Source organism: uncultured Bacteroides sp. (assembly GCF_902472605.1).
GTDB lineage: Bacteria > Bacteroidota > Bacteroidia > Bacteroidales > Bacteroidaceae > Phocaeicola.
The window spans coordinates 1-107,309 of sequence record NZ_CABROP010000003.1 but is presented as its reverse complement, the minus strand read 5'-3'; the positions used below and the strand labels follow the sequence as shown (position 1 = coordinate 107,309).

The window sequence follows — 107,309 nt, the reverse complement described above, 5'->3', positions numbered from 1 at the left end:
TTTGCGGGGGAATACCTAAAGATACAAAAAAGCCAGCTAATTCGCAACACTTTGTGTATGAATTAGTTGGCTAATTTTATACTATTTACTGAATGTCCCTTCTTCGGACACAAAAAAAGGTGCCGCTTCGGGCACCTTTTCTGATATTCTTCTTTTTTCTTAAAACGGCAGGTCGTCTTTCTCATCTGTGGCTGAGAAATCAGCCGGAGCCGCATTTACCGGAGGGAAAGGAGCTTCCGTAGGAGGTACCTGAGGAGCTGCCCCTACCCGCTCTACTTTCCAGGCACGAATACTGTTGAACCAGCGTCCCTGCCATTCGCGGGCGTCAATGTCGAAAGACACATTCAGTTCCTCTCCGATCTGAATATTAAACTGTTTGATTTTATCATCACCGAATACATCAAAGCACATACGACGCGGATACTGGTCGTGTGTTTCAATCACATATTCTTGAACTTTCCATTCATTTCCATTACGTGAAGTACCGCCTTTCGGCTCCAAAACTGCAATCACTCTTCCTGCTAATTCCATAAATATTGTTTTTAAATTCGGTGACGAAATTACGATTTTCCACAGAAGAAAACTAATTTTTAGGACCTTTTTTTATGGGCTGTATGCAATCTTTTCGTAACTTTGGCAATTGGTTTAAAGCATCCCAAGATGCTTTCTAAGAACAAAAACAAAACAAAAATAAATATAAAACAACTATGAAGTTTATCGTTTCAAGTACTGCTTTATTCAGCCATTTGCAGGCTATCAGCCGAGTCATCAACTCCAGAAATTCATTACCTATTTTAGACTGTTTTCTTTTCGAACTGAGAGACGGTACACTCTTTATGACTGCTTCGGACAACGATACAACCCTGTCTACTTCTATCGAAGTGAACGAATCCGACAGCGACGGCCGCTTTGCCGTTTCTTCCAAGACTTTGCTGGAAGCATTGAAGGAAATTCCTGAACAACCATTGAGTTTCCACATTGAAACCAGCAACATGGAAATCACCGTACAGTACCAAAACGGTAAATACAGCCTGATGGGACAGAATGCCGACGAATATCCGCAGGCACAGGAATTGGGCAGCAACGCTGTACAAGTAACCATAGGAGCAGACATTTTAATGAACGGAGTAAACCGCAGCTTATTTGCCACGGCCGACGATGAACTTCGTCCGGTAATGAACGGTATTTATTTCGATATAAGCACAGAAGACATCACCTTGGTTGCCAGCGACGGACACAAACTGGTACGTTGCAAGACTTATGCGGCACACGGAGCTGAAAAAGCAGCCTTCATCCTCCCGAAAAAGCCGGCCAACCTACTGAAAGGCTTGCTACCGAAGGAACAGGGCGACGTACAAATCGGTTTTGACGACCGCAACGCCATGTTTACCTTGGAAAACTACCAGATGATCTGCCGCCTGATTGAAGGACGTTATCCAAACTACAACTCGGTGATTCCGCAAAACAACCCGCACCGCGCCATCATCGACCGCGCATTGTTCATCAGTGCCCTGCGTCGTGTGTCAGTGTTCTCTTCTCAGTCAAGCAGTTTGATTAAACTAAGCTTGTCAGAAAACCAGATGAAGATTTCCGCACAGGATATTGATTTTTCTACATCTGCCGAAGAAACCATCGTTTGCCAGTATGACGGAAATCCGATGAGCATCGGCTTCAAGTCATCGTTCCTGATTGACATTCTGAACAATATCTCTGCACAAAATATCATTATCGAACTGGCTGACCCGTCACGTGCAGGAGTCATCGTTCCGGAAGAACAGGAAGAGAATGAAGACCTGCTGATGCTGTTGATGCCGATGATGTTAAATGACTAATCACTCATTTGTATACCTAACTTATGAAACTGAATCTGAAAAATCCGCTCGTGTTCTTCGACCTAGAGACCACGGGCACCAATATCAATACAGACCGTATCGTTGAAATCTGTTACTTGAAAGTATATCCCAACGGAAACGAGGAAGCCAAAACACTCCGCATCAACCCGGAAATGCACATTCCAGAAGCATCTACAGCCATCCATGGTATTCACGATGAAGATGTGGCCGACTGCCCGACCTTCAAGGAAGTGGCTAAGGATATTGCCAAAGACATTGAAGGGGCTGACATTGCCGGATTCAATTCCAACCGTTTCGATGTGCCCGTATTGGTAGAAGAATTTCTGCGGGCAGGCATCGACATCGACCTGACCAAACGGAAATTCATCGACGTGCAGGTGATTTACCACAAGCTGGAACAGCGCACGCTTTCGGCTGCCTATAAGTTCTATTGCGGCAAGAATCTGGAAGATGCGCATACAGCCGAAGCTGATACACGGGCTACATATGAAGTACTGAAAGCACAGCTTGACCATTACCCGGATGTATTGCAGAACGACATCAATTTTCTGTCGGATTATTCCAGCTACAGCAAAAATGTAGACTTTGCCGGAAGAATCATTTATGACGACAAGGGAGTGGAAGTTTTCAACTTCGGAAAATATAAAGGAATTCCTGTAGCCGAAGTGCTCAAGAAAGACATGGGATACTATGGCTGGATTATGAACGGAGACTTTACCTTGAACACCAAAAATGTGCTGACCAAAATCCGTCTGCGCGAAACAGGTTTGGTGAAGTAAAACGGACGGTACATGAGCACACTAAAAGGAAAGAAAATCGTACTGGGCATCACGGGTAGTATTGCTGCCTATAAGGCCGCAGTGTTAACTCGCGGACTCATCAAAAAAGGAGCAGAGGTGCAGATTGTCATCACTCCGGCAGGAAAAGAGTTTATCACTCCTATCACGCTGTCAGCACTGACCAGCAAACCGGTCATCAGTGAATTCTTCTCACAGCGCGACGGTACGTGGCACAGTCACGTGGACTTGGGATTGTGGGCCGACGCGATGGTCATCGCTCCGGCTACAGCTTCCACCATCGGAAAGATGGCACACGGAATCGCCGACAACATGCTGGTCACGACTTACTTATCGATGAAGGCTCCAGTTTTCGTGGCTCCAGCCATGGACTTGGACATGTTTGCCCACCCTTCTACCCAACATAATCTGGATATTCTGCGCAGCTACGGCAACCACATCATCGAACCGGCGTCTGGCGAACTGGCCAGTCATCTGGTAGGTAAAGGACGCATGGAGGAACCGGAGAAGATTGTGGAAGTATTGGAAGAATTCTTCACCCGCCAACAGGACTTGGCCGGACGAAAGATTGTCATCACAGCAGGCCCGACATATGAAAAAATTGATCCGGTACGCTTTATCGGCAACTATTCTTCCGGAAAGATGGGATATGCCCTCGCCGAAGCTTGTGCCTCACGAGGAGCAGAAGTGACTTTGGTTAGTGGCCCTGTCACCTTGTATACTGTTCATCCGCACATTCACCGCATTGACGTGGAAAGTGCAGCGGAAATGCATCAGGCTGCTGCAAAAGCCTTTAAGGAGGCCGATGCCGGAATCCTTTGTGCGGCCGTAGCCGACTTCACACCAGAGCAGGTAGCCGGACAGAAAATCAAACGGGAGAAGGATGACCTCGTACTGCGGTTGAAGCCGACTTGTGACATCGCCGCTTCGCTCGGAAAAGAGAAACGGCCAGGACAAGTACTGGTGGGATTTGCTTTGGAAACCTGCGACGAAGTAAGTCACGCCCAAGACAAACTGACAAGGAAAAACTTCGATTTCATCGTGCTCAACTCGCTGAACGACAAAGGAGCCGGCTTTCGTTGTGATACCAATAAAATTACGATTATCGACCGTTCAGAAGCCATTTCTTATCCACTGAAGAGTAAGAAAGAAGTGGCCGAGGACATTGTAGACAAACTTTCGAGTCTGTTTCATTCTTAAATGCCATGCTACAGTCTATTTTCATACAAAACTATGCTTTGATTGACAAGCTGGACATCAGCTTCACTTCCGGTTTTTCGGTCATTACCGGTGAAACCGGAGCGGGAAAGTCCATCATCTTGGGGGCTATCGGACTTCTGTTAGGACAGCGGGCCGATGTGAAAGCCATTAAGAAGGGGGCTTCGAAATGCATCGTGGAAGCGACCTTCCGGATTGCCAACTATGGCATGGAACCGTTCTTCCAGGAAAACGACATTGAATACGAACCGGATGAATGTATTCTACGCCGTGAAGTATCGGCCAACGGGAAAAGCCGGGCGTTCATCAACGATACCCCAGCTTCACTTGCACAAATGAAAGTGCTGGGCGAAAAACTAATCGATGTGCATAGCCAGCATCAGAATCTGCTGCTGAATAAAGAGGGATTCCAATTGAATATCCTCGATATTTTGGCGCAAGACGAAGCACAGCTCTCTGCCTATCAGGCAATCTATCAGGCGTATAAAAAGGTAACGAAAGAACTGGAAGATTTCATTGCGCAGGCTGAAAAGAGCCGACAGGACGAAGACTATATCCGTTTCCAACTGGAGCAACTGGAGGAAGCCGGATTGAAAGAAAACGAACAGACAGACTTGGAACAGGAAGCAGAAACCCTGAGCCATGCAGAAGACATCAAGGCCGGACTCTACAAGGCCAGCCAACTGATTAACGGTGAAGAAGGTGGTACGGTATCACTCACCAAGGAATGTATGCAAACACTCCAAGGGCTTACACAGGTCTATGCTCCCGCACGGGAATGGATGGAAAGACTGAACAGCTGCTACATCGAGCTGAAGGATCTCGCCCGCGAAATTGGCAATGCGGAAGAAGAAGTAGAATTCAATCCCTCTCGTCTCGATTTCGTAAACGAACGGCTGAACCTGATTTACTCTTTGCAACAGAAACATCACGTACAAACGGTAGAGGAATTGCTGGAACTGACGGAAAACTACCGCAACCAATTGAATGCCATTACTTCTTTCGATGACCGGATTGCAAAACTGGAAGAAGAAAAGAAAGGACTTTACACTGAAGTACTGAAACAGGCTAAGGTGCTGACCCAACTCCGTACCCAGTCGGCCCGTCACATCGAATCGCAGATGGAATCTCTACTCATTCCATTAGGAATGCCCAACGTACGATTTGCCGTGGAACTGACAGCCCGCAAAGATCCGGACAGCAAAGGAATGGACAGTGTGAATTTCCTCTTCTCAGCCAACAAAAACGGTACGCTACAGAATGTAGCTTCCATTGCTTCGGGAGGTGAAATTGCCCGCGTGATGCTCTCGCTCAAGGCCATGATTGCAGGAGCTGTAAAACTCCCTACCATCATCTTCGATGAGATTGACACAGGGGTTTCAGGTTCCATTGCAGAAAAGATGGCCCTCATTATGCAGGACATGGGAAGACAGAACCGACAAGTCATCAGCATCACCCACCTGCCACAGATTGCCGCCCGCGGCATCGCGCACTACAAGGTGTACAAGGAAGACACCGAAACCGGAACCAACAGCCACATCCGACGGTTGTCAGATGAGGAACGAGTACAGGAAATCGCCCACATGCTCAGCGGCAGCACGCTCACAGATGCCGCCGTACAGAATGCACGTGCCCTGTTAGGCTTTAACTCATAACAAGAAACTACAAGACCATGATAGAAAAGAACGAAATGATTTTCGGCGTACGCGCCGTCATCGAGGCTATCCAGGCCGGAAAAGAAATTGACAAGGTATTAATCAAGAAAGACATCCAGAGTGATTTGTCAAAGGAACTTTTTGCAGTACTGAAAGATACCTTTATCCCGGTACAACGGGTGCCGGTAGAACGCATCAATCGCATCACCAAGAAGAACCATCAAGGCGTAGTGGCTTTTATCTCGCCTATCACTTACCAACGTACGGAAGACATCGTACCTTTCCTGTTTGAACAGGGAAAGAATCCGCTGCTCATCCTGCTGGACGGGCTGACCGACGTACGCAACTTCGGAGCCATTGCCCGTACGTGTGAATGCGCCGGAGTGGATGCCATCATCATCCCCTCCAAAAACAGTGTCAGTGTGAACGCAGATGCTATCAAAACTTCTGCAGGGGCTCTGCACACAATCCCTGTCTGTCGGGAAAGCAACATTACAAATACCATCAAATTTCTGAAAGACAGCGGATTCAAAATTGTGGCCGCCACAGAGAAAGGTGATTACGATTATACCAAGGCCGACTACAAGAGTCCCACGTGCATCATCATGGGAGCAGAAGATACGGGTGTGCCTTACGACCACCTGGCTCTTTGCGACGAATGGATTAAGATTCCTTTGTTTGGAAACATTGAATCACTGAACGTATCTGTTGCAGCAGGTATATTGATTTATGAAGCCGTAAAACAAAGAGGTTTCGGAGAAGAATAAAAACAATAAAACATACAACTACCATGAACATAAGAAAATTTACCCTTATCCTGACGTGCTGCGGAACGGCTTTCCAGATGGGGTTTGCCCAGGAACTTCCCAAATGGGCCAATAAAGCCCGGAAAGCAGTATTTTCCGTTGTCACGTATGACAAAGACAACCAAATTCTTAACACCGGCAATGGATTCTACATTGATGAGAACGGTACGGGTGTTTCGGATTATACCTTATTTAAAGGGGCTGAACGCGCCGTCGTAGTCACTGCCGAAGGAAAAGAACTTCCAGTAGAATACATTTTAGGAGCCAATGACATGTACGACGTTGTGAAGTTCAAAACGGCTTCCGATAAAAAGATTGAAGCCTTGCAGCCCACCTCCCGTCCGGGAACGGTGAACGAAACCGTATACGTACTTCCTTACTCTACACAAAAAGCAACGACAGGTACGCACGGCACCATTGCCAAGATTGACACCATCAGCCACAATTCTTTTTACTATACTCTGAACATGAAGACAGGTGACAAAACCGTCAGCTGCCCCGTAATGAACGCAGAAGGAGAAGTGATAGGATTGGTACAGAAAAATGGCGACAAGGAAAATACTTCGAGCTATGCCATCGGCATCGGATATGCCAAGAGCCTTTCCATCAGCGCTTTGTCGGCCAATGACTTTGCACTGAATACCATCGGCATCCGTAAAGGATTGCCAGAGGATGAATCACAGGCTTTGGTGTATGTATACATGGCTTCGTCTAACCTGACCCAGGATGAATACCTGAACCTGTTGAATGAATTCATCCAAAAGTTTCCCAAAAACAGCGAAGGTTACTCCCGCCGGGCCACCTGCTACATTGGATATGGTGACGATACTCACTACGCATTGGCTGAAAAAGACTTGGAGGCCATGATAGAAGTTTCTGACAACAAAGGTGATGCTTACTATAATCGCTCCAAGCTGCTGTATAACTATGTCCTGGGACTGCAAGGTGCCAAACCTTATGGCGACTGGACACTGGAACGAGCCCTGAAGGAAATCAATACAGCCCTTGAGAGCGACAAACAAGGATTGTATTACCAGCTGCAAGGCGACATTTACTTCGCCATGCAGAAATACCCAGAAGCCTTCGCCAGCTATGAAGAAGTAAATCGCTCCCCATTGGCTTCTGCTGCCACTTATTATGCAGCTGCCAAAACGAAAGAACTGATTGAAGGTGCCTCCAAGAAAGAAGCAATTGCATTGATGGACAGCGCTGTAGCTAAATATAATCCTCCCTACGGAAAAGATGCGGCTCCTTATCTCTTCGAACGGGCTCGCATGAAAGCGGAAGACAACCAGTTCCGGGAAGCCGTAGCAGATTACAACCTATTCTACGATGCCATGATGGGACAAGTTTCCGCTGAATTCTACTCTATCCGCGAACAAGCGGAAATGCAATGCCGCATGTACCAGCAGGCCATCAACGACATCAACCAAGCTATCGAAATGGAGCCTAAAAATGCGAACTACTGGGCAGAGAAAGGAGGTGTACACCTCCGTGTCAACCAGCTGACTGAAGCCATCGAGGCCCTGAACAAAGCCATTGAACTGGATGCACAGAATTCAGCCGCTTACCGTATGCTCGGCTACTGCCAGTTACAGCAAAACAAGAAAAAAGAAGGGCTGGCCAACTTGGAGAAGGCCGTCAAATTGGGCGATACCGTAGCCAAGAGCCTACTGGAGAAATACAATAAATAATAGCCTATGAACAATAGAATCTGTCATCTTTTCGGCATACGCTATCCCATTATTCAAGGAGGAATGGTGTGGTGCAGCGGCTGGCGACTGGCCTCAGCCGTCAGCAACGCTGGTGGACTGGGATTGTTAGGAGCCGGCTCCATGCATCCGGAAACCTTGCGCGAACACATCCGCAAGTGCAAAGCAGCTACCGACAAGCCCTTCGGTGTCAATGTGCCACTAATGTATCCTGAAATTGAAACGCTGATGGACATCATCCAGGAGGAGGAAGTGAAAATCGTGTTTACTTCTGCCGGCAATCCCAAGACATGGACTTCCAAACTCCAACAGGCAGGCATTAAGGTTGCCCATGTGGTGTCTTCCAGCCGTTTTGCCATGAAATGTGAGGAAGCTGGCGTAGATGCCATTGTAGCCGAAGGCTTTGAGGCCGGAGGACACAACGGACGGGAAGAGACAACCACTTTCTGCCTGATTCCAGCAGTGAAAAAGGTATGCACTGTACCCCTTATTGCTGCAGGAGGCATCGTGTCGGGAGAAGGTATCCTGGCAGCAGAAGTGTTAGGAGCCGAAGGCGTACAAATGGGTACCCGCTTTGCTTTGACAGAAGAAAGTTCAGCCCACTTCACCTTCAAGGACCGGTGCCTGCGACTGAACGAAGGAGATACCCAGCTGACACTCAAGCAACTTTCTCCTACCCGTCTGGTCAAGAATGACTTCTACAAACAAATAGAAGAGGCGGAACAGAAAGGAGCCACCGTCGATGAAATGAGACTGCTGTTAGGAAAGGGCCGAGCCAAGAAAGGTATTTTTGAAGGTGATATTTATGAAGGAGAACTTGAAATCGGACAAGCTGCCTCTCAGATTCACAAGTTACAAACCGTGGATGAGGTAATGACAGAGCTGGTGGAGGATTATCGCAAGGCACTCCGCCAGCTGCAAGACAAACAAGGCTGGTAAGAGATCTTAAGGGCCTCTGAATTCGAGGATATTTGCAAAAAAATCCCCTTATTTTTCACCTTTCATTTAGTAGGAAAGAGAAAAATAAGGGGATTCTTATATCAAAAAAACCTTGTTGGAGAATATTCAAAAAGAATTCAATTCGCTTATTTGTTCCGCTTCAAGAACAACGAGTTGGTAATGGTAGACGGAAGTTCCTCCTGATAGTGCGTCACCATAATCAGAGTCTTGTCCTTCCGGCCACAGAAAGCCTCGATGACATCCTTCACCAACCGACGGTTACGCATATCCAAACCGTGCAAGGGCTCGTCCAAAATCAGCAGTTCAGGGTCTTTGACAAACGCACGGGCCAACAACACCATACGCTGTTCTCCACTGGAAAGCTGAAGGAAACTGCGGTCTTTCAGGTCGGCTATGCCAAAGATATCCATCCACCACACGCACGTGTCCACATCCTTTGCCTGTGTTTTGCGATACAAGCCGATGGAATCGTGCAGACCGCTGGCCACAATATCAATGGCCGGCAGATTCTTCAAATAGGCACGGTGCATTTCCGGACTTACATAACCGATGTGCTTCTTGATTTCCCAAATACTCTCACCACTGCCCCGTTTACGTCCAAACAACGTAATGTCGCAGGCATAACTCTGCGGATTATCGGCACAAATCAAGCTCAGCAACGTAGACTTTCCAGCTCCGTTCTCTCCGCTAAGCGCCCATTTCTCTCCGCACTTCACCGTCCAGTCGAGGTCTTTCAGAATGACCCGTTCCCCATAACGAATGCTCACCTTGTTCAAGTCCACAATGTGTTCCGTGTGATACAGGTTGTCCGCATACGGCAGATCCAATATCCGCTGCCGCTTTTCATCAGACAATATATGTGCCGGAGCCGGTTCCCGGTGAGCCAAGTATTCCTTCAACGTGATTTTCGGTCCACAATGACGGTCTTCCACCGGTATCACGTGCGTAATGAACGTCGGAATATCGTCTGTCTTCGACAGGACCAGAATCACCTGCAAGTCCGTCATCTCCGTCAGCTTGCCCAGCAACGTATGCAACAAGCCACGCGTCCGTGCATCCAGACCGATGAAAGGATTGTCCATAATCAACACCCGCGGACCGCTCAGCAATGTCTTAGTCAACTGGAACTTGCGGAGTTCTCCACTGGAGAGCAAAATGATATGCTTACCCAACATTTCTTCGATACCAAACAAATCATAAAGTGTTTTCCGGAGCTGCTCGTCCTTGCACTCCGGCAACAAATCGGCCACAATAGGCGTATCGTCCAAATCATGCGAGTTCCATCGCTGCTGGTAATAATAATTCCCGTCGGCATCTCCATACGAGTCGCGGAAAGTGATGTATTTGATGTTGTCACAAGCCATTTTTGATTTTGAGGGAGAAAAATCATACTTCACCTCATTCATCAGCAACGGATAGCGGCCGGTAATTGTGTCGACCAGCAAACTCTTTCCAGCTCCATTCGGTCCCACAATGGCCACATGCTCTCCCGCAGCAATCTGCAGGTTAATGGGCTCCTTCATCCGGTAAAGCGGATGGCGAGTCACCCCGTTCTCAATAGTAATTACATTCTGCATTGTCTTTTGGTTTTATAATTGTCTTTTCTGTCGTTGTTTCTTACTGATGCACAATCATGGCCGTGCGGGGAGCTACCGTGAGCACATTGCCTGTCAGCGTACCCAGTCCCAACACATTGTCCACACGCCCGTCGCGGCAAGCTATCCAGTAGCGTCCTTCAGGTACATTAATCTGCACCGGTTCCGTACGTGCGTTGAGCACCACCACCGTATTCAGCCACGAATCGCCTGCCGGACTGCCCTTGATGCGGAAAGCCACCACATTGCTGGCAATTGTCGGTAAGAACTCCAAGTGCTTGGCTATCAGCGAGGCATCCCCCATACGGAACGAAGGATGCGCCTTGCGCATGGCAATCAGTCCGCGCACGTACTCAAAAAAATCCCTATGAGAAGTCTTTCTCCGCCAGTCGATGGCATTGATTGCATCCGGACTCTTATAAGAATTGGCCACGCCTTGCTTATCCCGCAAAATCTCGTCGCCCGCATACCAGAACGGAATGCCTTGCGAAGTAAACACCGCCGTAGCTGCCAGCTTGGCCAATGCATTCATCTCCTGTTCCGAAAGTCCCGGCAAAGTCGTTTTCAACCGGTCGGCCAGACAAAGATCATCGTGACAGCTCACGTAACTGATGAGCTGGTCGGGCTGCGTAGCCCAGAAATGAAGTTCCTTTTCCGCTTTTATCGTAGTCAGCGAATCTTCCATCAGACTGTCCGTCGGAACTGAACTCTGCACAGATGCAATCGCATGCTTTTCCTGCAATTGCGGATGGGCAAAGCCTCCCACCAGTCCGAATTTCACCCCTGCCGCATGCCCCATGCGTCCGATAACAAACGCTCCTTTAGCATCATCATTCCAAGGACCACGCAACGCATCGCGCATCTCGTCACAGAACATGCCGATGTGCGGAAGTCGCGGCGCATTCTTCTTCATGGCCAGCAGACTGTCTGGCAACTGCGGACGACCGGCCGCCCAGCCTTCTCCATAAATATAAATGGTAGGATCAATCTTATCAAGTGCCCGACGAATTTCATTCATAGTCTCGATGTCATGGATACCCATCAGATCGAAACGAAAACCGTCGATATGGTATTCCCGGGCCCAGTAGCACACCGACTCAATCATAAAACGCCTCATCATGGGACGTTCGCTGGCCGTCTCACTGCCACAGCCCGAGGCATTGGCCCATTTCCCATTGGCATCCGTCCGGTAAAAATATCCGGGCACCGTACGCTCAAAGTTACTTCCTTTCGTAATCGCGGTATGGTTGTATACCACATCCATCACCACCCGGATACCTGCCCGATGAAGGGCCATCACCATCTGCTTGAATTCCCGGATACGCACGTCCGGTTTATAAGGGTCGGTGGCATACGAACCTTCCGGCACGTTATAGTTTTTCGGGTCATAACCCCAGTTGTACTGCGGCTTGTCGAGCTTCGTCTCGTCCACCGACGAGAAATCGAACGACGGCAACAGCTGTACATGGGTCACCCCTAATTCCTTCAAATGATCGAGTCCCGTTTTCTCCCCTAAATAAGTCTTTGTACCCTCTTCCGTGAGTGCCAGAAACTTACCTCGGTTACGAATGCCTGCCACCGTATCGATAGAGAAATCCCGATGGTGCAATTCATAAATGATGATATCCGAAAAACGCTTCAACGGCGGACGCTTGTCTTCGCTCCAACCTTTCGGATTTGTCGAAGCCCAATCGATGATAGCCGCCCGGTCACCGTTCACTCCTACCGCCTTGGCCAGCAGTCCGGGAGTATCTCCCTGCCATACGTCGTCAATCTTCACGTTGAACGTATAGAACTTCCCTTTCAGGTCTTCGTCCACCCGGGCCTGCCACATCCCGTCGGATGCCGGCTCCATCTTCACCATCCGGTAGGCCGAGCCTCCCTGCCCTTTCTCATAAAGCAACACCCGCACCTCTTGTGCCGTAGGGGCCCAAAGCGAGAACTTGGTCACCGAAGGAGAATACACCATCTCCTCCCAGTCACCGTTATATACCGGATATTTGTCAAACGTCGTCTGTGCATCCTGGTGTGAGGACGTACATCCTGCTACCACTGTCATCATTGACATTACGACAAGATGCTTCAGTTTCATACTTCTTTTCTCCTATTTTTTAATGCGTTCCGGATTCTTGGCAATAAAATCCTTCCAACTGGAATACGCTTTCGGCATTTCCGGACGCCCCATCTGCAAATAATGACAATAGGCCGCTCCCAAGGCATCGGTGGCATCCATGAAAGGTCCCATCTCCGAATCGGGAATGTGCAGCATCCGTTTCAGCATGTCGGCCACCTGCTCCTTGCTGGCCTGCCCATTGCCGGTAATGGCCATCTTGATTTTCAGCGGCGCATACTCCGTCACCGGAATGTCGCGCATCAGGGCTGCCACGATGGCCACCCCTTGTGCCCGTCCCAGTTTCAGCATGGATTGTACGTTCTTTCCGAAAAACGGTGCCTCGATGGCCAGTTCATCAGGCAGGTACGAGGAAATGATGCCCTGCACCCGCTCATAGATGTGCTTCAGTTTCAGGTAAGGATCGCCGCATTTGCGCAAGTCAATTACCCCCAGGGTCATCACCTGCGGTTTCACCCCCGTCACCTTCAGCACCCCGTAACCCATGATATTCGTACCCGGGTCGATGCCGAGAATAATCTTTTCCTTAACCGGCTGAATCACTTTATCACCTCCATCAATGTAGGAAATCCTATCACCTTATCCTTGAACACCTTCATCATCTCGGCGTTCAATGCCGCCCCCTGCTTCACATGCCAGTGATGCAACGTAGCACTGTCTTCCACTTCCCATTGAAGCGAGAAACATTCGCTGTCCTGTTCCTTATGGCTCAGGATGCGCAAGATACGAGGATTTTTCAGTTCGCCCAACTTCTCTACCTCCGGAATATAGCATTCATTCAACCAGATGATAAAATTGCGGGCATCGCCCATTTCTACATGAAATGTTGTATTGTAAATCAGCATATTGTTATGTATTTAAATTCGTTTATTCTAAATCTTTTCCAAATTCCTCTCTGGCCCTTTCTCCTGTTCAGGAATATCTGCGCGGATAACGGAACAGAATGCTCAGCAAAGCCACTACCCCCAACGCCATCGGATAATAAAGGTAACCGATAATATTGATGGGTGACAAACCGGAAAGTTCTGCGGCAATCAGCAACTGCGCTCCGTAAGGAAGAAGGCCCTGCACCACACACGAAAACGTATCCAGGATACTGGCACTTTTCCGTTTGTCGACCCGGAACTGCTCGGCAATGTCACTGGCCAGCGGACCTACGGTAATAATGGCAATCGTATTGTTGGCTGTACAGACATTGGCCAGACTCACCAAAGCCGCAATGCTCAGTTCCGCCCCCCGCTTGCCCTTCACATGCTCCGTCAGACGATGCAGCACATAATCCACTCCCCCATTGAAGCGAATCAGTTCCAGCATACCACCCGCCATCAAGGTCACGATAATCAGTTCGCCCATGCCTGTCATCCCTTTTCCCATGGCACCGAACCAGTCAAACACATCGAACGTACCATAAGCCATGCCCACAATGCCTGTAGACACCAGCCCTAACAGCAACACCAGTAAGACATTTACTCCCGCCACTGCCGTACCGAGCACAATCAGGTAAGGAATCACCTTCACCCATTCCACGTGAGGGATATCCTGCACCACCTCGATGTGGCTGCCATAGATTATATAGTAGATAAACACGAGCAAAGCAGCCGGGAAAGCAATCAGCGAGTTCACCCGAAACTTGTCACACATCACGCAACCTTGGGTACGGGTCGCCGCAATCGTGGTATCGGAAATAAAAGAAAGGTTGTCACCAAAAAAGGCACCGCCTACCACCACGGCCGTCATGAATACCACACTGACATCTGTCTTGGCCGCAATACCTGCCGCCACCGGCACCAATGCCACAATGGTTCCTACCGATGTACCGATAGAAAGAGAGATAAAGCACGAAGCTAAGAAAATTCCCGCCAGCAATAAGTTTCCCGGAAGCAATCGCAAAGTCAGGTTCACCGTGGCATCAATCGCTCCCATAGCCTGGGCCGACTGGGCAAAAGCTCCCGCCAGAATGAAAATCCAGATCATCAGCATGATGTTCTTGTTGGCTGCCCCAGAAGAATACTGAAGCAACCGGTCGTTCAGGCTCAGTCCTTTGGTGGTAGCCACGGCATAAATGGACGCCACCATAAAAGCAACGGTAATCGGAACTTTATAAAAATCATTGATGAGCAGGGAAGTCACCAGATACAGGCATAAAAATACCACCAGCGGACTCAGGGCCCACGCATTGGGTTTGTTCACAATGGGAGTCAGTTTCTGAAAATTCATTCTTTCTTTCGCTATATTAATAATCCATAGGAGACGGCATCCAGTCTCATAAACCAATCTTTCTGCACTCTCCTTCTGCTACTTTTGAGATTCAATCGGCAAAGATAAGAATAAAATCAGATACTAAACCATTCAAGGGGAAGAACCATACCTATACACCTGAAATTATTGTAAGACAATGTATAATTTTTCTGTCCAAAACAGAAGAAATCCTATCCCAATGCTCCATTCCTTTAAAAAAATGCCGGAGAATGAAAGGAAATCAGACAACTTTTATTACTTTTGCGCACATTGTGTCAAACATTGTGCAATTTGAAATGGAAATACAAGACAGTTTCATACAGCTTGTGGAAGAGAGCATCCGCGCCAACTGGGACCGTGATGCACTGACAGACTACAAAGGAGCTACACTACAATACAAGGACGTAGCCAGAAAGATAGAGAAAATGCATATCCTGCTCGAACGGGCAGGCATTCAGAAAGGGGATAAAATCGCGCTGTGCGGGCGCAACAGTGCCAACTGGACAGCCACATTCTTGGGAATCGTCACCTACGGGGCGGTGGCCGTACCTATTCTCCATGAATTCAAGGCCGACAACGTGCACCACATCGTCAACCATTCAGAAGCCCGTATGCTCTTTGTGGGCGACCAGGTGTGGGAGGAATTCAATGAAGCGGCCATGCCGAACCTGGAGGGAATCATCGAACTGAAGAATTTTGACCTAGTAGTGTCACGTTCGGAACAACTCACGTATGCCCGCGAGCATCTGAACGAGGAATTCGGAAAGAAATATCCCTGCCGCTTCCGCGCTGAACAGGTATCTTACCGTCGGGAACAACCGGAAGAACTGGCTGTCATCAATTATACGTCTGGCACCACAGGCTATTCCAAAGGAGTAATGCTGCCCTACCGGAGCATCCTTTCCAATATTGTACATATCCATCACAAGGTGGGACTGAAAGCAGGCGACAGCATCGTATCCATGCTTCCGTTGGGACACATCTTCGGACTGGTGTTCGATTTTCTTTACGGCATCACCGTGGGCGCACACTTATGGTTTCTTACCCGTATGCCGAGCCCGAAAATCATCGCCGAATCGTTTGCCGTCATCCGTCCGCGGGTCATTGCCTGCGTACCGCTCATCGTGGAGAAGATTTTCAAGAAAAATATTCTGCCGAAAGTGGACAACCGACTGGGCAAGCTCTTGCTGAACCTGCCTATCATCAGTGATAAAATCAAGGAACAAATCCGTCAGGAGGCCATGGAGGTGTTCGGCGGAAATTTCATCGAAATCGTCATCGGAGGGGCTCCGTTCAACGCCGAAGTGGAAGCTTTCCTGCGGAAAATCAATTTCCCCTACACCATTGCTTATGGCATGACGGAATGTGCTCCGCTCATTTGCCACAGCCGCTGGGATGAGATTCTGTACACCTCGTGTGGCAAGACAGTTTCTTTCATGGAGACGAAAGTACTCTCCGACGATCCGGAACGTGTGCCCGGGGAACTGGTGTGCCGCGGCATGAACGTGATGCTGGGCTACTACAAAAATGAAGCGGCCACCGCACAAACCATCGACAAGGACGGCTGGCTGCACACGGGCGATATGGCTATCAAGGATGCCAAGGGAAACATCTTCATCAAGGGACGCTGCAAGAACATGCTGCTCACGGCTTCGGGACAGAACATCTATCCGGAGGAAATCGAAGCACGCCTCAACAACATGCCGTATGTGAACGAGTCTTTGGTCATCCTGAAAGAAAACAAGCTGGTGGCCCTGATTTATCCGGACATGGACGAGGCACTTTCTCAAGGAATGAGCAAAAAGCAACTGGAAGAAGCCCTTGACCAGAATCGGAATGAACTGAACAAGATGCTGCCAGCCTACGCACAGATTACGCATGTGAAACTATATCCGGAAGAATTCGAAAAGACGGCCAAGAAGAGTATCAAACGCTTCCTCTACCAGTAAAAACATCCTGAAAAAGAGGTCCTTGCGAATGGTCCAAGAACGCAAGGACGTTTCAGATAAAACGCAAGTGCGTTTCAAGTAAAATGCACTTGTGTTTTGAGTAAAACGTAAAGGCGTTTTGTTCCAAACGCACTTGCGTTTTTTTTAGGCCTTTTTTACGCTTTGAAAAACTTTCAGAAGACAGTGGAAATCACGGTTTTCAGTGAGAAATAGTATATCCCGATTGCCTACCTTTGCTTTATAAATCTTAAAAACTTCTCTCTTATGAAAACTTGGATTCCCCTTATGTTATCTGCCGCATTATTGTGCGGAGCATGCAGCAGTGAAAACGAAGACAACGGAAAGACCATCCAACTGGCAGAAGGTACTTCCCCCACCTTGGTACTCGACTCAAAGACATCGACCGACACGCAGGAGCAAATCAAATTTACCGCCACTTCGGCCTGGACGGCATGGATTAAGGCAGCTACTGACCAACGGAGCGGTGGCAGTGAGGTGGACTGGCTTACGCTCAGTGCGTACAGCGGTCCTGCCGGAGAACAGAGCCTCACGCTGACCATCTCTCCCAACACAAGCAGCACAAGCCGGAAAGCTGTGATTACCATTGAATGTGGAGGACAGTCGCTCACCATTACCGTGGAACAAGCCGGAAGCGACAGCTCCGAAGGGGTAACAACCACCAAGTTGGTAAAGGAAATACGTTGTACCGAAGACTGGCAGCGATATACACAGTTAGGAATCACAGCCACCCCGGAAGTGACGACCTGGCAATTCAGCTACGATGACCAGAACCGGATGATAGGTACTTCCATACAAAAGGAAGGCCAACAAGTAAACCGGACCTTTACCTACACGTCCGAAAATGAAATCACGCTGGACGAAAAAGAAACCTACAGTTCATATTCGTATGAAACCCATTACATTATCCAACTGAATGAGGCCGGCAATGCCAAAAGTGTACTTCATGATGAGAAAGAAACAGGGAACTATACTCCTTATATCAATTTCACATATACTGACGACGGACGCCTGGCCCAGATGAAGGATGCCGACGCCGGAGAGGAAGGCTCGGAATACACGTTCACGTATGCAGACGGTAAACTGGCTTCTTTCGAATATTACAACGGAAAATATACGGAAGATAATTATTCTTACACCTTTGATGCCACTACTGATTTTGTCCATCAGTATCCCAACCGCGGTCCCATCGACATCATGGGCTATCTGCTGACGGACGACGATTTTGATTTCTTGTTCCACCTCGGACGCATGGGCAAAACAGGAGACTACTTGCCTGAACATTTCTCGGGTCAAGCCATGAATCAGGCGAGCAGCACACAAAAAGCCTATCTGACTCCGGGGGTCACGGAACATGAATCATCCAAATATATACGGGAAAATCATAAACCCTACGACCTAAATTATACGTTCGACAACGAGCAGAACCTGCAGTCGATTCTTATCAAACAATATTTCGAAGTCGTGACACGGGAATATGATGTGGTGGTTGGTACGGAACTGATTAACCCCAAAGATCCGGACAGGGGGTATCAATACGAAGAAAAGAATGTGAAGGAAACCGCTAAGGAGGCCTACGACACGATTACTTTCGAGATTACTTACAACTGATGTCCGCCGGTTTCGGATGTATGTGCTTTCCGGTAGTCCATGGGAGTCATCCCGTGGTGCTGCCGGAAAAGCTTGTTTAAATAGCAGGAGTCAATGTATCCCATCCGGCTGGCTATCTCCTTCACGCTCATGCGGGTCCCTGTGAGCAACTCCTCCACCCGCTTCAGACGGTTTTTGGAGACATAAAGCCGGAAATCCTCACCGAAATTCCGCTTGAAGAAACGCCCGATATAGGTGGGCGACAACTGAAACCGGGCGGCTAGCGCTTCTAACCGAAGTTCATCGGGTTGGTCGATGTGCTGCTCGATGTAAAGCAGCAAGTTCCGGGCCTTGTCACCTTCCGGGCCCACTCCCGTTTCCGTAGCATCCAGTCCCCTGGCAGTCAGCAGGATGAGGCTGTTCACATAGTTCGACAACAACATTTCGGACAAGGCGCGCTTGCCGGAAACTTCTTCCACCAACAACTCCATGAGCCGACGAATGGCTTCACGGTCAGTCACAGCCGGCTGCATCCGGAATCCCGACTGCACCTCGAGTGCGCGCCCTATATAGTGTCCGATACTATCAAACACATAATTCTCCGTAAAACGGATAAACACGTAACGGCTGTGTGTGCGAATGGTGTACACGTGTATCCGACTGGGCGGAATCAGGAAGAGATCGCCCGCCTCGTAGGTATGGCATTCCCGCTCGCTGCCCACTGTATAGGCATAGAAAGTGCCGCTTCCCTCCAATATATAGGCCATCTCAAAAAACGAATGCTGGTGTTCCCCGATTGGAAACTCATCGTGCTCTTTCAATAAAATCTCCACCTGTTGATATAGATTTTCCTTCCACATAGTCGTATTCTTCATGATTATAGCACAAAAATACAATATTAATCCCTCACTCCTTCCTAACTTTGCAACGTTTTCTGAAAATAAATCATACACTGACTATATGGAAAAATTTAGCTGGAAAGGACATGCTTCCATGCTGGGAGCCAACACAATGTGGGGACTGATGTCGCCTATGTCCAAACTGCTGATGGCCGGAGGAGCCGTCACACCGCTGGTCGTTACGGACTTGCGTATCGGGGGAGCCATGGTATTGTTCTGGATTGCCTCCTTGTTTCAAAAACCGGAACACGTCAACCACAAGGACTTGATTACGCTGTTTTTCGCCTCCCTGTTTGCCATTGTGTTCAATCAGGGTTCGTTTATCTTCGGTGTGAGCCTGAGTTCGCCGGGCGATGCGTCCATCATTACTACAAGTATGCCGCTTTGGGCCATGGTGCTGGCCGCCTTCATCCTGAAAGAACCGATTACCGGAAAGAAGGTGCTGGGTATTGCCTGCGGTGCGGGAGGTGCCTTGCTGCTTATCTTAGGAAGCAGTCAGAACCAGCCGGCCGCTTCTTCTGCCAGCCATACGGCCATTTGGGGAGATTTGCTGGTACTGTTCGCCCAGTTCTGCTATGCCTTCTACATCGTGCGCTTCAAGGACTTCGTGAACAAGTATTCGCTTATCACCATCATGAAATGGATGTTCACCTATTCCTTCATCTGCACACTCCCCTTCTCAGCCCGCGATTTGATGAATGCCGACTGGGCCGGACTGCAGGCCACTGAAATCGGCAGCCTTATCTTCATCGTGGTAGGGGCTACCTTCATCAGTTACATGCTGATTGTGGTGGGACAAAAGAACCTCCGCCCAACGGTAGCCGGTATGTACAACTACATCCAGCCGCTGGTAGCTTGCATCGTGGCCGTATGCTGGGGCATGGATTCCTTCAACCTGACGAAAATCATCGCCGTAATACTCATTTTCGGTGGAGTCTATCTGGTTACTTCCAGCCGCAGCCGGAAAGAAATGGAAGCCTACCAGCAAGTGCAATCTGTAGAAGAAAATTCGTAAACGTCTTTTTCATTCGCATATTCCCTCATTTTTCCTTACCTTTGCTCCGATTCAAAAAAAGGAAAGATGAGGGAATTACTTTATATACACTGGAACCCGGACCCGGCCTTGTTTCACCTTGGAGGATTTACGCTCCGATGGTACAGCGTGTGCTGGGTTATCGCCATCCTGAGCGGCACGCAAGTGGTCTACCATTTGTACAAACAGAAAGGGCTTCCACTGGATACGTTTCAAACCCTGTTCACTTACAGTTTCATCGGAATCTTTGCCGGAGCACGACTGGGGCACTGTCTCTTTTATGACCCGCAATATTTCCTGAGCCATCCGCTGGAAATCATTCTTCCGGTTCACTTCCTGCCGCAAGGAGGATGGGTGTTCACCGGATATGCCGGACTGGCCAGCCACGGTGGTACGCTGGGCCTGATTTTAGCTTTGGTCCTTTTCTGCCGGAAAACGAAAATTCATTTCCTTGATATTCTCGACATGATGGGCATCGCGGCTCCTTTGGGGGCCGGATTCATCCGTTTGGCCAATCTGATGAACTCTGAAATCATCGGCATGCCCACGAATGTGCCTTGGGCCTTCGTCTTCGAACGGGTGGACATGCAGCCCCGCCATCCGGCCCAGCTCTACGAGGCACTGGCGTATTTCGTCTTCTTCCTGATTATGCTGGCCGTCTACCGGACACAGAAAGACCGTGTGCAGAAAGGATTTTATTTCGGTCTATGCATCACCCTGATTTTTACCTTCCGTTTCTTCGTGGAATTCCTGAAGGAAAGACAAGTAGACTTTGAAAATCCTCTTCCGATAGACATGGGACAGATTCTGAGCCTCCCCTTCATTGCCGTAGGATTGTATTTTGTATTCCGTAAAACACCTACCCGTCATGCCCGAAACTGATGTATCTCATACCTGCCTGCTCTGCATGGGCTCCAACCTGGACGCCCGGCTTCACCTGAAGAATGCGGAAGAGTCGCTGCAACGGCTTTTCCCGGGAATCGAATGGGGAGAAATCGTGGAAACACAGCCGGAAAGGATGAGCAACCCGCAACCGTTTTTGAACCGGGCGGCCCGTATCCACACCTCACTGGCTATGACGGAAGTGCGGAGCTTACTGAAAAAAATCGAACAGACCAACGGCCGGACGCCCCAAAGCAAGGAGGAAGGACGCATCCCCCTCGACATTGATTTGCTGACCTACGACCAGCAGGTGCTCAAACCCTTGGATTTGAAAAAAGAATATGTACGCCGGGCTTTCCTTCACGCCAGTTTCACATACCCCAGCCGGGTATAGCGTACCCCGTGTGATTCATAGTGCGACATCACCTTGGCCGACAACAGATGCAAGAACTGTTGAGGCTCAATCGCCCGGCTGCGGCAACTCAGCACATTGGGGCTCAGGCTACGGGCACGGGCCTTGACAAGAAACGTAAAGCGATTGCCGTCGCGGTCAGCCGCCAGCACGTTTTGGTCGACAAAAAAATCAGGTTTGTAGGTATCAACCTGCAACCGTACGTGGAGCACCGTCACCTGCAAATCTTTCAACGTATCGCCCACCTCCCGCACAAACTGGCTGACGGAAGCAATGCGCGGCTTGCGCACGGTCAGTTCAAAGTGTACCATGGCAAAACGTTTGGCCAACTCCACCGTACGTTCATACCGTGGATTATGCGGCTCAAACTTGTTGGCCAGCCAAAGTATATACGAAGGATCAATATAATAAATTTCTGCCAGATGTTTTCCTTTGTACTTGCCAAAAGGCATCAGATCATCCAGAAGACCGTAATACGGTTCGAACCGTCCATTGTCAGCCGTTTCCAGCTTCACATTACAGTTCTGCAACATCGAGAATGCACGGGCCGAAGCCACATCCAGCGTTGCCCCCAGCGTACGGACAAAGAGATACGAATGAGGAGAAAGAAATTCGCGCCACAGCGCATAATACGGGCGATACTCAGTCGCCATACTGATAAGATAGGCTCCATTGTCACGCGTGCGTCCACGGTTAAAAAGCTCCAGTTCCTTTTGTATTTGTGCGGTGATCTCCATACCTGCCTCCTTCTTTGAAAGGCAAGATATAAAAAAAGAATCAAAAATGCAAGTTTATACAAACAAAACGGGAGGAAACGGCCCCTTGTCAGCCTTTCCTCCCGTCAAGATACTATGGAATTCTAACAATTAATCATCAAAGAATGGTCTTTACGGTTTCCAGCATGCCTTTTTCCTGAATGCTGTCCAAATCTTTCTTCACAGCATCCTTCAGTCCCGGAATCTGATTCAGGTCTTCGCCCCAAATAGAGGTTGCTCCCAGCACGCCTTCCGCAATCTTGGCTGTGTCACCTGTAGCCCACAGCTGCTTCAGCAAATCCATGATTTCCGGTGCGTCGTTAGGCACGATTTCAGCTCCATCAGCACGTACCCCCCCTTTATAGTAAGTAATGATGGCAGCAAGTCCCAAAACTAATCCTTCAGGTAGTTTTCCCTTGCGCTGCAGATAGGTCTTCAAGCCAGGCAGGTCGCGGGTCTGGTATTTCGGGAAGGAATTCAGCATGATGGAAGTCACCTGATGGTCTACAAATGGGTTGTTGAAGCGTTCCAGCACGTCATATGCAAATTTCTCAAGTTCCTCTTTCGACAGGTTCAAGGTTTCCATCAGTTCGTCAAACATCACCTTATGGATGAATTTGCCGACCACCGGATGCTGGCAGGCATCGCGCACGATGTTGATGCCGGAAAGGTATGCCACCGGAGAAAGTACGGTATGCGGACCGTTCAACAAGGTCACCTTCCGTTCGTGATACGGGGCTTCCGACGGCACAAACAGCACATTCAGTCCGGCCTTGTCGGCAGGGAATTCGGCAGCGACTTCCTTCGGCGCCTCGATGACCCACAAGTGGAAGATTTCGGCCTGTACCACCATGTTATCGTCATACTGCAACTTTTCCTTAATGGCATCGATGTCCTTGCGTGGAAATCCCGGTACGATACGATCGACCAAGGTAGCATATACGCCGCAAGCTTTTTCAAACCAGTTTTTGAAGCCGTCTCCCAGGTTCCAGAGTTCGATGTACTGGTAGATGGTTTCCTTCAGCTTGTGCCCGTTCAAGAAAATCAATTCACACGGGAAAATAATCAGCCCTTTCGACATATCGCCTTGGAAAGTCTGATAGCGATGATACAAAAGCTGTGTCAGCTTTCCGGGATAAGAAGAGGCCGGCGCATCGTCCAGCTTGCAGGAAGGGTCGAAAGCAATGCCCGCTTCCGTTGTATTGGAAATCACGAAACGCATCTCGGGTTGTTCTGCCAGTTTCAGAAAATCCTGGAACTGGTGATAAGGATTCAGGGCACGGCTGATGACGTCAATCATCGTCAGGCTGTTCACAGCCTCCCCTTTTTCCAGTCCTTGCAGATTGACATGATACAGGCAATCCTGGGAATTCAGCTTGTCAATCATTCCCTTTTCAATAGGCTGTACCACCACCACGCTACTGTTGAAGTCGGCTTTTTCGTTCATGTTGTAAATAATCCAGTCCACGAATGCACGGAGGAAGTTTCCCTCTCCAAACTGGATAATTCTTTCCGGACGGACCGCCTTATGGGCAGTCTCTTTGTTCAATGCTTTCATACTATATCTTTAATTCACAAAATTGTTTCTTTTGAGCTCATCCATGAAAGAAACTGATATACAGATCACAAGAGAGAATCCATAAATATCTATTTTTCAACTGATTAAAAAATCTTCCACCACATTAATTTTCATAAATGAGTGTTGCAAAGGTAATAAATATTTTGTTATTCCAAAGAAAATTTCTACTTTCGTGTTCGATAACGGAAAGACAATCGATATTTTATGTTGCCCAACATAAATAAATCGTAACCTGCCGTTTAAAGACAACCCAACAAACATTAAAAACACATTCGTCATGAAGAAATTTATGGATGAAAACTTCCTGCTGCAAACTGAAACCGCACAGGAACTATATCACAACCATGCGGCCAAAATGCCGATTATCGACTACCACTGCCACCTGAGTCCGAAAATGGTGGCCGACGACTACCAATTCAAATCTATCACCGAAATCTGGCTGGGAGGTGACCACTATAAATGGCGTGCCATGCGAAGCAATGGAGTAGCTGAACGTTATTGTACCGGTGATGCATCCGACTGGGAAAAATTTGAGAAATGGGCCGAGACCGTTCCCTACACGCTCCGCAACCCATTGTACCACTGGACACACTTGGAATTGAAGACTGCTTTCGGCATCGAAAAGATTCTGAATCCGTCTACCGCCCGCGAAATCTTTGACGAATGCAATGCCAAACTGGCTACCCCGGAATACTCCGCCCGCAACCTGATGCGCCGTTACCACGTAGAAACGGTTTGCACGACCGATGACCCAGTTGATTCACTGGAATACCATATTGCTACCCGTGAAAGCGGTTTTGAAATCAAGATGCTGCCGACATGGCGTCCGGACAAAGCCATGGCCGTGGAAGTACCAGCTGACTTCCGTGCTTATGTAGAAAAACTGAGTGAAGTAAGCGGTGTCAGCATCTCCAGTTTCGACGACATGATAGAGGCCCTGCGCAAACGTCATGAATTCTTTGCGGCACAAGGTTGCAAGCTGTCCGACCACGGATTGGAAGAGTTCTATGCAGAAGACTATACCGATGCGGAAATCCGTGCCATCTTTAACAAAGTATATGGTGGAACCCCGTTGACCCACGAAGAAATTCTGAAATACAAATCAGCCATGCTGGTCGTATTTGGCGAAATGGATTATGAAACCGGCTGGACACAACAATACCACTACGGAGCCATCCGCAACAACAACACGAAGATGTTCAAACTGATTGGACCGGATACTGGCTTTGATTCTATCGGTGAATTCAATACCGCCAAATCCATGTCGAAATTCCTTGACCGCCTGAATACGGAAGGCAAGCTTACCAAGACCATCCTCTACAACCTGAATCCTTGTGCCAACGAGGTGATTGCCACCATGCTGGGTAACTTCCAGGACGGTACCATCCCAGGCAAAATCCAGTTCGGTTCAGGCTGGTGGTTCCTCGACCAGAAAGACGGCATGGAGAAACAGATGAACGCACTCTCCCTGTTAGGTCTGTTGAGCCGCTTTGTAGGTATGCTCACCGACTCCCGTTCATTCCTCTCCTATCCGCGTCATGAATATTTCCGCCGTACGCTCTGCAACCTGCTGGGCAAAGACGTAGAGAACGGAGAAATCCCTGTCAGTGAAATGCCACGCGTACAGCAGATGGTGGAAGACATCAGCTACTACAACGCCAAGAACTTCTTCCTGTTCTGACCAATCGCAAGCTAAAAAACATATTATAATCCATTTCAGGGCCGTTCCTTTCAGAACGGCCCTGTTTGATTTCTACCGTTTTTTTCGTAACTTTGCGTTCCTTTAGCAAAAAAGAAAAGAAGATGAAAGTAAGATTCATGAGTCTGGCCAGCGGAAGCAGCGGCAACTGCTACTACCTGGCTACCGACCACACCGCTATATTGATTGATGCCGGCATCGGTATCCGTACCATCAAGAAAGTGTTCAAAGACCGTATGCTCAACCTGGAAGGCATACAAGGCGTACTCGTCACCCACGACCATGCCGACCACATTAAGGCAGTCGGTCATCTGGGCGAACGGCACGGCCTTTCCATCTATACCACTCACGAGATACATGAAGGCATGCGTCATAGCTATTGCATGACCGAACGCCTGAGCCCGGAACATACGCATTTCATCCAGAAAGAGGAAACCTTCACCTTAGGCGACTTTCAGATTACCTGCTTTGAGGTACCGCACGACGGCACCGACAACGTAGGCTATTGCATCACGGCAGGCGACAAGACCTTCTCTTTCCTGACGGATATCGGACACATCACCCCGACGGCGGCCCGTTATATCCAGCAGAGTAATTACCTGATTATGGAAGCCAACTACGATGACACCATGCTGAAAATGGGACCTTATCCACAGCACCTGAAGGAACGCATCGCCGGCCCCAACGGACACATGAGCAACCATGAAATGGCTGATTACCTGAGCAAGAATTTTCCTAAAGGCCTGAAATACCTGTGGCTCTGCCACTTGAGCAAAGACAACAACCATCCGGAGCTGGCCTTCAAGACCGTGGAACTGGCTTTGCGCCAAGAAAACATCCTTGTCGGCAAGGATGTGGAGGTCATCCCATTAAGACGCACCAGTCCTTCCGAAATGTATGTCTTTGAATAATGGCCTCAAAGAAAACAAAAAAAACGAGATGCGCCCTTTTTCCCGAAGCAGGAAGAAGGGCGCATCTCGTTTTAAATATATTGCAACGCCTGTATCAGCGCAATCTTTCGTAAGCCTTTACCAGCATTTCGTCCTTACCAATGGCGCGGATGGCCAGCCAGTTCAAAATGATGCTCACCAACGGAAGACAGACAGACCAAGAAGGCATAAAGCTATAGTCATCGAAAGCCTTTTCCGGATTCACCACAAAATAAGTCAGTACCAGATAATAACCAATCAATACAATCGTATTGAAAATCGTAAGACGAATCTGCAGCATCCGTTTCCGATAGAGAAAGATAGTACCCAATGCCACTACAGCCACTACCACCAACACCGCAAACAAAGCCCACGGCGTATAGTTCACATTCCCATCTGGAAGCATATAGTAAAGATTGGTCATCTCACAAATACTCTTGTCTGTATAAAAACTTCCTACAGAGGCAGACATCATCACCACCATCAGGATGGCCACCACCAGCAAATAAACAGTTTGTATTCTCTGTATCATAATTTAATTGTCCAAAAAAAGGTTTCAAAAATAAATGTCATTCTGAGGGCGACGGTTTCTGCCGGATGCACTCAGAATGACAAGCCCAAATGCGCTTATACGCATTCATTCAATTCTTTCCGATAAGGATTACTGCAATTTTTCTTTTTCCTTTGCAGGGTTACGATAGTAAACTTTTCCTTCGATGTACTCCTGAGTGGCAATCAATGTCGGTTTCGGGAGTTTTTCGTAATAGCGAGAGATTTCAATCTGCTCTCTGTTTTCAAACACCTCTTCCAGATTATCGTTATAAGAAGCAAACTCCTGTAATTTCTTGGAGAGGTCATTCTTCATCTCTGCAGCAATTTGGTTGGCACGTTTGCCGATGATAGCTACTGTTTCATAGATATTGCCTGTGTCCTCACAGAGTTCCATCAAATTACGAGTAACGGTAGTTGTAGGAGCGTTTGTCTTTTTGTAATCCATAATTCCTTATTTATAATTATAAACGTTTATTATTCCTCTTCATCCGTAGAGACATACTTGCTGACATCGGCAAAAATGCCTTCCACTTCCTTCATATACTTGCTTTCCGGAAACTCATTCTTGAACGCATAGTATTCGTCCACGGTCTCACGCATACGGTCGTCCCGTTTTTCAAGCACACTTTCCTTGGCCATATGATACTTTGCACGAAGAATCAGAATGGAAAGGTCTTCCCGCATTTTTGTATAAGGATATTCCTTCAGTACGTTCTGTGCCGTCACGATGGCAGCCAGATAATTGTTACCCGTACTGCTGTACACCGCATTTCCGGAATAGGAGCCCAAGTCGTAATACAACTTTGCAGAAAGATATTCCTTTTCTACCAGCTTATCCTGCAACTCGAAAATCATGTTCTGAGCCAGTTCCTTCCGGTCGCTTGTCGGGAAATACTCCATGAACATCTGCAGTTCCTGAATGGCCTTATAGGTACTACTCTGGTCCAGACGAGGTTCCGGAGTATCAAGATAGAGTGCCTTTCCACTGTAGAAACGCGCCAGTTCCGTATAAGTACCTCGTGGATAAGTCGTGTAGTAAGTATTAAAATAATGTGAAGCCGTTACATAGTCACCCTGATTATAATAGGTCATACCTAGCATATACAAAGACTCTTCTCCGTTAGTCGTACCTTTCAGGATAGGAATCAGTTCCTCGAGAATGGTAGCCGCACGTGAACTCTGTCCTTTGGCAAAATAAGCTTTTGCCGCCTCGTATTTGTATTCGTAATCTGTGCTTTTCAGCACCTTATTATACTCTCCGCAGGACGACAAAAATCCCGCAGAAAGGAGGGCCATTACTATGTATTTCTTCATATTTATCAAGATAGTTGCGCAAAATTACTCTTTTCCAGCGAATAATGCAACTATAGGGCATATTTTAATGTAATTTTTCAAGACGGGCAAAGTGTTGTGTAAAATAATATGTAATTTTACATCCGTTTTCAATTAACAATTTCCTGATTTCATGAATTTCGAACTGATATCCGACTACCAGCCCACCGGCGACCAGCCGGAAGCCATCGCCCAGCTGACCGAAGGTGTCAAGCAACACGTACCTGCACAGACGTTGCTGGGAGTCACCGGGTCTGGAAAGACCTTTACCATTGCCAATGTCATCAAGAATGTCAACAAGCCGACCTTGATTCTGAGTCACAACAAGACGTTGGCCGCACAGCTCTACGGGGAGTTCAAGAATTTCTTCCCACACAACGCCGTAGAATACTACGTGTCTTACTACGATTATTACCAGCCGGAGGCATACATCCCTTCGACCGACACTTATATAGAAAAGGACCTGGCCATCAACGAGGAAATTGACAAACTGCGACTGGCGGCCACTTCTGCCCTGCTCTCCGGCCGGAAAGACGTCATCGTCGTATCGTCCGTGTCGTGCATCTACGGTATGGGAAACCCGGCGGATTTCTACAACAACGTGATTGAAATCAAGAAAGGGAAACTGCTGGACCGCAACGTGTTCCTTCGTCGACTGGTGGACAGCTTGTACGTGCGCAACGACATCGAACTGAACCGTGGCAACTTCCGGGTAAAAGGGGATACGGTGGACATCTCCCTGGCCTATACCGACAGTGTGCTCCGGGTAATGTTCTGGGATGATGAAATAGACGGAATCGAAGAAGTAGACCCGATTTCGGGACACCGACTCGGCACATTCGACGAATATAAGATTTATCCGGCCAACCTCTTCATGACAACCAAGGAGAGTACGCTCCGGGCCATCCATCAGATTGAGGACGACCTGACCAAACAGGTGGCCTATTTTGAGGAAATCGGGAAGCCCTATGAAGCCAAACGCTTGTACGAGCGTGTGACATACGACATGGAGATGCTGCGCGAACTGGGACATTGCTCGGGCATTGAGAACTACTCTCGCTATTTCGACGGACGTGCCCCGGGTACCCGTCCCTACTGCCTGCTCGACTTCTTCCCAGAGGATTTTCTGATTGTCATCGACGAAAGTCACGTCAGCGTGCCGCAAATCCGAGCCATGTATGGCGGCGACCGAGCCCGCAAGACCAACCTGGTGGAATATGGCTTCCGTCTGCCGGCGTCCATGGACAACCGCCCGCTTACATTCGAGGAGTTCCAGCAAATGGCCAAGCAGGTGATTTATGTGAGTGCCACTCCAGCCGAATATGAACTGCAACAGAGCGAGGGTATCGTGGTGGAACAGGTGATCCGCCCCACAGGCCTGTTGGATCCGGTAATTGAAGTACGTCCCAGTCTGAACCAGATAGACGACCTGATGGAAGAAATACAGCAGCGTATCGAAAGCAAAGAACGTGTGCTGGTCACCACCCTGACCAAGCGCATGGCAGAAGAACTGACGGAATACCTGCTCAACAACGGCATCCAATGCGCCTATATCCACAGCGACGTGGATACACTGGAACGTATCAAAATCATGGACGACCTGCGACAGGGCATCTATGACGTACTGGTCGGTGTGAACCTGCTGCGTGAAGGACTGGACTTGCCGGAAGTTTCCCTGGTGGCCATTCTGGATGCCGACAAGGAAGGTTTCCTCCGTTCGCATCGTTCGCTTACCCAGACAGCCGGACGTGCGGCCCGAAACGTCAATGGAAAAGTCATCATGTATGCCGACCGTATTACGGACAGCATGCGGCAGACCATTGACGAGACCAACCGCCGACGAGAAAAACAGCTGGCCTACAACGAGGCACACGGCATCACACCGAAACAGATTACCCGCTCGCGCAACAACGCCCTGCTCGACATCGAGAAACAATCGTCGGCAGACAGCAACAAGCCGAAAGAACCCAAGGCCTACACCGAAACAGAAGCTCAATTGCATGCCGCCGCCGACCCCGTGGTACAATATATGACGAAAGACCAGTTACAGAAGAGTATCGACCGGACCCGCAAGCTCATGCAGGAAGCAGCCAAGAAGCTGGACTTCATCGAAGCGGCACAATATCGCGACGAGCTGCTGAAGATGGAGGACTTATTGAAAGAAAAATCCTGACATCCCATTCATTTCTGTCACATTTTTGTTTGTTTTAATTTATTATTCATACTTTTGCAATTAAAATCAAGACAAACAGAAAATGGAACAGATTACAAAGATTGTACAGGAAATTAGTTCGTTCATGTGGGGATGGCCTATGATTATCCTCCTTTTAGGTACTCATCTTTACCTGACCGTCCGGTTACGTTTCCCGCAGTTACACATTCTCAAGGCCTTACGGCTCTCCGTCAGCAAAGACCGGGATGCCGGCGGGGATGTCAGCCAGTTCGGCGCACTGGCCACTTCCCTGGCAGCCACCATTGGTACAGGTAACATTATCGGAGTAGCTACGGCCGTAGCGATGGGCGGACCGGGTGCCGTGTTCTGGTGCTGGCTTACAGGTGTCCTTGGCATGTCGACAAAATATGCAGAAGGATTGCTCGCTGTGAAATTCCGCGTAAAGAACAAATCAGGCGAAATGATTGGCGGACCCATGTACGCTCTGGAACGCGGACTGGGCATGAAATGGCTGGGCATCCTGTTCTGTATCTTCACCGCATTGGCGGCTTTCGGCATCGGCAACACAGTGCAGGCCAATTCAATTTCCTTGCTGTTAAACGAATCCTATGGAGTATCTCCCCACCTGACGGGAATACTGATGAGCATCCTGACTGCCCTCGTGGTGATCGGCGGTGTCAAAAGCATCGCCAAAGTATGTATGGGACTAGTCCCGCTCATGGCGTTCCTCTATGTGGCAGGTTGCCTTTACATCCTGATGGTGAATCATGCCTACCTGGGCGCTTCCATCCGCCTTATCCTGGAATCGGCTTTTTCGGCCCGCGCGGCAGGAAGCGGTTTTGTGGGTACCACGGTGATGATGGCAGCCCGTTACGGCATTGCCCGGGGACTTTTCTCTAACGAATCGGGACTGGGATCGGCGCCTATCGTGGCTGCAGCCGCCCAGACGCGCAACCCGGTACGTCAGGCACTGGTTTCTTCCACGGGTACCTTTTGGGATACAGTGGTCATCTGCGCCTTGACCGGACTGGTACTGGTGAGCAGCATCCTGGCCTATCCGGATATCGATTACACAAGCGATGCAGCTCTTACCAAGATGGCCTTTGCCAAAATTCCATATATCGGTACACCTATCCTTTCATTCGGCATCATCACCTTTGCCTTCAGTACCATTTTGGGCTGGACTTATTATTCACAGAAAGCCGTAGAATACTTAGGAGGAAGAAAAATCATGCGGACCTATCGGGTGATATGGATTGTGATGGTATATGTCGGTTCCGTAGTGAACCTGTCCCTCGTATGGAACTGTGCCGATGTACTTAATGCGCTCATGGCCATTCCGAACCTTATCTCCCTACTGTTGCTTTCGGGAGTCATTGTCAGCGAAACCCGAAAATATCTCTGGAACGACCGGTTGGATGACTATCATAACGAATGAAAATCCACTCTTCCAAAACGCCTTTGCGTTTGATTTAAAACGTAAGTGCGTTTTGTCTGAAACGCAAGTGCGTTTGAAGTAAAACGTAAAGGCGTTTTATTCCAAACGCACTTACGTTTTTTCAGGCCCCTCTCCGAGACTCTGACTACATCCTATAATATATTGGTAATCGGCTATTTATGTGTTTCTCTATCAAAAGGGCCTCAGGTTCTCAGATTCTGAACAACCACAAATCTGCATACAAAAAAAGTCCCGCAAACTTTTGCAAGTTCCGGGACTTCAGATTAGTTCAAAATATCTTCTTATTATTTTGCTTCGTTCAAGTCGATGCCTTTATTGCGCAGTGTCATGGCCATCAGACGTACGTAATTTGAATACTGCTTGTCGTCAAGCGTCTGTTTCATCAGCTTCAAGTTTCCATAGACTGCCTTACGAACTTTTTCTTTGTTGTCAGTCTTTGAAGCATTGGCACGAGTCATTTCCTGTTCAAAGTAGTCGCAGATATCAGCCACTTTTTCGTGCTGAGTAGATGAAAGATTCAAATACTGAGTCAGTTTAGACTTGTTGATTGAACCATTCCACTTCTGTGCATTATTATTTTCGTTTACACCTTCTGCAAACATAGAAACTGAGAATGCCAATGCGGCTACTAATGTTAATCCTAATCTTTTCATACCTTTAAATCTTTTACCTAAAAAACTTTGTTACCTTAATAATCCAGTTTAGCTCGAGCTTTCTTTTTTTACCGATGCAAAGATAAGAACATGCTGAACAACATAAAAACAAACTAAAGAAAAAATCACTCAACCCCTATCATTTATTGACGTACATCAAGAAAGCAGTATCAAAATGAACAAATTCTTCACTCTTTTGTAATATAAAGCCTCATTTCTACTCAGATTTATTACTACTTGCATCTCATTTGACAAGTTATATTCCCTTTGTAAAGTATTAACCGGGAACTCCCTTCCATACGGCACCTACTGCCCAACCTTTTGCTACATTCTATACCAGGCACCGACGGATTACCCGTAAAACCGTACAGCAAGCCGAAATGAAAGGAAACAAAAGTAAAATATCACAACAATGACTTATATAAACTCGTTTTAGAGCCTCGCAAAATGACCACCTCATGAAGAAGAAAAAAGACACAAATAAAAAAAGCCCCTGCACAATGCAGAGGCTTTTCACTTATCTCAGACTTATAATGTCTTTCGCGATTATCCACCGAAGTTATCGTACATGATAGAAGACGGATCAACGCCCAAGCTATCCAACATTGCGACAACTGATTTTGACATCGGACCAGGACCACACATGTAGTATTCGATGTCTTCAGGTGCTTCATGATTCTTCAAGTAAGTTTCGTACATTACTTTATGCACAAATCCCGGAGTATACTTCACGCCCGCTGCATCGGCTGCCGGATCCGGACGGTCGAGTGCCAAGTGGAAGTGGAAGTTGGAGAAGTCTTTTTCCAACTGCAGGAAGTCTTGCAGATAGAATACTTCGTTCAACGCACGAGCACCGTAGAAGTAGTGCAGTTCGCGGTCTCTTGTATTCAAGGTACGAGTCATGTGCATAATCTGTGCACGCAGCGGAGCCATACCGGCACCACCACCGACCCAAATCATTTCCTTCTTTGAGTTGAAAATCGGATGGAAATCTCCGTAAGGACCACTCATCAACACCTTGTCACCCGGTTTCAGGGTAAAGATATATGAAGAAGCGATACCTGGCATTACATCCATGAAACCGCTGCGATCGGGTTTGAACGGCGGAGTAGCGATACGTACTGTCAGCATGAATACATCACCTTCAGCCGGATAGTTGGCCATAGAGTATGCACGGATAGTTTCCTCTTCATTTTTACACTTCAGATTAAACAAACCGAACTTTTCCCATGCAGGCAAGTATTCCTTACCGATAAGATCTTTATCGATATCCTTGTTGTAGTCCATTTCATATTTAGGAATCTTAATCTGTGCGTATGAACCCGGGATGAAGTCCATGTGGGCACCCTTAGGCAGCTGCACCTTGAATTCCTTGATGAAAGTAGCCACGTTCTTGTTGGAGATAACGGTACATTCGTATTCCTTTACACCCATTACAGATTCAGGTACCTTGATAGACAGGTCACCTTTCACTTTCACCTGGCAGCCCAGACGCCAATGGTCTTTCTGCTGCTTGCGGCTGAAGTGGCTCACTTCAGAAGGCAGGATTTCACCACCTCCTTCAATTACCTGACACTTGCACTGTCCGCAAGAACCCTTACCACCACAAGCTGAAGGCAAGAACACACCGTTTACAGCCAATGTATTCAGCAACGTAGAGCCGGATTCTACTTCCATTTCCTTGTCGCCGTTGATAGTCAATTTCACATTACCGGAAGCTACAAGGAAATTCTTCGCTACCAGCAGGATGACTACCAGCACCAGAATAGTCACCAGGAATACTCCAATGCTCGCTAAAATAAAATTCATATCCATTGTCTTATTCCTTTCCTATTAGATGTTCAAACCAGAGAAACACATAAATGCCATTGCCATCAGACCTACAGTGATGAATGTGATACCCAGACCTTTCAACGGAGCAGGTACGTCAGAGTAAGCCATTTTTTCACGGATAGCAGCCAGACCTACGATAGCCAGCAACCAGCCCAGACCTGAACCCAATGCATAAGAGATTGAATCCCATACATCGCCGATGAACTTAGAGTCTGACGGAGTCAGGTTAATACGCTGCTGCATGAACAATGAAGCACCCATGATAGCACAGTTTACAGCGATCAACGGCAAGAAAATACCCAGTGAAGCATACAGTGAAGGGCTGAAACGTTCTACGATCATTTCAACCAGCTGTACGATAGCGGCAATTACGGCAATAAAGAGGATAAAGCTCAAGAAGCTCAAATCGATACCCAGAATACCGTCGGCAGCCAGCACCTTAGTCTGGAGCAAGTAGTTTACCGGCAGTGTAACCACCAGCACGAAGGTAACGGCAATACCCAGTCCCAGTGCGGTCTTCACATTCTTCGAAACAGCCAGATATGAACACATACCCAGGAAGAATGCGAAAATCATATTGTCCACAAAGATAGAGCGGACTAATAAACTTATAAAATGTTCCATAATCTTGTTTTAATTGAGAACCTTCACGAAACGAAAAGTATCTTTTCGACGGGAAAAGTTCTGCATTGAATAACTATTATTCTTTATCTTGCAATTCTTTGTGTTTAGCACGCTGATACCAAATAATACATGCTACGATGATCAATGCCATAGGAGGCATCAGCATCAAACCGTTGTTCACATAGCCAGCGCTCTTTATTGCATCATAGTTCAGGATGTTGAAACCAAGCAATGTACCAGAACCCAGCAACTCACGGATAAATGCAACCATTACCAGAATCTTTGCATATCCCAGACCGTTTCCAATACCATCCAAACAAGATTCCCACGGACCATTAGCCATAGCAAATGCTTCCAGACGTCCCATCAGGATACAGTTGGTAATGATCAAACCAACGTATACAGACAACTGTACACTTACATCGTAAGCAAAAGCTTTCAACAATTCACTTACGATAGTTACCAGAGCAGCAACTACAACCAGCTGTACGATAATACGGATACGGTTAGGAATTGTCTTACGGATCAACGAAATCACAACATTGGAGAAAGCAGTAATAATGGTAACAGAAAGTCCCATTACGATAGCAGGCTCCAACTTAGAAGTAACTGCCAGTGCAGAACAGATACCCAATACCTGTACGGTCACCGGGTTATTCAAACCCAACGGAGTAGAAAATACTTCTCTATTTTTAGCTGAAAATAAACTTCCCATATTATTATCTCCTCCTCATTATTCGTTAGTAGTTAAAAACTTGGTGTATTGTCCCATACAGTCTTTCAGCATCTTGTCTACAGCAAGAGAAGTAATAGTACCACCTGAAATACCATCTACCTGATATTCCGGTTTTTCAACCTTACCATTCTTTACAACACCCAGACCGATGGCGCCATTCTCCAACACATTCTTATCTTTAAATTCGTTCTGGAAGTGTTCTGTAGCGATTTCAGCTCCCAGACCCGGAGTTTCAGATGCATGAGAGAAATAAGTTCCATAAACGGTATTCTTATCTTCATTCAGTGCAACATATCCCCAGATAGCTCCCCAAAGTCCGGCTCCATAAACAGGTATGACATATTTAGTCTGACCGTCTATTTCGCAAACGAACAGGTGAGCACGACCGTTTTCCTTATATTCTTTTTCGTATGCAGTAACAAAAGCACCTTCATACGGAGTAAGTGTTCCGTCTTCGGCAACAACCATATCAGACTTCACAACTTTGGCAAATTCAGCTTCCGCATCCTGTACATCTTTGATGCCCAGTGAAGAAAGAATCTGCTTCTTTGTATCAAGCTCTACATTCTTTCCCTGAATATCGCGCAGAGAAGAATTGACGAAAGCCAGCAAGAATGCTACGATAACAACCATTACCGAAGCATAAATGATAGTATAAGAGTTACTATTAGTATTCATTGTATATTCGGTTTTTATTTGTTAGACATAGCACGTTTCGCACGACGAGAAATATTGTTCTGAACTACAACGTAGTCAATCAGCGGTGCAAAGATATTCATCAGCAGGATAGCCAGCATCATACCTTCAGGATAACCCGGATTCAATACACGGATAATGATTGCCATGGCACCAATCAGGAAGCCATATACAAACTTACCGTTTTCTGTACGTGAAGAAGTAACCGGGTCGGTTGCCATAAACACAGCACCAAAGCAGAAGCCACCCAAGCACAAGTGTTCGTACCACGGCATGTGAGCCACGCCGGTATCAGGACCGATTGTATTGAAGATCAATCCCATTACAGCTCCACCAACAAATACAGACAACATTGTCTTCCAGCTTGCTACGCCACTCCACAACAAGATAACGGCACCGATTGCGATAGCGATTACACTGGTTTCACCGATAGAACCCGGAATCAGACCAGTAACCATGTCCCATGAGAAAGCAGGACATTCAGCAACCTTGGCAACACCCAGCGGAGTTGCAGCAGTCAGACCATCTACAGTCTTGCCCAAACCGAAGATACTGTCACCTGATACCCATACAGCATCACCTGACATTTTGGTAGGATAAGCGAAGAACAAGAATGCACGAGTAATCAAGGCAGGGTTAAAGATATTCATACCTGTACCACCGAATACTTCCTTAGCGAAGATTACAGAGAATGCTGTTGCAACAGCAAGCATCCACAACGGACAGTCTACAGGCACAATCATCGGAATCAACATACCAGAAACCAGGAAACCTTCCTGAATTTCTTCCTTCTTCCACTGTGCTACAACGAATTCAATTCCCAGACCTACTACATAAGAAACAATGATTTTCGGCAGAACAGCCAGGAAACCGTAAGCAAACATTTCGATAAAGCTACCGCTGATGCCTGCATGAACATAATGCTGATAACCGACGTTGTACATACCGAACAACAGTGCCGGTATCAATGCGATAACCACGAGTGACATGATACGTTTGCTATCAATCGCATCGTGGATGTGCGTACCTGTCTTCGAAGTTGTGTTCGGAACAAACAGGAATGTTTCAAATCCGTCGAACACAGAACGAAAAGCATGAAATTTGCCTCCCTCTTCAAAGTTAGGCTTTATCTTATCGAGATAATTTCTTAACGCGTTCATTTATTAATAATAGTTTTAGTTAGCATTAACACATTTCACGGCGGAGCATATCGAGTCCGTCACGTACGATACGCTGCAATTCCATTTTTGAAGAGCAGACAAATTCACACAAGGCAAAATCTTCCGGAGCCACCTCATAAATACCCAGCGCTTCCATACGGTCGATATCGCCTGCAATGATAGCCTTAATCAGGTATTCCGGCAAGATGTCCATTGGAAGTACATGGTCGTATTCGTTTGACATGATCATGTGACGTTCACCACCCTTCACACGGGCATCCAATACATATTCTTTCTTCTTGCCCATCATCCAGCTGAAATAAGAATGACTGGTACTGAAGTCGTTCAGACGCGGCATAATCCAACCCAGCATTTCGTGTACGTCGCTTCCTTCCGGAATCACTGTCACTTGGCTGTGGAAAGCTCCTAAATAACCGTTGGCCGTAATCTGCTTTCCAGTCAGTACATTACCGCTGATATAGCGCAAAGCCTTGTCTTTTGTTACATTGTTTTCAAAGACTCCTGTCAGCAGGGCACCTACTTTCAGTTTTACATAAGCCGGTTTCAAAACTTCAGAACCGGTTACAGCTACTGTACGAGTAAGATCTACCCGACCCGTATTGAACAGACGGCCAATGAAAATCACAGCTTGCGGATCGATAGTCCAAACCGTTTCACCCTTGTTTACTGGAGCGATGTGATTAATCTGCACACCTACATTACCAGCAGGATGAGGTCCGTCGAACACATTGATTTCTACGTTTTTCGCCTGCGTCAAAGCCGGTGATTTCTGTTTTACACTGATGCCCAAGTAAGTCTTGGCAATCTTAGCCAAGGCATCCAATCCTGTCTGGAAGTTTGCCTCTTCCCCTGCGAGAACGAATTCAAAATCAGGAGCCAGCGGATTTGTATCGAAAGCAGATACGAAAATGGCACGAGGTGCGACAGTCGGATCAGCCACTACATCGTACGGACGCTGACGGATAAACGCAAACAAACCAGCAGTCTGCAGCAATTCCTTTACAGCAGCTCCATCGAGCGCAGCTACGCTCTTCTTGCCGAATTCTTCGAAATCCTGTTCCGTAGCAGCCTGTACGGTAATGCTCATCACCTTACGTCTTGCCCCACGTTCCACGCTTGTTACTACGCCACTTACCGGCGAAACAAATTTCACTTCAGGATGATTCTTGTCAACAAACAAGGGTCCTCCGGCCATCACATATTCCTGTTCCTTCACGACCACCTTCGGAGTCACGCCTGTAAAATCATCGGGACACAATGCATAGAATCCCGGCTCTTTTACAGCCACTACTTCTGTAGCAGCCTTGCCTTTCAGGTTTATGTCTAAGCCTTTACGCAATTTAATTAAATTTGCCATGTTAGGTTATAAAAAATGGTTTTCTATTTTGCGTGCAAAAATAAATAAAAAAGAAAGGAAAAAAGAATATTTGCCCCTCGAATTGAAGAAATATTTCCTTATATCGAAGAACAGGCACAAAATAAGTGTGATTAAAACGCTATTCTGTCACATGGAGAAAGCAAAATTTCCTTAATAACCCTTGTGCTGACGCAGCTGAGGGTTCATATCTACCACTTTTTCGGGAATAGGAAACACTGTGGTATACCCGTTTTCCTCGCCAGCAAGCGGAGTACGGCAGCTGTACGCCCGCGTAAAAACGCCGAAACGAATCATATCCTGACGCCTCCATCCTTCCCAGGCTAGTTCCATCATACGTTCTTTCAACAAGTTGTCGAGGGTAGCGGTTCTCTCTTCCATTCCGACCCTCCGACGCACCTGATTCAGTTCCGCATCTCCGTTTTCTCCGTTGCGTACTTTAGCCTCACTTTGCATCAGCAACACGTCTGCATAACGAAAAAGTACGATGTCGTTATCCAGCAATTTTCCATCTTTAAGAGCCGTCGGGTCCACCTCATATTTCTTCATCCGTGCCCCAGCAGTTTTTTCCCAAGGCTGGCCTGATACATCAAGTGCTACTTTCCAAGGTTCATAAACCAGTGGAGTCACCTCATCGTCCAGCATAATTTGATGCCCTTCCAGGTCTTTCACTGGTCCGGCAAAATAACAAGCATCAAACCGGGCATCAACCTGTGGCGTACCGTAGCCGAAGGTTTCCAACACTTCCTGCGTAGCTGATGCCCCGTTTTCACCTCCCAAACCATACGCCTTGGCATGGTTATAATGCCGTGAACGGAACAGATAGATAAACTGGTTGGTGTATAACGTCTTGCTCATAGGAATTACAAAAATATTCTCTTTCGAAGATTCATTGAACACCGCAAAGTTGGCTGTATAATCTTCTTCCAGTTTATAACCGGCCGCTGTAATTTTATCGCAATAATGGCATACAGTCTGCCAAGCATTCAACGAACGACCGTCCACTTCGAAGACAAGTGATTTTCCGTCCGGCCGTATTCCGTCCGTCCAATCATCATCGGCATATACCTCTGCATTCAAAGCCAGTTTGGCCAACAGAAACCATACGACCGAACGCGTCATCCGTCCGTAGTACAAACCCGGCTGATTACTCCGTTCCTCACTCAAAAAAGGAGCAGACTCCATCAATTCTTTCACAATGAAAGAGAATACCTTAGAACGCTTTTCCTGAACAATTTCTTCAGGTTTAGGATTACTGCTTTCAATAAGAGGAACTTCGCCGAAAAGATCCATGATATAATAATAAAACATAGCCCTCAAAGCCCTCACCTCAGCCTGTAAAGGAGCCACCTCTTCTGTGGGATGTGCCACCGAAAAAGCCTGTATCCGTTCCAACGAACTGTTGCATAAAATCACCGTCCGATAAAGATACTCCCAGGTAGCATAGATTGCCTCATTGTTCACTCCCCAGCGATGCAAATAGAGCCCTTGCCAGAAACCTCCGTCATACCAGTCACCTCCGCGAGTAGGCATCATGGCTTCATCCGTGGTAAACGTATTCAGATCGTACACTCCACGACCGGTTCCTTGCAACCCTTGACTGTCGGCATAACCACCCACGTAATTATACAGAGAAAGTACCCCGTTCCGCTGCAAATCCGACAAGGTAGCATATGCTGTTCCTTCATCCATCCGGTCCTTTGGTTCCTCCTCCAGATAGGCGCTGCAAGAAGCCCCGAAAACGAGGCAGGAAGCCATAAAAACAATTCCATATATTCTTTTCATAATGAACAGATTAAAAATTAAGACTTAAACTAACGATATAGGTTCTTGAAAGCGGATAGGTTCGCTTGTCATCCACCCCAAAAGTACCGTCTACCAACGTAGAATTGATGAGTGGAGTCAGCCCCGAATAACCAGAAATCGTACCCAGGTTATTGACGGTTAGCGCCAGTCGTGCTCCATGCAGGAAACGCTGTTTACGGAGCGGAATGTTCCATCCCACGGTCAGATAATCAAAGTTCACATAATCACCATTCTCCAGCCAATAATCCGTTGCCGTCAGGTCACGGATGTTCCGTGCCGGAGCCTCCGCCAAGACATTGTAGTCCGGCAGACTGTTCATGTTCATATACGTCAGGGATGTTCCGTTGTAGATTTTGTGCCCGAATGCCCCATTTATCTGTAATGACACATCAAAACGCTTGTAACGGAAACTGATGTTCGACCCCAACAAGGTCTTCGGCGTAGCCTGTCCCGCCACATACCGGTCTTCTCCATCTTCCAGGTTCACTCCGCCCCCGTTCAAGTCGGCTATCTGGTAAGTATATCCTCCATTTCCATCCGATACGAGTCCTTCACAATGTGGCAGATAGAATACGCCCAACGGCTGTCCCACAATCTGATAGACAATATTGTTATACCCCCCGTGCAATCCCGCTCCATTCAAGCCAGCCAATGCCGTATATTGTGCCGCACTGATATGTTCTCCTTCATACATTCCGCTCAGCGACAACAGCTTGTTTCGTTGGAAGGTCACATTCGCATTGATATTCAATTCCATATCCTTCGTCCGCAAAGGAGTGAGTCCGATGGAAAGTTCCGTACCACTGTTCCGCATGGAACCCAAGTTGGCTAACAGTTTGTTATAGGCAAACGGCGGCACACTCACGTCGTACTGATAGAGCATATCCCTTGTGTTAGAGCGATAATAGTTCACCGACAGCAAAATACGGTTACCATAAAAAGCCATATCCACCCCTGCATTGAAAGTAGATTTCACCTCCCATTTCAGGTTGGGATTGAGGTTTTTCAGGCTTTCATAGGTCACCACAGGAGAATTGCCCACCGGAGCCACTCCGTTCGGCCGTACCAGCGCCATGGTGGTATATGAATCAATTCCTCCCTGATTACCTGCTAATCCGTAGCCGGCCCTTAGTTTCAGGTTATCAATCCACCGAAAACGCCTCATAAACCTTTCCTGTGTCACATTCCAGGCCGCAGAAACTGAAGGGAATACACCCCATTTATGCTTCCGTCCAAACTTGGAAGAAGCATCCGTACGTAAATTCGCCGTCAACACATAACGGTCGTTGTACGTATAGTTCACACGCCCCAAGAAAGATACCAGATGCGGCTCTTCGTAATACGATCCTGTCCCCTCCCAAGGCCGGAGTGCTCCAGCCTGCAGACTGTGGTACCCTAATTCATTTGATGAGAAACCGGTCGTTGTAGTATAGAACCCTTGAAAACGGTCTTTTTCCACTTCTCCCAGTGCCAACACATCCAGGAAATGGGCTCCCAGCCGCTTCTGATAAGCCAGCATTGCATTGCCCAACATAGCCTCTCCCTTTCGGCTTCCCCGGTAAGCTTGCCCGTTACCCCATACTGTGGTGGGAAGAAACTGCGCATTCTCCGTCGTACTGTATGTGTACGAACCGAAGAGCACCAGCTTCAAGTCTTTCAGCAGATGAAATGTCAGGCGGGCATGGGCACTGAAATAAGAAGTCTCCTCCCGGTTGTCCACATCCATCCATGCCAGCGGATTCGTTATCTGACTGGCAGTAGTAATCTGATCCCATCCCCCCGTAACCGGATCCGAAAAGTCCGGGAACGTCGGATTAAATGCCGCCGCCGAATAGAATGTTTTCTGCAAGTCGAACAGCGTGCGGTCACGTTTCATGGAGCCAAACAGTCCTAATTCACAGTCAATCAGCCCATCAAGCATCTTCTGCGACATATTCATGTTGGCAGTAAACAGTTTCATTCCCTCATGCTGAATCACCCCCTCGCGGTTCTGAAAACCCAGTGACACACGGTAATTAGAAGCATCCCCGCCCCCGTAAAACGCAATATTATGATTCTGCTGCAAGCCCGTCTGCTCAATGGCTTTCTGGAAATCCGTATCATATCCCTTATCGAGAATGCTCCAGCCGCGCTCCGCAGCCAGACGACGATATTCCGCTCCCGACAGCATGTCTAATCTACGATAGGCATGCGACACACCGAAACTGCCGTTGTAATTGACTCGTGTCTTACCAGCCCGTCCTTTTTTGGTGACAATATTGATAACGCCAGATGCCCCACGCGAACCGTACTGGGCCGTTTCAGATGCATCCTTCAATATAGTAAAAGATTCAATGTCGGTAGGATACACCGAAGCCAGCATGGTCAAGTCGCCCAATACCCCATCCACAATAATCAGCGGATCATTCCCACTGGTCAATGAAGTAGTTCCCCGCAACCGCACAGACTCCAGCGCCGCCATCCCATTGTTACTCTTCAAGATGGTAAGTCCCGACACACGGCCCTGAATTGCCTCCAGCGGATTGGTAATGAGTTCCCGATTCATCTGTTTTTCTGTAATCTGCTCCACTGAACCCGAAATATTCTTCAAATTTCCACGGGCATAACCGATGGTATAAATGGAATCAGGGGGCAACTCACTTTCATTCTGTGCCTGAACCTGAAGAGAGACTCCCCCCAGACATCCCCAAAACAACATGCGACAAAAAGCACGGAAAACCGGCTGCATCTCATTCATAGAAAATTCATTTAAGGTTAAAAGGTCAAAAAAGGGCGTGAAGATGCTAAGCATCTCCCGCCCTCTCTATCTTATCTTTTACAAAGAAAAGAAATTTTCGATGATAAAACAAATCTGCGACTGATTATTCCCCGCCCGCTGATTATTTTTCTTCTGCAAACATCGGATCCCATGCCGGAAGCTGTATCGGCTTCTGCTTGAAAATGTCGAGCACCTTCTTCGGCACGTACTTCGTTTCCAACACCAGACGGAACATATACTCGTTAAACCATTCGTCAGTCATAATCAGATGGCCCTGATAGCCGGCAGAAGGTCCCCAGCTGTTTTCCACCATCCATTTCTTCGGCTTTCCATTTTCGTCCAAATCCACGGCCATCAGTGTCATGGCATGAGCCGACATACTTGAGAAAGTCTGGATACGCTGTTTTTTATCCATGCCGAAAGTAGTTCCCAGCAAAGAACCAAAATCATAATTGTGTACGTCCAACAATCCGCGTTTACTGTCCATCTGGGTCACATCGCTGGAGAAGTACATCCGGGTGCTGTCCTTCAGCGAAGCAATCGCCATCTCCTTGATATCCTCCACCGGCAGGTTGACGTATGTCCAGTTCTTTCCGTCGTAGCAGTGACGGTCGTAAGCAATCTCATAACATTTATAATATTCACGTGAAGGATCGTTCATCACCATCACATAGTTGGTCAGCAGGTTCTTGTCTCCATATTTCTCCATGAACGACATCGGTGTATGATGCTCTGTCTCCACCACGTTTCCTTTGCTGTCCTTACGCACATAATCGAATGAAGTAGGCGGTACCCCAAGAGTCAGCACCAGCATCCGATACACCGTACCCAGCATCTCTTCCTTCCGCTTTTCAATAGTAGCCATCTTTTCACCCTTCGCTGACATATCTCTCAACTCCAGTCCGAACTCCTTCAATTTCAGCCCGATCAAAGACGACATAGATGAAGTATGGTCACTGCTGAAAGTCTCCGGCATGGCCTCCTTGGGGACTAGTCCGTATTTCGTAACGATATCGGCTACCCCTGTAAAGGTACCTCCGTCGCTCAGCGGATGCTTGAACAACCACTCTACCGTCTGGTCACTCATCGGCTTTCCAGCCGTTTCAATCACTCCCTGCAGGAACAGGTTAGATTTTTCCAACTGGTCCCAGAAAAAACAATATACTTGTGAAAATTCCAATCCCGGCAAATCATATTTAGCAATAGCTTTGGCGCGCATCACGTTCAATCCGGTAAACAGCCAGCAACGTCCCGAAGACTGTTGGTCTGTAATTCCTTTTGATTCCACCTTGATGGAAAAATCTGTATTCACTGCCTGCTGGTTCTCTTGGTTCAGTGCCAGCTGCTTGATACTGGTACCGCCCATGGCATTACGCAAAGCCTTGTCGGCAGCCGTGTTTTGATAACTGCGCTGAATATTTTTCAGCATTTCCGGAGAGATTCCTCCGTTCTGTGCCTGCATCGTCAGCCCGAAAGCCAGCAGGCAAGCAGCCAATGTAATGTGTTTCTGTTTCATGTTTTTATGGTTTTAATGAAAATTACTCCTTATTCTTATTTAATGGACGTACAATCTTATAGCCAATGCAGGCCACGATAATACTCATCAGCGGACTCACGTAGTTGAAGAAACAATATGGCAGGTACACCAAAGTCGGCACACTCAATATCGTGGCCTGCGTCATGCCGCAGGTGTTCCACGGTATCAGCGGACTGGTCACCGTTACGGCGTCTTCCGTAGTACGGCTCAACAGCCTTGACTCATATCCATTCTTCTTGTAAATATCCTTGAACATATTTCCAGTGAGAATAATCGAAATATACTGGTCGGCTGTAGCCAGATTTAAAAACAGACCAGATGCCACAGTAGCCGTCACTGTCCCTGCCAACTTATGAGTCAGGTGTACAAACATACGCGTAATACTGCCCAGCATACCGCAAGCTGTCATCGCACCGCCCAGACACATGGCACAGAGAATCAGCCACACCGTATCCATCATACCTCCCATTCCCCGGGTGGCAATCAGTTCCGTCAGTTCCGGACTGGAAGCAGGTACGGAAGTACTGCTCGACAAAGTAATCAATACACCTTTATACAATGCTTCAGCATTACTCATTCCTTCACCGGCCACTTCCCGCAAAATATCTGCCTGAAACAACAGCATACACACCACTGCCAAGGCCGTCGACACGAACAGCGTGATGATGGACGAAACTTTCCGGGCAATCAGGATTCCCGTCACCACCGGAACCAGCAACACCCAAAGCGTAATATGAAAGCGTTCAGCCAAACCATGAGTGAACATGGCCATCTGCGAACTGTCCGTTACTTCATGCGAAAATCCAGCCACGGTAAAGATGACCAGTGCAATCAAGATGGACGGCACCGTAGTATACATCATATAACGGATATGAGTAAACAACGGTGTGTCCGTGACGGAAGAGGCTAAAATGGTCGTATCCGACAGCGGAGACACCTTATCACCGAAATAGGCTCCCGACACAATGGCTCCGGCAATCCAACCTTCGTCAAACCCCTGTGCCTTCCCGATACCCATCAAGGCAATGCCGATAGTGGCAATGGTCGTCCACGAACTACCCGTCATGACCGATACCACCGCACAAATCGCACAGCAAGATACTAGGAAGAACTTCGGATGAATAATCTGTACCCCATAGTATATCAGTGTGGGCACCACACCTCCCAACATCCAGGCAGCTGAAAGCGCACCGATAATCAGCAAGATAATCAATGCCGTACTGACTCCTGTAATGTTGTTCACGATAGCATGTTCAATGTCTTTCCAGCTCACTCCATACCAACCCATCCCGATGACCGCACACAAGGCCGTAGTCAGCAACAAACAAACCTGGCTGCCTCCGCCCAATGCATCAGCTCCCAGCAGGCGAATCGTAAAGAAAAGTAGCACTACCAGGACCAGCACCGGCAACAACGAGACCAGTGGAGAAGGAATTTTCAGTTTCTGTGTCATTTCTGTCAATCTTAGTCAAAATCTATTCTTATCTTCTAAAAACGGCACAAATTTCCGAATATTTTTTCAAATATCCGCATAAATTCTACTTTTATTTGCATCTAACGAAAATAAAATGCATAAAAATAGAAAACCATATTAAAAAGCCCCATCGCAATGATTCTCTTCCAAACCTTAAAAACTGCTAATCCCCTTGCAGCAGCGTCTTTTCTTCGTCAGTTATTTGTACTTTTGTCTATTCATTGCATTAATTAAGAATGAGCAAAGCCACGCGCATAAAACAAATCATACGTATCACGGTCATTTCCGTACTGACACTCTATTTCGGCCTGATTGCCCTGATCAGCCTCCCGGCCGTACAGCACCGCATCAGTACGTATGCTGCCCGTGAACTCTCCCGGCTCACCCAGTCGGAAGTCCGTATCGGTAATGTAGATTTAGGCTTGCTCAACCGTGTGGTTATCCAAAACGTACAGATAAAAGACCGGCAAGGAAAAGACATGTTAGGCATTTCCCGCTTCTCTGTCAAACTGGATATTCCGGCCCTCTTTCAAAAGAAGATACGCATCCATAGTATACAACTTTTCGGTTTGGATGCCCGCCTGCGCCGGACCACTCCCGACGCTCCGCTCAACTGCCAGTTCCTGATTGACACGTTTGCCTCAAAAGATACGACAAAGAAAGAAAACAACCTCGACCTGCGCATCAACTCCATACTGATACGCCAAGGCCAAGTGCACTACGATGTATTGTCGGAACCTGTTACTCCCCGGAAATTCAATTTCCATCACATAGGTATCCGCGAATTGTCAGCCACTATTTCTCTCAAGACCTTCCAGAAAGATTCGCTCAACGCGCAGATTCGCCGTATGAGCTTCAACGAGCAGAGTGGATTCCGACTGAAAAGATTCATGCTGAAGGCTACCGCCAATCCGAAAGGCATTTACCTGCATGAGCTCACCTTGAACTTGCCTTCCACCAGCCTTTGCATCGACACCCTTTCAGCCAGCGGTGACGTGACCTCTCCCCATTTCCTTTCCGAGGAAGAAACCACCTACCTGGGACGCTTGCACGCATCCGTCACTCCCGCTGACCTCTCCGCATTCGTCCCTGCCTTGGAACATTTTCAAGACTCTCTCCACATGGACCTGGATTTTCATGGAAGAGGACAGCAGCTCCGGTGTACCCGATTCTACCTGAGCAGCCCACAGAAAGAGTTGGAACTGCATGCCGAAGGAATGATTGACCACAGCTCTCCTTCTATGCCCCCTTATTTCTTTGGCAAAATCACCCAGGCCGATATCAGTGAAAAAGCATTTTCCTGGTTGTTCCATAACCTGAAAGGCAACTCCATAGCGGTTCCCGACCTCATCCAACGGCTGGGCTTCCTCAACTTTCAGGGAGATGTATCGGGCTATCCATCTCAGATAACCGCACATGGCACCCTTCAAAGCCGACCGGGATTGCTCAATGCCAACATGACCATGCACACGGACACACTGACCCAACAGAGAACTTACTCCGGGAAGGTGTCTTCCACCGATTTCGAACTGGGAAAACTGCTGGCCAAAGATGAAATCGGAAAAACATCGTTCGACCTCGAGCTCAACGGCCTGCAATACCGCAATCACCAGCCGGAATCACATGTCAAGGGAGTCATCTCTTCACTGGTATACAATCATTATGAATACCAGCACATCACCCTAAACGGTGATTATAAACCGGGAGGCTTCAACGGACACTTGGGTCTCGACGACGAGAACGGACAAATCACCATCGACGGAAGTTTCGTCACCCATCAGGCAGTACCCGACTTCAACCTGCGGATGAAAGTGCGCAATTTCCGCCCCCACAAACTGCATCTCACAAAGGAATATAAAGATACGGATGTGGCACTGAACCTGACTGCCGACTTTTCCGGACATTCCATCGACGATATCCAGGGAAAAATCAACCTCGACAGTCTCTCCGTTCGCTCAGCCGATCCGTCACAAGACTATTTTCTCCCCCGTTTCCAGATTCATGCCACTCAGCTGGCCTCGAATAGTGGAGGGAAAGAAATACGCATCGACTCTCCCTTCCTCACGGGAGTCGTACAAGGAGAATATGCCTATCATACTTTATTAAAAAGTATCGAAAGAGTTATCCAAAAGCATATCCCCTCTCTTTTCCCTGACGAAAAGAAAACCCAGAAGAAGAAAACTCAGGAGCTGAATAACCGTTTCCGCTTCCAGTTCCGCATGGAGAATAGCGAATTCCTGGCCAAAGTGATGCACATTCCTTTCGAACTGCAGATGCCAGCCACCTTGTCCGGCTATCTCAATGACAGCCTCTCACAGATGCGAATCAACGGATCCTTGCCTCAGTTCACTTACAATGGGAAATACTACGAATCGGGTACCCTCCTCTGCGAAACTCATGCCGACGAGCTCCAATGCCAGCTCCGTGCCGGCACCCTGATGAAAAAAGGAGCCATGTTCAACTTGTCCTTCCTCACACGAGCCAAAAATGACAAGTTGCATACCACCCTCTACTGGGGCAACAACACCTCACAGACTTACAGTGGAAAAATCGACGCTATCGCCTCTTTCAGTCAGGACAACCTTCGCAAGGCACTGCACACCCATGTGGATATCCAGCCCAGCCAGGTTATCCTGAACGATACGACCTGGCACATCCATCCTGCCATTGTAGATATTGCCAAAGACAGTATCGAGATACACAATTTCCTCTTTGAACACCGCGACCAGTACCTGAAAATCAACGGACGACTGGGAAAAACGGAAGCCGACTCCTGCCTGGTGGACTTGAAAAACATCAACCTGCTCTACATCATGGACATGATTCAATTCCATGCCGTACGTTTCGATGGAGGTATCACCGGAAAAGCCCGCCTGCTCCATGTACTCAAAGAGCCGGTGATGGAAGCCCGTCTCGATGTAAAAGACTTTTCTCTGAACCAAGCCCTGTTGGGGCGTGCTGACATTCTTGCCTCATGGGACCAGGAGTTGGGCGGCGTGCGTCTGAATGCCGACATCCGTCGTGACAGTACCTGTACGACCGGAGTGACAGGCTATGTGTCACCCAAACTGAAAGGACTTGACCTCCACATTCAGGCAGGAGGAACACCACTGGCCTTCCTGCAGCCGTTTGTGGAAAATATCTTCACCAATGTCCAAGGAGAAGCTTACGGCGACGTTCACCTGTTCGGACCTTTCGCGGAACTTGACCTGGAAGGAAACGTCAGGGCACGGATGAAGACCAAAATCAATATTCTGAACACCTCTTTCATCGCTTCGGCCGACTCCGTTCAGATTTCTTCCGGACTGTTCCGTTTCCAGGATGTCCGCCTGCAAGACTTAGAAGGCCATACCGGTGTGGTCAACGGCGAGCTACGGCACACCAAGTTGAAAAACCTCAGCTACAATTTCCGCTTCCAGACCGACCGGATGCGGGTGTACGACACCGACCGGGCCACTCCCGACTTTCCCTTCTACGGGCACATCTATGCCACTGGCGATGTCCGCTTGCAGGGAGGCGACGGACAGTTGAACGTAGACGGACAGGTTCGTGCCGACAACCAGACCGAATTTGTCTATGTGCTGGGTACAGCAGCCGAAGCTACCAATTCCGGCTTTGTCACCTTTGTAGACCGGACTCCCCGCCGCCAGCAAGCTGCCGTGAAAGCCGAAGTCTACCATCCGCTGAACAAACCTGACCAGAAAGACGAAGAGGATACCCCGACAGCCATCCATCTCAACCTGCAGATTGAGCCTGCCGAACGGGCCAACATGAAAATCATCATGGACCCGGTGGCCGGCGACTATATATCGGCTTACGGAACCGGCAACCTGCGTATCAATTTCTTCAACCAGGGCAATTTCCAAATATTCGGGAACTACAACATCACTGAAGGAATCTACAAGATGAGCATGCAGAATGTCATCCGTAAGGACTTTACCCTGCAACCCGGAGGCATTGTCTCCTTCAATGGTGACCCAAGAGCTGCCAACCTGAATGTACAGGCTGTCTATACCGTCAATTCCGCTTCGCTCAACGACCTGATAGCCGACGCTTCTTCTTCACGGGGAAATGTAAAAGTGAACTGTCTGCTGAATCTGACCGGCAACCTGACCTCTCCGAACCTCAGCTTTGGACTTGAACTACCTACCGTAAGCGAAGAAGACCGTGAACTGGTACGCAGTCTCACCAGTACCGAAGAACAGATGAACACGCAGATCATCTATCTGCTGGGTGTAGGCAAATTCTACACCTACGACTATGCCAATAATACCGGCCAGACCGATGCCACCAGTTCGCTGGCTTTCAGCACCTTGTCCGGACAGCTGAACAACATGCTCTCACAGGTCATCAACAACCAGAACTGGAACGTGGGCACGAACCTCACCACCGGCGAAAAAGGTTGGAGCGACGTGGAAGCCGAAGCCATCCTGTCCGGCCGTCTGCTGAACAACCGGCTCATCATCAACGGAAACTTCGGTTATCGCGAAAACACGTTGCGCAACACCAACTTTGTGGGCGACTTCGAAGCCATTTGGCTGCTCACCAAGAACGGCGAGTTCCGTCTGCGTGGCTATAACGAAACCAACGACCGCTATTTCACCAAGTCTACCCTAACTACCCAAGGCATCGGTATCATGTACAAGAAAGACTTCGTGAACTGGAAAGAACTGGTCGACTGGTTCTTGCGTCGCCGAAAATCGCGCAGCAGCAAGCAGAAAAAGGAAGACGACGAAAAATATATCCAGAAAGACGCCGATCTCCCAGCCGCTCAAAAGAAAAGAACATCCAACGATAAACAATAAACACCCAAATATGGAAAAGACGTATTATCTCCCTGCCGAATGGCACCCGCAGAGCTACATACAGCTCACCTGGCCCCATGCCGATACCGACTGGGCCTACATGCTCGATGAAGTGGAAGCCTGCTTCGTCCGCCTGGCTACCGAAATAGCCAAGCGTCAACCCCTGCTGCTTGTGGCACCGGAGTTTCCGGCAGCCCTGGCCGATTTTCCCTACCGCGACCGGATTACCTTCGTGAAATGTCCCACCAACGACACCTGGGCCCGCGACCACGGATTCATCACCCTATTGGAACGACACACCGACCCATTGCTGCTCGATTTCTGCTTCAACGGCTGGGGCATGAAGTTTGCCGCCTGCAAGGACAACCTCATCAATAGCCACCTGTTCAAGACCGGCGTGCTTAACGGCGACTACATCAACTGCCGCAATTTCGTGCTGGAAGGCGGTTCCATCGAAAGTGACGGTGAAGGTACTCTGCTTACCACCTCTCCCTGCCTGCTGGCTCCTAACCGCAACGATACGCTTTCACGAAAAGACATTGAAGTTTACCTGATGGAACGCTTCAACCTGCGGCAGGTGCTCTGGCTGGACTATGGCTATCTGGCTGGTGACGACACCGACAGCCACGTGGATACGTTGGCCCGTCTCTGCTCCGACCATACCATCACCTACGTGCAGTGCCTGGACAAGAACGACGAGCACTACGGCGCCCTCCGCTCCATGGAAGACCAGCTCAAGACCTTCCGGACCCTCAACGGAGACCCCTACCGCCTGCTCCCGCTACCGATGCCCGATGCCATTTATGACGAAGACGGGCAGCGCCTTCCGGCTACCTACGCCAACTTCCTTATTATGAACGAGGCGGTACTTTACCCCACTTACGCTCAACCGGCACACGATGCCCGTGCTGCCCAAGTGTTGGCCGAGGCTTTCCCTAGCCGTGAAATTGTAGGCGTGGATTGTCGTGCCCTCATCCAGCAGCACGGTTCCCTTCATTGTGTAACCATGCAATATCCTGAATCTGTAAAAAACAACATAGAATCATGAAAAGAACCATCCGTGTCGGCCTCGTGCAGCAGTCCTGCACTCCCGACCTCAAACTGAATCTCGAGAAACTGCACCGCAACATTGCTTCTGTGGCACAGGCCGGTGCCCAACTGGTCGTACTCCAGGAACTTCACAATACTCCTTACTTCTGTCAGACAGAAGACACCAGCCTGTTCGATTTGGCAGAGCCCATACCAGGCCCTTCCACCGGCTTCTACAGTGAAATAGCTGCGGCCTACCACATCGTGCTGGTTACTTCCCTGTTCGAACGCCGTGCCGCCGGACTGTATCACAACACCGCCGTAGTGTTTGATGCAGACGGAAGCATTGCCGGCAAATACCGCAAGATGCACATTCCCGATGATCCCGCCTATTACGAAAAATTCTACTTCACCCCTGGCGACTTGGGCTTTGAACCCATCGAAACTTCCATCGGCAAATTGGGCGTACAAGTATGCTGGGACCAGTGGTACCCCGAAGGTGCCCGTATCATGGCCCTGAAAGGGGCCGAACTGCTGATTTACCCCACCGCCATCGGCTGGGAAAGCAGTGACACCCAAGAAGAAAAGATGCGTCAGCTCGGTGCATGGGTCACCGTACAGCGAGGCCATGCCGTAGCCAACGGCCTGCCCGTCATCGCCGTGAACCGTGTAGGCCTGGAGCCCGACCCTTCCGGACAGACCAACGGCATCCAGTTCTGGGGCAACAGTTTCGTAGCCGGTCCGCAAGGCGAAATCATTGCCCAGGCCAGCAACCTGAAAGAAGAAAACATGGTAGTGGAAATTGATATGGACCGCAGCGAGAACGTACGCCGCTGGTGGCCCTTCCTGCGCGACCGCCGCATCGATGAATTCGAGCAACTCACCCGCCGCTTCATCGATTAAGTTCCGTCTATACCTTATTATATATAACGCACAAGCGCCACGGCCTTTCAGCCATGGCGCTTGTCTTTTTTATCGTCTGTCCCAGAAGCTCGGGGTCAGCAGCAGCAATACCCCGAACAATTCCAGTCGCCCTATCAGCATCATAAACGACAACAACCACTTTGCCAGGTCCGGCAACGCACTCCAAGAAAAGGCAGGTCCGAAAGCTCCCAGTCCCGGTCCCACGTTACCAATACTGGACACCGAAAGGCCGAACGCTTCCTCCAGTCCGATGCCCATGCACATCAGCAACAGCCAACACACAAAAATACAGATAAAATAAAACAACACGAAGGTCATCACCGTGGCAATGGTCCGTTGCGAAGCCGCCATCCGGTTCAACTTCACCGGCAATACCGCACGCGGATGTGTCAGTCGGTGAAACTCGTTTTTCACGTTCCGCAACACCACTAACAAGCGCACAATCTTGATACCTCCGGCCGTTGACCCAGCACATCCACCGGCTACCATGGCGTAAATCAGCAACATCCATGTGAAAGGCGCCCACATATTATAATCATCTGTAGCAAATCCACACGAGGTATGAACGGAAGCCACCTGAAACAACGACTTTCGGAAAGCCTCTTCCAGTCCGTAATGGTTATGCCAGTAAAGTGCCCCCGTAATCAGTAACGTCACTGCCCCGATGGAGATGAGATACAGGCGAAACTCTTCGTCCTTGAACAGATGTTTGACACGCCCCGTCATGCACATGAAATACAGTGAGAAGTTCACGCCCGAAAGTACCATGAAAATGGCTATTACATATTCTATAAAAGGAGAGTTCCAATATGCCACACTGTCCTGTTTGGTAGAATACCCTCCCGTCGCCGTGGTAGAAAACGCATGGCATACCGCATCAAACAAGTCCATACCCCCCAGCAGCAGCAACACCGTTTCCACTACCGTCAGAATAAGATACACCGTCCACAGCCATTTGGCCATGATACTGATTTTCGGATGAATCTTGTCGTGCGTCACCCCTGTGGCCTCTGCTGAAAAAAGTACTTGGTTTCCCACCCCGAAGATAGGCAGCACCGCAATCGTGAAGAACACGATACCCAGTCCCCCAATCCACTGCGAGAAACTCCGCCAAAACAACATACCGTGTGAAAGCGACTCGATGTCGTCCAGAATCGTCGCTCCTGTGGTGGTAAAACCCGACATCGTTTCAAAAAAAGCGTCTGCCACCGAAGGAATACTCCCGCTGATATAGAAAGGCAACATACCGAATCCCGTGAAAAGCAGCCACGTGAACGCCACGATGCAATACCCGTCGCGCCGGGTTACCCGGTTTTCCGCTCCTTTTCCAAGCAGCAGCAGAATACTTCCTACAGCCACATTGATGAGTGTCGTATAAATAAAATAAAGGTAGTCTGCCTCTCCATAGCACAGAGACACCCCTGCACAGACCAGAAACATGATGGCCTCCATAAAAAGCAGAACTCCCAGGATGCGGAAAATCATTTTCCTGTTTATCAGGCTGTTCCCTCTGTTGGCCGTCACATTGACCGCCGTCGATATAAAATCTTCCATGTATTCTATGTGTTTACCCTGCAAACTTACACAAAATTCTGTGTTTTTCCCCTTCCCTCCTCAGGAAAAGTATACCGTTCTCTTTCCCAATATTTCCTCATAAGATTTCTTTCAGAAAGGTACTACTTCTTTTCCATCTGAAAATCAGGCCTTTTCAGATGCTCCAAAAACGCAAGTGCGTTTCAACTCAAACGCAAGTACGTTTCACCTTAAACACAAGTGCGTTTTACTTCAAACGCAAAGGCGTTTTAGTCCAAACGCAAGTACGTTTTTTCACCCACAGAAAAAACTTATCACACATGGAAGATAGAGGCTTTTTCCGTATCTTTGTACTTAAATATGCGCTGAAACCGGGCCTTAGAAAGAAATGAATGAAATTCGAATGAAGGTCCTTAAAGACTGAAATGAGTGCTTATTAAGCTTTAAACAACAAAATGGAAACCAAAAAAGAACAGCATTGGTACGCATTTTACGTAAGAATGCATCACGAGAAAAAGACGGCCGAGAAACTTGAAATGCTCGGAGTAACTCATTTCCTTCCCATACAGGAAGTTATACGGCAATGGAGCGATCGGAAAAAGAAAATCAAGCAAGTAGTGATTCCAATGCTGATTTTCATCTGTACGGACGAAAAAAGTCGTATCGGGTTACTGCAAAATTTCCCGTCACTGACAGGCTGTCTGATAGACCCGGCCACCAAACGACCAGCCATTATCCCGGATGAAGAGATGGAACAGTTCAAGTTCATGTTGGATTATTCAGAAGAGGCTGTACGGTTCCAAAACGAACCGCTGTCCCCAGGAGAAGAAGTAGAAGTCTTCAAAGGGCCGCTGAAAGGCTTGCAGGGAGAGTTGGTAGAGTTGGCCGGACATTCACAAGTCATGATTCGCATCGAACATTTGGGATATGCCATCGTAGAGATTCCTGTGGGATATATCAAAAAGCTGTAACCATTCCCCTACTAAAAAAGAAATGCGGAAGCCCCGTCAAGTAAGATGAGGTTTCCGCATTTCTTTTTTAAGCTGTTTTTACCCTTTACTGAAAGAACACATCGTCCAGACGGGTGTTGTTTTCTTCCTCTATTTCGGTCAGACGATCCTTGCAGGGGTCGAAATCGCCCGGTATATCAAACGTCTCGTCGGGAGAATAGCCCAATGACTTGTCAGCATAGACTTTCTGCATATAGATTCCCCAGATAGGCAGCGCCATAGAAGCTCCTTGTCCGTCGCGCATCGTATCGAAATGGATGTCGCGTTCTTCACCACCTACCCAGCAACCTGACACCAGCGACGGGGTAAAGCCCATGAACCATCCGTCGGAGTTGCGGTTGGTGGTTCCGGTCTTACCGCCCATATCAGCTTTGATACCGTACAGACGGCGTACACGTCCACCTGTTCCTTCGTTGATCACAGCCCGTAACATGACAAGCATCTTATAGGAAGTGGATTCGCTGATGACTTCGTTGACCTGTGGCGTGAAGGTGGCTACTACGTTACCGTCATTGTCTTCAATGCGGGTGACAAACAGCGGAGCGGTACGGATGCCTTTATTGACAAAGGCGGTGTAGGCACTCACCATCTCTCCTACCGAGATTTCGCACGGACCCAGACAGAGAGATACGGTAGGCTGAATGTCTTTGTTCAGCACACCGAAAGAGTGTATCAGGCGAACCAAGTCATACGGGCTCAACTTACTCATCAGATAAGCCGAAATCCAGTTATTGGAGTTGGCCAGACCCCACTTCAGGGTCACCATTTCCCCATAATGCGATTTGGAGCTGTTTCGGGGCGACCAGGCTTTTCCATTCTCGTCGAAGAGGGTCTGCTCTACATTACGGACTTCATCACAGGGGGAGAATCCATTTTCCATGGCCAGCGCATACAAGTAAGGTTTGATGGTAGAACCTACCTGACGACGACCCACCATGGCCATATCGTACTGGAAGTAATTGTAGTTCGGTCCACCCACATAAGCCTTCACATAACCTGTAATGGGATCCATCGACATGAAACCGGCCCGCAGGAAATGCTTGTAGTAGCGGATAGAGTCGAGCGGCGTCATGATGGTATCTTTCTCGCCTTCCCAGGAGAAGACTGACATCTCATACTTGGTGTTGAAGGCTTTCATGATTTCGGCTTCTGAACAGCCATCGGCCTTCATGGTGCGGTAACGGTCGCTCTGATGGACGGAGCGGTTCAGAATCTGCTGTACTTCTTCCGGAGTAAGCTGGTTGGTATAAGGAGCGGTCTTACGTCCTCTTTTTTCCTTGAAGAAACGAGGCTGCAAATATTTAGCCAGATGCTCGTAAACGGCTTCTTCAGCATACTGCTGCATATGGGAATTAATCGTGGTATAGATTTTCAACCCGTCGACATACAGATTATAATTGGTTCCATCCTTCTTCTTGTTCTTGGCGCACCAGCCGTAAAGCGGATTGGTTTCCCAGGCAAGAGAATCCTCATAATATTTCTGCATCTGCCAGCCGCGATAGTCGCTCCGGTCCGGCTTGCGAGCAGTCATAATGCCACGCAGGTATTCACGGAAATAAGTAGCCAGACCATCTTTATGGTCTACGGGCTGGAATTTCAAGACCAGAGGCAATGCCTGAAGCGAATCACATTCCTCACGCGTAATATAACCGGCCTTACGCATCTGGTCGAGTACCGTATTGCGGCGACCGCGCGAACGTTCGTTGAAACGGCGAGGATTATAAAGGGAAGGATTCTTGCACATACCAATCAAGGTGGCAGCTTCTTCTATCTTCAAATTCTTGGGGTCTTTTCCGAAATAAGTCTTGGCAGCCGTCTTGATACCCACCGCATTGTTCAAGAAATCGAACTTATTGAGGTACATGGTCAGAATTTCTTCTTTCGTGTAATAGCGTTCCAGCTTGACGGCGATGACCCACTCAATGGGCTTCTGCAACAAACGCTCCATCACGTTGTCGGCCGTAGGAGAATAGAACTGCTTGGCCAGCTGTTGGGTGATGGTACTACCTCCCCCCGCATGCTTCTGCATGAAAATACCACGCTTGATGACCGCACGCATGAAAGCACGGGCATCAATACCGGAATGGTCCTCAAAGCGGACGTCTTCAGTGGCTACCAAGGCATGCACCAAATGGGGAGAGAGGTCTTCATAGCCTACATACACACGGTTTTCCTTACTGAGCGACCAGGTACCCAAGAGTTTCCCATCTTCGGAAATAATCTGGGTGGCAAATTTCAGGTTCGGATTTTCCAGTTCTTCCACCGGAGGCACATAACCTATTTTGCCTTTTGCAATAGCTGTAAAGATGACCGCTACCACGAGCATGCAGAGAACCACAAAGCCCCACAATACATATATAAATATCTTTCTCATACGTTTTTTCTATTCGTTTGTATTCTATGAAGCCGCAAATTTACAGAAAATCTTTGTAACTACGGCTTATTTTCCGCAATATCCTCTCAAAAGCGAAAAGGTTGTCCGAAATCTCCCCAAAACGGTGGATTTTCTATTTTTTTTGCCTACCTTTGAACTCCGGTATTATAAAAGTAATCAAAAACAGCTAACATGGAAAATAGAAGTTTAGTTACTATCGCCGAACATTCCAAAGAAAGAATTCTGTATCTTTTGGAAATGGCAAAAGAATTCGAGAAGAAACCTAACCGCCGCCTGCTGGCCGAGAAAGTAGTCGCCACCTTGTTCTTTGAACCATCTACTCGCACCCGTCTGAGTTTCGAAACTGCAGCCAACCGTCTGGGAGCAAGAGTCATTGGATTCACAGACCCGAAAGTGACCAGTTCCTCAAAAGGTGAAACGCTGAAAGATACGATTATGATGGTGAGCAACTACGCCGACATCATCGTAATGCGACACTATCTGGAAGGAGCAGCACGCTACGCCAGTGAAGTGGCTCCGGTGCCTATTGTCAATGCAGGAGACGGCGCCAACCAGCATCCGTCACAGACCATGCTCGACCTATATTCTATCTATAAGACACAGGGCACACTGGAAAACCTGAACATCTACCTGGTAGGTGACTTGAAATACGGTAGAACCGTACATTCACTGCTTATGGCGATGCGTCACTTCAATCCTACTTTCCATTTCATTGCTCCGGACGAACTGAAAATGCCGGACGAATACAAGCTGTATTGCAAGGAACATCATATCAAATACGTAGAACATACTGACTTCACGGAAGAAACCATCGCCGATGCGGACATCTTGTACATGACCCGTGTGCAGCGCGAACGTTTCACCGACTTGATGGAATATGAAAGAGTGAAAGACGTGTACATCCTGAACAACAAGATGCTGGAACATACACGTCCGAATCTGCGAATCCTCCACCCGCTGCCTCGTGTGAACGAAATCGCTTACGACGTGGACGACAATCCGAAAGCTTATTATTTCCAACAAGCCAAGAACGGCCTTTATGCCCGTCAGGCCATCCTTTGTGACGTGCTGGGAATCACACTCGACGAGGTGAAAGCTGATACTGAAAAATAATCCGGAAACCTATTCAATTTCAAGTAACTATGAGCGATAAGAAAGAATTACAGGTAGCCGCACTCAAGAACGGAACGGTTATCGACCATATACCATCTGACAAGCTGTTTACAGTAGTATCTCTGCTCGGACTGCAGAATGAGGATGCCAACATTACAATTGGCAACAATTTTGAAAGTAAGAAACTGGGCAAAAAAGGAATCATCAAGATTGCCGACCGCTTCTTCACCGAAGAAGAAATCAGCCGGTTGTCTGTAGTGGCTTCCAAAATCAAGCTGAACCTCATCCGCGACTATGAGGTGGTAGAAAAGAAGGAAGTGGAAATGCCCGACGAACTGAAAGGTATCGTAAAATGCAACAACCCGAAATGCATCACCAACAACGAACCGATGCAGACATGGTTCCATGTAATTGACAAGGAGAAGGGCCTGCTGAAATGCCACTACTGCGAAAAGGAACAGCAGAAAGACAATATCAAACTGCTGTAAACCATGAAGCAGGACTGGAAACCAGGAACAATGATTTATCCGCTTCCGGCTGCCCTGGTGACATGCGGAAGTTGTGAAGAAGAATACAATATCATTACCGTAGCGTGGGTGGGTACTATCTGTACCAACCCACCTATGTGTTATATTTCGGTCAGACCGGAACGGCACTCCTATCCTATTCTGAAAAAGAATATGGAGTTTGTCATCAACCTGACCACCAAAGACATGGCTTTTGCTACAGACTGGTGTGGCGTACGCTCTGGAAAAGACTACAACAAGTTCAAGGAGATGAAGCTGACACCGGGAAAGGCTTCCATGGTACAGGCCCCTCTTATAGAAGAGTCACCACTTTGCATTGAATGCCGGGTGAAGGAAATCGTGGCCTTAGGCTCGCATCACATGTTCATAGCCGATGTGGTCAACGTGAAAGCCGACGACAAATACCTGAACACTGAAACCGGGAAATTTGAACTGGCACGTGCCAACCTGCTGGTCTATGCCCACGGCGGATACTACGAGCTGGGAGAAAAGATTGGCAAGTTCGGTTGGTCAGTGGAGAAAAAGAAATGAGAACCTGATATGATAAAAGAAGTCCTACTCATCCTCATGGGAAGCGGAGTGCTGGCAGTATGTAAACTGCAGGCGCAGGCTACTACTACGCCTATGGTCACGCTGCGGCAACCTCTTTTTAATGTGGGTGTAAAAGCAGGCTTCAATTCATCCATGTTCTTTACGGATGAAATTTCCATCAACGGGAAAGAACTGGAACAAGCCCAGAACAACTACAAAGTAGGATATTTTGCAGCGGTATTCTGCAGGTTCAATATAAAAAAACATCACTTCATCCAGCCTGAGTTTTCATGTAACATCACGCAAGGAAGTGTGTCTATTCCCCTGACACTGGCCAATTCAGAACTTTTGTCGGACAACGCGCTGATAAAGAAAAAAATGACTACCTTTGACATTCCCTTATTGTACGGGTATAAGTTTGTAGACGTACATCCATATGGAATGGCATTCTTTGTCGGACCGAAAGTAACGTGGATATGGGAACGGCACAGTACTACGGAGTTTTCCGGCTTCCACCAGCAGGAAATTAAAGAAAGACAATATCCTTTCCAGTACAGCGGAGTGATAGGGCTGGCAGTCAACGTGTCAAACATCTTTTTTGATTTCCGTTATGAGATAGGCTTGCACAACTCCATTCAGGCCATGTCCTACAATACAGATACGACCGAATCCCCCCATAACGAAGGAGAAATCCGACTGCGGCAACGCAAGAATATTCTGAGTTTCTCTGTGGGGGTTATTTTTTAATGCGAATTTTCATTTTAAAAGAATATATCATGAAACGAGACGATTCTATTTTTAACATCATTGAGAAAGAACATCAGAGACAGTTGAAAGGTATTGAACTGATTGCTTCTGAAAACTTTGTAAGTGACCAGGTCATGCAAGCCATGGGTTCCTGCCTGACAAACAAATATGCCGAAGGATATCCCGGAAAAAGATATTACGGAGGATGTGAAGTAGTGGACCAAAGCGAACAGTTGGCCATCGACCGTGTAAAAAAGATATTCGGCGCTGAATGGGCCAATGTACAGCCTCACTCTGGCGCGCAGGCCAATGCGGCTGTATTTCTGGCTGTACTGAATCCGGGCGACAAGTTCATGGGTCTGAACCTGGCTCATGGAGGTCACCTGTCCCACGGTTCTGCCGTCAATACGTCAGGCATTCTGTACACTCCGTGCGAATACAACTTAAATAAGGAAACAGGCCGTGTGGATTACGACCAGATGGAGGAAATCGCTCTGAGAGAACATCCGAAATTGATTGTCGGAGGTGGTTCTGCCTACTCTCGCGAATGGGACTACAAACGGATGCGTGAAATCGCCGACAAGGTAGGTGCCTTGCTGATGATTGATATGGCTCACCCTGCCGGACTGATTGCAGCCGGACTGCTGGACAACCCGGTAAAATATGCACACATCGTCACTTCTACTACCCACAAGACACTGCGTGGGCCACGTGGAGGTATCATCCTGATGGGTAAAGACTTCCCGAATCCATGGGGAAAGAAAACACCGAAGGGTGAAATCAAGATGATGTCGCAGTTATTGGATTCAGCTGTATTCCCGGGTATCCAGGGAGGACCGCTGGAACATGTGATTGCCGCCAAAGCAGTTGCCTTCTACGAATGCATGCAGCCGGAATACAAGGAATACCAGATTCAGGTACAGAAAAATGCCCGCGTACTGGCACAGGCATTGATGGATCGTGGCTTTACCATCGTATCGGGCGGTACCGACAACCACTCCATGCTGGTAGACTTGCGTACCAAATATCCAGACCTGACTGGAAAGGTAGCTGAAAAAGCACTGGTAGCTGCCGACATTACCGTAAACAAGAACATGGTGCCGTTTGATACGCGTTCTGCGTTCCAGACATCCGGTATCCGTCTGGGTACTCCGGCCATCACAACCCGTGGAGCAAAGGAAGACCTGATGTATGAAATTGCGGAAATGATCGAGACAGTCTTGTCAAACGTAGACAATGAAGAAGTGATTGCTTCCGTACGTCACCGCGTGAATGAAACCATGAAAAATTATCCTATTTTTGCATATTAACTAAACGAAGAAAGAAATGAAAACAATGAATTCTATGGCTATTTTACTGAGCGCTTGCTTGGTATTTAGCAGTTGTGGTATGACCAATACAGCCAAAGGCGGACTGATTGGCGGTGGTAGTGGCGCCGCACTGGGCGCAATAGTAGGTGGTGTCATTGGCCACGGTAAAGGTGCAGCCATCGGAGCCGCTGTCGGAACTGCCGTGGGTGCAGGTGCCGGTGTACTGATTGGCAAGAAAATGGACAAGGCTGCCGCACAAGCCGAACAGATTGAAGGTGCACAAGTAGAACAAGTGACCGATAACAACGGACTGCAGGCCGTGAAAGTAACATTTGATTCCGGTATCTTGTTTAACACAAGCAGCGCCACACTGAGCTCTTCTGCCAAATCAGCTTTGAGTAAATTCGCCAACAATGTACTTAACCAGAACAAAGACATGGATGTAGCCATCTACGGATATACAGACAATACCGGATGGAAAAACAGTACAGCTGAACAGAGCAAACAGAAGAACCTTGACCTGTCACAGGAACGCGCACAGAGCGTATCCAGCTACCTGTTAGGTTGTGGAGCTTCTTCCAGCCAAATTAAATCAGTAACCGGTATGGGAGAAGAAAATCCGGTGGCAGACAACTCTACCGAAGCCGGTCGTGAACAGAACCGCCGCGTAGAAGTATATATGTATGCCAGCCAGCAGATGATTCAGCAAGCTGAAGCAGGCACACTGCAATAATCTACACGCCCTCTTATCGGGTCAATCAATAAAATTATGCCGGGTTTGCAGACCCGGCATAATTTTCATATAAAAGATTCAGTACAAACATGAACAAAAAACGAATATTAAAATACCTTCGCAATCTCGTTATTTTCTTTTTTGCCTCTACCCTTCTTTCTGTCATCGCACTCCGGTTCATTCCCGTCTACATTACTCCACTGATGGTCATCCGCAGCGTAGAACAACTGACTAAAGGAGAGAAGCTGGTCATGAAACATCATTGGGTTCCCAAGGAAAAGATTTCACGCCACCTACCCATGGCTGTCATTGCCTCGGAGGACAACCGTTTTGCCAGCCACAACGGTTTCGACTTCAAGGAAATCAGCAAAGCTATGGAGGAAAACAAGAAGCGAAAAAAAGCCCGAGGAGCCAGCACCATCAGCCAGCAAACGGCCAAAAATGTATTCTTATGGCCTTCCTCTTCCTGGGTAAGAAAAGGGTTTGAAGTGTATTTCACGGTATTGATTGAACTTATTTGGGATAAAGAAAGGATCATGGAAGTCTATCTCAATTCCATTGAAATGGGAGATGGCATCTATGGCGCAGAAGCTGTAGCCAAGGCTCACTTCCACACCACTGCTGCCAAACTGACCCGCAAACAATGCGCCCTGATCGCCGCCAGCCTTCCAAATCCTCGCAAATTCAACTCAGGCAACCCGAGCCCCTACATGTACAAGCGGCAACGGAAAATCATGTACCTGATGAAATGTATCCCGACTTTCCCTGAACCTGAGAAGAAATAAAGGCATCAAGGATTTTCGGAATCGCCCTTCAGAATGGGAAGGGTAATCTTGTATTTCACCGCAAGGATACGGGTGACAAACACCGTAAGCCCTCCGATAATCTGAGAAAGCATTGACTCCACGTCAAGCATCAGGCAAATCCAATACACCAACCCGCCAATCACGCAGGCCATGGCATAGATTTCCTTGCGGAATATCAAGGGAATCTCATTGATAAAGATATCACGCAACACTCCGCCGGCCGCTCCTGTAATACTTCCCATAATAATAGCAATCCAAAAAGGATATCCTAAGGTGTAAGCTTTACTGAACCCGACAATGGTAAACAGAGCCAATCCGATGGTATCGAACAGAAAGAAAGTGTTATTCAGGCGAATGACATACTTCCCGAACAGGATGACAAACAGCATGGCAAAAGCAGTACAAATCAAATACATGGGATTGGTCATCCACGTAGGGGTCACGTCCAGTAAAAGGTCACGGATAGTTCCTCCACCAATGGCTGTGGCCAGCCCCACCACATAAGCCCCAAACCAATCGAAACGTTTGGCTGAAGCAAGGCGTATGCCACTGATTGCAAATGCAAAGGTCCCCACAAAATCAAGAACCGTTACAAACGACGGTATCTGAAAAAAAGTAGTCATATTAAAAATTTTCACCAAGTATAACTCAAACCGAAACTAAGCAACTCCTGCAACTGGAAATAGCTGTCGTCTACTTCACGTGACACGCCATCATCGAAACGACCATGTACGAACAGTTTCGTAGAAAGATATTTATTGATTGAAAAAGTAAAGGTGTTTTCCCATTCAGCCAAGACTTTCTCATAATTTGTGGTATAAGAAAGACGGGACTCCCACATCAACATAGAGAAAACCTTCCACTTCAAAGTAGATTCCAGACGGGAACCCCATACGCTTTCCCGTTTATGTCCTTCCTCAATATTAAACTTAGTCGGGTCAACCCTATCGCTGGCCACACTATACAATGTGTAGTTGATCGGGTTAATCAATACAGACAGATTGCATATACCGTCTTTCACAAATTTGTAGTCCATACCGAGACCGACGTTCAATTCTGCCGGTGAGAAAAATGCAGAAACGAGGTTATCGGAGTTCGTGTCATAATTCGAGAAGAACTGCGTCTTGAACTCCGCAGACAACGTATAATACCAAGTACTGAAAGCTTTGTAACCCAGCTTAGAACTTAAACGAAGCAAGTCGTTGTTAGCCTTGTAGCTATGTACCGTATCAGAAGGAGCCGTAACAAACCCCAACTTCCATTCTATTTTATTTTCAAACTGGATACGCTGTCTGTCATCGTAATTTGCCTGCCAAGTAAAACCAGACAACAAAGACTTCGTACTTTCACCACCTTTATACCAGTTGTCCGAAATGTAGTTCTGCGAGAATTGCAGATAACCATTCCCGCCAAATGTCCAGAAATTAGGCTTGATAACCAACAAATCCTTCTCAGTCACCTGATTTGGCAATTCATTATTCTGCATCATTTCGAGCAGGTTTTCCTTTTTCGGTTCATCCACCAAGACTTCACCATAAATGGGCTTCAATCCCTCCAGATTATCTTCATTTTGTTTCACCAGCTTCGGATACTCCAAATAGAAAGAAAGCAACTGACGATTGACAAACTTATCCACTTGCTGAGAATGACGCAAATCTTTCAGCTGAGGCAATTGTTTTTTAAGAGTATCCTCTTTTATAAAAGGTATCACCGGCTTCCAGTCCGAAATACTGAACGCCTGCTCAATGGGAGCGTCGTAATACGTAGCTGGCATGGACAGTTTATAATAGTCGGGATTTGAACGGATGCCTGTAATCAACAAATAAATATCATCCCAACGTTCCAGCTGAGCATCATAGTCCTGACGGAAATCCTGCAATATCTGCCAGAATTTCTGTACTTCCATCGAAGGCTCAGGCTTCTTAACACCCGTTTCTTTCACTTTTTGAGCAGTTTCCTGAACTACTACAGACGGTACCGTGCGCTGAAGAGAGTCGACTCTCTCTTGCTTCACATTTGATTTTGAAGAAGTTCCCAACTGCTGTGCAGCCAACCCACTGCACATCATACATAATACCACAAACAAACCTGTCTTTCTCATTTTATCTTTATTCTTCAATTTCGTGCAAAAGTACGATTTATTTCTAAAAGAATACAACTTTAGCTATGAGTAATTGTATAATAAACAAATAAACCACTTTCTTTGTTTGAATCGTCTTTGTAAACCCTCCAACCAGACAGATATTTCGGTCAAAATAAGGTTTTACCCCCTCTGCTTTTGTGGGTTCGGCTTTTTTTACTAATTTTGCAACTTTGAAGAAGTAGTTCTTCACATCTGAGACGAAAACCAGTTTCAGGTGATTTCCGTAATGGCTTTCCACAACAGGAAGAAAGTCTCGCGGTTTTTAGTGGAATTAATTTTTAAATATTCATATTGTGGCAGAAACAAAGTATATTTTCGTAACAGGTGGTGTAGCCTCTTCATTGGGAAAAGGAATCATTTCATCATCTATTGGCAAGTTGCTGCAGGCCAGAGGCTACAGCGTAACCATCCAGAAGTTCGACCCGTATATCAACATCGACCCGGGAACTCTGAACCCTTATGAACACGGAGAGTGCTACGTAACCGTAGACGGACATGAAGCCGACCTTGACCTGGGACACTATGAACGATTCCTGGGCATCCAGACTACTAAAGCCAATAACATTACTACCGGCCGTATCTACAAGAGTGTAATTGACAAGGAACGCCGGGGTGACTACTTAGGTAAAACCATCCAGATTATCCCTCACATCACCGACGAAATCAAACGCAACGTCAAGCTGTTGGGCAACAAGTACAAATTCGACTTTGTCATCACTGAAATTGGAGGAACAGTGGGCGATATTGAATCACTCCCTTACCTCGAAAGCATCCGTCAGTTGAAAAGAGAGTTAGGTAAAAACGCCTTGTGCGTACACCTTACTTATGTACCTTACCTGGCTGCTGCCGGTGAACTGAAAACCAAACCGACCCAACACTCTGTAAAGGAACTTCAGTCAGTAGGTATCCAGCCGGATATTTTGGTACTGCGTACTGAACACGAACTGAGCACGAACCTGCGCAAGAAAGTTGCTTTGTTCTGTAACGTAGATGAAAGCGCCGTAATCCAGTCAATGGATATGCCAACCATCTACGAAGTACCTTTGCGCATGCAGGAGCAGAAACTCGATGTCACTATTTTGGAAAAGATGGGACTTCCGGTAGGCGAAACTCCGACTCTCGGTCCATGGAGAGACTTCTTGAACCGTCGTCACAATGCTACTGAAATCGTAAAGATTGGTTTGGTAGGAAAATACGATTTGCAGGATGCCTACAAATCCATCCTCGAAGCCCTTTCACAGGCAGCTACCTACAACGACCGCAAGGCAGACATCCACTTCATCAACAGTGAAAATCTGACAGAAGAAAATATTGAAGAAAAGCTGAAAGACATGGACGGAGTTATCATCTGCCCGGGATTCGGCCAGCGCGGTATCGAAGGTAAATTCATCGCCATCAAGTATTGCCGTACACACAATGTGCCGACCTTCGGTATCTGTCTGGGTATGCAGTGCATGGCCATCGAATTTGCCCGCGACGTACTGGGTTATGCCGATGCCAACAGCCGCGAAATGGACGAAAAGACTCCGCACAATGTCATCGACATCATGGAGGAACAGAAATCCATCACCAACATGGGAGGTACCATGCGTCTGGGAGCATACGAATGTGTCATCGACCCGACTTCAAAAACTTATCAGGCTTACCAGAGTGAACATATTCAGGAACGCCATCGTCACCGCTACGAATTCAACAACAACTTCAAGGAAGAATTCGAAAAGGCCGGCATGAAGTGCGTAGGTATCAATCCGGAATCTGACTTGGTGGAAATCATCGAAATCCCGACGCTGAAATGGTTCATCGGTACTCAGTTCCATCCGGAATACAGCAGTACGGTACTGAAACCCCATCCGTTGTTCCTGTCCTTCATTAAGGCAGCTATCAACAAGTAAGTCAAAAATAACATTGTAAAGAAACAGAAATGGACAAAAACACGTTAGTGGGCTTTGTCCTGATTGGAGCGGTAATTGTAGGTTTCGGTATCTACAACCGCCCCAGCCAGGAAGAAAGAGCACGCGCACAGCACTATCAAGACTCTATCCAGCAGGTCATCAAGCAACAGGAAAAAGTACAGGAGCAAAAAGCCGCTGCAGCCATTGAAGCTGCACGTCCCGACAGTTCTTCCCTTTTCTTCCAGTCTGCACAAGGTACGGAACAGTTCACTGTACTGGAAAATGATCTGGTGCAACTGACCTTCTCCAACAAAGGTGGACGGGTAAGCAAAGCCATGCTGAAAGAGTATAAAGACCAACAGAAGCAACCCCTCGTTCTTTTTGACGGGAAGGATGCTTCCATAAGCTTCGGTTTTGAAGGAAAGAATGAAAACATTCTCAGCGACCAGATGTATTTCGAAGCAACCAATGTGACCGACTCTACCGTGACCATGCGGTTGAATGCGGCCAACGGCGGACACTTGGACTTCAACTACCGCTTGCTGCCAAACTCCTACATGGTAGACTTTACCATCCAGGCCAGCGGCTTGCAGAATTTCTTCTCTCCTTCTACCAAGACGATGAGCATAGAATGGAAACAGCGGGCTCGCCAGATGGAAAAAGGTTACAACTTTGAACAGCGTTACACTTCGCTAACCTACAAGCCAGTAGACGAAAGCTTCGATTACCTGAGCGAAACAAAGGATGCACAGGAAACCGTTCCGGAAGCACTCGACTGGGTAGCCTTCAAAAACCAGTATTTCTCTTGTGTCTTCATGGCAGAACAGAACTTCAACAACGCCACCCTTGAATCCAAGATGGAAGAAAAAGGAAGCGGATACATGAAGAACTATTCTGCGGATATGAAAACAGCTTTCGACCCGACAGGCGCCAAGGCCTCACACATGCAGTTCTACTTCGGTCCGAACCACTTCAAGACACTGCTTGCCAGCAACGACTTGAGCTTTAAGGACAAAGATCAGGAACTGGAAGATTTGGTCTACTTAGGATGGCCGATTATCCGACTCATCAACCGTTGGTTCACCATCAACCTCTTCGACTGGTTGTCAGGCTGGGGACTGAGCATGGGTATGGTAATCCTGCTTATGACCATCATTGTGAAGGTACTGGTACTTCCTACCACTTGGAAGTCCTTCATCTCTTCAGCAAAGATGCGCGCCCTGAAACCCTATGTGGATAAAATCAATGCCAAATACCCGAAACAGGAAGATGCCCTGAAGAAACAGCAGGAAACCATGGCCCTCTACCGACAGTATAATGTCAGTCCGATGGGAGGCTGTCTGCCGATGCTGTTGCAGACACCGGTGTTCATGGCCCTCTTCTTCTTTGTGCCGAACGCCATCGAGCTTCGTCAGCAAGGATTCCTGTGGGCAACCGACCTTTCGGCATACGATGATTTGATTAGCTGGAGCTACCACATCCCGTTGCTGGGTAACCACCTGAGCTTATTCTGTCTGTTGTTCAGCATCACCACAGTCTTGAACCAGATTATCATGATGAAGCAGCAGGATATGGGTAACAACCCACAAATGGCTGCCATGAAATGGATGATGTACATCATGCCGGTGATGTTCTTCTTCATCTTCAACGACTACGCATCCGGATTGAGCTACTACTACTTCATCTCCGGTCTGATTGGTATCATTACCATGTGGATTATGCGCCGTATGACCGACGAGAAGAAGCTGCTCGCCCAGCTGGAAGCCAATAAGAAGGAACCTTCACAGCAGAAAACCAGCGGACTGATGGCCAAACTGGAAGCTCTGCAGAAAGAGCAGGAACGCTTGCAGAAGGAACGTCAGGAACACATGAACAAGAAGAAATAAAAATATCCTGAAAGGAAGCAGAAAGAGCGGAACAGAAAGGCAATCGAAAACCTTTCGTTCCGCTCTTTTTCTTTTTGCCTTCTCTTTTTTCCATTTATTATCTTACCTTTGCACGACGGAAACCTGCATAAAGACTCGCATACTCTAAAATTAAAAATAAAAACATGAAGAAAACAGATTTAATGAACATGACTGCGGCCGTACTGATGGCCTCGGCTCCAATGGCTGCCGTTCAGGCAGAAGGAACCGACGCGCCTTTCATCGGCAAGCAGGAAATCACCGTGAAAGACGGACGGATGACCCCGGAAACCCTGTGGGCCATGGGACGTATCGGAAGTTCCTGTGTGTCTCCCGACGGGAAAAAAATTGCTTACACCGTCTCCTACTACAGCGTAAAGCAGAACAAAGGTCACCAGGTAATCTACGTAATGAATGCTGACGGTTCCGACAACAAGCTGCTGACTACCTCTTCCGACAGCGAAGGCGAACCAGCATGGATCAAAGGCGGAGGTAAACTGGCTTTCATCACAAAAGGACAAATTTGGGAAATGAATCCCGACGGGACCGGACGCCAGCAGCTCTCTAACTACGCAGGTGGCATCGACGGATTCAAGTTCTCTCCCGACGGCACCAAGGTGCTTTTCATCTCACAGGTGAAATACGGCGAACGTACTGTCGACAAATACCCCGACCTGGACAAGGCCAGCGGAAAAGTCATCGATGACCTGATGTACAAGCACTGGGATGAATGGGTCGAAACCGTTCCCCATCCGTTCGTGGCTTCTTTCACCGACAATAAAGTAGGTGAAGCCACCGACATCCTGGCCGGTGAACCCTACGAATCACCGATGAAACCTTTCGGCGGCATCGAACAGCTTGCATGGAGCCCCGACTCCAAGTCTGTGGCCTACACTTGCCGCAAGAAAACCGGACAAGCTTATGCCGTATCCACCGATTCGGACATCTATTTATACAATGTAGAAACCAAACAGACCCGCAATCTCTGCAAAGAAGATGCCACCGACAAGAACATGGGTTACGACACCAACCCGCAGTTCTCTCCCGATGGAAAGAACATCGCCTGGCAAAGCATGGAACGCGACGGATACGAAAGCGACCGCAACCGTCTTTGTGTAATGGACCTGACCAGCGGAAAGAAAACTTATGTGACCGAAGCCTTCCAGTCGGGCGTGGACAGCTACTGCTGGGCACCTGACAACAAGACCCTCTACTTCACCGGCGTATGGCATGCCACCAGCATGATTCACAGCACCAACCTGAAAGGCGAGGTAAAACAACTCACCGACGGCATGTACGACTATGCTTCTGTGGCCATGCTGAACGACAAGCAACTGCTCACCACCCGCCACTCTCTGAGCGAAGCCGATGAACTGTTTACGGTCAACCTGAAAAAGAAAAACGAGGTAACCCGTATCACAAAAGAAAACGACCACATCTTCAGCCAGCTGAAACTGGGTAAGGTCGAACCCCGCTGGACCAAGACCGTCGACGGAAAAGACATGCTCTCATGGGTAGTTTATCCGATTAACTTCGACCCGAACAAGAAATATCCTACCCTTCTGTTCTGTGAAGGAGGTCCGCAGAGCCCTGTCAGCCAGTTCTGGAGCTACCGTTGGAACCTGCAGATCATGGCCGCCAACGACTACATCATCATTGCCCCCAACCGCCGCGGTCTGCCGGGATTCGGCATGGAATGGCTGGAAGAAATCAGCACCAACTACGGAGGCCACTGCATGGACGACTACCTGAGTGCCATCGATGACATCGCCAAGGAACCCTACGTAGACAAAGACCGTCTGGGATGTGTGGGAGCCAGCTTCGGAGGCTACTCAGTATATTGGCTGGCCGGACACCACAACAAGCGCTTCAAAGCCTTCATTGCCCACGACGGTTTCTTCAACATGGAACAGCAGTACCTCGAAACAGAAGAGCTCTGGTTCACCAACTGGGATCTGGGTGGCCCGTACTGGGACAAGAGCAACCCGGCCATACAGCGCAGCTACGCCAACTCTCCCCATCTGTTCGTAGACAAATGGGATACCCCGATTCTCTGCATCCACGGCGAGAAAGACTACCGTATCCTGGCTTCACAGGGAATGGCTGCCTTCAATGCCGCCAAGCTGAGAGGCATCCCTGCCGAACTGCTGATTTTCCCGGATGAAAACCACTGGGTATTGAAACCACAGAACGGAATTCTCTGGCAACGCACTTTCTTCAACTGGCTTGACCGCTGGTTGAAACCACAGAAATAAGCCCTAAAACCCTTCCGGGCACCTTTTTTACGGCGTTTTTTCCCTGAAATACGCAAAAAAGAGGTGCCCGGATTTGCATATTAAAATAAAAAGCCCTACCTTTGCATCGCTTTTGAGAAAGACACTTCGGGGTGTAGCGCAGTCCGGTTAGCGCACCTGCTTTGGGAGCAGGGGGTCGTGGGTTCGAATCCCGCTACCCCGACAGAAGTCAAAAAAGTGAAAGTTATTACAAATGTTCGGGGTGTAGCGCAGTCCGGTTAGCGCACCTGCTTTGGGAGCAGGGGGTCGTGGGTTCGAATCCCGCTACCCCGACAAGAGGAGAGGCAACTTATCCAATGTGATGAGTTGCCTTTCTTTTTTGAGTTTTTTTCAAGATTTCCGAAGACTTTTTCCACCCCTCCCAAAACGCCTTTGCGTTTCAATCAAAACGCAAGTACGTTTCAACTAAAACGCAAGTGCATTTGAAGGAAAACGTAAGGGCGTTTTACTTCAAACGTCAAAGCGTTTTGAAGCAAACGTACTTGCGTTTTTCCACACGACTTCCCAACAAAGTCTACAAATATCATAACTGATTGATTTTCTGGCATAAGCAGACATTCTGAAACGAATTGCCCACTCGTATCCAATCCTTCAGGATACCACATTCTGTGTAACCTGCCGCTGCAAACAATTTCCGGCTTGCCGTATTTTCCACCGGAATATAGGCATACAACTGGTGGAGGCCAAGTAACCCGAAACAATGCGATTCCAGCAATGTAAGTGCCATTCCTCCGATTCCTTTTCCTCGTAAGTCTTTCCGCACCACCAGTCCCACCTCTGCACGGCTATGACGCGCATCGAACGAAAAGATGTCAATCATCCCGCCCACTTCACCGGTATTACACACAATCATCAACCGCAACTGACCATCCACAAACACGTCATTCTGATTTTCGGCAATGTAGCGTTTCATCTGATAACGAGAATACGGCCCCGTAGCCGTACCCAGCTCCCAGAGCTCCGCCTCATTCTCAAACGAAAGCATCACCTCCAGATCCTCCGGTTCAGGTGCCCGGAGACGGATAGTTTCCTGCGATGACTTGGCTGTCAGTCCCATCCTACTGTTCCTCCTTTTCTTTTTCTAAATCAAGCTCCCGCATCAGTCGGCTGCGACCCGGCACACAGAAGAGCGAGGCCACCAGCAACATACCGACACACAGCAGACTGGTCAGGTTGAACGTAGAGTAATACACCGTCAGGTTGAACAATACCGGAGCCAGCAACAGGGCCAGGCGAATTTCACACCAGCGGCGGTAACTCACCAACGCTTCCGGCAATGACAACTCACGGACCCGTCGCACCAGTGACAAGCTGAACATGCGCAACGACAACGGTATCATGCAGACTGCCAGCAGAATCCCCACCGTCTGCAAGATGTATTCGGCACGCGCATCCCCTACCCGGCTTCCCTGAAGTAGGATATCCGTTTCATACAACACACACCACACTGCAGTCAGTATCCAGAACAAGGCGAATTCCACCTTCAGCACGCGGAGCAATCGATTGATTTTCTTTTCCATGTATTTCTTTCTATGAATTAAAGGGTTCCGGTAAACGCCACGCGGTTCACGATAGAGCGTCCCAGCGTCACCTCATCCGTGTATTGCAATTCATCGCCGATGGAAATTCCACGGGCAATCATCGTAATTTTCACATCATATCCGGCCAGCTTCCGGAAAATATAGAAGTTGGTCGTATCGCCCTCCATAGTAGAACTCAGTGCCAGAATCACCTCCTTGACAGTGCCCGACTTTACCCGTTCCACCAAACTGTCTATCTCCAGGTCGGAAGGTCCGATGCCGTCCATAGGCGAAATCACCCCTCCCAGCACATGATACAGTCCACGATACTGCTGGGTGTTCTCCACCGCCATCACATCGCGAATGTTCTCCACCACACACACCGTGGTCGCATCGCGCGAAGGGTTAGAACAGATACGGCACACGTCCGTATCGGAAATGTTATGGCACACCTTGCAATACTTCACTTCTTTTTTCAGCGTGGAAATGGCATTGCTAAACGCTTCTACCGTAGCATTATCCTGGCGCAACAGATGCAAGACCAGTCGCATGGCCGTTTTCCGCCCAATGCCGGGAAGCTTGGCAAACTCTCCCACTGCCTTTTCCAATAAAACGGAAGGATATTGTTGATTCATGCTTGTTTTCTTTATTTACGGAAGGCAAAAATACGGATAAAATCCTTTGGCTGTATGCAGGGAACGGGAAAAACGATTACCTTTGCATCAAAACAACTCAAATTCAACCTATGGACATTACCAGCGCAGAGTTTGTCGTAAGCAACTCACGGGCCGACATGTGCCCACAGACCCAACTGCCGGAATATGCCTTCATCGGACGTTCCAACGTGGGGAAATCCAGTCTCATCAACATGCTGACCAAGAATCCCAAACTGGCCATGACTTCGTCCACGCCGGGAAAGACCTTGCTCATCAACCATTTTCTCATCAACAAGGAATGGTATCTGGTAGACCTTCCCGGTTATGGCTATGCCCAACGGGGGAAGAAAATGATGGAGAAAATCCAAAAACTCATTGAATACTATGTACTGGAACGGGAGCAACTGACCTGCCTTTTCGTGCTGGTAGACAGTCGTCTGGACCCTCAGCGCATTGACCTGGAGTTCATCGAATGGCTGGGCGAAAACGGCATTCCCTTTGCCCTGATTTTCACCAAGGCCGACAAGCAAAGTGCGGGAAAGACCAAAAGCAACGTCAGCCGTTACCTGGAGAAACTGAAAGAGCAATGGGAAGAACTGCCTCCGTATTTCGTATCTTCTTCTGAGAAGAAGACCGGGCGGGAAGAAATCCTGAACTACATCGAACAAATCAACCGCTCCCTTCAGGAACAAACCGAATAGGCGTTTATAGGCGTTTGCATAACCTGTTAAGAAGTAGACCAATCAAACAGCATAAAAAAATCCTCCTGCAGGAGTCTTTATTAGAAGATTGCATGCAGGAGGATTTTTCAATCCACTATAATGAATAAAGCTAAATTCACGCTCAACGGGAAAATACAATGTTTCCCTCTTTGCTTACATCCAGCCGCACGTTGTAGCACGAAGCTCCGTCGGGAATACAGAGCGTAGCCACATAACGATATCCGTTTCCATCCACTTTCACGAAATCCATGTCGCTCAGAATGGCACTGTTCAGAAAATCAGCCGGAACCACACGCTCAAACATTTCTTTCTTGATATCCTTGGAGAACAGCCGTTCCTTTCCTTTGTACACACAAATGTGAATAATATTGTCGTAATATATATTCTCTACTGGCAATCCTTCCTCATTGATGCTCAACAGTGTCACCCGTTTCTTGGTTGGATTGATATAAGCATAGCCCCTGTAGCGTTCTCCCCCATATAAGATGACCGAATCTTTCTGATACACTTCACTCTCCGTTTCACGCACAGGTACCACCGTTCCGAACGACAGCGTGTCCGACTCGGCCTTGTGTAAACTGACCACTTCCCCTCGCGAGGTACGATAGCGCAAGCTGTACGCTTTCTGTTCCTCTATGAAATAATAAATCGGACGGGCACTGTGAATGGTCATCGTGTCATGACGCACGCTAAAAGACATGGGAGCATTAATCTGACTGGCATAATAAATACTGTCTCCCTGGATTTTAAATAAGGGAGCCTCCGTATTGTCGTCCAGCCAGATACCCTGCAGCAACTGCATGGCCTCCTGGTCTTCTTCCTGCTTTTCCGCTTCCTTCTGCTGAGGAGACATACATCCTGCCATCAGGCCCATCCCCCCTAAAAGCATTATCAAGCCTGTTTTTTTCATGCGTCAATGGATTTCTACATTTACCGGCGACAAAAATACAACAATTTTAAATTCCAACCGAAAAATGCTCCTCGAAAGATGTCCCACGTAAAAGAAAAATGTATTATTTTTGCAATATGATTGAATTGGCAAAACACATAGAAGTATTACTGCTGGAAAACGATTGCGTCATCGTTCCCGGCTTGGGGGGATTTATCGCCCACAGACAGCAGGCTGTCATTTCCCCAACGGGAGAATTTCAGCCGCCGCGCCGTACCATTGGATTCAATCCGCAGCTGGTAATGAACGACGGACTCTTGGTTCAGTCGTACATGCAGGCTTATAACACCGACTTTCCCGATGCAACCCGCCGGATTGAAAAGGTGGTCACAGAAATGAAAGACCAGTTGTACCAGCAGGGACAGGTCACCCTGCCCCATGTAGGTACAATTTATTATAATATGAATGGAGGCTATACTTTTGAACCGGCTTCCTCTTCTTTCTTTACCCCAGGACTGTACGGACTGGAAAACTTCACGCTGCCTGCGTTGAAAGCACTTCCCGCGACCGAACCTAAGGAGTACAAACTTCCAGAAATAAGCCGTCCTGCCAGTGGGAAAAAACGGCATTTCTCTTTGCGTCATTTCACACGCAACGTAGTAGCCATTGCAGCTGCCGTATGCTTGTTCTTCGTATTGTCTGTTCCGGTAGAAAATACCTACATGGACGATGCCAACTATGCTTCCCTCGGTTCGTTCAGCATGTTCGATGCTATCCGCAACCAGTCGGTAGCCACCAGCATACAGACTAAAACTACATCACAGACTGCTCCGCAAAAGAAAGTTCAGAAGCAGAAAAAGGCTCAGCGAGTGCGTAACAATGTCAATACATTAAAGCCTGTTGTAGTCAAAACGGAGAAAATAGCCGCGGCACCGGCAGCCCAAAAAGAGACTCAACCTGCGGTAAAGAAACCTGCACCGGCCCAACCGGCAGCCACTCCCGCACCTGCCACAGCTACAGGAAAGAAAAAAGCTTACATCATTGTAGCCAGTCTGACCACCCACAACGATGCACAGCAGGAAGTGAAAAGACTGCAAAAACAAGGATACCCGAATTGTAAAATACTGGAAACCGACGGACGATTCCGTGTGGCACTCGACGGGTACGCCAATTCGGGAGAAGCCTATAAAAAAGTACAAGAATTGCGCAACCAGGAAGAATTTAAAAGTGCCTGGGTTTTCACTTCAAAATAAATACGCTTTTTAAAACAGATGAAAAGAGTAAGATGCCCCAAATGTGACAATTTCATCCAGTTCGATGAAACCAAATATAAAGAAGGACAGTCACTCGTCTTTATTTGTGACAACTGCAAGAAGCAGTTCAGCATCCGTATCGGCAAGTCCAAACTGAACGCAGCCAACCGCAAGGAAGAGGTGGTGGATGAAAAGGAAGGCGTGCAAGACTTCGGCAACATTCTGGCCGTAGAAAACGTATTTGCCTACAAACAGGTTTTGCCGCTGCATGAAGGTGACAACCTTATCGGACGCCGTTGCAAAGGAAACGACATTGACATTCCCATCGAGAGCAACGACCCGAGCCTGGACCGCCGTCACTGCTACATCAACGTCAAAAAAAACAAGCAAGGAAAAATCATTTATACGCTTCGCGATAACGACAGTATCACGGGGACTTTTCTGATGAACGAAATACTGGGCCCGAAAGACCGCGTCCGTATTGAAGACGGAGCTATTATTACCCTCGGTGCCACGACTCTGATTCTGAGAGCGGCAGAAGGACAAACGAAAGAATAACCTCCGCTAATTTTCTGAAACAGACTATTTAGGATAACTATATTACACTAACAAACCTTTTACTCAATTATGGCTTTTACAAACAACGTAATGATTGTCCGGCACAAACTGCTGGAAAACCTGGTTGCTTTATGGAAAGAAAATCAATTAGTAGAGAAAATCGACCGCATTCCTTTGGAAATCAGCCCGCGCCGTTCACAGCCGGTGGGACGTTGCTGTATCCACAAGGAACGTGCCGTGACTAAATATAAGTTACTCCCGTTGCTGGGTTGGGATATGACCGACGAAACGGACGAGCTGACTCCCCTTTCTGAATATGCCCGCAAGACACTGGCCCGCAAAGAGAGAATCAAGGAAAATATCCTCTGTGTCATCGACGAGGCTTGTTCTTCCTGCGTGCAGGTAAACTACGAGGTAAGTAACCTTTGCCGAGGCTGTGTAGCCAGAAGTTGCTACATGAACTGTCCGAAAGGTGCCGTACATTTCGACAAGAAAACCGGTCAGGCACGCATTGACCACGACAAGTGTATCAGCTGCGGTATTTGCCACAAGAGCTGCCCCTATCACGCTATTGTCTACATTCCGGTACCGTGTGAAGAAGCTTGTCCGGTAAAAGCCATCAGCAAGGACGAACACTACATTGAGCATATTGACGAAAGCAAGTGTATCTACTGCGGCAAGTGTCTGAATGCCTGCCCATTTGGTGCCATTTTCGAAATTTCCCAAGTGTTCGACGTGCTGGAAGCCATCCGCAAGGGAGAACAAGTGATTGCCATTCCGGCTCCCTCGGTATTGGGACAGTTCGATGCTACCATCGACCAAGTGTACGGGGCATTGAAAGAAATCGGTTTTGCCGATGTAATTGAAGTGGCTGAAGGTGCCATGCATACCACCAGCAACGAGGCACACGAGCTGTTGGAAAAACTGGAAGAAGGACAGAAATTCATGACTACTTCCTGCTGTCCATCGTACATCGAGCTGGTCAACAAGCATATTCCGGCCATGAAGCCTTATGTATCCAGCACCGGTTCTCCGATGTATTACGCAGCCCGCATCGCCAAACAGAAATACCCGAATGCCAAGGTAGTCTTCATCGGCCCGTGTATCGCCAAACGAAAAGAGGCACAGCGCGACGAATGTGTGGACTATGTGCTGACCTTCGAAGAACTCCACCCGATGTTCCGCGGATTGGGCATCGAACTGGAAAAAGCCAATCCGTACAAGGTAGCCTACGAATCAGTTTGCGAGGCGCACGGATTCGCACAGGCTGGCGGTGTAGCTGGAGCAGTAAAAGCTTACCTGGGTCCGAAAGCCAATGGTATCAAGATCATGCAGTTCTCCGACTTCACAAAGAAAAATATCGGTGTGCTCCGTGCGTATGCCAAGACGGGTAAGGTAGATGCACAGTTCATTGAAATGATGGCCTGCGAAGGTGGATGCGTGACCGGCCCGAGCGCACACAACGATCCGGTAGCCGGCAAACGCCAGTTGAACCAGGATTTGCTGAAACGTACCCTCAAGTACGAAAACAGCCATCAGGAAGAATAATCCATGAAAGAATTGATAGAACGCCTTTACCGGGAGCAGACACTGGCTCCCGGTGAATTGCGTACCCTTCTGCTGGAGTGCCGGGGGGAAGACCTCGACTTTCTCATGCAAAAGGCACGAGAGGTGGCTCAAAGCCATTTTGGCAATAAGATCTATATCCGCGGCCTCATCGAAGTAGGCAACTGCTGTCATAACGATTGCCTGTATTGTGGCATCCGAAGAAGCAACCGCCACCTGGAACGCTACCGGCTGGACAAGGAGACCATTCTGGCCTGCTGCCGGCACGGATATGAACTGGGATTCCGCACCTTCGTACTGCAAGGAGGCGAAGACAACTATATGACCGATGAACGGGTCACCTCAATAGTGACCGCTATCCGGACGGAATTTCCCGATGTGGCCATCACCCTTTCACTCGGTGAACGCCCCACTGTTTCCTACGAACGTTTTTTTCAGGCGGGAGCCAACCGCTACCTGCTGCGTCACGAAACGCACAACGAAGCCCATTACCGCCGGCTGCACCCCGACAGCATGTCATTGTCCAACCGTCTGCGGTGCCTGGACGACCTGAAACGCATCGGATTCCAGGCAGGAACCGGCATCATGGTGGGAAGCCCTGGACAAACCGTCGACAACTTGGTGGAAGACATTCTCTTCATTGAGCAATTCCGCCCTCAGATGATTGGCATCGGACCTTTCCTGCCGCATCACGACACCCCCTTTGCTTCCTGTCCACCCGGAAACCTGACACAAACTCTGACGTTGCTCTCCATTTTCCGGCTGATGCATCCGCAGGCACTGATTCCTTCGACCACCGCACTGGCCAGCCTCACGCCCGACGGACGGGAAAAAGGCATACTGGCAGGCGGTAACGTGGTAATGCCCAACCTTTCGCCGGTGGAACAACGGAAGAAATATGCCTTGTACGACCACAAAGCCTCCATGGGCTCGGAAGCCGCCGAAGGATTACGCCTGCTGGCACAACGGCTGGCAGCTATCGGATATGAAATAGATAAAAGCCGCGGAGACTATCCCGGCAAGACGTTATAACTTACATTGCAACTATGTACAAGATTGATTCTCAAAAGGCAGAGGAATTTATCTGCCACGAAGAAATTCTGGATACCCTGGCATATGCCCAAAGCAAGAGCCAGGACAAGGAACTGATACGTTCCATCATTGAAAAGGCCCGCCTGTGCAAGGGACTCTCCCACCGCGAGGCCGCCGTACTCTTGGAATGCAACGACCCGGAACTGGTGGAGGAAATCTACCATCTGGCCCGTGAAATCAAGCAGAAATTCTACGGCAACCGCATCGTGATGTTCGCCCCACTGTACTTGTCGAACTATTGCGTGAACAGCTGTACCTACTGCCCCTACCACGCAAAGAACAAGACCATCGCCCGCAAGAAACTGACACAGGAGGACATCCGCCGCGAGGTCATCGCCCTGCAGGACATGGGACACAAACGTCTGGCACTGGAAGCCGGCGAAGACCCTATCCACAACCCGCTTGAATACATCCTGGAATCCATCCAGACCATCTACAGCATCAAGCACAAGAACGGCGCCATCCGACGGGTGAACGTGAACATTGCTGCCACTACGGTAGAAAACTACCGCCGTCTGAAGGAAGCCGGTATCGGCACCTATATCCTGTTTCAGGAAACCTACCACAAGGAGAACTACGAGAAACTTCACCCCAGAGGTCCGAAGAGCAACTATGCCTACCATACGGAGGCCATGGACCGCGCCATGCAAGGAGGTATTGATGACGTGGGCATCGGCGTATTGTTCGGCCTGAACACCTACCGCTACGATTTTGTGGGACTGCTGATGCATGCCGAACACCTGGAAGCGACCTACGGCGTAGGCCCGCACACCATCAGTGTGTCGCGTATCTGCTCGGCCGACGACATCGATGCTTCCACCTTCGAGAACGCCATCTCCGACGAAATATTTCAGAAGATTGTGGCCGTCATCCGCATCAGCGTGCCTTACACCGGTATGATTATCTCTACCCGTGAATCACAACGTTCCCGCGAAAAAGTGCTGGCCCTCGGCGTATCACAAATCAGCGGTGGTTCCCGCACCAGCGTGGGAGGCTATGCCACCGAAGAACTGCCGGAAGAGAACTCGGCCCAGTTCGACGTGAGCGACCACCGCAGCTTGGATGAAATCGTGGCCTGGCTGCTGAAACTGGGCTACATCCCCAGCTTCTGTACGGCCTGCTACCGCGAAGGACGTACGGGCGACCGCTTCATGTCGCTGGTCAAGACCGGACAGATTGCCAACTGCTGTGCGCCCAATGCCCTGATGACGCTTCAGGAATATCTTTATGACTATGCCTCACCGGAAACACGCCGTTTAGCAGAAGACATGATCCGCAAGCAGATGGAAGAGATCCCCAATCCCGCCATCCGCAAAAGAGCGTTGGAAAATCTAGAACGAATTGCCGAAGGGAAACGCGACTTCCGTTTCTAAATGTAGGACTTAAAGACTGATTAAACGTATGAACGATACTCCCCGTGCCAACCGACTGCACATCGGTCTGTTTGGCAAACGCAATGCCGGAAAGTCGTCGCTGATCAATGCCCTGACGCATCAGGATACGGCCCTTGTGTCAGAAATCCCCGGCACGACCACCGATCCGGTTTTCAAGGCCATGGAAATCCATGGCCTCGGTCCTTGCGTGTTCATTGATACCGCTGGATTTGACGATGAAGGCGAACTGGGCGAACTCCGCATCCGCCAGACACAGCGTGCGCTGGAAAAGACCGACATCGCCCTGATGGTCTGCACCGACGACCATTTGGAAGAGGAGCTGCACTGGCAGCACCTGCTGAAGGAAAAGAATGTACCCATCATCTGGATATTGAACAAGTGTGATCAATTACCCGATGCCGAGCAGACCATGCGCCGAATTGAAAAACAATGCGGACAGGTCCCCCTGCTGGTGAGCACCCTCACCGGACAAGGGCTGGACGACATTCTGCGCAGCCTCCGGCACAAGTTGCCGGATGAAACCATGGCACAAGGCATCGTAGGCCGGCTGGTGGAAGAAAACGACACCGTCATGCTGGTCATGCCGCAGGACATCCAGGCCCCCAAAGGCCGCCTCATCCTGCCGCAGGTACAAACCATCCGGGAACTGCTGGACCGCAAATGCCTGGTGATGAGCTGTACCACCGACAAGATTGATGCTATGCTGGCTGCCTTGTCCCGTCCGCCGAAGCTGATTATTACCGACTCACAGGTGTTCCGTACGGTGTATGACAAGAAACCTGCCGAAAGCCGGCTTACCTCCTTCTCCGTCCTCTTTGCACAGTACAAAGGCGACATCGACTACTACCTGGAAGGAGCCAATGCCATCGCCCGGCTGACACCGGAATCACGGGTACTGATTGCCGAGGCATGTACACATGCCCCGCTGGCAGAAGACATCGGGCGGGTGAAAATTCCGAACATGCTCCGCAAGCGTATCGGCGAAAGCCTGCAAATCGACATTGTATCGGGCACAGATTTCCCAGAAGACCTGACCCCGTACGACCTGATTATCCATTGCGGGGCCTGCATGTTCAACCGCAAGTATGTGCTGAACCGCATCGACCGGGCCCGCACCCAACAGATTCCCATGACCAACTACGGAGTGACCATTGCCTACCTGGCGGGAATTCTGGATAAGATAGATTACTGATTCACCCCTCTATACAAAAAGGAGTGCCACTTACCTCCTGGTAGGCAGCACTCCTTTTCATTCATACTACTAAATTAATACACCGTTACTCGTTCTATTTCCTCAAAGCGCGGGAAAAGCAGATTGTTTTCCAGGTGAATATGCTCGAACAAGGCATCCACAAACGCCTCCAGTTCCTGCATCAGCAGACGGTAGCTGCCACAGCCATCCTGAGGCACGGAGAAATGATTCGTCAACTGAATGATGTGCAAGTAGCGGTTCCCCTCTCCTTCGTGCTCCATCTTCATCACTCGGATAGGATTGGAAATCGTACCACAATGCATCGGTGCCATACGCTGTCCTTGTTCCTTCGCCGCATACAGCTCATAGAGATACGGGAACAACACATTCTCCTCTTTCTGCAAGTGCATCTCCAAATCTTCCAGCGACTCACTCACCAGCACCTTCAGTTCGTGCAGCTCCGGATGTGCTTCCCCATGCACACGTTCCACCTTTTCCAGCAAGGCCAACAACTCCGGTCCATTGGCACGGATACCACGGTGATGTATCTTCAGGATGTAATCCATCAGCAAGTCCAACGGCCATGAAGCAAACGGAATCCATCCGTTCCCAGCCTCTTCCTGACGCGTCAATGCCTGCTTCACTTCTTCCACCGACAAGTTCAAATCGGCACAAGCCTTTTCCAGCGTCACCTCGCCATGACAGCAGAAGTCGATGCCATATTTCTTAAACACTTTCGCTGCGGCAAAATCATCGGCTACAATTTGTCCCACACTCGTATATTTCCAGTCTTTCGTTTCCATATTCTTTTCTTTTTTATTGATTACGGGTGCAAAGATAGCCTCCACAGTCCAGAAACTTTGTCACCTATGTGACACCGACCTATAACGAAAGTTAAACGTGTGTTCTGCGGAAAAGAAGTGACACCATATGCAGAAAAACACTACCTTTGCAGGCACGTAAAAAAACAGAACATTAAGATGAAAACAAAAGACATGCCTATACTCCTGCTCACCGGCTATCTGGGAAGCGGGAAAACCACTTTATTGAATTACTTGCTGAGCAACCGTGAAGGAATCAAGTTTGCCGTCATCGTAAACGACATCGGTGAAGTCAACATCGATGCAGAACTGATTCAGAAAGGCGGTATCGTGGGCCAGAAAGAAGACAGCCTCGTGGCCCTGCAGAACGGTTGTATCTGCTGTACCCTCCGCACCGACCTCATCGAACAGATTTTCGAGCTGATGAAAATGCAGCGTTTCGACTACATCGTCATCGAAGCCAGCGGAGTCTGTGAACCGGAACCTATTGCCCGTACCATCTGCTCCATTCCCCAGCTGGGCGGAGCCTATACCAAATACGGAACCTGCCGCCTCGACAACATCGTGACGGTGGTCGATGCCCTTCGCCTGCAAAGCGAATTTGACTGCGGAAAGGAACTGACCCGCAAGGACCTGGAAGAAGAAGACATTGCTAACCTGCTGATTCAGCAGATAGAGTTCTGTTCTACCATCCTGCTGAACAAAGCTTCTGAAGTCAGCCCGGAAGAACTGGCCCGCATCCGAAGCATCATCCGTAACATCCAGCCCCGTGCAGAAATCATCGAATGTGACTATGCGAAGGTGGATTTGAACAAAATTGTCGGTACCCACCGTTTCGACTACGAAAAGGTAGCGACTTCTGCAGCCTGGATTCACGAAATAGAACGTCCAGTGACCGAGGAAGAAGAGGCCGAAGCCCATTCCCACGAAGGACATCACCATGACCATGATCATGAGGAACACGATCATGATCATGACCACGAGCATGGACACCATCATCACGACCACGAACACCATCATGACGAAGGCGAAACGGAAGAATACGGTATCAGCAGTTTCGTGTACTATCGCCGTCCGGCCTTCGACATTCATAAGTTCGACCGGTTCCTGGCAACCAAATGGCCGCGCAACGTGATTCGTGCCAAAGGGGTATGCTACTTTGCCCACAACCGTGACATGTCGTACCTCTTCGAACAGGCCGGACGCCAGAAACAGATTACGGAAGCCGGACTCTGGTATGCCACCATGCCCGAAGACGAGCTTATTGAAATGATGAAACGCGAACCTGGACTGGTGAGAGACTGGGACGAACGCTACGGTGACCGCATGCAGAAGATTGTCTTCATCGGCCAGCACCTCGACAAGGAACAGCTGATAAAAGACCTGGATACTTGTCTAGAATAACTTGAATCCAACTGAATAAAAATATATGCCTTCCTGAATCCGCCGGTCAAGCGCATCAGGAAGGCATACTTGTTTTTTACCTTATATATTATTGACCTTTCCGGCCTCTGTTCAATCTACCTCCTGCAACTGGTTCTTTGCGGTGGCATCCACTTCCTGCAACGTGCATTTCCGCAAAACCACCTGCCCTGCCTGCTTGTTCTCCGGCAGGTCAATCCCTGTCAGACGAATACCGCTTACACGGTCGAACACAAAAGCCGGACGGAAATCATCTTCCTGCAAACGCAGTTTGATGTGACGCAGCTGAATTCCTTTCACATGACGCACATAAAATCCCCACGAAGGAAGTTCCTCAAACATGGTAAACTCCGGATATCCCTTCTCATTTTCCGGCACATCCTTCAACCGGCTCACCGACATGTAAGCCATCCCCCGCGTAGCACGACCCGGATACACAATCTCGATGTTCTCCAAGGTCACATCTTCAATGTCATGCCCCGGTATGCCTGAAATGGAACTGGGGAACGGGTTATGGAAGAACGTCACCGAAGGTCCCCGCAAGTCATAATTAAGGTCCGGACGGCCAAAAGGCACTTCCACATACACATTCTTGATGGACACATGACGCAAGTAACCCGGCTGGTCTCCCGAACGATGCCCCAGACGGATAAAAATCGCATTGCCCGTGTTCACCGCATGTACATTGGAAACCTGCACATGCTCAATCTCCGCTCCGTCGACCGACTCAATGGCAATGGCCGAACGGTAGGTGTCCTTTACCCAGATGCTGTCAATCTTCACGTGCTTGAATCCACCGAGTGACTCCGTACCAAACTTGATGGCGCTGGCACTGCTGATGATGTGACAGTTGGAAATAGAAACATCGTCATTCCAAGCCCCCCGGTTGTGCGACTTCAAGCAAATGCCGTCATCGGCCGAATTGATGTAACAGTTCGAAATGCGTACCTTCTTACAATCACTGACGTCAATCCCGTCGTTATTCCAGTAAGCCCGGTTTTCCACATGCAAACTATCCAACGTCAGGTTGGAACACAACGAGAATGACAATCCCCACGCGGCACTACTTCGGAGATGGGCATTGCGAATCTCCACCCCACGACATCCGCGAATAAAAAGAAGTTTCGGACGCGTATTCGGGCGCTTGCGGTATGTGTTATAATGCTTATCCACCAACTCTCCCGTATGATGCAGACTATCAATCGTCAAGGCCAGCTCTCGACCTTGTCCATCGATACATCCTTCTCCCATGATACCAATATTTTCAGCTCCTTCCGCATAAATCAGTGCCTGGTCAAAATGGTCATCGTTCACCTTCAGCTCCTTCTCCGTGCTGAAACCCGGATAATCATACGGACTCGTGCTTCCCAACAGCACCGCCTCCTTCTCCAGGTAAAGCATCACATTCGATTTCAACTGCAAACTGCCGGTGAGATACCGTCCGGCAGGAAAATACAACTGACCGCCCCCCGAGGCGTGCAAATTATCGATAGCCGCTTGCAGGCTATCCGTATTCAGTGTTTTTCCATCGCCCACCACTCCATGCCGGAGCACATTATATTCAAGAGCCGTGGCTGTATTCATCCACGAACACAGGCCACATAAAAAGAGAAATAAGGTTTGTTTTTTCATGGTATATCTGTCTATTTACGGGTAAAAATACACATTTCATCAGACAACCACCCTATCATCCGTCTATAAAATAGCTGTATCCACTAAATTTTTTCACTTAAACCCATAAAAAAAGCGTCTTTTTGAGACACTTTGCTTGCCTCAAAAAAACGCCATCCAACGGCCTCTGCCTTGCTTACAAATACATTCTGTCGAGCAATGACAGGCCCGTCTTTGTCTTGAAGATTTTTTCCCGTACCTTCCGAACAGCTTCTACCGGCAGGTTGTCTTCATAAATATTGACCAGGAAATCGGCTTCCACCAAAATCTGATAATCCATTCCCTCTATACAGTCATACGTGTGGTGATGCCCCACCAGCCAACATATCCGTTCAATCTGTGCTTCAGAGAAGGTGCCCATCTCGGTCAGCAATTTCCGAGCCTCCGCCGGACCTTCCTGTTCCTGGTGCTTACCATCGCACACTCCATACTTCTTCTCAGAAATCCGAATACCAATATCGTGTACAATGGCGGTCGCTTCCAAAATCAACTGCGTAGCCGCATCCAATCCCTCTGACAAACCAATCATCCGGGCAAAGTAATGCACCTTGATGAGATGCTGTATCCGTTTCGGATCACCCTCATTGTAAGTCACCATCCGGTCTGACAATTCATGTAACTGCCAATCGGCTGTTTTTTTCTCGTTTGTTTCCATATCTTGTAGTTCTAAATCCTCTTTTATTCATTGCATGCCTCAGCTATGTGCTTGACAACGCCAGGACCTTCATAAATGAATGCGGAATATATTTGTACTAGATGAGCGCCTGCCCGTCGCATCATCTCTGCCTCATGTGGCGTCATCACCCCTCCGGCACCAATCAACAGCATCTCTTTGGGGGCATGAGCCGACAGATATTTCATTACCTCCACCGACTTATGAATAACCGGAAGTCCGCTGATTCCTCCCGCTCCAACCTCCGTCACTTCCGACTGACTGGAATGAATCAACAGCGAACGGTCTTGAGTCGGTCCCGTGGCAATAAACCCATCCAGATGATGCGTCTTTGCAAAGGTAATAATACCCTCCAATTTCTCCAAAGGCACATCGGCCGGAAGTTTCAGAAATACCGGTTTTTCCAAACGCTGCTTATAGGATTCAAGGGCCGTCAATGCCCCTGCCAGAATCTCAGGTGTCATGCTGCCCCAGTTAACCGTATAGTAATCTGCATACTGGCTGAACGCCTCATACAAACTTGTAATATCCGCTGCGGCCCGTTCACCGTCAGCCGGTGTATTAGTATTGATGTTGACTCCCAAGATGTATTTTCCTTCCCGCTTCCGTTGCAAGTTGTTCAGAACTACTTCTTTTCCAGGGTTGTTGAAACCTGTACGCGACACCAATGCATGATCTTCCGGCAAACGGAAAATGCGCGGAGAAGGATTTCCTGCCACCTTTTCCGGAGTCACCGTTCCGACTTCCAAAAATCCAAAACCCAAATCACTCAGTTCGTCGAAACAACTTGCTTCCTTGTCAAACCCGGCAGACAACCCCACCCGGTTACCGAAAGTCAGATTCCGCCATTGGAACGGAGCTGCCTTCGGACGATAGTAAGCACGTAACATTCCTTTTACCAACGGAAGATGACGATACACATGAAGCAAAGAAATAATCTGGTTGTGAATCTTTTCCGCATCGATGCGGAACAACCAAGGACGAAGAATAGATTGGTACATAATCGTAATTTTTTAGTTTCGTGGCACAAAATTACGACATCTCCCTGAAATTCCATCATAAAAAAAGTTATCCCCTATTACCTATGGGCGATTCATGAGATGAATTGGAAAATAAAAAAGAGGCCGTGCACTTCAAAATGAACAGCCTCTTATTTGTATTGATGAAGGAAGTATTATGACCGGAAATTTCAGTTATTATAGCCTATCAGCTGGAAAAGACGAATAAACTTCATTGATACTTTCTTCCATCTTTTCTGGCTGTCCATGTATTCGATTCTTTGTTTGTCGGCATCAGATGAAAATGATACCATTATTGGGGTAGGACTTTTATATATGTTTGCCCATTCGTTATATCCTATAGTGGTACGTACTCTGGTTATCCAATATTTCTTTTGAGATTCTACATATAATATTTCAGTATTCCCTGAAATAGAACTTTTCTGTGTTCCTGAATTATACGTGATGTCAATACTATCAGGTTTATATGGCACGGATGTGGTTATTGTCATAAGGATTGTTACGGAATCCTTTGAATCAAGGTAGGTGTAATCATAACTCAATTTTTTTTTGCATATACTTGATGATTCGCCTTTCTTTATTGACATTTTTTGCGGATATACAAAATATAATAATCCTTCTGTATGCATGCTTTGCTTGTAGAACTTTGTAATGTCCTGGGCATTAACGTAGGTAAAGCATATCCAAAATACTAATATTGATAAAATCCTATTCATAATGGAAAAATAAAAAAATGGAGTATATAATTTTATCATATACCCCACAATTTATAAGTCATGTTTGTTTGATTATTCGCCGTAAACTATAACTTTATATGTGCCATAGATTCCTAAAATACTCATGTTCTCTCTGTCAACATGGCTGATTTTCTTTATACCTGCAGATTTAGCAGCCGTCTCTACTGATGCGTCACCTGTAAGAACCCAACCGAGGATGTTTGTGGCTGTTGCTGTACCTACTTTAGTTCCGCATGGATTAGATGTAACGTGCCCGTCGGTTTTTACACTTGTGTACAAAGCACCCATACCAGCAGGAGTGGAACTTATTGATGCACAACTTGACATTCCGAATACTACCATACCTGCCATAGCTAGTTTGATCATTTTCTTTTTCATAACAATAGATAGTTTTTACGTTATTAAACAATTTGTATTAAAACGTTTGTTTGATTTCACTGCAAATATATATTTTTTTATTTATGATATATTCTTGAGAAATATATTTTTTTTGCGAATTGGTAAAAATAAGTAATAAAATGGTTCAATGTGAATATATCATGTAAAAATATTCATTTTTTTATATCTTAAATCTATAGATTTATTAATTAGCTATTAATCAGAGGTTTGTGTTTTCGTAAATTTTATGAGATATGTAAATAATTACAAAAAACTACTTTTAAAAATTTGGGATTCTCGTTTTTTTTCTCACCTTTGCCGATAGAAAAGATTAAAGTTTATGAAAATACATTTTTGATGTGCGAGAGATATATAAAATGTGAAATATAAACAATTAAAAATTTTTACTATGAAAACGTTGAAAAATTTATTTTCGATCTTTTGCTTTTTATTGGCAACAAACATTGCTTTTACGAGTTGTAGTTCTAAAGAAGAGGTAGAAGAAATTTCTGATTATGCGACTCAAGTGCAAGGCGTTTATACAGGAAAACTTTATGTGGACAATACTGTAATTGAAGATCCTTATTACATAACTATTGCCAGAATTTCATCGACTGTAGTTACTGTGGCGGCAGAATTTTATGACGATGGTATGGAGAATTATAATGTGGAATATTCGAATGGACAGTATTATTTGAGAAGCGACACTTCTTCCGGAATAACAATAACAATAAACGGTAAAAATATTACAATCAATTTCTTGAATAATGCCGGAACAATGACTTCCTTCTACGGGAAAAAAGACTAAATAATTTATTTATATTGCAATAGGGAGTTTTTAAACTCCCTTTTTTTGTCGACATTTATGAATGCTACCAAGTGTTTTATAATCCTACTTCTCACAACCATAATTGGTTGTAAAGATAAAACAATTGTAGAAGAAGCCTATCTTAATTTTTCAACAGAATATTTGTCTTTTGATTCAAAAGGTGGAGAAAAGCAAGTTGATGTATACAGTAATTCAGATTGGGAAATAGCATCGGAAATTCCGGAATGGATTTCTGTAAATAAAATTGATTCGGATGCTGATAAATCAATTCTTACGTTTGAACTAACTGAAAATACTTCTGACAAATCAAGAGCATGCCAACTGTATTTTGAGTATCCTTCTGGTGGAAACATCATAAATATAACACAATCGGGAAATGAATTTCTTCAATTCTCTGATAAAGAAAATATATATCTGAATGAGAATGACACTGTAATTGCGCTTAATATACATAAGAATGTTCCATATATAGTTGATATAAATAGTGATGTAGACTGGATAGATATTGATGGATATAGTCAGTCGTCAGAGAGTCAGATGGCAAAGGAATTTACTGATAAGCAGATAGTTCTTAATATATCGGGAAATAGGACCGGGAATGTACGTAATGCTCATATAGTGATATTTAATAAGAAGTTCAATCTGTCTGATACAATAAACATTTATCAGATTAGCGGTGAGAAACTATACTATACTGATGGAGAATATTTCGTAATACAAAAAGCGAAAATAAATAATCCGGTGAACTTGTTTATAATGGGCGACGGATTCACAGTTGATGACATGAATATTGGAGGAATATATGAAGAAACAATGAAACAGTCAATGGAATATTTCTTTTCGATAGAACCATATGCCAGCTATAGGGATTATTTTACTGTGTATTCTGTTGTTGCTGAATCGGAAACTGATGTAGTAGGAGGAGGTAAAACTAAATTTCAAACAAGATTCGGCACCGGTACGGCTATTAGCTGTAATGATGACATGGTATTCAAGTATGTGAAAAATGTTAAGGATATCGATGAAGATAAACCTGTTACGGTTATTGTACCATTGAACATTAACAAATATGCAGGTACAGCTTACATGTACGGAAATGGTAATTCCATAGCACTGTGTCCTATGAGTACTGAATTGCCACCTTATGACTTTGAAGATATCATTCATCATGAGGCAGGTGGACATGCATTTGGACTTTTGTGTGATGAATATGTTTATTATGACAAGGTTATGCCTGAAAGCCGCATAAAGGAAATTAAAGAATGGCAGGAGATGGGATTTTATCATAACCTGGATTTTACGGATAATCTTGAAATCATAAGATGGAAAGATTTTGTTGGACATGCAAAATACTCTGATGTGGGAGCATTCGAAGGTGGATATGAATATCAATATGGCGTTTGGAGATCTGAAGAAAACAGTTGTATGAATAATAATATACCGTATTTTAATGTACAAAGCAGATGGAGTATTGTTAAGAGAATTATGACTATATCGGGCACAGATTTCTCTATTTCTGATTTTATGGAAAATGATATCATAAACAAACCTTATGACAGTAGAGGAGGTAATATCTCAGGACATTTTATTCCTTTGGGAGAGCCTGTGATGATTAAAAATATGAAATAGCTCACTGCTGTCCACTAAAAATGAATTATGTTAAACATTAAATAAATTCAGTTCACTTAAATCATATCGGCCTTTGATATTTTTGAAATTCAATTTGTCGAACAAGTCACTAAGATGTGTTTTGTCAGTTAGAGAGATTTCGAGAATTTGGAGGACTTCGTAGACGTAGAGTCAAATGCATAAACATGACCGTCAAGTTCGAATATTTTGTTGATTCTACATTTGCGAACCTCGGCAATCATGAATGTTGCATATTCCTCGAAGATACAATAGTCACATTGCTCATTATCCTTACTAAAATTGCTTCGTGTTACAGCCTTTCCGATTCCGAAATGGTAGAGTTTTCCGACATGAGCTATTAACACCGCAAAAGAAATTCAAATCCGTTGACTCCAAGAGCACTTATAACAAATTGGATTTCAACAAGTTCAAAAGTTTCTATGATTTTCAGTGCACACTAATGGAAATATCTATTCTATGAATATATCAAACAAATGATTTTATTAATTATTAAAACTATGTGAAACATGAGAAAGTTTAATTTATTTTTAGGTATTATTGCTTGTTATGGCATGATAGATCTTAATTCGTGTGCTAAGACAGAAGTTGAGGAGGAGGATACACCAGATAACTAGGGACCTGATATAGAACAAAATGATAGATTTGTCTCGTTTAGTGCCGAGATAAATCCTCTTTCAAGAGCTACAGACACAAAATTTGATATTAAGGATAATATTGGCGTTTTTGCCGTGAAATCGAATGGTAATGATTCAAAAGGGACTCTGCAAAGTTCGGGGAACTATGCAGATAATGTGAAATATACTTATAATGGGAGCAGATTTACTTCTTCTAACGGAATAGAACACAGGAAGATGGAACAAAATATTTTTTTCATGCCGTTTATCCTTATACAACTGAAGCAAGTGATGCGTTTACATTCAATGTTAAGCAGGATCAGAGGGGGATAACTATACCCTCAGTGATCTGTGCACAGCACATACCTCTGCAACAGCAGAAAAATTGGTGAACCTCAAATTTAGCCATAGATTGTCGAAAGTCATCGTTAATTTACAAGGTGATAATTGGCCTAGTGGAGATTATAGCCTAAAATTAAATCATGTTTTCACAGACGTTTCTGTCGATTTGAATGCGTTGAGTTTTTCTTATGGAGATGATATAGAAGATGTGATTATGGCGGCAAATGGAAATATGAGTTACAAGGCAGTACTGCCCCCCGCAAACTTTGACAAAAGATGATTTTGCGACTCTCACTATTGGAAATAAAAATTATACTATCACACTCGATAAGAATATTAATATAATGTCGGGGATGCAATATGAAATCTCCGTCGTTTATAATAATAATGCTGTAATTGTTGAATTCACAGGTGATATAAATCCCTGGGGAGAGGAGGATGAAAGATTTGATGATGTGGTGCCGGATGATATAAAAGAAAAGCTTAGCGAATGGATTCCTATTCATACAGGGGTTAATCCTCCTATAGTGGAAGGAGCATACTATATCGAACCTTTCGTAACTGTGCATTGTGAAGATGAAGGTAATGGAGGGTATGAACCTGGCGATCTGATTAGTCCTTTGACAATTAAATTCAGCAACCAGAATACATACAACAATACGGTGGATTATAATGAAGAAAGTGAAAATGATATGCAAGGTGAAGGTAAAGGTGCGTTTATAAGTGGTTCGGGAAATGACTTTACCGCATTCTTTAATGTAGAAGGAAGTTCCAGCGGTATATATACCAAAACGGCACTAGTCATATCTGGTACTAAATCAAGCACTGGAATAAAAGACTTATATTATGCATTTATAATGGTGAAAAAGGGTAATGATCCTGATAATGAATTAATGAAAGAGGGAGTGTTCAGAGTATTTAAAGATAAGGATGGACTGTCTGTCAATACCACATGGACTATGTCTAAATCTGTAAATATTAAAATGGACGGTGAAAACTATTTTTCTGTGTTCAAATCAGTGAATTAACTTGAAATAATAAAATCCAGAGAATTATGAAAGCCTACAAGATTATAAATCTGATTCCGATATTTGCTTTCTATGCCTGTTCTGAGATTAGTATGCCTGAAACAGCTCAATATGTTAGTTTCAATACGTGCGTGTCAGAATCAAGAGCTACTGATACCAGTTTTGACAAGAATGATAAAATAAGCGTTTTTGCCATGATTGACAATGGATATAATACGCCTGGCAATGTAGATGATTATGCTTATGCCCAAAATGTTCCTTATTATTATAATGGCAGTAATTTTTCTGCCATGAGCGAGGGTATTGAACTGAAAGATAAAAATGATAAATTGTTCTATTATGCTCTCTATCCTTATGACTCTAATATAGAAGGCCAATATACATTTGAATGTAGGAAGGATCAAAGTGACTACTCTGATTATACCCTCAGTGATTTGATGATTGCATTTACGAATGAATCAAGTAATTCGCAATTGGTTGACCTAAATTTTCATCATCTATTATCGAAAACAGTAGTGAATCTGGAATATTCGGACATTGAAGTTTATAGTGTTACACTGACTGACATTAAATATTCTGTGAAATTTGATATGGAGAATAATGTCATAACTACATTGAGTAATAGGGATGATGTTACGATGTGTACTAATGGCAATAAATCTTATAAAGCAATATTACCGTATCAAATAATAAAGAAAGATACTAAATTTGCTATGATAGAAACAAATATCGGAACATATAGTGTTACTGCATCAAACGATATAAAACTAAATTTAGGGATGATTAAGAATATCTATGTTAACATTGATAGTAGTAGAGGGGCAAACTCTGTAGTTTGCACTGCTTATACAAAATAATCCATTTTTGAAGGGAGACACTATTACAAAAACTGAGTCCTAAAAGTAATGAATATGACTTTTAGGCTCAGTTTTTATTTGATGCCAATAAAAAGGATTATTTATTATTTCTATAAGCATTCGGACAAATACATCTTTTACCGAACAAGGTTTATAGTGACAGTCGCTATTATTGTATATAAAGATTCAATACCTGAAGTTTACCGAATACTTACTTCTTTTTGTTCAGGCTTGCTAAAATTTATGCTGAATCAACGAATCCCTCAGATTTTTACGTTGATCCTTGATTCCTTACAATTATCCTTAAAAAAACAAATAAAAAATCCACTTAATACATTGATATTAAGTGGATTCCAATCGGAGCCGAAAGCGGGACTCGAACCCGCGACTTACTCATTACGAATGAGTTACTCTACCAACTGAGTTATTTCGGCAACGCGTTTCGTTGAAAACGGTTGCAAAATTACAGTTTTCCTGAAACTTGCCAAACAAAAACGTGTTTTTTTTCAAGGAAACTGCATTTTTTCTATCCACATACCCCCCTCCTCATACCCTATAGAGAAGATTTGACACCTCAATGCTGCGTCGTATATCCCCCCCTTCACGGTTCCACACTTTTACCCGCAAAAAGAACAACGGCAGAATGAATTGCTCCCCTATCCTATAAATAAGGAAAGCAGAAAATGACAAGAAAAAGAAATAAAGAAAAGAAAAAGAAAGATTTTTGGAAAAACTTTCGGCAATCCCCCTTTTCATTTGAACAGAAATGTGTATATTTGCACTCCGAATTATGACGTGACAAAAGAGTTTGATGGATTACTGGTTAAGACATAGAAAGAATAATACACACATATTCGGAATTCCGGCGGGCTGGATGAATGCCGGAAGCCATTCTCTTTTTCCCTCATGTCATTTGTTTCCTGAATATTTGAGTTTCCCTTTATATTTTACACCCGGAATTGCTTTTCGGCAAATTCGGGCGTTTTTTCGTATATGCGGAGATAAAAGAATAGACACAAGATATAAAAGATTATTTGAATAATAAGGTGATGAGAAATGTAACATTGATCCTCGACGACGGGAGCCGCTTTCACGGCAAGTCGTTCGGCTATGAGAAACCGGTAGCCGGTGAAGTGGTATTCAACACTGCAATGACCGGATACCCCGAGAGCTTGACCGACCCTTCGTATGCCGGTCAGTTAATGACACTGACCTATCCGCTGGTTGGTAACTACGGCGTGCCTCCGTTCACGTTCGAAGCAAACGGACTGCCTACTTTCATGGAAAGCGAAAAAATCCATGCCGAAGCGATTATCGTGAGCGACTATAGCGAAAAGTATTCACACTGGAATGCGGTAGAAAGCCTGGCCGACTGGCTGAAGCGTGAACAGATTCCGGGCATCACAGGTATCGACACACGTGAACTGACCAAGGTGTTGCGTGAACACGGTGTGATGATGGGAAAAATCGTGTTCGACGACGAACCCAACAACATCCCTGAAGCTACCTATGCCGGCGTAAATTATGTAGATAAGGTTTCCTGCAAAGAAATCATCCGTTACAACGAAGGCGAAGGCAAGAAAAAGGTAGTACTCGTAGACTGCGGTGTGAAAGCCAACATCATCCGTTGCCTGCTTAAACGCGACGTAGAAATTATCCGCGTGCCTTGGGACTACGACTTCAACTCCCTGCAATTCGACGGTCTGTTCATTTCCAACGGTCCGGGCGACCCTGACACTTGCGACGCTGCCGTACAGAATATCCGCAAGACCATGCAGAACGAGAAACTCCCTATCTTCGGAATCTGTATGGGTAACCAACTGCTTTCAAAGGCAGGCGGCGCTAAAATCTACAAGCTGAAGTACGGTCACCGCAGCCACAACCAGCCGGTACGTCTGGTAGGTACAGACAAATGCTTCATCACCTCACAGAATCACGGTTATGCAGTGGACAACAACACCCTGGGAGCCGACTGGGAACCGCTTTTCATCAACATGAACGACGGCTCCAACGAAGGAATCCGCCACAAGAAGAACCCTTGGTTCTCTGCACAGTTCCACCCCGAAGCTGCCAGCGGTCCGACAGATACCGAATTCCTGTTCGACGAGTTTGTAAAGTTGCTGTAATCCATTAAAAACGAAGAAAACAATGAAAGATAACATAAAGAAAGTATTGCTGTTAGGTTCAGGAGCCCTGAAAATCGGTGAAGCAGGCGAATTCGACTATTCCGGTTCACAGGCCCTGAAAGCCTTGAAGGAAGAAGGTATCGAAACCATCCTGATCAACCCGAACATTGCCACCGTGCAGACCTCAGAAGGTGTGGCCGACAAAATCTACTTCTTGCCCGTCACTCCTTATTTCGTAGAGAAAGTCATCGCCAAGGAACGTCCCGACGGTGTATTGCTGTCATTCGGTGGACAGACAGCCCTGAACTGCGGTGTGGCTCTCTATAAAGCAGGTGTATTCGAAAAATATAATGCCCGCGTACTCGGTACTCCGGTACAGGCCATCATGGATACAGAAGACCGTGAACTGTTCGTAGAGAAACTGGATGAAATCAATGTAAAGACCATCAAGAGTGAAGCGGTAGAAAACCTCGAAGATGCCCGTCGCGCTGCCAAGGAACTGGGTTATCCGGTCATTATCCGTGCAGCATACGCACTGGGAGGTCTGGGTTCCGGCTTCTGCGACAACGAAGAAGAACTGAACGTGCTGGCCGAAAAAGCATTCTCTTTCTCTCCGCAGGTATTGGTAGAAAAGAGCTTGAAAGGCTGGAAGGAAGTGGAATACGAAGTAGTGCGCGACCGCTTCGACAACTGTATCACAGTCTGCAACATGGAAAACTTCGACCCGCTGGGTATCCACACCGGTGAAAGTATCGTTATCGCACCTTCACAAACACTGACCAACAGCGAATACCATAAACTTCGTGAACTGGCCATCCGCATCATCCGCCACATCGGTATCGTGGGTGAATGTAACGTACAGTACGCTTTCGACCCGGAATCAGAAGATTACCGTGTCATCGAAGTAAACGCCCGTCTGAGCCGTTCTTCTGCTTTGGCATCTAAAGCAACCGGTTATCCGTTGGCTTTCGTCGCTGCCAAACTGGGTCTGGGTTACGGATTGTTCGACCTGAAGAACTCGGTAACAAAGACCACTTCAGCCTTCTTCGAACCGGCATTGGACTACGTGGTATGTAAGATTCCTCGCTGGGACTTGGGTAAGTTCCACGGCGTAGACCGCGAGCTGGGTTCCAGCATGAAGTCAGTAGGTGAAGTCATGGCCATCGGACGTACTTTTGAAGAAGCCATCCAGAAAGGTCTGCGTATGATTGGCCAGGGCATGCACGGTTTCGTGGAAAACAAGGAACTTCAGATTGCCGATGTAGACAAGGCACTGCGCGAACCGACCGACAAGCGTATCTTCGTCATCTCAAAAGCCATGCGCGCCGGCTATACTGTAGACCAGATTCACAACCTTACCAAGATTGACAAATGGTTCCTCGACAAGCTGATGAACATCATGCAGACTTCCAAAGAGCTGCACGAGTGGGGCAACAACCACAAACTGCTGTCACAGCTTCCGAACGAACTCCTTTATAAAGCCAAACGTCAGGGATTCTCCGACTTCCAGGTGGCACGCGCCATCGGTTACGAAGGCGATATGGAAGATGCCATCCTCGACATCCGCAAGCACCGTAAGAGCGTAGGTATCGTTCCGGTAGTAAAACAAATCGATACACTGGCCGCTGAATATCCGGCACAGACCAACTACCTGTATCTGACCTATAGCGGTGTAGCCAACGATGTACACTACTTGGGCGACCACAAGAGCATCGTCGTACTCGGTTCAGGTGCTTACCGTATCGGTTCATCCGTAGAATTCGACTGGTGCGGCGTACAGGCACTGAACACCATCCGCAAGGAAGGCTACCGTTCTGTCATGATCAACTACAACCCGGAAACCGTATCTACCGACTACGATATGTGTGACCGTCTGTACTTCGACGAACTGACCTTCGAACGTGTGATGGATATCCTCGACCTGGAGAACCCGCACGGTGTAATTGTATCTACCGGCGGACAGATTCCGAACAACCTGGCTCTCCGTCTGGATGCACAGCATATCCACATCTTGGGAACTTCTGCCAAGAGCATCGACAACGCAGAAGACCGCGACAAGTTCTCGGCTATGCTCGACCGCATCGGCGTAGACCAGCCGGAATGGAGCGCTCTGACTTCCATGGAAGACATCAACGCCTTCATTCAGAAAGTTGGCTTCCCGGTACTGGTTCGTCCGTCATACGTACTCTCCGGAGCTGCCATGAACGTATGCTCCAACCAGGAAGAACTGGAACGCTTCCTACAGCTGGCTGCCAACGTGTCCAAGAAACATCCGGTAGTAGTCAGCCAGTTCATCGAACACGCCAAGGAAGTAGAAATGGATGCCGTGGCACAGAACGGTGAAATCGTTGCCTACGCCATCAGTGAACATATCGAATTTGCCGGAGTTCACTCAGGTGACGCCACTATCCAGTTCCCGCCACAGAAACTGTATGTAGAAACCGTACGCCGCATCAAGCGCATCAGCCGCCAGATTGCGAAAGAGTTGAACATCTCCGGTCCGTTCAACATCCAGTTCCTTGCCCGCGAAAACGACATCAAGGTAATTGAATGTAACCTGCGTGCCAGCCGTTCGTTCCCGTTTGTCAGCAAGGTATTGAAGATCAACTTCATCGAACTAGCTACGAAAGTCATGTTAGGTCTGCCGGTAGAAAAGCCGGAAAAGAACCTCTTCGAGCTCGACTATGTAGGTATCAAGGCCAGCCAATTCTCTTTCAACCGTTTGCAGAAAGCCGACCCGGTACTGGGTGTCGACATGGCTTCTACCGGTGAAGTAGGCTGTATCGGTGAAGACACTTCTTGCGCCGTACTGAAATCCATGCTTTCCGTAGGCTACCGCATTCCGGAAAAGAACATCCTGATGTCTACCGGTACACCGAAGCAGAAAGTGGAAATGCTGAAAGCTGCCCATGAATTGAAGGATAAAGGCTACAACATCTTTGCCACAGGTGGCACTTCCAAGTTCCTCACTGAAAACGGCATTGAGAATACCCGTGTATTCTGGCCGAGCGAAGAAGGCAAACCGCAGGCACTGGAAATGTTACACAAGAAGGAAATCGACATGGTAGTCAACATTCCGCGTGATTTGAGTGCTGGCGAGCTGGACAACGGTTACAAGATCCGCCGTGCTGCCATCGACTTGAACATTCCGTTGATTACGAATGCCCGTCTGGCAAGCGCCTTCATCCATGCCTTCTGCACGATGAGCATCGACGACATCGCAATCAAGAGCTGGGACGAATATAAATAATCCGTACAGCTGAAGATATAGATAAAATTATCCCCTCCCGAACTCTCCGTTATAAATGAGTTTGGGAGGGGATTTTTCATCTATCATCCGACGCAAATTAACTTGTTATAAAAGAATATATGATTACATTTGCGCAAAAATATTCTTTATGCCGGAACACCTTGAACAACCTTTGTGTTTGCAGCTTCACAAGAATCTAGGTAACATCGTAATCTAATTCAGTAAACTTAAACAATATGAAGAATAATATAATTGGATTTGTGACCTACCTTTTGGCTACCATTTTGTTTTCTCCGTCGGTAGGTGTCATCTTACTCGCAATGAAAGAAAATTCAGACAGATGCCATTATTATGGAGGCAAATGGAACATGAGTGATATAGTCATCGGACTGGTGGCAATCATTATTGGAGTGGCTATAAGATACTTTTTTGATTTTAAAATCAGTTTATAGATATAACTTTTGAAGTTACACATGTTTTTATCAATAGTCCTTCCCCGGTAATAAATCTTTACAATATTGTGAGAAAATTCCACGTGGAAGGACTTTATTTCATTCCATAAGGTACACGATGTATCCACGAATGAACCGTAGCCTCGGTCATGGCCTTTTGGGCTGGTAAAGCACCAGAAGAGTAGATAGCTTTACAATGTGTATGCTTATTAAGTCCATATTTTTTCCATACAGCAATAACAGTCATGAAAGTAGTAGAAGTAATTGTAGAAAACGCAGGTAGCAACCTGAGTGCCTACATCAAAGGAGTTCCTATTATTACAGTAGGCAATAATCTGAAAGAGATTGAAAAGCACATGACAGAAGCCATTGATTTATATCTGGAAGAAAACCCAAATCCTTGTGAAATGCTCAAAGGAGAATTTACACTGAGATTCAAAACAGAAACGACATAAAAAAAGCCCACCGATAAAGGACGATGGGCAAGAGCCTAAATGTTTTCACAACGGAATAATCCTTATTGTGATTTGCTTCATTTTAGTATTACAAAGCTAGGAAGAAAAAACGGGAGAAACAAACATTTCTCATAAAAAGTTAGTAGCTTTGAAAAACAACCAAATAAACCAAAGTTATGAAGCACATTTTAGGATTAGATTTAGGAACCAACAGCATAGGATGGGCAGTTATTAATGCCACAACTGATGAAAACACTCAAAAAGAACAACTCATAGGAATCAACGCGGCAGGCAGCAGAATTATTCCTATGGATGCCGCCCAATTAGGAGATTTCAATAAAGGAAATACCGTTTCACAAACAGCCAACCGCACACAATACCGCAATACCCGACGATTATATGAACGAAAAAAGCTTCGCCGGGAAAGACTACACCGCGTATTGCAACTATTAGGGTTCCTCCCACCCCATTACGCTGCTCAATTAGACCGATATGGAAAATTTATAGCTAATTCAGAGCCAAAGCTAGCTTGGGAAAAAGGAGCAAACCATTTACCACACTTTATCTTTCAAAAATCTTTTCAAGAAATGCTGAAAGACTTTTCACAAAAAGATGGAAGTGCTAAAAAGGTACCTTACGACTGGACTTTATTCTATCTACGCAAAAAAGCCCTTACACAAAAAATAGAGAAAGAAGAACTGGCTTGGATTCTTCTAAATTTCAACCAAAAAAGAGGATACTACCAACTACGGGAAGAAGAAGCCGAAAAGCCCGCACCTAAGACAAGGCAATATTTTGACAATCAAATTATAACAGAAATCGTTGATACTGGAGAAACTTCTAAAGGATTAAAAATATTTACCCTCACTTTAGCAAATGGAGAAAAAGGTAAATGGTTTGGGAAAAACATGCCTGACTGGAAAGGCCAAAAGAAAGATATCATTGTAAGCATAGATTTGGATAAAAACGGAAATGACAAATGTGATGAAAATGGAGAGCTCGCCCGCCGTTTTAAGATTCCCACTGAGAAGGAATGGGAAGAACAATGGGGACTTGTCAAAGCCAAGACTGAAAAAGACCTGAATACTTCAGGAAAGAAAGTTGGTACTTATATTTACGATACATTATTACAAGCACCCGACCAAAAAATTCGAGGAAAACTGATTCGCACCATCGAACGTAAGTATTACAAGGAAGAACTCTATCAAATACTAACGACACAAGAAAAGTTCCACCCCGAACTACAGGACAAAAACTTGTTGCAAGCCTGCATTGAAGAGTTGTATCCCAGCAACGAAGCACATCGCAATACAATTTCTAAATATAGTATGTCCAAATTGCTCATTGAGGATGTCATATTCTATCAACGTCCACTGAAAAGCAAGAAATCACTCATCAGCGATTGTCCGTATGAGGAGCATACTTATGTAGATAAGGAAAACGGAGAAATCCATACTGTCCCTGTGAAATGTATTGCCAAATCTCATCCTCTTTTCCAGGAATTTCGTCTTTGGCAGTTCCTGTCCAATTTGAGAATCTATCAAAAAGAAGGAACCCTCAATGGAAAGTTCACCACTGACATAGACGTAACCAATGAATTTCTGAAAAATGCAGACGATTATGTGAATCTTATTGATTGGCTCAACCAAAAGAAAGAAATCAAACAAGATGCATTTCTCAAATATCCGGCATTTGGATTAAAGAAAAATGTGGCAAACTATCGCTGGAATTACGTGGAGGATAAAACATATCCCTGCAATGAGACACATTCCAGAATACTATTCTATTGGGGAAAAGCAGGTATAGACCAATCGCTTCTGACTACCGATATGGAAGAAAAACTTTGGCATATTTTATATTCCATTTCAGATAAAGAAGAGCTCCGGCAAGCGTTGCTACATTTTGCTGATAAAAATAAGTTGGGAGATAAGTTTGCAGATATTTTCCAACAAATACCGCCATTCAAAAAAGACTATGGCTCCTATTCTGCCAAAGCCCTCAAAAGACTACTTCCTCTCATGAGAATGGGAAAATACTGGAGTTCTGAATCAATAGATAATGCAACCCTCAACCGTATTCATCAAATTCTGAATGGAGAAATGGACGAAGTAACCGCAAGCAGAATAAAGGAAAAAACTATCCATTTAGATAGCCTCTCTTCATTTCAGGGACTGCCTACATGGTTAGCATGCTATATTGTATATAACCGACACTCTGAAATAAAAGACATTACGAAATGGCAGCAACCGTCAGATATTGATGCTTACTTGCAATCATTCAAGCAACATTCACTGCACAATCCTATCGTGGAGCAGATTATAATGGAAACTTTACGTACTGTACGCGATATATGGAAACAAATAGGTCATATCGATGAAATTCACGTCGAATTGGGACGTGAAATGAAGAATCCTGCCGACAAACGCAAAAGACTCACTCAGCAAATACAAGAAAACGAAAATACCAATCTGCGTATCAAGGCACTTCTCACTGAGTTTGCAAAGCCGGAATTTGAAATCGAGAATGTACGTCCCCACTCTCCCAGCCAACAAGATTTATTACGCATATATGAAGAAGAAGTCTTAAATGAATCAGCTAAAAATATGCCAGAAGAGATAGCCACTATCCTGAAAAAATTCAATGAGACAGATGCAAAGAAACGCCCGTCTACTTCTGATGTATTACGCTACAAATGCTGGCTAGAGCAGAAATATCGTTCACCTTATACTGGAGCCATGATTCCGTTGGGCAAATTATTTACTCCGGCCTATGAAATTGAACATGTCATTCCACAGTCTCGCTATTTTGACGACTCATTCACGAATAAAGTTATTTGTGAAGCAGAGGTCAACAAGCTCAAAGGAAATATGTTAGGCTATGAATTCATAAAGAACTACCCAGGAAAAATAGTAGAATTAGGCTTTGGGCAAAAAGTAAAAATACAAACCGTGGAGGCCTACGAGCTGTTTGTAAAAGAACACTACTCATACAACCCTACCAAAATGAAGAAACTATTGATGGAAGATATTCCTGAACAATTTATCCAGAGGCAGTTAAACGACAGTCGTTACATCAGCAAGTTTATCAAATCACTATTATCGAATATTGTTCGTGAAGAAGGAGAATCTGAGGCCACTTCCAAAAATATCATTGTCTGTACCGGAGGCGTTACCGACCGCCTGAAAAAAGACTGGGGAGTCAATGATGTATGGAATAAAATTATTCTGCCTCGTTTCCTACGGTTAAATGAAATTACAAACAGCGACCACTTCACCACAACCAATACTAACAATAAGATAATCCCAGCCATGCCATTAGCATTACAAAAGGGATTCAATAAAAAGCGTATTGACCACCGCCATCATGCCATGGATGCCATTGTCATAGCCTGTGCCAATCGGAATATAGTCAATTATCTAAACAATGAATCAGCCAGCAAAAATGCAAAAATCTCACGCCTGGACCTGCGTCAGATTTTATGTAAAAAGACAAAAACCGATGCTTCAGGGAATTATCAATGGATAATAAACAAACCGTGGGAAACATTTACCCAAGATGTTTATGCAACCCTGGCGAACATGATTGTCAGTTTCAAGCAAAATTTACGTATCATCAATAAAACGACTAATCACTATTTCCGTTATCAAAACGGGAAAAAAGTACAATGTGTACAAGAAACAAGAGACAGTTGGGCTATCCGTAAACCCATGCACAAAGAGACTGTATATGGAGAGATTAATTTACGCAAAATAACCACCGTCCCTCTAAAAGCTGCACTAGAAAATCCACAAAGGATTGTAGAAAAAGATTTAAAGAAAAAAATCAAAGAATTATTGCAACAAAGACTCAACGAAAAGCAAATCAAAAAATATTTTGAGGAAAATAATGATATTTGGCAAGATGTAAACCTGAAGAGAATCCAATTCTATTCTTTCACAAAAGAGGGAAAAGAACGCTTTTTTGCAAGCCGTGAGTCCATAAATGCAAAATTCGATAAAAAGAAAATCGAGGAAAAAATTGCAGACACAGGAATCCAACAGATTCTACTTCGTCATTTAGAACAAAATAATAACGATCCCAATCAAGCATTTTCCCCTGAAGGCATTGAATGGATGAACAAAAACATTATATCCTTAAACAATGGCAAGTGGCATCAACCTATATATAAGGTAAGGACATACGAACAAGCTGTAAAGTTTGCAATAGGACAAACCGGCAATAAAACCACACAATTCGTAGAAGCAGCACAAAATACAAACTTATTTTTTGCCATATACGAAACAGAACGCAAACGTAGCTTTGCTTCTATTCCATTAAATGTGGTCATTGAACGGCTGAAAAAAGGATTATCACCGACCCCTGAAGACGGTAAGGGAAATCCGCCTAAATATGTATTGTCTCCTAATGATTTAGTATATGTTCCAACTCAAGAGGAAATAAAATGTGGGTACATTAATCAACCAATACAAACAGACAGGATTTACAAGATGGTGAGCTGTACAGGAAATAGACTTTATGTAATTCCATATTACATCGCCAACATATTGGTAGATAAAGTAGAATATGGTTCACTTAATAAAACTGAGTTCTCAGATGAAAAATTATCTATAAAGGAAACATGCATTCCTATTAAAATAGATAGACTAGGAAATATAACTTCATCGATTAACTTATGATAAAGAAAACATTATATTTTGGGAATCCGGCATACCTATCTCTACGGAATGCCCAACTCGTCATAAAATTACCGGAGGTGGAGAAAAGTACTTCACTTCCGGAAACAATGAAGCGTCAATCTGAAATCACACGACCGATTGAAGACATAGGAGTAGTTGTACTAGATAATAAACAAATCACAATCACTTCAGGAGCTATTGAAGCCCTACTCGAAAATAATTGTGCCCTTATCACCTGTGATAGCAAGAGTATGCCCGTAGGGTTAATGCTTCCCCTCTATGGGAATACGACTCAAAACGAGCGTTTCCGAAAGCAACTGGATGCTTCTCTTCCTTTAAAGAAACAACTATGGCAACAAACCATCCAATCTAAAATCAATAATCAGGCCGCTGTGCTGAACTCATGCATAGAAGAAGACATCAAATGCATGCGTATATGGGCTAATGATGTCCGTAGTGGTGATCCTGATAACCTTGAAGCCCGAGCCGCAGCCTTTTACTGGAAAACACTTTTTCACCACATTGAAGGATTCACAAGAGAACGGGATGGCATTCCTCCCAATAACCTTTTAAACTATGGTTATGCCATTCTCCGTGCAGTAATTGCACGGAGTCTTGTAACAAGTGGTTTATTGCCCACATTAGGAATTCACCATCATAACCGATATAACGCCTATTGCTTGGCTGATGACATTATGGAACCCTATCGACCGTTTGTAGACCAGATTGTCTATAACTTATACGCTAAAAATACTCTGGATCTTACCAAAGAAGCGTAAGCATTCGGTAAACCACGTATTTTTGTCTCCAACTTCCATCATTAACTTTACGTCCAAAAAGCAAAGTTATGATGACACGAGAAGAAGTAGTAG

General features: G+C 46.7%; 84 protein-coding genes, 3 tRNA genes and 3 pseudogenes. 51 read left to right on the top strand and 39 right to left on the bottom strand.

What is annotated here, in order from left to right; all coding sequences use genetic code 11:
- Positions 1–159 precede the first annotated feature (159 nt).
- Positions 160–531, bottom strand: coding sequence for a DUF3127 domain-containing protein (locus RDP42_RS01585; RefSeq protein ID WP_072542676.1), 372 nt, complete (start codon positions 529–531; stop codon positions 160–162).
- Positions 532–707: 176 nt separating this feature from the next.
- On the opposite strand from RDP42_RS01585, the gene dnaN reads away from it, so the two are divergent.
- From dnaN to RDP42_RS01550, 7 genes are read left to right on the top strand one after another with little or no spacing between them, the layout of a single operon-like run.
- Complete coding sequence (gene dnaN, locus RDP42_RS01580) at positions 708–1,832, top strand: DNA polymerase III subunit beta (protein ID WP_204473895.1); 1,125 nt, start codon at positions 708–710, stop codon at positions 1,830–1,832.
- A 23-nt stretch (positions 1,833–1,855) separates the two neighbouring features.
- The gene (locus RDP42_RS01575; RefSeq protein ID WP_204473896.1) at positions 1,856–2,632 is read left to right on the top strand and encodes a 3'-5' exonuclease; all 777 of its coding nucleotides are present in this window, start codon (positions 1,856–1,858) and stop codon (positions 2,630–2,632) included.
- A gap of 12 nt (positions 2,633–2,644) precedes the next feature.
- Positions 2,645–3,850 carry a bifunctional phosphopantothenoylcysteine decarboxylase/phosphopantothenate--cysteine ligase CoaBC gene (coaBC, locus tag RDP42_RS01570; protein WP_308762242.1) on the top strand — a complete coding sequence of 402 codons (1,206 nt, stop codon included), beginning with the start codon at positions 2,645–2,647 and terminating at the stop codon, positions 3,848–3,850.
- A 5-nt stretch (positions 3,851–3,855) separates the two neighbouring features.
- Positions 3,856–5,523, top strand: a complete 1,668-nt coding sequence (gene recN, locus RDP42_RS01565; protein ID WP_308762241.1) for a DNA repair protein RecN — start codon at positions 3,856–3,858, stop codon at positions 5,521–5,523.
- A gap of 17 nt (positions 5,524–5,540) precedes the next feature.
- Positions 5,541–6,290 carry a 23S rRNA (guanosine(2251)-2'-O)-methyltransferase RlmB gene (rlmB, locus tag RDP42_RS01560; RefSeq protein WP_204473906.1) on the top strand — a complete coding sequence of 250 codons (750 nt, stop codon included), beginning with the start codon at positions 5,541–5,543 and terminating at the stop codon, positions 6,288–6,290.
- Between the two features lie 23 nt (positions 6,291–6,313).
- The gene (locus RDP42_RS01555; RefSeq protein ID WP_308762240.1) at positions 6,314–8,023 is read left to right on the top strand and encodes a tetratricopeptide repeat protein; all 1,710 of its coding nucleotides are present in this window, start codon (positions 6,314–6,316) and stop codon (positions 8,021–8,023) included.
- Between the two features lie 6 nt (positions 8,024–8,029).
- Entirely contained in the window at positions 8,030–8,980 is a 951-nt protein-coding gene (locus RDP42_RS01550; RefSeq protein ID WP_308762239.1) for a nitronate monooxygenase, read from the top strand.
- Between the two features lie 146 nt (positions 8,981–9,126).
- Here the strand turns inward: RDP42_RS01550 and RDP42_RS01545 are convergent, their stop codons facing one another.
- The 5 genes from RDP42_RS01545 to RDP42_RS01525 form a co-directional block, all read right to left on the bottom strand.
- Positions 9,127–10,578, bottom strand: coding sequence for an ATP-binding cassette domain-containing protein (locus tag RDP42_RS01545; RefSeq protein WP_308762238.1), 1,452 nt, complete (start codon positions 10,576–10,578; stop codon positions 9,127–9,129).
- A 40-nt stretch (positions 10,579–10,618) separates the two neighbouring features.
- Positions 10,619–12,688, bottom strand: coding sequence for a type I pullulanase (pulA, locus tag RDP42_RS01540; protein WP_308762237.1), 2,070 nt, complete (start codon positions 12,686–12,688; stop codon positions 10,619–10,621).
- Between the two features lie 12 nt (positions 12,689–12,700).
- Positions 12,701–13,270, bottom strand: a complete 570-nt coding sequence (ruvC, locus tag RDP42_RS01535; protein WP_022353639.1) for a crossover junction endodeoxyribonuclease RuvC — start codon at positions 13,268–13,270, stop codon at positions 12,701–12,703.
- Positions 13,267–13,572, bottom strand: a complete 306-nt coding sequence (locus RDP42_RS01530; RefSeq protein WP_308762236.1) for a DUF4286 family protein — start codon at positions 13,570–13,572, stop codon at positions 13,267–13,269. Before RDP42_RS01530 ends, ruvC begins: the two co-directional genes overlap by 4 nt.
- Before the next feature lie 67 nt (positions 13,573–13,639).
- The gene (locus RDP42_RS01525) at positions 13,640–14,944 is read right to left on the bottom strand and encodes a Na+/H+ antiporter NhaC family protein (RefSeq protein ID WP_308762235.1); all 1,305 of its coding nucleotides are present in this window, start codon (positions 14,942–14,944) and stop codon (positions 13,640–13,642) included.
- 317 nt (positions 14,945–15,261) lie between these two features.
- Here RDP42_RS01525 and RDP42_RS01520 point away from each other — a divergent pair, with 317 nt between their 5' ends.
- Together RDP42_RS01520 and RDP42_RS01515 are read left to right on the top strand one after the other, a co-directional pair.
- A complete protein-coding gene (locus RDP42_RS01520; RefSeq protein ID WP_308762246.1) occupies positions 15,262–16,914 on the top strand; it encodes an AMP-binding protein in 1,653 nt (550 codons plus the stop codon).
- A 264-nt stretch (positions 16,915–17,178) separates the two neighbouring features.
- Entirely contained in the window at positions 17,179–18,543 is a 1,365-nt protein-coding gene (locus RDP42_RS01515) for a BACON domain-containing protein (RefSeq protein WP_308762234.1), read from the top strand.
- Here the strand turns inward: RDP42_RS01515 and RDP42_RS01510 are convergent.
- Complete coding sequence (locus RDP42_RS01510) at positions 18,534–19,397, bottom strand: AraC family transcriptional regulator (protein WP_308762233.1); 864 nt, start codon at positions 19,395–19,397, stop codon at positions 18,534–18,536. The genes RDP42_RS01515 and RDP42_RS01510 overlap by 10 nt on opposite strands.
- Positions 19,398–19,482: 85 nt before the next feature.
- Here RDP42_RS01510 and RDP42_RS01505 point away from each other — a divergent pair, with 85 nt between their 5' ends.
- From RDP42_RS01505 to RDP42_RS01495, 3 genes are all read left to right on the top strand, one after another.
- On the top strand, positions 19,483–20,436 hold the full coding sequence (locus RDP42_RS01505) for a DMT family transporter (RefSeq protein WP_308762232.1): 954 nt from the start codon (positions 19,483–19,485) through the stop codon (positions 20,434–20,436).
- A 66-nt stretch (positions 20,437–20,502) separates the two neighbouring features.
- The gene (gene lgt / locus RDP42_RS01500) at positions 20,503–21,336 is read left to right on the top strand and encodes a prolipoprotein diacylglyceryl transferase (protein ID WP_308762231.1); all 834 of its coding nucleotides are present in this window, start codon (positions 20,503–20,505) and stop codon (positions 21,334–21,336) included.
- The gene (locus RDP42_RS01495) at positions 21,323–21,730 is read left to right on the top strand and encodes a 2-amino-4-hydroxy-6-hydroxymethyldihydropteridine diphosphokinase (RefSeq protein ID WP_308762230.1); all 408 of its coding nucleotides are present in this window, start codon (positions 21,323–21,325) and stop codon (positions 21,728–21,730) included. Before lgt ends, RDP42_RS01495 begins: the two co-directional genes overlap by 14 nt.
- Here the strand turns inward: RDP42_RS01495 and RDP42_RS01490 are convergent.
- Together RDP42_RS01490 and RDP42_RS01485 are read right to left on the bottom strand one after the other, a co-directional pair.
- The gene (locus RDP42_RS01490) at positions 21,697–22,485 is read right to left on the bottom strand and encodes a hypothetical protein (protein ID WP_308762229.1); all 789 of its coding nucleotides are present in this window, start codon (positions 22,483–22,485) and stop codon (positions 21,697–21,699) included. The genes RDP42_RS01495 and RDP42_RS01490 overlap by 34 nt on opposite strands.
- 136 nt (positions 22,486–22,621) lie before the next feature.
- Positions 22,622–24,061, bottom strand: coding sequence for a tagaturonate reductase (locus RDP42_RS01485; RefSeq protein ID WP_308762228.1), 1,440 nt, complete (start codon positions 24,059–24,061; stop codon positions 22,622–22,624).
- A 298-nt stretch (positions 24,062–24,359) separates the two neighbouring features.
- On the opposite strand from RDP42_RS01485, the gene uxaC reads away from it, so the two are divergent.
- Both uxaC and RDP42_RS01475 read left to right on the top strand, forming a co-directional pair.
- Positions 24,360–25,763, top strand: a complete 1,404-nt coding sequence (uxaC, locus tag RDP42_RS01480) for a glucuronate isomerase (protein ID WP_308762227.1) — start codon at positions 24,360–24,362, stop codon at positions 25,761–25,763.
- A gap of 122 nt (positions 25,764–25,885) precedes the next feature.
- On the top strand, positions 25,886–26,692 hold the full coding sequence (locus RDP42_RS01475; protein ID WP_308762226.1) for an MBL fold metallo-hydrolase: 807 nt from the start codon (positions 25,886–25,888) through the stop codon (positions 26,690–26,692).
- 94 nt (positions 26,693–26,786) lie between these two features.
- On the opposite strand, the gene RDP42_RS01470 is transcribed toward RDP42_RS01475, so the two are convergent.
- The 3 genes from RDP42_RS01470 to RDP42_RS01460 all read right to left on the bottom strand — a co-directional run bounded on the left by RDP42_RS01470 (position 26,787) and on the right by RDP42_RS01460 (position 28,576).
- Positions 26,787–27,242: a DUF4293 domain-containing protein gene (locus tag RDP42_RS01470; RefSeq protein ID WP_204473947.1), complete on the bottom strand. Its 456-nt coding sequence runs from the start codon at positions 27,240–27,242 to the stop codon at positions 26,787–26,789.
- A 129-nt stretch (positions 27,243–27,371) separates the two neighbouring features.
- Positions 27,372–27,707 (bottom strand): DNA-directed RNA polymerase subunit omega, encoded by a 336-nt coding sequence (locus tag RDP42_RS01465; RefSeq protein ID WP_022353325.1) that lies wholly within the window; start codon positions 27,705–27,707, stop codon positions 27,372–27,374.
- Positions 27,708–27,736: 29 nt separating this feature from the next.
- On the bottom strand, positions 27,737–28,576 hold the full coding sequence (locus RDP42_RS01460) for an outer membrane protein assembly factor BamD (protein ID WP_308762225.1): 840 nt from the start codon (positions 28,574–28,576) through the stop codon (positions 27,737–27,739).
- Between the two features lie 151 nt (positions 28,577–28,727).
- On the opposite strand from RDP42_RS01460, the gene uvrB reads away from it, so the two are divergent.
- Positions 28,728–30,767 (top strand): excinuclease ABC subunit UvrB, encoded by a 2,040-nt coding sequence (gene uvrB, locus RDP42_RS01455; RefSeq protein ID WP_308762224.1) that lies wholly within the window; start codon positions 28,728–28,730, stop codon positions 30,765–30,767.
- A gap of 82 nt (positions 30,768–30,849) precedes the next feature.
- On the top strand, positions 30,850–32,205 hold the full coding sequence (locus RDP42_RS01450) for a sodium:alanine symporter family protein (RefSeq protein ID WP_308762223.1): 1,356 nt from the start codon (positions 30,850–30,852) through the stop codon (positions 32,203–32,205).
- A 305-nt stretch (positions 32,206–32,510) separates the two neighbouring features.
- Here RDP42_RS01450 and RDP42_RS01445 read toward each other — a convergent pair whose 3' ends face one another.
- The 11 genes from RDP42_RS01445 to RDP42_RS01395 all read right to left on the bottom strand — a co-directional run bounded on the left by RDP42_RS01445 (position 32,511) and on the right by RDP42_RS01395 (position 46,878).
- Complete coding sequence (locus RDP42_RS01445; protein ID WP_308762222.1) at positions 32,511–32,879, bottom strand: hypothetical protein; 369 nt, start codon at positions 32,877–32,879, stop codon at positions 32,511–32,513.
- A gap of 546 nt (positions 32,880–33,425) precedes the next feature.
- A complete protein-coding gene (nqrF, locus tag RDP42_RS01440) occupies positions 33,426–34,694 on the bottom strand; it encodes an NADH:ubiquinone reductase (Na(+)-transporting) subunit F (RefSeq protein ID WP_303912055.1) in 1,269 nt (422 codons plus the stop codon).
- Positions 34,695–34,712: 18 nt separating this feature from the next.
- Positions 34,713–35,336, bottom strand: coding sequence for an NADH:ubiquinone reductase (Na(+)-transporting) subunit E (gene nqrE, locus RDP42_RS01435; RefSeq protein ID WP_022231823.1), 624 nt, complete (start codon positions 35,334–35,336; stop codon positions 34,713–34,715).
- A gap of 76 nt (positions 35,337–35,412) precedes the next feature.
- Positions 35,413–36,051, bottom strand: coding sequence for an NADH:ubiquinone reductase (Na(+)-transporting) subunit D (locus RDP42_RS01430; RefSeq protein ID WP_022231824.1), 639 nt, complete (start codon positions 36,049–36,051; stop codon positions 35,413–35,415).
- A gap of 18 nt (positions 36,052–36,069) precedes the next feature.
- On the bottom strand, positions 36,070–36,750 hold the full coding sequence (locus tag RDP42_RS01425) for a Na(+)-translocating NADH-quinone reductase subunit C (protein WP_294596037.1): 681 nt from the start codon (positions 36,748–36,750) through the stop codon (positions 36,070–36,072).
- A gap of 14 nt (positions 36,751–36,764) precedes the next feature.
- The gene (locus RDP42_RS01420) at positions 36,765–37,928 is read right to left on the bottom strand and encodes an NADH:ubiquinone reductase (Na(+)-transporting) subunit B (RefSeq protein WP_308762221.1); all 1,164 of its coding nucleotides are present in this window, start codon (positions 37,926–37,928) and stop codon (positions 36,765–36,767) included.
- Positions 37,929–37,953: 25 nt separating this feature from the next.
- On the bottom strand, positions 37,954–39,306 hold the full coding sequence (locus RDP42_RS01415; protein WP_308762220.1) for a Na(+)-translocating NADH-quinone reductase subunit A: 1,353 nt from the start codon (positions 39,304–39,306) through the stop codon (positions 37,954–37,956).
- Positions 39,307–39,477: 171 nt separating this feature from the next.
- The gene (locus RDP42_RS01410; RefSeq protein ID WP_308762219.1) at positions 39,478–41,109 is read right to left on the bottom strand and encodes a RagB/SusD family nutrient uptake outer membrane protein; all 1,632 of its coding nucleotides are present in this window, start codon (positions 41,107–41,109) and stop codon (positions 39,478–39,480) included.
- A 10-nt stretch (positions 41,110–41,119) separates the two neighbouring features.
- On the bottom strand, positions 41,120–43,858 hold the full coding sequence (locus RDP42_RS01405; protein ID WP_374046894.1) for a SusC/RagA family TonB-linked outer membrane protein: 2,739 nt from the start codon (positions 43,856–43,858) through the stop codon (positions 41,120–41,122).
- A gap of 151 nt (positions 43,859–44,009) precedes the next feature.
- On the bottom strand, positions 44,010–45,404 hold the full coding sequence (locus RDP42_RS01400) for a C1 family peptidase (protein WP_308762218.1): 1,395 nt from the start codon (positions 45,402–45,404) through the stop codon (positions 44,010–44,012).
- Positions 45,405–45,426: 22 nt separating this feature from the next.
- The gene (locus tag RDP42_RS01395) at positions 45,427–46,878 is read right to left on the bottom strand and encodes a Na+/H+ antiporter NhaC family protein (protein ID WP_308762217.1); all 1,452 of its coding nucleotides are present in this window, start codon (positions 46,876–46,878) and stop codon (positions 45,427–45,429) included.
- 257 nt (positions 46,879–47,135) lie between these two features.
- On the opposite strand from RDP42_RS01395, the gene RDP42_RS01390 reads away from it, so the two are divergent.
- The 3 genes from RDP42_RS01390 to RDP42_RS01380 are packed head-to-tail and all read left to right on the top strand — an operon-like array spanning position 47,136 to position 53,636.
- The gene (locus tag RDP42_RS01390) at positions 47,136–51,704 is read left to right on the top strand and encodes a translocation/assembly module TamB domain-containing protein (RefSeq protein ID WP_308762216.1); all 4,569 of its coding nucleotides are present in this window, start codon (positions 47,136–47,138) and stop codon (positions 51,702–51,704) included.
- Between the two features lie 10 nt (positions 51,705–51,714).
- Positions 51,715–52,752: an agmatine deiminase family protein gene (locus RDP42_RS01385; protein ID WP_308762215.1), complete on the top strand. Its 1,038-nt coding sequence runs from the start codon at positions 51,715–51,717 to the stop codon at positions 52,750–52,752.
- Positions 52,749–53,636, top strand: coding sequence for a carbon-nitrogen hydrolase (locus RDP42_RS01380; protein ID WP_204473989.1), 888 nt, complete (start codon positions 52,749–52,751; stop codon positions 53,634–53,636). Before RDP42_RS01385 ends, RDP42_RS01380 begins: the two co-directional genes overlap by 4 nt.
- A 69-nt stretch (positions 53,637–53,705) precedes the next feature.
- Here the strand turns inward: RDP42_RS01380 and RDP42_RS01375 are convergent, their stop codons facing one another.
- A complete protein-coding gene (locus RDP42_RS01375; protein ID WP_308762214.1) occupies positions 53,706–55,211 on the bottom strand; it encodes a TrkH family potassium uptake protein in 1,506 nt (501 codons plus the stop codon).
- 434 nt (positions 55,212–55,645) lie between these two features.
- Here RDP42_RS01375 and RDP42_RS01370 point away from each other — a divergent pair, with 434 nt between their 5' ends.
- Complete coding sequence (locus tag RDP42_RS01370) at positions 55,646–56,161, top strand: UpxY family transcription antiterminator (RefSeq protein ID WP_308762213.1); 516 nt, start codon at positions 55,646–55,648, stop codon at positions 56,159–56,161.
- Positions 56,162–56,246: 85 nt separating this feature from the next.
- Here RDP42_RS01370 and RDP42_RS01365 read toward each other — a convergent pair whose 3' ends face one another.
- Complete coding sequence (locus RDP42_RS01365; RefSeq protein ID WP_308762212.1) at positions 56,247–58,574, bottom strand: transglycosylase domain-containing protein; 2,328 nt, start codon at positions 58,572–58,574, stop codon at positions 56,247–56,249.
- Between the two features lie 192 nt (positions 58,575–58,766).
- Here RDP42_RS01365 and pyrB point away from each other — a divergent pair, with 192 nt between their 5' ends.
- The 7 genes from pyrB (at position 58,767) to mtgA (ending at position 64,341) form a co-directional block, all read left to right on the top strand.
- Entirely contained in the window at positions 58,767–59,708 is a 942-nt protein-coding gene (gene pyrB, locus RDP42_RS01360) for an aspartate carbamoyltransferase (protein ID WP_204474001.1), read from the top strand.
- A 29-nt stretch (positions 59,709–59,737) separates the two neighbouring features.
- Entirely contained in the window at positions 59,738–60,196 is a 459-nt protein-coding gene (pyrI, locus tag RDP42_RS01355) for an aspartate carbamoyltransferase regulatory subunit (protein ID WP_308762211.1), read from the top strand.
- Between the two features lie 3 nt (positions 60,197–60,199).
- Complete coding sequence (locus RDP42_RS01350; protein WP_204474004.1) at positions 60,200–60,766, top strand: flavin reductase family protein; 567 nt, start codon at positions 60,200–60,202, stop codon at positions 60,764–60,766.
- Between the two features lie 9 nt (positions 60,767–60,775).
- Complete coding sequence (locus RDP42_RS01345; RefSeq protein WP_303915374.1) at positions 60,776–61,513, top strand: porin family protein; 738 nt, start codon at positions 60,776–60,778, stop codon at positions 61,511–61,513.
- 29 nt (positions 61,514–61,542) lie between these two features.
- Positions 61,543–62,823 carry a serine hydroxymethyltransferase gene (gene glyA, locus RDP42_RS01340; protein ID WP_303915377.1) on the top strand — a complete coding sequence of 427 codons (1,281 nt, stop codon included), beginning with the start codon at positions 61,543–61,545 and terminating at the stop codon, positions 62,821–62,823.
- 16 nt (positions 62,824–62,839) lie between these two features.
- Entirely contained in the window at positions 62,840–63,556 is a 717-nt protein-coding gene (locus tag RDP42_RS01335; protein WP_303915380.1) for an OmpA family protein, read from the top strand.
- 89 nt (positions 63,557–63,645) lie between these two features.
- On the top strand, positions 63,646–64,341 hold the full coding sequence (gene mtgA / locus RDP42_RS01330; protein ID WP_303915383.1) for a monofunctional biosynthetic peptidoglycan transglycosylase: 696 nt from the start codon (positions 63,646–63,648) through the stop codon (positions 64,339–64,341).
- A gap of 5 nt (positions 64,342–64,346) precedes the next feature.
- On the opposite strand, the gene RDP42_RS01325 is transcribed toward mtgA, so the two are convergent.
- Complete coding sequence (locus RDP42_RS01325; protein WP_308762244.1) at positions 64,347–64,967, bottom strand: trimeric intracellular cation channel family protein; 621 nt, start codon at positions 64,965–64,967, stop codon at positions 64,347–64,349.
- Positions 64,968–64,996: 29 nt separating this feature from the next.
- Complete coding sequence (locus RDP42_RS01320; RefSeq protein ID WP_308762210.1) at positions 64,997–66,463, bottom strand: DUF3078 domain-containing protein; 1,467 nt, start codon at positions 66,461–66,463, stop codon at positions 64,997–64,999.
- 335 nt (positions 66,464–66,798) lie between these two features.
- On the opposite strand from RDP42_RS01320, the gene RDP42_RS01315 reads away from it, so the two are divergent.
- The 5 genes from RDP42_RS01315 to RDP42_RS01295 all read left to right on the top strand — a co-directional run bounded on the left by RDP42_RS01315 (position 66,799) and on the right by RDP42_RS01295 (position 72,868).
- Positions 66,799–68,397: a CTP synthase gene (locus RDP42_RS01315; protein WP_308762209.1), complete on the top strand. Its 1,599-nt coding sequence runs from the start codon at positions 66,799–66,801 to the stop codon at positions 68,395–68,397.
- A gap of 29 nt (positions 68,398–68,426) precedes the next feature.
- On the top strand, positions 68,427–70,283 hold the full coding sequence (yidC, locus tag RDP42_RS01310; RefSeq protein ID WP_308762208.1) for a membrane protein insertase YidC: 1,857 nt from the start codon (positions 68,427–68,429) through the stop codon (positions 70,281–70,283).
- Positions 70,284–70,465: 182 nt separating this feature from the next.
- A complete protein-coding gene (locus RDP42_RS01305; protein ID WP_308762243.1) occupies positions 70,466–72,556 on the top strand; it encodes a S9 family peptidase in 2,091 nt (696 codons plus the stop codon).
- 127 nt (positions 72,557–72,683) lie between these two features.
- Positions 72,684–72,758: transfer RNA gene (locus RDP42_RS01300), tRNA-Pro, on the top strand.
- A gap of 35 nt (positions 72,759–72,793) precedes the next feature.
- Positions 72,794–72,868: transfer RNA gene (locus RDP42_RS01295), tRNA-Pro, on the top strand.
- 250 nt (positions 72,869–73,118) lie between these two features.
- Here RDP42_RS01295 and RDP42_RS01290 read toward each other — a convergent pair.
- From RDP42_RS01290 to recR, 3 genes are read right to left on the bottom strand one after another with little or no spacing between them, the layout of a single operon-like run.
- Complete coding sequence (locus RDP42_RS01290; protein WP_308762207.1) at positions 73,119–73,652, bottom strand: GNAT family N-acetyltransferase; 534 nt, start codon at positions 73,650–73,652, stop codon at positions 73,119–73,121.
- Position 73,653: 1 nt separating this feature from the next.
- Positions 73,654–74,115 (bottom strand): hypothetical protein, encoded by a 462-nt coding sequence (locus RDP42_RS01285; protein ID WP_308762206.1) that lies wholly within the window; start codon positions 74,113–74,115, stop codon positions 73,654–73,656.
- A gap of 17 nt (positions 74,116–74,132) precedes the next feature.
- Positions 74,133–74,750, bottom strand: a complete 618-nt coding sequence (recR, locus tag RDP42_RS01280) for a recombination mediator RecR (RefSeq protein WP_303913202.1) — start codon at positions 74,748–74,750, stop codon at positions 74,133–74,135.
- 110 nt (positions 74,751–74,860) lie between these two features.
- Here recR and yihA point away from each other — a divergent pair, with 110 nt between their 5' ends.
- Entirely contained in the window at positions 74,861–75,472 is a 612-nt protein-coding gene (yihA, locus tag RDP42_RS01275; RefSeq protein WP_303913206.1) for a ribosome biogenesis GTP-binding protein YihA/YsxC, read from the top strand.
- A gap of 142 nt (positions 75,473–75,614) precedes the next feature.
- Here the strand turns inward: yihA and RDP42_RS01270 are convergent, their stop codons facing one another.
- The gene (locus RDP42_RS01270) at positions 75,615–76,403 is read right to left on the bottom strand and encodes a DUF4738 domain-containing protein (protein WP_308762205.1); all 789 of its coding nucleotides are present in this window, start codon (positions 76,401–76,403) and stop codon (positions 75,615–75,617) included.
- Between the two features lie 116 nt (positions 76,404–76,519).
- On the opposite strand from RDP42_RS01270, the gene RDP42_RS01265 reads away from it, so the two are divergent.
- From RDP42_RS01265 to hydF, 6 genes are all read left to right on the top strand, one after another.
- Positions 76,520–77,635: an SPOR domain-containing protein gene (locus RDP42_RS01265; protein ID WP_308762204.1), complete on the top strand. Its 1,116-nt coding sequence runs from the start codon at positions 76,520–76,522 to the stop codon at positions 77,633–77,635.
- An 18-nt stretch (positions 77,636–77,653) separates the two neighbouring features.
- Complete coding sequence (locus tag RDP42_RS01260) at positions 77,654–78,193, top strand: FHA domain-containing protein (RefSeq protein WP_308762203.1); 540 nt, start codon at positions 77,654–77,656, stop codon at positions 78,191–78,193.
- Between the two features lie 69 nt (positions 78,194–78,262).
- Positions 78,263–79,741 (top strand): 4Fe-4S dicluster domain-containing protein, encoded by a 1,479-nt coding sequence (locus RDP42_RS01255; RefSeq protein WP_303913217.1) that lies wholly within the window; start codon positions 78,263–78,265, stop codon positions 79,739–79,741.
- Between the two features lie 3 nt (positions 79,742–79,744).
- Positions 79,745–80,791 (top strand): [FeFe] hydrogenase H-cluster radical SAM maturase HydE, encoded by a 1,047-nt coding sequence (hydE, locus tag RDP42_RS01250; RefSeq protein ID WP_308762202.1) that lies wholly within the window; start codon positions 79,745–79,747, stop codon positions 80,789–80,791.
- A 14-nt stretch (positions 80,792–80,805) separates the two neighbouring features.
- On the top strand, positions 80,806–82,224 hold the full coding sequence (gene hydG, locus RDP42_RS01245) for a [FeFe] hydrogenase H-cluster radical SAM maturase HydG (RefSeq protein WP_308762201.1): 1,419 nt from the start codon (positions 80,806–80,808) through the stop codon (positions 82,222–82,224).
- A gap of 28 nt (positions 82,225–82,252) precedes the next feature.
- Complete coding sequence (hydF, locus tag RDP42_RS01240) at positions 82,253–83,437, top strand: [FeFe] hydrogenase H-cluster maturation GTPase HydF (protein WP_308762200.1); 1,185 nt, start codon at positions 82,253–82,255, stop codon at positions 83,435–83,437.
- A 74-nt stretch (positions 83,438–83,511) separates the two neighbouring features.
- Here hydF and ric read toward each other — a convergent pair whose 3' ends face one another.
- On the bottom strand, positions 83,512–84,240 hold the full coding sequence (gene ric, locus RDP42_RS01235) for an iron-sulfur cluster repair di-iron protein (RefSeq protein WP_308762199.1): 729 nt from the start codon (positions 84,238–84,240) through the stop codon (positions 83,512–83,514).
- Positions 84,241–84,417: 177 nt separating this feature from the next.
- Here ric and RDP42_RS01230 point away from each other — a divergent pair, with 177 nt between their 5' ends.
- On the top strand, positions 84,418–85,662 hold the full coding sequence (locus tag RDP42_RS01230) for a GTP-binding protein (protein WP_308762198.1): 1,245 nt from the start codon (positions 84,418–84,420) through the stop codon (positions 85,660–85,662).
- Between the two features lie 111 nt (positions 85,663–85,773).
- Here RDP42_RS01230 and RDP42_RS01225 read toward each other — a convergent pair whose 3' ends face one another.
- From RDP42_RS01225 to RDP42_RS01205, 5 genes are all read right to left on the bottom strand, one after another.
- A complete protein-coding gene (locus RDP42_RS01225; protein WP_308762197.1) occupies positions 85,774–87,312 on the bottom strand; it encodes a glycoside hydrolase family 28 protein in 1,539 nt (512 codons plus the stop codon).
- 175 nt (positions 87,313–87,487) lie between these two features.
- Positions 87,488–88,006: an HD domain-containing protein gene (locus RDP42_RS01220; protein WP_308762196.1), complete on the bottom strand. Its 519-nt coding sequence runs from the start codon at positions 88,004–88,006 to the stop codon at positions 87,488–87,490.
- A 23-nt stretch (positions 88,007–88,029) separates the two neighbouring features.
- Entirely contained in the window at positions 88,030–89,025 is a 996-nt protein-coding gene (locus tag RDP42_RS01215) for a quinone-dependent dihydroorotate dehydrogenase (protein ID WP_308762195.1), read from the bottom strand.
- 188 nt (positions 89,026–89,213) lie between these two features.
- The gene (locus tag RDP42_RS01210; protein ID WP_308762194.1) at positions 89,214–89,798 is read right to left on the bottom strand and encodes a hypothetical protein; all 585 of its coding nucleotides are present in this window, start codon (positions 89,796–89,798) and stop codon (positions 89,214–89,216) included.
- A 33-nt stretch (positions 89,799–89,831) separates the two neighbouring features.
- Positions 89,832–90,158 (bottom strand): TRL-like family protein, encoded by a 327-nt coding sequence (locus RDP42_RS01205; protein WP_308762193.1) that lies wholly within the window; start codon positions 90,156–90,158, stop codon positions 89,832–89,834.
- 409 nt (positions 90,159–90,567) lie between these two features.
- On the opposite strand from RDP42_RS01205, the gene RDP42_RS01200 reads away from it, so the two are divergent.
- Both RDP42_RS01200 and RDP42_RS01195 read left to right on the top strand, forming a co-directional pair.
- Positions 90,568–90,966 (top strand): type IV secretion protein Rhs, encoded by a 399-nt coding sequence (locus tag RDP42_RS01200; protein ID WP_308762192.1) that lies wholly within the window; start codon positions 90,568–90,570, stop codon positions 90,964–90,966.
- 57 nt (positions 90,967–91,023) lie between these two features.
- Positions 91,024–92,616, top strand: a complete 1,593-nt coding sequence (locus tag RDP42_RS01195; RefSeq protein ID WP_308762191.1) for a M64 family metallopeptidase — start codon at positions 91,024–91,026, stop codon at positions 92,614–92,616.
- A gap of 30 nt (positions 92,617–92,646) precedes the next feature.
- Here the strand turns inward: RDP42_RS01195 and RDP42_RS01190 are convergent.
- Positions 92,647–92,778, bottom strand: a pseudogene (locus RDP42_RS01190) (IS4 family transposase); the annotation flags it as partial.
- A gap of 482 nt (positions 92,779–93,260) precedes the next feature.
- On the opposite strand from RDP42_RS01190, the gene RDP42_RS12505 reads away from it, so the two are divergent.
- The 4 genes from RDP42_RS12505 to RDP42_RS01180 are packed head-to-tail and all read left to right on the top strand — an operon-like array spanning position 93,261 to position 95,478.
- Complete coding sequence (locus RDP42_RS12505; protein ID WP_374046893.1) at positions 93,261–93,584, top strand: fimbrillin family protein; 324 nt, start codon at positions 93,261–93,263, stop codon at positions 93,582–93,584.
- Between the two features lie 16 nt (positions 93,585–93,600).
- Positions 93,601–93,873, top strand: a complete 273-nt coding sequence (locus tag RDP42_RS12500) for a fimbrillin family protein (RefSeq protein WP_374046892.1) — start codon at positions 93,601–93,603, stop codon at positions 93,871–93,873.
- Positions 93,860–94,621: a hypothetical protein gene (locus RDP42_RS01185; protein ID WP_374046891.1), complete on the top strand. Its 762-nt coding sequence runs from the start codon at positions 93,860–93,862 to the stop codon at positions 94,619–94,621. The genes RDP42_RS12500 and RDP42_RS01185 overlap by 14 nt, the downstream gene beginning before the upstream one ends.
- A gap of 26 nt (positions 94,622–94,647) precedes the next feature.
- Positions 94,648–95,478 carry a fimbrillin family protein gene (locus RDP42_RS01180; protein ID WP_308762190.1) on the top strand — a complete coding sequence of 277 codons (831 nt, stop codon included), beginning with the start codon at positions 94,648–94,650 and terminating at the stop codon, positions 95,476–95,478.
- 361 nt (positions 95,479–95,839) lie between these two features.
- Here the strand turns inward: RDP42_RS01180 and RDP42_RS01175 are convergent.
- Positions 95,840–95,912 (bottom strand) — tRNA-Thr (locus tag RDP42_RS01175).
- Positions 95,913–96,527: 615 nt separating this feature from the next.
- Here RDP42_RS01175 and carA point away from each other — a divergent pair.
- The 5 genes and pseudogenes from carA to cas1 form a co-directional block, all read left to right on the top strand.
- Positions 96,528–97,604, top strand: coding sequence for a glutamine-hydrolyzing carbamoyl-phosphate synthase small subunit (carA, locus tag RDP42_RS01170; RefSeq protein ID WP_308762189.1), 1,077 nt, complete (start codon positions 96,528–96,530; stop codon positions 97,602–97,604).
- Between the two features lie 22 nt (positions 97,605–97,626).
- On the top strand, positions 97,627–100,854 hold the full coding sequence (carB, locus tag RDP42_RS01165; protein WP_308762188.1) for a carbamoyl-phosphate synthase (glutamine-hydrolyzing) large subunit: 3,228 nt from the start codon (positions 97,627–97,629) through the stop codon (positions 100,852–100,854).
- A gap of 697 nt (positions 100,855–101,551) precedes the next feature.
- Positions 101,552–101,752 (top strand): annotated as a pseudogene (locus RDP42_RS01160) (antitoxin HicB); the annotation flags it as partial.
- 185 nt (positions 101,753–101,937) lie between these two features.
- Entirely contained in the window at positions 101,938–106,437 is a 4,500-nt protein-coding gene (gene cas9, locus RDP42_RS01155; protein ID WP_308762187.1) for a type II CRISPR RNA-guided endonuclease Cas9, read from the top strand.
- Positions 106,434–107,210, top strand: a pseudogene (gene cas1 / locus RDP42_RS01150) (type II CRISPR-associated endonuclease Cas1); the annotation flags it as partial. The gene cas9 and the pseudogene cas1, both read left to right, overlap by 4 nt.
- Positions 107,211–107,309 lie beyond the last annotated feature (99 nt).

What these genes read in the sequence shown, in the direction of transcription:
- RDP42_RS01585 (WP_072542676.1), bottom strand. Translation starts at nt 531, where the DNA reads ATGGAATTAGCAGGAAGAGTGATTGCAGTTTTGGAGCCGAAAGGCGGT.
- dnaN (WP_204473895.1), top strand. Translation starts at nt 708, where the DNA reads ATGAAGTTTATCGTTTCAAGTACTGCTTTATTCAGCCATTTGCAGGCT.
- RDP42_RS01575 (WP_204473896.1), top strand. Translation starts at nt 1,856, where the DNA reads ATGAAACTGAATCTGAAAAATCCGCTCGTGTTCTTCGACCTAGAGACC.
- coaBC (WP_308762242.1), top strand. Translation starts at nt 2,645, where the DNA reads ATGAGCACACTAAAAGGAAAGAAAATCGTACTGGGCATCACGGGTAGT.
- recN (WP_308762241.1), top strand. Translation starts at nt 3,856, where the DNA reads ATGCTACAGTCTATTTTCATACAAAACTATGCTTTGATTGACAAGCTG.
- rlmB (WP_204473906.1), top strand. Translation starts at nt 5,541, where the DNA reads ATGATAGAAAAGAACGAAATGATTTTCGGCGTACGCGCCGTCATCGAG.
- RDP42_RS01555 (WP_308762240.1), top strand. Translation starts at nt 6,314, where the DNA reads ATGAACATAAGAAAATTTACCCTTATCCTGACGTGCTGCGGAACGGCT.
- RDP42_RS01550 (WP_308762239.1), top strand. Translation starts at nt 8,030, where the DNA reads ATGAACAATAGAATCTGTCATCTTTTCGGCATACGCTATCCCATTATT.
- RDP42_RS01545 (WP_308762238.1), bottom strand. Translation starts at nt 10,578, where the DNA reads ATGCAGAATGTAATTACTATTGAGAACGGGGTGACTCGCCATCCGCTT.
- pulA (WP_308762237.1), bottom strand. Translation starts at nt 12,688, where the DNA reads ATGAAACTGAAGCATCTTGTCGTAATGTCAATGATGACAGTGGTAGCA.
- RDP42_RS01530 (WP_308762236.1), bottom strand. Translation starts at nt 13,572, where the DNA reads ATGCTGATTTACAATACAACATTTCATGTAGAAATGGGCGATGCCCGC.
- RDP42_RS01525 (WP_308762235.1), bottom strand. Translation starts at nt 14,944, where the DNA reads ATGAATTTTCAGAAACTGACTCCCATTGTGAACAAACCCAATGCGTGG.
- RDP42_RS01520 (WP_308762246.1), top strand. Translation starts at nt 15,262, where the DNA reads ATGGAAATACAAGACAGTTTCATACAGCTTGTGGAAGAGAGCATCCGC.
- RDP42_RS01515 (WP_308762234.1), top strand. Translation starts at nt 17,179, where the DNA reads ATGAAAACTTGGATTCCCCTTATGTTATCTGCCGCATTATTGTGCGGA.
- RDP42_RS01510 (WP_308762233.1), bottom strand. Translation starts at nt 19,397, where the DNA reads ATGAAGAATACGACTATGTGGAAGGAAAATCTATATCAACAGGTGGAG.
- RDP42_RS01505 (WP_308762232.1), top strand. Translation starts at nt 19,483, where the DNA reads ATGGAAAAATTTAGCTGGAAAGGACATGCTTCCATGCTGGGAGCCAAC.
- lgt (WP_308762231.1), top strand. Translation starts at nt 20,503, where the DNA reads ATGAGGGAATTACTTTATATACACTGGAACCCGGACCCGGCCTTGTTT.
- RDP42_RS01495 (WP_308762230.1), top strand. Translation starts at nt 21,323, where the DNA reads ATGCCCGAAACTGATGTATCTCATACCTGCCTGCTCTGCATGGGCTCC.
- RDP42_RS01490 (WP_308762229.1), bottom strand. Translation starts at nt 22,485, where the DNA reads ATGGAGATCACCGCACAAATACAAAAGGAACTGGAGCTTTTTAACCGT.
- RDP42_RS01485 (WP_308762228.1), bottom strand. Translation starts at nt 24,061, where the DNA reads ATGAAAGCATTGAACAAAGAGACTGCCCATAAGGCGGTCCGTCCGGAA.
- uxaC (WP_308762227.1), top strand. Translation starts at nt 24,360, where the DNA reads ATGAAGAAATTTATGGATGAAAACTTCCTGCTGCAAACTGAAACCGCA.
- RDP42_RS01475 (WP_308762226.1), top strand. Translation starts at nt 25,886, where the DNA reads ATGAAAGTAAGATTCATGAGTCTGGCCAGCGGAAGCAGCGGCAACTGC.
- RDP42_RS01470 (WP_204473947.1), bottom strand. Translation starts at nt 27,242, where the DNA reads ATGATACAGAGAATACAAACTGTTTATTTGCTGGTGGTGGCCATCCTG.
- RDP42_RS01465 (WP_022353325.1), bottom strand. Translation starts at nt 27,707, where the DNA reads ATGGATTACAAAAAGACAAACGCTCCTACAACTACCGTTACTCGTAAT.
- RDP42_RS01460 (WP_308762225.1), bottom strand. Translation starts at nt 28,576, where the DNA reads ATGAAGAAATACATAGTAATGGCCCTCCTTTCTGCGGGATTTTTGTCG.
- uvrB (WP_308762224.1), top strand. Translation starts at nt 28,728, where the DNA reads ATGAATTTCGAACTGATATCCGACTACCAGCCCACCGGCGACCAGCCG.
- RDP42_RS01450 (WP_308762223.1), top strand. Translation starts at nt 30,850, where the DNA reads ATGGAACAGATTACAAAGATTGTACAGGAAATTAGTTCGTTCATGTGG.
- RDP42_RS01445 (WP_308762222.1), bottom strand. Translation starts at nt 32,879, where the DNA reads ATGAAAAGATTAGGATTAACATTAGTAGCCGCATTGGCATTCTCAGTT.
- nqrF (WP_303912055.1), bottom strand. Translation starts at nt 34,694, where the DNA reads ATGGATATGAATTTTATTTTAGCGAGCATTGGAGTATTCCTGGTGACT.
- nqrE (WP_022231823.1), bottom strand. Translation starts at nt 35,336, where the DNA reads ATGGAACATTTTATAAGTTTATTAGTCCGCTCTATCTTTGTGGACAAT.
- RDP42_RS01430 (WP_022231824.1), bottom strand. Translation starts at nt 36,051, where the DNA reads ATGGGAAGTTTATTTTCAGCTAAAAATAGAGAAGTATTTTCTACTCCG.
- RDP42_RS01425 (WP_294596037.1), bottom strand. Translation starts at nt 36,750, where the DNA reads ATGAATACTAATAGTAACTCTTATACTATCATTTATGCTTCGGTAATG.
- RDP42_RS01420 (WP_308762221.1), bottom strand. Translation starts at nt 37,928, where the DNA reads ATGAACGCGTTAAGAAATTATCTCGATAAGATAAAGCCTAACTTTGAA.
- RDP42_RS01415 (WP_308762220.1), bottom strand. Translation starts at nt 39,306, where the DNA reads ATGGCAAATTTAATTAAATTGCGTAAAGGCTTAGACATAAACCTGAAA.
- RDP42_RS01410 (WP_308762219.1), bottom strand. Translation starts at nt 41,109, where the DNA reads ATGAAAAGAATATATGGAATTGTTTTTATGGCTTCCTGCCTCGTTTTC.
- RDP42_RS01405 (WP_374046894.1), bottom strand. Translation starts at nt 43,858, where the DNA reads ATGCAGCCGGTTTTCCGTGCTTTTTGTCGCATGTTGTTTTGGGGATGT.
- RDP42_RS01400 (WP_308762218.1), bottom strand. Translation starts at nt 45,404, where the DNA reads ATGAAACAGAAACACATTACATTGGCTGCTTGCCTGCTGGCTTTCGGG.
- RDP42_RS01395 (WP_308762217.1), bottom strand. Translation starts at nt 46,878, where the DNA reads ATGACACAGAAACTGAAAATTCCTTCTCCACTGGTCTCGTTGTTGCCG.
- RDP42_RS01390 (WP_308762216.1), top strand. Translation starts at nt 47,136, where the DNA reads ATGAGCAAAGCCACGCGCATAAAACAAATCATACGTATCACGGTCATT.
- RDP42_RS01385 (WP_308762215.1), top strand. Translation starts at nt 51,715, where the DNA reads ATGGAAAAGACGTATTATCTCCCTGCCGAATGGCACCCGCAGAGCTAC.
- RDP42_RS01380 (WP_204473989.1), top strand. Translation starts at nt 52,749, where the DNA reads ATGAAAAGAACCATCCGTGTCGGCCTCGTGCAGCAGTCCTGCACTCCC.
- RDP42_RS01375 (WP_308762214.1), bottom strand. Translation starts at nt 55,211, where the DNA reads ATGGAAGATTTTATATCGACGGCGGTCAATGTGACGGCCAACAGAGGG.
- RDP42_RS01370 (WP_308762213.1), top strand. Translation starts at nt 55,646, where the DNA reads ATGGAAACCAAAAAAGAACAGCATTGGTACGCATTTTACGTAAGAATG.
- RDP42_RS01365 (WP_308762212.1), bottom strand. Translation starts at nt 58,574, where the DNA reads ATGAGAAAGATATTTATATATGTATTGTGGGGCTTTGTGGTTCTCTGC.
- pyrB (WP_204474001.1), top strand. Translation starts at nt 58,767, where the DNA reads ATGGAAAATAGAAGTTTAGTTACTATCGCCGAACATTCCAAAGAAAGA.
- pyrI (WP_308762211.1), top strand. Translation starts at nt 59,738, where the DNA reads ATGAGCGATAAGAAAGAATTACAGGTAGCCGCACTCAAGAACGGAACG.
- RDP42_RS01350 (WP_204474004.1), top strand. Translation starts at nt 60,200, where the DNA reads ATGAAGCAGGACTGGAAACCAGGAACAATGATTTATCCGCTTCCGGCT.
- RDP42_RS01345 (WP_303915374.1), top strand. Translation starts at nt 60,776, where the DNA reads ATGATAAAAGAAGTCCTACTCATCCTCATGGGAAGCGGAGTGCTGGCA.
- glyA (WP_303915377.1), top strand. Translation starts at nt 61,543, where the DNA reads ATGAAACGAGACGATTCTATTTTTAACATCATTGAGAAAGAACATCAG.
- RDP42_RS01335 (WP_303915380.1), top strand. Translation starts at nt 62,840, where the DNA reads ATGAAAACAATGAATTCTATGGCTATTTTACTGAGCGCTTGCTTGGTA.
- mtgA (WP_303915383.1), top strand. Translation starts at nt 63,646, where the DNA reads ATGAACAAAAAACGAATATTAAAATACCTTCGCAATCTCGTTATTTTC.
- RDP42_RS01320 (WP_308762210.1), bottom strand. Translation starts at nt 66,463, where the DNA reads ATGAGAAAGACAGGTTTGTTTGTGGTATTATGTATGATGTGCAGTGGG.
- yidC (WP_308762208.1), top strand. Translation starts at nt 68,427, where the DNA reads ATGGACAAAAACACGTTAGTGGGCTTTGTCCTGATTGGAGCGGTAATT.
- RDP42_RS01305 (WP_308762243.1), top strand. Translation starts at nt 70,466, where the DNA reads ATGAACATGACTGCGGCCGTACTGATGGCCTCGGCTCCAATGGCTGCC.
- RDP42_RS01290 (WP_308762207.1), bottom strand. Translation starts at nt 73,652, where the DNA reads ATGGGACTGACAGCCAAGTCATCGCAGGAAACTATCCGTCTCCGGGCA.
- RDP42_RS01285 (WP_308762206.1), bottom strand. Translation starts at nt 74,115, where the DNA reads ATGGAAAAGAAAATCAATCGATTGCTCCGCGTGCTGAAGGTGGAATTC.
- recR (WP_303913202.1), bottom strand. Translation starts at nt 74,750, where the DNA reads ATGAATCAACAATATCCTTCCGTTTTATTGGAAAAGGCAGTGGGAGAG.
- yihA (WP_303913206.1), top strand. Translation starts at nt 74,861, where the DNA reads ATGGACATTACCAGCGCAGAGTTTGTCGTAAGCAACTCACGGGCCGAC.
- RDP42_RS01270 (WP_308762205.1), bottom strand. Translation starts at nt 76,403, where the DNA reads ATGAAAAAAACAGGCTTGATAATGCTTTTAGGGGGGATGGGCCTGATG.
- RDP42_RS01265 (WP_308762204.1), top strand. Translation starts at nt 76,520, where the DNA reads ATGATTGAATTGGCAAAACACATAGAAGTATTACTGCTGGAAAACGAT.
- RDP42_RS01260 (WP_308762203.1), top strand. Translation starts at nt 77,654, where the DNA reads ATGAAAAGAGTAAGATGCCCCAAATGTGACAATTTCATCCAGTTCGAT.
- RDP42_RS01255 (WP_303913217.1), top strand. Translation starts at nt 78,263, where the DNA reads ATGGCTTTTACAAACAACGTAATGATTGTCCGGCACAAACTGCTGGAA.
- hydE (WP_308762202.1), top strand. Translation starts at nt 79,745, where the DNA reads ATGAAAGAATTGATAGAACGCCTTTACCGGGAGCAGACACTGGCTCCC.
- hydG (WP_308762201.1), top strand. Translation starts at nt 80,806, where the DNA reads ATGTACAAGATTGATTCTCAAAAGGCAGAGGAATTTATCTGCCACGAA.
- hydF (WP_308762200.1), top strand. Translation starts at nt 82,253, where the DNA reads ATGAACGATACTCCCCGTGCCAACCGACTGCACATCGGTCTGTTTGGC.
- ric (WP_308762199.1), bottom strand. Translation starts at nt 84,240, where the DNA reads ATGGAAACGAAAGACTGGAAATATACGAGTGTGGGACAAATTGTAGCC.
- RDP42_RS01230 (WP_308762198.1), top strand. Translation starts at nt 84,418, where the DNA reads ATGAAAACAAAAGACATGCCTATACTCCTGCTCACCGGCTATCTGGGA.
- RDP42_RS01225 (WP_308762197.1), bottom strand. Translation starts at nt 87,312, where the DNA reads ATGAAAAAACAAACCTTATTTCTCTTTTTATGTGGCCTGTGTTCGTGG.
- RDP42_RS01220 (WP_308762196.1), bottom strand. Translation starts at nt 88,006, where the DNA reads ATGGAAACAAACGAGAAAAAAACAGCCGATTGGCAGTTACATGAATTG.
- RDP42_RS01215 (WP_308762195.1), bottom strand. Translation starts at nt 89,025, where the DNA reads ATGTACCAATCTATTCTTCGTCCTTGGTTGTTCCGCATCGATGCGGAA.
- RDP42_RS01210 (WP_308762194.1), bottom strand. Translation starts at nt 89,798, where the DNA reads ATGATAAAATTATATACTCCATTTTTTTATTTTTCCATTATGAATAGG.
- RDP42_RS01205 (WP_308762193.1), bottom strand. Translation starts at nt 90,158, where the DNA reads ATGAAAAAGAAAATGATCAAACTAGCTATGGCAGGTATGGTAGTATTC.
- RDP42_RS01200 (WP_308762192.1), top strand. Translation starts at nt 90,568, where the DNA reads ATGAAAACGTTGAAAAATTTATTTTCGATCTTTTGCTTTTTATTGGCA.
- RDP42_RS01195 (WP_308762191.1), top strand. Translation starts at nt 91,024, where the DNA reads ATGAATGCTACCAAGTGTTTTATAATCCTACTTCTCACAACCATAATT.
- RDP42_RS01180 (WP_308762190.1), top strand. Translation starts at nt 94,648, where the DNA reads ATGAAAGCCTACAAGATTATAAATCTGATTCCGATATTTGCTTTCTAT.
- carA (WP_308762189.1), top strand. Translation starts at nt 96,528, where the DNA reads ATGAGAAATGTAACATTGATCCTCGACGACGGGAGCCGCTTTCACGGC.
- carB (WP_308762188.1), top strand. Translation starts at nt 97,627, where the DNA reads ATGAAAGATAACATAAAGAAAGTATTGCTGTTAGGTTCAGGAGCCCTG.
- cas9 (WP_308762187.1), top strand. Translation starts at nt 101,938, where the DNA reads ATGAAGCACATTTTAGGATTAGATTTAGGAACCAACAGCATAGGATGG.